General features: G+C 63.7%; 90 protein-coding genes, 3 tRNA genes and 1 rRNA gene (1 of these 94 running past the window's edge). 56 read left to right on the forward strand and 38 right to left on the reverse strand.

All coding sequences use genetic code 11. The features are described from left to right. Positions 1-3: 3 nt before the first annotated feature. Positions 4-119, forward strand: a 5S ribosomal RNA gene (gene rrf / locus ACJJV2_RS01790). Between the two features lie 1,165 nt (positions 120-1,284). Here rrf and ACJJV2_RS01795 read toward each other — a convergent pair. Beyond that, entirely contained in the window at positions 1,285-2,130 is an 846-nt protein-coding gene (locus ACJJV2_RS01795) for an acyl-CoA thioesterase (protein WP_405277907.1), read from the reverse strand. Positions 2,131-2,330: 200 nt separating this feature from the next. On the opposite strand from ACJJV2_RS01795, the gene tadA reads away from it, so the two are divergent. Further along, entirely contained in the window at positions 2,331-2,777 is a 447-nt protein-coding gene (gene tadA / locus ACJJV2_RS01800; RefSeq protein WP_279836850.1) for a tRNA adenosine(34) deaminase TadA, read from the forward strand. Positions 2,778-2,831: 54 nt separating this feature from the next. Here the strand turns inward: tadA and ACJJV2_RS01805 are convergent, their stop codons facing one another. Continuing rightward, positions 2,832-4,787, reverse strand: coding sequence for a GGDEF domain-containing protein (locus tag ACJJV2_RS01805; RefSeq protein ID WP_405277909.1), 1,956 nt, complete (start codon positions 4,785-4,787; stop codon positions 2,832-2,834). Between the two features lie 82 nt (positions 4,788-4,869). Next, on the reverse strand, positions 4,870-6,363 hold the full coding sequence (gene mltF, locus ACJJV2_RS01810; protein ID WP_405277912.1) for a membrane-bound lytic murein transglycosylase MltF: 1,494 nt from the start codon (positions 6,361-6,363) through the stop codon (positions 4,870-4,872). A 172-nt stretch (positions 6,364-6,535) separates the two neighbouring features. Here mltF and purL point away from each other — a divergent pair, with 172 nt between their 5' ends. The 12 genes from purL to nadA all read left to right on the forward strand — a co-directional run bounded on the left by purL (position 6,536) and on the right by nadA (position 22,285). Further along, positions 6,536-10,450, forward strand: a complete 3,915-nt coding sequence (purL, locus tag ACJJV2_RS01815) for a phosphoribosylformylglycinamidine synthase (protein WP_405277914.1) — start codon at positions 6,536-6,538, stop codon at positions 10,448-10,450. Positions 10,451-10,862: 412 nt separating this feature from the next. Beyond that, positions 10,863-12,509 carry an FMN-binding glutamate synthase family protein gene (locus ACJJV2_RS01820; protein ID WP_199852285.1) on the forward strand — a complete coding sequence of 549 codons (1,647 nt, stop codon included), beginning with the start codon at positions 10,863-10,865 and terminating at the stop codon, positions 12,507-12,509. A gap of 213 nt (positions 12,510-12,722) precedes the next feature. Next, positions 12,723-13,544 (forward strand): crotonase/enoyl-CoA hydratase family protein, encoded by an 822-nt coding sequence (locus tag ACJJV2_RS01825; protein WP_405277916.1) that lies wholly within the window; start codon positions 12,723-12,725, stop codon positions 13,542-13,544. Between the two features lie 229 nt (positions 13,545-13,773). After that, positions 13,774-15,564, forward strand: a complete 1,791-nt coding sequence (locus tag ACJJV2_RS01830; protein ID WP_405277918.1) for a DEAD/DEAH box helicase — start codon at positions 13,774-13,776, stop codon at positions 15,562-15,564. A 131-nt stretch (positions 15,565-15,695) separates the two neighbouring features. Continuing rightward, positions 15,696-16,910 carry a hypothetical protein gene (locus tag ACJJV2_RS01835; protein ID WP_043336371.1) on the forward strand — a complete coding sequence of 405 codons (1,215 nt, stop codon included), beginning with the start codon at positions 15,696-15,698 and terminating at the stop codon, positions 16,908-16,910. Between the two features lie 126 nt (positions 16,911-17,036). Next, complete coding sequence (locus ACJJV2_RS01840) at positions 17,037-18,074, forward strand: ScpA family protein (protein WP_084589624.1); 1,038 nt, start codon at positions 17,037-17,039, stop codon at positions 18,072-18,074. Continuing rightward, complete coding sequence (scpB, locus tag ACJJV2_RS01845; protein WP_405277921.1) at positions 18,071-19,174, forward strand: SMC-Scp complex subunit ScpB; 1,104 nt, start codon at positions 18,071-18,073, stop codon at positions 19,172-19,174. Before ACJJV2_RS01840 ends, scpB begins: the two co-directional genes overlap by 4 nt. Positions 19,175-19,491: 317 nt before the next feature. Next, a complete protein-coding gene (gene rluB, locus ACJJV2_RS01850; protein ID WP_043336411.1) occupies positions 19,492-20,352 on the forward strand; it encodes a 23S rRNA pseudouridine(2605) synthase RluB in 861 nt (286 codons plus the stop codon). A gap of 280 nt (positions 20,353-20,632) precedes the next feature. Continuing rightward, positions 20,633-20,707, forward strand: a tRNA-Lys gene (locus tag ACJJV2_RS01855). A 36-nt stretch (positions 20,708-20,743) separates the two neighbouring features. Further along, positions 20,744-20,818: transfer RNA gene (locus tag ACJJV2_RS01860), tRNA-Lys, on the forward strand. A gap of 16 nt (positions 20,819-20,834) precedes the next feature. Beyond that, positions 20,835-20,909 (forward strand) — tRNA-Lys (locus tag ACJJV2_RS01865). 296 nt (positions 20,910-21,205) lie between these two features. Then, positions 21,206-22,285 (forward strand): quinolinate synthase NadA, encoded by a 1,080-nt coding sequence (nadA, locus tag ACJJV2_RS01870; RefSeq protein ID WP_405277923.1) that lies wholly within the window; start codon positions 21,206-21,208, stop codon positions 22,283-22,285. Between the two features lie 110 nt (positions 22,286-22,395). Here nadA and ACJJV2_RS01875 read toward each other — a convergent pair whose 3' ends face one another. Next, positions 22,396-23,898, reverse strand: coding sequence for a M48 family metalloprotease (locus ACJJV2_RS01875; RefSeq protein WP_405277925.1), 1,503 nt, complete (start codon positions 23,896-23,898; stop codon positions 22,396-22,398). Positions 23,899-24,153: 255 nt separating this feature from the next. Between ACJJV2_RS01875 and ACJJV2_RS01880 the strand changes: the two genes are divergently transcribed. Both ACJJV2_RS01880 and ACJJV2_RS01885 read left to right on the forward strand, forming a co-directional pair. Beyond that, a complete protein-coding gene (locus tag ACJJV2_RS01880; RefSeq protein ID WP_043336423.1) occupies positions 24,154-24,420 on the forward strand; it encodes a sulfurtransferase TusA family protein in 267 nt (88 codons plus the stop codon). Then, positions 24,417-25,508: an AI-2E family transporter gene (locus tag ACJJV2_RS01885; RefSeq protein ID WP_043336373.1), complete on the forward strand. Its 1,092-nt coding sequence runs from the start codon at positions 24,417-24,419 to the stop codon at positions 25,506-25,508. The genes ACJJV2_RS01880 and ACJJV2_RS01885 overlap by 4 nt, the downstream gene beginning before the upstream one ends. Positions 25,509-25,643: 135 nt before the next feature. Here ACJJV2_RS01885 and ACJJV2_RS01890 read toward each other — a convergent pair whose 3' ends face one another. Continuing rightward, positions 25,644-26,120 carry a peroxiredoxin gene (locus ACJJV2_RS01890; RefSeq protein ID WP_279834773.1) on the reverse strand — a complete coding sequence of 159 codons (477 nt, stop codon included), beginning with the start codon at positions 26,118-26,120 and terminating at the stop codon, positions 25,644-25,646. A gap of 447 nt (positions 26,121-26,567) precedes the next feature. On the opposite strand from ACJJV2_RS01890, the gene dapA reads away from it, so the two are divergent. From dapA to purC, 4 genes are all read left to right on the forward strand, one after another. Then, positions 26,568-27,452, forward strand: a complete 885-nt coding sequence (dapA, locus tag ACJJV2_RS01895) for a 4-hydroxy-tetrahydrodipicolinate synthase (protein ID WP_405277929.1) — start codon at positions 26,568-26,570, stop codon at positions 27,450-27,452. Then, on the forward strand, positions 27,452-28,390 hold the full coding sequence (locus ACJJV2_RS01900) for a hypothetical protein (RefSeq protein WP_054556839.1): 939 nt from the start codon (positions 27,452-27,454) through the stop codon (positions 28,388-28,390). Before dapA ends, ACJJV2_RS01900 begins: the two co-directional genes overlap by 1 nt. A 155-nt stretch (positions 28,391-28,545) precedes the next feature. Then, positions 28,546-29,328, forward strand: coding sequence for an MBL fold metallo-hydrolase (locus tag ACJJV2_RS01905; protein ID WP_043333823.1), 783 nt, complete (start codon positions 28,546-28,548; stop codon positions 29,326-29,328). 194 nt (positions 29,329-29,522) lie between these two features. Continuing rightward, positions 29,523-30,239 (forward strand): phosphoribosylaminoimidazolesuccinocarboxamide synthase, encoded by a 717-nt coding sequence (purC, locus tag ACJJV2_RS01910; RefSeq protein ID WP_043333774.1) that lies wholly within the window; start codon positions 29,523-29,525, stop codon positions 30,237-30,239. Between the two features lie 158 nt (positions 30,240-30,397). Here the strand turns inward: purC and ACJJV2_RS01915 are convergent, their stop codons facing one another. Further along, the gene (locus ACJJV2_RS01915; RefSeq protein WP_043333775.1) at positions 30,398-30,976 is read right to left on the reverse strand and encodes an NADPH-dependent FMN reductase; all 579 of its coding nucleotides are present in this window, start codon (positions 30,974-30,976) and stop codon (positions 30,398-30,400) included. Positions 30,977-31,163: 187 nt separating this feature from the next. Beyond that, positions 31,164-31,904 carry a tRNA (N6-threonylcarbamoyladenosine(37)-N6)-methyltransferase TrmO gene (tsaA, locus tag ACJJV2_RS01920; RefSeq protein WP_405278640.1) on the reverse strand — a complete coding sequence of 247 codons (741 nt, stop codon included), beginning with the start codon at positions 31,902-31,904 and terminating at the stop codon, positions 31,164-31,166. Positions 31,905-32,263: 359 nt separating this feature from the next. On the opposite strand from tsaA, the gene ACJJV2_RS01925 reads away from it, so the two are divergent. The 4 genes from ACJJV2_RS01925 to ACJJV2_RS01940 all read left to right on the forward strand — a co-directional run bounded on the left by ACJJV2_RS01925 (position 32,264) and on the right by ACJJV2_RS01940 (position 34,814). Further along, a complete protein-coding gene (locus ACJJV2_RS01925) occupies positions 32,264-32,929 on the forward strand; it encodes a methylthioribulose 1-phosphate dehydratase (RefSeq protein ID WP_405277932.1) in 666 nt (221 codons plus the stop codon). After that, a complete protein-coding gene (locus ACJJV2_RS01930; RefSeq protein WP_405277934.1) occupies positions 32,926-33,522 on the forward strand; it encodes a 1,2-dihydroxy-3-keto-5-methylthiopentene dioxygenase in 597 nt (198 codons plus the stop codon). Before ACJJV2_RS01925 ends, ACJJV2_RS01930 begins: the two co-directional genes overlap by 4 nt. After that, positions 33,519-34,199, forward strand: a complete 681-nt coding sequence (mtnC, locus tag ACJJV2_RS01935; RefSeq protein ID WP_043333776.1) for an acireductone synthase — start codon at positions 33,519-33,521, stop codon at positions 34,197-34,199. The genes ACJJV2_RS01930 and mtnC overlap by 4 nt, the downstream gene beginning before the upstream one ends. A gap of 93 nt (positions 34,200-34,292) precedes the next feature. Then, positions 34,293-34,814, forward strand: a complete 522-nt coding sequence (locus ACJJV2_RS01940) for a GNAT family N-acetyltransferase (RefSeq protein ID WP_052384567.1) — start codon at positions 34,293-34,295, stop codon at positions 34,812-34,814. A gap of 139 nt (positions 34,815-34,953) precedes the next feature. Here ACJJV2_RS01940 and ACJJV2_RS01945 read toward each other — a convergent pair whose 3' ends face one another. The 3 genes from ACJJV2_RS01945 to nadC all read right to left on the reverse strand — a co-directional run bounded on the left by ACJJV2_RS01945 (position 34,954) and on the right by nadC (position 37,517). Continuing rightward, positions 34,954-35,748, reverse strand: a complete 795-nt coding sequence (locus ACJJV2_RS01945; protein ID WP_405277937.1) for an SDR family NAD(P)-dependent oxidoreductase — start codon at positions 35,746-35,748, stop codon at positions 34,954-34,956. A 135-nt stretch (positions 35,749-35,883) separates the two neighbouring features. Then, entirely contained in the window at positions 35,884-36,543 is a 660-nt protein-coding gene (locus ACJJV2_RS01950; protein WP_405277939.1) for a class I SAM-dependent methyltransferase, read from the reverse strand. 110 nt (positions 36,544-36,653) lie between these two features. After that, positions 36,654-37,517, reverse strand: a complete 864-nt coding sequence (gene nadC / locus ACJJV2_RS01955; protein WP_054556845.1) for a carboxylating nicotinate-nucleotide diphosphorylase — start codon at positions 37,515-37,517, stop codon at positions 36,654-36,656. Between the two features lie 171 nt (positions 37,518-37,688). Here nadC and ampD point away from each other — a divergent pair, with 171 nt between their 5' ends. From ampD to ACJJV2_RS01995, 8 genes are all read left to right on the forward strand, one after another. Beyond that, positions 37,689-38,300, forward strand: coding sequence for a 1,6-anhydro-N-acetylmuramyl-L-alanine amidase AmpD (gene ampD / locus ACJJV2_RS01960; protein ID WP_405277941.1), 612 nt, complete (start codon positions 37,689-37,691; stop codon positions 38,298-38,300). Between the two features lie 448 nt (positions 38,301-38,748). Then, a complete protein-coding gene (gene aceE / locus ACJJV2_RS01965; RefSeq protein WP_405277943.1) occupies positions 38,749-41,424 on the forward strand; it encodes a pyruvate dehydrogenase (acetyl-transferring), homodimeric type in 2,676 nt (891 codons plus the stop codon). Positions 41,425-41,529: 105 nt separating this feature from the next. Then, positions 41,530-43,563, forward strand: a complete 2,034-nt coding sequence (aceF, locus tag ACJJV2_RS01970; RefSeq protein WP_405277945.1) for a pyruvate dehydrogenase complex dihydrolipoyllysine-residue acetyltransferase — start codon at positions 41,530-41,532, stop codon at positions 43,561-43,563. 257 nt (positions 43,564-43,820) lie between these two features. Then, positions 43,821-44,582 carry a TerC family protein gene (locus tag ACJJV2_RS01975; protein WP_405277947.1) on the forward strand — a complete coding sequence of 254 codons (762 nt, stop codon included), beginning with the start codon at positions 43,821-43,823 and terminating at the stop codon, positions 44,580-44,582. Between the two features lie 554 nt (positions 44,583-45,136). Further along, complete coding sequence (gene adk, locus ACJJV2_RS01980; protein WP_131432716.1) at positions 45,137-45,793, forward strand: adenylate kinase; 657 nt, start codon at positions 45,137-45,139, stop codon at positions 45,791-45,793. A gap of 290 nt (positions 45,794-46,083) precedes the next feature. Beyond that, on the forward strand, positions 46,084-46,779 hold the full coding sequence (tsaB, locus tag ACJJV2_RS01985; protein WP_225347286.1) for a tRNA (adenosine(37)-N6)-threonylcarbamoyltransferase complex dimerization subunit type 1 TsaB: 696 nt from the start codon (positions 46,084-46,086) through the stop codon (positions 46,777-46,779). Between the two features lie 205 nt (positions 46,780-46,984). Next, complete coding sequence (locus tag ACJJV2_RS01990; RefSeq protein ID WP_043333784.1) at positions 46,985-47,803, forward strand: undecaprenyl-diphosphate phosphatase; 819 nt, start codon at positions 46,985-46,987, stop codon at positions 47,801-47,803. 296 nt (positions 47,804-48,099) lie between these two features. Beyond that, the gene (locus ACJJV2_RS01995; RefSeq protein WP_225348174.1) at positions 48,100-48,798 is read left to right on the forward strand and encodes a class I SAM-dependent methyltransferase; all 699 of its coding nucleotides are present in this window, start codon (positions 48,100-48,102) and stop codon (positions 48,796-48,798) included. A 112-nt stretch (positions 48,799-48,910) separates the two neighbouring features. Here the strand turns inward: ACJJV2_RS01995 and plsB are convergent, their stop codons facing one another. After that, positions 48,911-51,535: a glycerol-3-phosphate 1-O-acyltransferase PlsB gene (gene plsB, locus ACJJV2_RS02000; protein WP_405277950.1), complete on the reverse strand. Its 2,625-nt coding sequence runs from the start codon at positions 51,533-51,535 to the stop codon at positions 48,911-48,913. Positions 51,536-51,853: 318 nt separating this feature from the next. Between plsB and ACJJV2_RS02005 the strand changes: the two genes are divergently transcribed. Next, positions 51,854-52,975, forward strand: a complete 1,122-nt coding sequence (locus ACJJV2_RS02005) for a phospholipase D-like domain-containing protein (protein ID WP_405277952.1) — start codon at positions 51,854-51,856, stop codon at positions 52,973-52,975. A 114-nt stretch (positions 52,976-53,089) separates the two neighbouring features. Here the strand turns inward: ACJJV2_RS02005 and ACJJV2_RS02010 are convergent, their stop codons facing one another. Beyond that, positions 53,090-53,833, reverse strand: coding sequence for a YecA family protein (locus ACJJV2_RS02010; protein WP_284893276.1), 744 nt, complete (start codon positions 53,831-53,833; stop codon positions 53,090-53,092). Between the two features lie 181 nt (positions 53,834-54,014). Here ACJJV2_RS02010 and ACJJV2_RS02015 point away from each other — a divergent pair, with 181 nt between their 5' ends. The 4 genes from ACJJV2_RS02015 (at position 54,015) to ACJJV2_RS02030 (ending at position 59,010) form a co-directional block, all read left to right on the forward strand. After that, positions 54,015-54,671, forward strand: coding sequence for a SprT-like domain-containing protein (locus ACJJV2_RS02015; RefSeq protein ID WP_405277954.1), 657 nt, complete (start codon positions 54,015-54,017; stop codon positions 54,669-54,671). A 276-nt stretch (positions 54,672-54,947) separates the two neighbouring features. Continuing rightward, positions 54,948-56,894, forward strand: coding sequence for an acetate--CoA ligase (acs, locus tag ACJJV2_RS02020; protein WP_175089115.1), 1,947 nt, complete (start codon positions 54,948-54,950; stop codon positions 56,892-56,894). Positions 56,895-57,162: 268 nt separating this feature from the next. Continuing rightward, positions 57,163-58,119: a DMT family transporter gene (locus tag ACJJV2_RS02025; protein ID WP_405277957.1), complete on the forward strand. Its 957-nt coding sequence runs from the start codon at positions 57,163-57,165 to the stop codon at positions 58,117-58,119. A gap of 228 nt (positions 58,120-58,347) precedes the next feature. Next, positions 58,348-59,010 carry a response regulator transcription factor gene (locus ACJJV2_RS02030; RefSeq protein ID WP_043333788.1) on the forward strand — a complete coding sequence of 221 codons (663 nt, stop codon included), beginning with the start codon at positions 58,348-58,350 and terminating at the stop codon, positions 59,008-59,010. Between the two features lie 145 nt (positions 59,011-59,155). On the opposite strand, the gene ACJJV2_RS02035 is transcribed toward ACJJV2_RS02030, so the two are convergent. Then, the gene (locus ACJJV2_RS02035; RefSeq protein ID WP_405277960.1) at positions 59,156-63,154 is read right to left on the reverse strand and encodes a NahK/ErcS family hybrid sensor histidine kinase/response regulator; all 3,999 of its coding nucleotides are present in this window, start codon (positions 63,152-63,154) and stop codon (positions 59,156-59,158) included. 553 nt (positions 63,155-63,707) lie between these two features. On the opposite strand from ACJJV2_RS02035, the gene ACJJV2_RS02040 reads away from it, so the two are divergent. From ACJJV2_RS02040 to ACJJV2_RS02085, 10 genes are all read left to right on the forward strand, one after another. Next, positions 63,708-63,965, forward strand: coding sequence for a DUF4212 domain-containing protein (locus tag ACJJV2_RS02040; protein WP_043333789.1), 258 nt, complete (start codon positions 63,708-63,710; stop codon positions 63,963-63,965). A gap of 90 nt (positions 63,966-64,055) precedes the next feature. Then, positions 64,056-65,858 carry a sodium:solute symporter family protein gene (locus ACJJV2_RS02045; protein ID WP_054556853.1) on the forward strand — a complete coding sequence of 601 codons (1,803 nt, stop codon included), beginning with the start codon at positions 64,056-64,058 and terminating at the stop codon, positions 65,856-65,858. A gap of 152 nt (positions 65,859-66,010) precedes the next feature. Then, entirely contained in the window at positions 66,011-67,981 is a 1,971-nt protein-coding gene (locus ACJJV2_RS02050; RefSeq protein WP_405277962.1) for a DUF294 nucleotidyltransferase-like domain-containing protein, read from the forward strand. A 28-nt stretch (positions 67,982-68,009) separates the two neighbouring features. Beyond that, positions 68,010-68,654, forward strand: a complete 645-nt coding sequence (locus ACJJV2_RS02055) for a 3'-5' exonuclease (RefSeq protein ID WP_405277964.1) — start codon at positions 68,010-68,012, stop codon at positions 68,652-68,654. A 532-nt stretch (positions 68,655-69,186) separates the two neighbouring features. Continuing rightward, positions 69,187-69,408 (forward strand): hypothetical protein, encoded by a 222-nt coding sequence (locus ACJJV2_RS02060; protein ID WP_043333792.1) that lies wholly within the window; start codon positions 69,187-69,189, stop codon positions 69,406-69,408. A 229-nt stretch (positions 69,409-69,637) separates the two neighbouring features. Further along, positions 69,638-70,603, forward strand: a complete 966-nt coding sequence (gene ttcA / locus ACJJV2_RS02065; RefSeq protein WP_082388814.1) for a tRNA 2-thiocytidine(32) synthetase TtcA — start codon at positions 69,638-69,640, stop codon at positions 70,601-70,603. 218 nt (positions 70,604-70,821) lie between these two features. Next, positions 70,822-72,600: a bifunctional isocitrate dehydrogenase kinase/phosphatase gene (gene aceK, locus ACJJV2_RS02070; protein WP_405277967.1), complete on the forward strand. Its 1,779-nt coding sequence runs from the start codon at positions 70,822-70,824 to the stop codon at positions 72,598-72,600. A 54-nt stretch (positions 72,601-72,654) separates the two neighbouring features. Continuing rightward, positions 72,655-73,404 carry an SIR2 family NAD-dependent protein deacylase gene (locus ACJJV2_RS02075; RefSeq protein ID WP_405277969.1) on the forward strand — a complete coding sequence of 250 codons (750 nt, stop codon included), beginning with the start codon at positions 72,655-72,657 and terminating at the stop codon, positions 73,402-73,404. A gap of 82 nt (positions 73,405-73,486) precedes the next feature. After that, on the forward strand, positions 73,487-74,431 hold the full coding sequence (locus ACJJV2_RS02080; RefSeq protein ID WP_043333793.1) for a bile acid:sodium symporter family protein: 945 nt from the start codon (positions 73,487-73,489) through the stop codon (positions 74,429-74,431). A gap of 99 nt (positions 74,432-74,530) precedes the next feature. Next, positions 74,531-75,442 carry a tRNA-uridine aminocarboxypropyltransferase gene (locus ACJJV2_RS02085; RefSeq protein ID WP_405277971.1) on the forward strand — a complete coding sequence of 304 codons (912 nt, stop codon included), beginning with the start codon at positions 74,531-74,533 and terminating at the stop codon, positions 75,440-75,442. 89 nt (positions 75,443-75,531) lie between these two features. Here the strand turns inward: ACJJV2_RS02085 and ACJJV2_RS02090 are convergent, their stop codons facing one another. From ACJJV2_RS02090 to def, 5 genes are all read right to left on the reverse strand, one after another. Beyond that, positions 75,532-76,980: a TrkH family potassium uptake protein gene (locus ACJJV2_RS02090; protein ID WP_043333794.1), complete on the reverse strand. Its 1,449-nt coding sequence runs from the start codon at positions 76,978-76,980 to the stop codon at positions 75,532-75,534. An 88-nt stretch (positions 76,981-77,068) separates the two neighbouring features. Beyond that, positions 77,069-78,442, reverse strand: coding sequence for a Trk system potassium transporter TrkA (gene trkA, locus ACJJV2_RS02095; protein ID WP_043333795.1), 1,374 nt, complete (start codon positions 78,440-78,442; stop codon positions 77,069-77,071). Positions 78,443-78,602: 160 nt separating this feature from the next. Then, positions 78,603-80,054: a 16S rRNA (cytosine(967)-C(5))-methyltransferase RsmB gene (gene rsmB / locus ACJJV2_RS02100; protein ID WP_107336004.1), complete on the reverse strand. Its 1,452-nt coding sequence runs from the start codon at positions 80,052-80,054 to the stop codon at positions 78,603-78,605. Continuing rightward, on the reverse strand, positions 80,051-81,055 hold the full coding sequence (fmt, locus tag ACJJV2_RS02105) for a methionyl-tRNA formyltransferase (protein ID WP_405277974.1): 1,005 nt from the start codon (positions 81,053-81,055) through the stop codon (positions 80,051-80,053). The genes rsmB and fmt overlap by 4 nt, the downstream gene beginning before the upstream one ends. 185 nt (positions 81,056-81,240) lie before the next feature. Then, the gene (def, locus tag ACJJV2_RS02110; protein ID WP_043333797.1) at positions 81,241-81,750 is read right to left on the reverse strand and encodes a peptide deformylase; all 510 of its coding nucleotides are present in this window, start codon (positions 81,748-81,750) and stop codon (positions 81,241-81,243) included. Between the two features lie 255 nt (positions 81,751-82,005). Between def and ACJJV2_RS02115 the strand changes: the two genes are divergently transcribed. Next, complete coding sequence (locus ACJJV2_RS02115; RefSeq protein ID WP_225347273.1) at positions 82,006-83,058, forward strand: LysM peptidoglycan-binding domain-containing protein; 1,053 nt, start codon at positions 82,006-82,008, stop codon at positions 83,056-83,058. Between the two features lie 101 nt (positions 83,059-83,159). Then, positions 83,160-84,449 (forward strand): DNA-processing protein DprA, encoded by a 1,290-nt coding sequence (gene dprA, locus ACJJV2_RS02120; RefSeq protein WP_405277977.1) that lies wholly within the window; start codon positions 83,160-83,162, stop codon positions 84,447-84,449. An 87-nt stretch (positions 84,450-84,536) separates the two neighbouring features. Here dprA and ACJJV2_RS02125 read toward each other — a convergent pair whose 3' ends face one another. Beyond that, the gene (locus tag ACJJV2_RS02125) at positions 84,537-85,421 is read right to left on the reverse strand and encodes a 5'-nucleotidase, lipoprotein e(P4) family (protein ID WP_405277979.1); all 885 of its coding nucleotides are present in this window, start codon (positions 85,419-85,421) and stop codon (positions 84,537-84,539) included. A gap of 292 nt (positions 85,422-85,713) precedes the next feature. Between ACJJV2_RS02125 and ACJJV2_RS02130 the strand changes: the two genes are divergently transcribed. The 3 genes from ACJJV2_RS02130 to aroE all read left to right on the forward strand — a co-directional run bounded on the left by ACJJV2_RS02130 (position 85,714) and on the right by aroE (position 88,272). Then, positions 85,714-86,295 carry an L-threonylcarbamoyladenylate synthase gene (locus ACJJV2_RS02130; protein ID WP_131432705.1) on the forward strand — a complete coding sequence of 194 codons (582 nt, stop codon included), beginning with the start codon at positions 85,714-85,716 and terminating at the stop codon, positions 86,293-86,295. Between the two features lie 179 nt (positions 86,296-86,474). Beyond that, a complete protein-coding gene (gene hemF / locus ACJJV2_RS02135; RefSeq protein WP_107336010.1) occupies positions 86,475-87,395 on the forward strand; it encodes an oxygen-dependent coproporphyrinogen oxidase in 921 nt (306 codons plus the stop codon). 43 nt (positions 87,396-87,438) lie between these two features. Beyond that, a complete protein-coding gene (gene aroE / locus ACJJV2_RS02140) occupies positions 87,439-88,272 on the forward strand; it encodes a shikimate dehydrogenase (protein WP_405278642.1) in 834 nt (277 codons plus the stop codon). A gap of 141 nt (positions 88,273-88,413) precedes the next feature. On the opposite strand, the gene ACJJV2_RS02145 is transcribed toward aroE, so the two are convergent. Further along, the gene (locus ACJJV2_RS02145; protein WP_405277982.1) at positions 88,414-89,139 is read right to left on the reverse strand and encodes a response regulator transcription factor; all 726 of its coding nucleotides are present in this window, start codon (positions 89,137-89,139) and stop codon (positions 88,414-88,416) included. 257 nt (positions 89,140-89,396) lie between these two features. Between ACJJV2_RS02145 and ACJJV2_RS02150 the strand changes: the two genes are divergently transcribed. Then, positions 89,397-89,867 carry a hypothetical protein gene (locus ACJJV2_RS02150; protein WP_405278644.1) on the forward strand — a complete coding sequence of 157 codons (471 nt, stop codon included), beginning with the start codon at positions 89,397-89,399 and terminating at the stop codon, positions 89,865-89,867. Positions 89,868-89,915: 48 nt separating this feature from the next. Continuing rightward, positions 89,916-92,297, forward strand: a complete 2,382-nt coding sequence (locus ACJJV2_RS02155) for an ATP-binding protein (RefSeq protein ID WP_405277984.1) — start codon at positions 89,916-89,918, stop codon at positions 92,295-92,297. Positions 92,298-92,626: 329 nt separating this feature from the next. On the opposite strand, the gene ACJJV2_RS02160 is transcribed toward ACJJV2_RS02155, so the two are convergent. Together ACJJV2_RS02160 and ACJJV2_RS02165 are read right to left on the reverse strand one after the other, a co-directional pair. Continuing rightward, positions 92,627-93,796 (reverse strand): EAL domain-containing protein, encoded by a 1,170-nt coding sequence (locus tag ACJJV2_RS02160; protein WP_405277986.1) that lies wholly within the window; start codon positions 93,794-93,796, stop codon positions 92,627-92,629. A 368-nt stretch (positions 93,797-94,164) separates the two neighbouring features. Next, on the reverse strand, positions 94,165-95,004 hold the full coding sequence (locus ACJJV2_RS02165) for a M48 family metallopeptidase (RefSeq protein ID WP_172978723.1): 840 nt from the start codon (positions 95,002-95,004) through the stop codon (positions 94,165-94,167). 237 nt (positions 95,005-95,241) lie between these two features. Here ACJJV2_RS02165 and ACJJV2_RS02170 point away from each other — a divergent pair, with 237 nt between their 5' ends. After that, positions 95,242-96,105, forward strand: a complete 864-nt coding sequence (locus ACJJV2_RS02170) for an ATP-binding protein (protein ID WP_043333805.1) — start codon at positions 95,242-95,244, stop codon at positions 96,103-96,105. Positions 96,106-96,279: 174 nt separating this feature from the next. On the opposite strand, the gene der is transcribed toward ACJJV2_RS02170, so the two are convergent. The 14 genes from der to ACJJV2_RS02240 form a co-directional block, all read right to left on the reverse strand. Next, entirely contained in the window at positions 96,280-97,704 is a 1,425-nt protein-coding gene (gene der / locus ACJJV2_RS02175; RefSeq protein WP_405277989.1) for a ribosome biogenesis GTPase Der, read from the reverse strand. A gap of 403 nt (positions 97,705-98,107) precedes the next feature. Beyond that, the gene (gene bamB / locus ACJJV2_RS02180) at positions 98,108-99,268 is read right to left on the reverse strand and encodes an outer membrane protein assembly factor BamB (RefSeq protein ID WP_043333807.1); all 1,161 of its coding nucleotides are present in this window, start codon (positions 99,266-99,268) and stop codon (positions 98,108-98,110) included. Continuing rightward, the gene (locus ACJJV2_RS02185) at positions 99,265-99,921 is read right to left on the reverse strand and encodes a tetratricopeptide repeat protein (protein WP_043333808.1); all 657 of its coding nucleotides are present in this window, start codon (positions 99,919-99,921) and stop codon (positions 99,265-99,267) included. The genes bamB and ACJJV2_RS02185 overlap by 4 nt, the downstream gene beginning before the upstream one ends. 87 nt (positions 99,922-100,008) lie before the next feature. After that, positions 100,009-101,292 carry a histidine--tRNA ligase gene (hisS, locus tag ACJJV2_RS02190; RefSeq protein ID WP_084589419.1) on the reverse strand — a complete coding sequence of 428 codons (1,284 nt, stop codon included), beginning with the start codon at positions 101,290-101,292 and terminating at the stop codon, positions 100,009-100,011. 112 nt (positions 101,293-101,404) lie between these two features. Continuing rightward, the gene (gene ispG / locus ACJJV2_RS02195; protein WP_043333809.1) at positions 101,405-102,520 is read right to left on the reverse strand and encodes a flavodoxin-dependent (E)-4-hydroxy-3-methylbut-2-enyl-diphosphate synthase; all 1,116 of its coding nucleotides are present in this window, start codon (positions 102,518-102,520) and stop codon (positions 101,405-101,407) included. 11 nt (positions 102,521-102,531) lie between these two features. After that, complete coding sequence (locus ACJJV2_RS02200; RefSeq protein WP_405277993.1) at positions 102,532-103,575, reverse strand: RodZ domain-containing protein; 1,044 nt, start codon at positions 103,573-103,575, stop codon at positions 102,532-102,534. 337 nt (positions 103,576-103,912) lie between these two features. Further along, positions 103,913-104,821, reverse strand: coding sequence for a type IV pilus biogenesis/stability protein PilW (gene pilW / locus ACJJV2_RS02205; RefSeq protein ID WP_405277995.1), 909 nt, complete (start codon positions 104,819-104,821; stop codon positions 103,913-103,915). A gap of 131 nt (positions 104,822-104,952) precedes the next feature. After that, positions 104,953-106,110, reverse strand: a complete 1,158-nt coding sequence (gene rlmN / locus ACJJV2_RS02210; RefSeq protein WP_043333811.1) for a 23S rRNA (adenine(2503)-C(2))-methyltransferase RlmN — start codon at positions 106,108-106,110, stop codon at positions 104,953-104,955. Positions 106,111-106,464: 354 nt separating this feature from the next. After that, positions 106,465-106,890 carry a nucleoside-diphosphate kinase gene (gene ndk, locus ACJJV2_RS02215; protein WP_043333812.1) on the reverse strand — a complete coding sequence of 142 codons (426 nt, stop codon included), beginning with the start codon at positions 106,888-106,890 and terminating at the stop codon, positions 106,465-106,467. Between the two features lie 297 nt (positions 106,891-107,187). Next, positions 107,188-107,514, reverse strand: coding sequence for an iron-sulfur cluster assembly accessory protein (locus tag ACJJV2_RS02220; protein WP_043333813.1), 327 nt, complete (start codon positions 107,512-107,514; stop codon positions 107,188-107,190). Positions 107,515-107,529: 15 nt separating this feature from the next. Beyond that, positions 107,530-108,678, reverse strand: coding sequence for an aminotransferase class V-fold PLP-dependent enzyme (locus ACJJV2_RS02225; RefSeq protein ID WP_405277998.1), 1,149 nt, complete (start codon positions 108,676-108,678; stop codon positions 107,530-107,532). Between the two features lie 125 nt (positions 108,679-108,803). Further along, the gene (locus ACJJV2_RS02230) at positions 108,804-109,277 is read right to left on the reverse strand and encodes a Fe-S cluster assembly transcription factor (RefSeq protein ID WP_405278000.1); all 474 of its coding nucleotides are present in this window, start codon (positions 109,275-109,277) and stop codon (positions 108,804-108,806) included. Positions 109,278-109,419: 142 nt separating this feature from the next. Then, positions 109,420-110,373, reverse strand: coding sequence for a serine O-acetyltransferase (cysE, locus tag ACJJV2_RS02235; RefSeq protein ID WP_405278002.1), 954 nt, complete (start codon positions 110,371-110,373; stop codon positions 109,420-109,422). 9 nt (positions 110,374-110,382) lie between these two features. Beyond that, the gene (locus ACJJV2_RS02240) at positions 110,383-111,180 is read right to left on the reverse strand and encodes an RNA methyltransferase (protein WP_054556868.1); all 798 of its coding nucleotides are present in this window, start codon (positions 111,178-111,180) and stop codon (positions 110,383-110,385) included. A gap of 511 nt (positions 111,181-111,691) precedes the next feature. On the opposite strand from ACJJV2_RS02240, the gene ACJJV2_RS02245 reads away from it, so the two are divergent. After that, a complete protein-coding gene (locus ACJJV2_RS02245) occupies positions 111,692-112,486 on the forward strand; it encodes an inositol monophosphatase family protein (protein WP_043333816.1) in 795 nt (264 codons plus the stop codon). Positions 112,487-112,613: 127 nt separating this feature from the next. Here ACJJV2_RS02245 and secF read toward each other — a convergent pair whose 3' ends face one another. Continuing rightward, positions 112,614-113,519, reverse strand: coding sequence for a protein translocase subunit SecF (gene secF, locus ACJJV2_RS02250; protein WP_054556869.1), 906 nt, complete (start codon positions 113,517-113,519; stop codon positions 112,614-112,616). 12 nt (positions 113,520-113,531) lie between these two features. Continuing rightward, positions 113,532-115,343 carry the 3' portion of a protein translocase subunit SecD gene (gene secD, locus ACJJV2_RS02255; RefSeq protein ID WP_054556870.1) on the reverse strand. It continues 39 nt past the right edge of the window, so 1,812 of the gene's 1,851 nt are visible here — the last part of the coding sequence; the start codon falls outside the window, past its right edge; it ends in the stop codon at positions 113,532-113,534.

Below are 115,343 nucleotides of genomic sequence, written 5' to 3' on the forward strand. Positions count from 1 at the left end.
TCGCCTGACGACCATAGCGAGCGTGAACCACCCGATCCCATGCCGAACTCGGAAGTGAAACCGCTTAGCGCCGATGGTAGTGTGGAGTTTCTCCATGTGAGAGTAGGTCATCGTCAGGCACTTATACCGAACCGCCCCTGTAGCCTTGCTGCAGGGGCGGTTCTCTTTGTGGTGAGAAAAAGTTGTGCTCAGGAACAATTTGCGCAGGAAGTCCTGGATGCGAAATAGCTGTGGGAGAGAGATAAGCTTTCCCTGGCTGTGCAAGAAGAAAGTCTTTGGCTCATCATCGTGCTGTGATGGTTCTGTCATTGACGAAAAATGATGTGTGCTTGTTATTTATCCCTGGTTTTGCCAAGAACCTCCCTTGGAGCTTTTACTGTGGGGGTGTGTTTTTATGCGGCTTGAAGCGCCTGGTATGGAGCTCTTGGCGGTGGGCCCATCATATTGATATTCATTTGGTAGTGTAGAGTTTCTTCATGTGAGAGTAGCGGATGGCCGCCCCGATCCTCGTCAGGTACTTATCCCGAACCGCCCTTGTAGCCTTGCTGCAAGGGCGGTTCTCTTTGTGCTCAGGAAAAAATTGGCGCAATAGAAAAGCCATGCCGGGGTAAATGCGTACAGCCCAAGACATAGCTATATGAGCTATATGATACAAAGATGCCTCTATCGCGATAATGATAGAGGCATCTTTGTATATGGATCAGTATCACTGGGAAAACGTGCTGGCTCTCCATTGAGTGTACTTGATCGACAGGCATTCCACGCTGTTGCGAGATATCTTTATCGGGAGATATCTTTGCTGTTGCTGCACCTGCTCGGTGTCTGCGCTGTCATTGAATATCACTCATTGAAGCTACCCATGAACAGGCGCAAGGAGGCGACATGTCGAGGGGCTTTTCATATTCGTTATCAAGACTTCTAGTGGCAGGGATGATGGCCCTTTTGATGGGGGTGATGTCATCAGGAATGGCATCTGCCGGGGAGCGAGAGAGGAAGATAGAGCGCTGTCAGTTCATCAAGGACAAGATCGAATATTATACTGATAGGCGCCGCGGCGGCGGGTCGTCGGGCCAGATGCGAAGTTGGCAGTCCCAGCGGAATGACTACAAGCAGCGCTATCGGGATGAAAACTGCACGCGCGTCAGGACAGCACTGAAGTGACTCCCGTAATGACGTGATAATAGTGAGTCGCAGTGCGCTACTCTTAGTGCTGTAGGTTGTAGATAGACGCAGCCAAAAATGACAATGCCCCTCTTGAGAATGTCTCAAGAGGGGCATTGTTGTTCAGGGACGTTTACGCAGGCGTGTCAGGCCTTCCTGGGCGCTGGATGCCACCAGCTCGCCGTGCCGGTTGTAGAGACTGCCGCGAGCGAAGCTGCGTGCGCCTCCCGCCCACGGGCTATCCATCTCGTAGAGAATCCAATCATTGACGCGTACATCGCGGTGGAACCATAGCGAGTGATCCAGGCTCGCCATTTGCAGTTCGGGCGAACCGAACCGCACACCATGTCCGCCGAGGCCTGTCGCCAGCAGATTGAAGTCGGAGCTGTAAGTCAGGAGGTAGCGATGCAGGGCATCATCTTCCGGCAGCTCGCCTGCCAGTCGGAACCATAGCCGCTGGCGTGGTGGGGGGCAGGCGTCATCATCACTCGCCGTGATCGGCGCCTTCAGGCGCAGGAACTCGATGGGATGGCCTTCGTAGCGCTCGATACGTGCCCCCTGTTCGATCAATTGCTCTGGGGATTCTATATCGGGCATGGCGAGCTGATGCTCGAATCCCGCCTCCTTGCCATGGAAGGAGGCGCTGCAGAAGAAGATGGTCTTGCCACTCTGGATGGCACTGATGCGGCGGGTCGTGAAACTGCCGCCATCACGCACGCCATCAACCTGATAGATGACAGGCTTGTGGGCATCGCCCGGGCGCAGGAAGTAGCCATGCAGAGAGTGGACCTGGCGTTCGACCGGTACCGTGCGTGTCGCTGCGGACAACGCTTGTCCGAGTACCTGTCCGCCAAACAGCTGAGGGAAGCCGAGGTCCTGACTGTGCCCTCTGAACAGGTTCTCTTCCAGGGTCTCAAGACCCAGCAGGGTGACCAGAGCCTCAAGAGGCGCAGTAGCTGTTTGGGTCATGAATCTATCCTTGTGCTGAGAGGCAGGCGCTCGGAGCAGTGCCAGACCGCGCGGGGTGGCAATGCAGGAGGAAGCGCGAGCGCCAAGCCGTTATCATGGTGAGCGAAACAATGGCTTCAGGATACCGGAGAACAACGGTGAGTGACGAGTTGGCGATAGCGCCGCAGGCCCGGAGTGGGCCACGTGGGGATCATTACTATATGCACCGCGCGCTGGACCAGGCGCGGCTGGCATTCGAGGCTGGCGAGGTGCCTGTCGGCGCGGTGGTGGTGGATCCTCAGGGCGACATCATCGGCACTGGCTACAATGCGCCGGTCAGCACCCCGGACCCGACGGCACATGCCGAGGTGCAGGCCTTGCGCGCGGCGGCGGCCCGACTCGGCAACTATCGTCTCGACGATTGCACGCTGTATGTGACGCTGGAGCCCTGCATGATGTGCAGTGGTGCCTTGATCCACGCGCGGGTGAAGCGGGTCGTCTACGGGGCGGCAGAGCCGAAGACCGGCATGGTGGAATCGCGTGCCAATCTGTTTGCACAGCCCTGGCACAACCATCACGTCGAGGTGGAAGGGGGGCTGTTGGCCGCACAGGCCAAGCGCTTGCTCAAGTCCTTCTTCGCTGAGCGGCGCGGTGAGCTTCCGCGCTGAACCTTCCGCTCAGATCTCTCCGTGTTGCCATCGTGTTGGCTTCAGCATGGACCGTCAAGCGGCGACCTGGACCTGATTACGACCACTAGACTTGGCGCGATACAGCGCCTCATCCGCTGCCTGAAGGAGCGCATCCAGCCGCAACGGAGCGCGCGCTACGCATGCCATGCCCACGGATACCGTGACGACGCTGTCCGTGGCGGGCTGCGGCAATCCTGCGGCCTGCACGGCACGCCGCAACTCTTCCGCCAGAGTGCGCCCTACCGCGCGTGGGCATTCCGGAATGCACACCACGAACTCCTCGCCGCCGAAACGCGCTAGTATGCCGCCGGCAGCCTCGACGGGTGCCCGTGAGACGGAGGCAATCTTCTGCAGGTAGCGGTCTCCCTCCAGATGCCCCAATTTGTCGTTGATCGTCTTGAAGAAGTCGATGTCCAGAATCATGACCGTCAGGGGCATCTTGCCGCTGAAGCTCTGCACCTGTTCAAGGAAATAACGACGATTGGGCAGCTGAGTCAGCTCGTCGTGACGCGCAAGCCACTGGATCTCGTTCTGAAGTCGCTCCCGGCGCACCATCTCTTCGCGAAGTGCATCATTGGCATTCTTGACGATGCCATGCTCCTGCGAGACGCGGCGATACATGTAGATCACGAGAAAGAGCAGGTAAGCCAACAGTATTCCCGTCAGCAATGTCACCTCTGGCAAGCGGCCGCGTGTGGCAGCGAGGAACTGCTGTGTTGGTTGCAGGCCCAGTGTCAGGTCGGTGGCGGGCAGCTCGATGGGGATGCGGTGCCCCCAGGGCGCCAGACGGCTTTCGGGGCCGACATGGATATAGATGTTGCCACGCTCTGACAGGGTGACCGCAAATGACTCATTGCGTGCCGAATCCATGGCTCTGTCGAGCAGAGGTGCCAGGTCAACTACCATGGCGATCGCCCCCAGGATAGAGCCATCGCGTGGGTCGCGCACCGGCAGGTAGGACACCATGCCCTTGCCGCCCTGAATCAGATCGATGATACCGGTATGGCCCTCGATGCCGAGTTCCAGCGGGTTGCGCAGCGGCGTGTCTGGCTGAGCATCCAGCAGCCGTATGCCCAGCACATCATGGTTGCCCCCCTTGTCAGGGAAGACGTGCGTTATCACGCTGTCCGGGTCGATGAAGGCAATGTTCTGGAAGTAATTGAAATCCTTGTAATAGCTTCGCGCCAGGCGTTGCCACTCTCCGCGTGACGGTGTCTGCCCCATCAGACTCCAGAAGCCCGCGAAGCGACGCATCGCATTGAGCTGATCGTTGATCTCGCGAGACAGCTCCGTGGCGATCTTGTCGCCCAATACGTAGGTCGCCTGATTGATGCGATTGTTTTCATCCTGGCTCTGCTGTTGCCAGGCGAGCAGGCATATCAGGGTGATTGTGGAGGAGATGACCAATGGCACGACAGTACGGCGCCACATATGTATGAGTGCCGGCTGCACATCGATCCATTGTGCGATCAACAGCAGACTGACAAAACTGGTCAGCGTGATGCGCTCCGGACCTGCCAGTACCATGCTGGCGACGGAAAGACTGGCGTCTGTCGTCATGGCAAACAGCAGCAACAGCGTGACTTGCGTCAGCTGGATGGCAGAGCCGAACCCCAGTCGCATGCGCAGCAGGGCGCAGGTCGTGAGGCCAAAACAGGTGAACAGGATCAAAATGGGTGGCCGGATATTGGCGATATGCCAGTCGCCCGGCAGATTGATCAGCAGGTCTCCCCAGTGGTCCACCCCCACCCAGCTCTCCGGTAGCAGGAAGGTACAGACCAGCAGGATGTTGAGGATCAATGACGTGCCGAGGAACAGCTGACTGAGGAAGGTATTGCGCCAGTGCCAGGCAGCCTGGCCGGCGGCTTGCAGGGTCAGCATCATCAGCAGCAGCGCATTGGCTTCATTGCCGGCAGACGGCCAGAGCCCCAGCAAGGCGATGCCGAACGCGATCAGGCTTAGCGACATCAAGACGAGTCTGCGTGTCATTCCCTGTCCTTAGAGGCCCTTGATGCGTGGTGAAAATGAGTGCGCTTGAAGCATCTGAGTGCTGACTGCCCGAACTCCATCCTCAGAGAATCGGAGGCACTGTATCGAAGGGATTGCTGTCGCCTTCGTCGTCGGTAATCGGACGCTCATCCAGCTGATAGAACTGCTGCTGGCTACGGTAAACATAATTCAGTATTTCATAGTATCTACGAATGTTGCGTACATAGATGACGGGCTCTCCCCCTCGCGCGTAACCGTAGCGGACCTTCTGATACCACTCACGATTCTGCAGCAATGGCAGGGCTTCACGAACATCCTTCCATTTGTCCGGATTGCCATTCTTCATTCGCACGATACGCCGTGCATCCAACAGGTGACCGAGGCCGACGTTGTAGGCTGCGAGAGTCATCCAGGTGCGGTCGGGTTCCTTGATTCCCTCCGGAAGCCGACCCTTGATGCTAACAAGATAGCGCGCTCCACCATCTATGCTTTGAACGGGGTCCAAACGGTCGCTGACATTCATTTCCCGAGCAGTGGCATTTGTCAGCATCATCAGTCCGCGCACCCCGGTAGGGGAGGTCGCACGTGGTTTCCAATGCGACTCCTGATAACCGGTGGCCGCAAGCAGTTTCCAATCGAGAGCCGTATCGCGAGCCGCTTGTTTGAAGTCATCGATATAGGTCGGCAAGCGCTCGCGTGCCTGACGGATGAAGGTACGAGCACCGACGTATTCCAGGTAATCATCGTGGCCGAAATAGCGCTCGACCAGCTTGCTCAGGGTGCCATCCTGGCGGCGTGTCTCGAGAAAATCATTGGCGGCGGTCAGCAATGAGATGTCGCCATGTGCGGGGAAGGCCCAGGCCAGGGTCAGGGGATCGCCCACGTCGAAGCCGTTCTCCACATTGGGGAAGAACAGGCGATTGAGCTTGAATTGATGGGCATAGACGACCGCCGCATCCAGCTTGTCTTCCTCGATGCGTTGCAGCAGGTCCGCCACCTCAAGCTCGCCGGTTTCCTTCCAGCTGAGCTCGGGGATGTCCTGCTGGACTTCGCGCAGTACCAGGCTGGTGCCGGCGCCCTTGATGACGCCGATGCGCTTGCCGACCAGATCCTTCAATTCCTTGGGCGGGTGCATGCCGCGCCGATAGACCACCATCGCCTGCAATTCGAGGATGGGGCGCGAGAAGCGCAGCTCCTGTTCGGAGAGATCCAGCGGCAGGGTCGCGGCCGCAAGATCGGCCTGATCATTGAGCACGCTCTGGGTCAGGCTCTCGATATTGTGCTCGGAATCCATCGACAGACTCACGCCAAGATAATCGGCGAAGTCCCGTGCCAGCTCGTATTCGAAACCGGTAGGCCCCTGACGGCCACGATAGAAGGTCGTGGGGGTATTGCGCGTGGCGACCTGAATGAAGTCGCGCGCGCGGACATCGTCCAGCCGCGTGGGCATCTCGATGAGGGTGCGCTCGGGCAGTATCAGCAAGGCGAGGGCCAGCGCCGCGACGAGGAAACGCCGCGCGTGGCGCAGCAGCTGTCGCACGGGCGGAATGAGAGAAGAGGGCGAAGTCTTGAGCATGCGTCAGCATCATTCACGGCAGGGCTTCCACCATACCGGCAGCTCAACACACTGTCATCCAACGCATGTCGCCTGCGGGCTTCGTTAAGGCTCGCCTTTCACGTATGATATGCGCTTGCTGCCGCCGTTTGGCGGTTGTCCGTTCACGCTGCTTCAGAGGCTTTCCCTGACCATGCTCGAACTGCGAGGCGCGCCTGCCCTTTCCGCCTTCCGTCACACCCGTCTACTGGCTGCATTACGCGAGCTGGTGCCGGAGGTGGAATCTCTTCATGCCGAGTACCTTCATCTGGCCGAGGTCGATGGTGAACTGAGCAGTTCCGATCGGACAACACTGGAGCGCCTGCTGGACTACGGCCCCAGTCGTGACGAGAGCGCTCCGGAAGGACATCTCTTCCTCGTCATCCCCCGTCTCGGCACGCTGTCTCCCTGGTCTTCCAAGGCCACGGATATCGCCGCCAACTGCGGCCTGCCGCAAGTCCGCCGCCTCGAGCGTGGCATCGCCTACCGCATCAAGCTGGACGCGCCCCTGAGCGAAGAGCTCTTCGCCACGCTGTCCTCCCGACTGCACGACCGCATGACCGAGACGGTATTGACCCGTACTCAGGACGCGGCACGTCTGTTCCAGCATCAGGCACCTGCCAAGCTTGCCCATGTCGACATCCTCGGCGGTGGCCGCGAAGCTCTGGCCAAGGCCAACGGTAGCCTGGGTCTGGCGCTGGCCGATGACGAGATCGATTATCTGGTCGAGTCCTTCAAGACTCTGGGCCGCAATCCTGCCGACATCGAACTGATGATGTTCGCTCAGGCGAACTCCGAGCATTGCCGCCACAAGATCTTCAATGCGGACTGGAGCATCGACGGCGAAGCGCAGTCGCACTCGCTGTTCAAGATGATCAAGAACACCTACCAGCATCATCCGGATGGCGTGCTGTCCGCCTACAGTGACAACGCCGCCGTCATGGAAGGCCCGACTGCCGGGCGTTACTTCCCGGCAGGCGAAGGCCACATCTATACCTACCATCAGGAACCGATCAACATCCTGATGAAGGTCGAGACCCACAACCACCCGACCGCCATAGCTCCCTATCCGGGCGCCGCGACCGGTGCCGGTGGCGAGATCCGTGATGAAGGCGCGACCGGTGTCGGCTCCAAGCCGAAAGCGGGTCTGACCGGCTTCAGCGTCTCCAACCTGCGTATCCCGGGCTTCGAACAGCCCTGGGAGCACGACTACGGCAAGCCGGAGCGCATCAAGACCGCCTACGACATCATGCTCGAAGGCCCGATCGGTGGCGCTGCGTTCAACAACGAATTCGGCCGTCCCAACCTCAACGGCTACTTCCGTACCTACGAGCAGGATGCCTTCGGTGCCGGCGGCATCGAGCGTCGTGGCTATCACAAGCCGATCATGCTCGCCGGCGGTTACGGCAACATCCGCAGCCAGCACGTCGAGAAGGGCGATATTCCGGTCGGCGCCAAGCTGATCGTGATGGGCGGCCCGGCGATGCTGATCGGTCTGGGCGGCGGTGCTGCCTCTTCCATGGCCTCCGGCAGCTCCAGCGAAGACCTCGATTTCGCCTCCGTGCAGCGTGACAACGCCGAGATGGAGCGTCGCGTGCAGGAAGTCATCGATCGCTGCTGGGCACTGGATGACAAGAACCCGATCTGCTTCATCCACGACGTCGGCGCGGGCGGTCTGTCCAACGCACTGCCGGAGCTGGTCAAGGATGGCGGTCGCGGTGGCCTGTTCGATCTGCGCGCCGTGCCGAGCGCCGAATCCGGCATGAGCCCGCTGGAAATCTGGTGCAACGAATCCCAGGAACGCTACGTGCTGGCGGTGGCGCCGGAGAATCTGGCCACCTTCGAAGCCCTGTGCGAGCGTGAGCGTTGCCTGTACGCCGTGGTCGGTGAAGCCCTCGAGGAGCACGAGCTGATCGTCAAGGATGGTCACTTCGATACGCGTCCGGTCGATCTGCCGATGGACGTGCTGTTCGGCAAGCCGCCCAAGATGTCACGCAGCTTCGAGCGCCAGACGCTGGAGCTGCCGGCGCTGGGTCTCGACAACCTCGACCCGCGCGAAGCGATGACCCGTGTGCTGCAGCTGCCCACCGTCGCCTCCAAGAAATTCCTGATCACCATCGGTGACCGCTCGATCACCGGTATGGTCGCGCGCGACCAGATGGTCGGTCCGTGGCAGGTGCCGGTGGCTGATTGCGCCGTCACTACCAGTTCCCTCGACAGCCATGTCGGTGAAGCGATGGCGATGGGCGAGCGTACGCCGGTCGCGCTGATCTCGCCGGCGGCGTCCGCGCGTCTGGCCGTGGCCGAGGTGATCACCAACCTGGCCGCCGCGCCGATCGCCAAGCTGTCTGACATCAAGCTGTCCGCCAACTGGATGAGCGCTGCCGATCACACCGGTGAGAATCAGGCGCTCTACGAGGCCGTCCACGCCGTCGGCATGGAACTGTGCCCGGCATTGGACCTGACCATTCCGGTCGGCAAGGACTCCATGTCCATGCGTACCGCCTGGCAGGACGAGAGCGGCGAAGACAAGTCGATCACCGCGCCGTTGTCGCTGGTGATGACAGGCTTCGCGCCGGTCACCGATGCCATGCGTACCCTCACGCCGCAGCTGCGTCGCACGCTGAATGGCGAGGCCGTGGAAACGGACCTGATCCTGATCGATCTCGGCCATGGTGCCCACCGCCTCGGTGGCTCCGCGCTGGCGCAGGTCTATGGTCAGGTCGGCAACGAAGCGCCGGATCTTGCCAAGCCCGAAGACCTCAAGCACTTCTTCGAGGCCATCCAGCGCTTCAACGTCGAAGGCAAGCTGCTGGCCTATCACGACCGCAGCGACGGTGGTCTGTTGACCACCTTGATGGAAATGTCCTTCGCGGGACGTGTCGGTCTCGACATCTCTCTCGACTGGACCGCCGCCGAGCCGGGTCAGGCCACCGGCGCGCTGTTCGCCGAAGAACTGGGTGCCGTGGTGCAGGTGCGTCGCGAACATACCGAGTCCATCCTCGCCGAGCTCAAGGCCGTGGGCCTCGAGCACAGTGGCGTGATCGCCACGCCGCGTGCCGATGAGCAGATCAACATCACGCTGCTGGGCCAGAACCTGCTCTCCACCACCCGCGCCAGCGCCGAGCGCCTGTGGGCCGAGACCAGCTATCGCATGCAGGCCGCGCGTGACAACGCCGATTGCGCCAAGAGCGAATTCGAGTCCATCAACGACGTGCGTGACCCGGGCCTGACCGCCCAGGCCACCTTCGACGTCAATGAGGATATCGCGGCGCCGTACCTGAACACCGGTGCACGTCCGCGCATGGCGATCCTGCGCGAGCAGGGCGTCAATGGTCAGCTCGAGATGGCGGCAAGCTTCGACCGCGCCGGCTTCGAGGCCGTCGATGTCCACATGAGCGACATTCTCGAAGGGCGTGTCGATCTGGACACCATGCGGGGGCTGGTCGCCTGTGGCGGCTTCTCCTACGGTGACGTGCTGGGCGCCGGCGGTGGCTGGGCCAAGTCGGTGCTGTTCAATGCGCGTGCGCGTGAACAGTTCGAGCGTTTCTTCAACCGTGACGACAGCTTCGCGCTGGGCGTCTGCAACGGTTGCCAGATGCTCTCCCAGCTCAAGGAGCTGATTCCGGGTGCCGAGGCTTGGCCGCGCTTCGTGCGCAACGAGTCCGAGCAGTTCGAGGCCCGTGTCGCGATGGTCGAAGTCGAGAAGAGCGCCTCGCTGTTCCTCGATGGCATGGAAGGCTCGCGCCTGCCGATCGCCATCGCGCATGGCGAAGGGCGTGCCGAGTTCCGCGACAGCGCTCACCTGCGCAAGATGCAGAGCAGCGGCCAGGTCGCGCTGCGTTACGTCGACAACTACGGCCAGACCACCACGCGCTATCCGGCCAACCCGAACGGCTCGCCGTCCGGTATCACCGGTCTGACCACCGATGATGGTCGCGTGACCATCATGATGCCGCACCCGGAGCGCGTGGCGCGTGCCGTCACCAACTCCTGGCGTCCGGACGACTGGCAGCAGGATGGCGCCTGGTTGCGCATGTTCCGCAATGCCCGTCGCTGGGTTGACTGAGCGACGTGACGCGCCAGCGACTCGGCCTCCTCGGTCGATGAGGCTGGCGCACGCCACCAGTGGCGAAATGCAGTAACGGGAGACGCCTTCGTGGTTCACGCCACGAGGGCGTCTTCTTGTTTACAGGCATGCCGAAAGCATCGTGGTGCGACTGGCTCAACAGCGGGTTCCACCGTTGAGCAGGACAGTCGGCCCGGCATACGGCAGGCTGGCGTCATCGTGATGTCGCCATCGCCATCGCCATCGCTATCGATGATGATGCCTGCCTGCCTGACAGGCATGGCGTGTTCCGTGGCCGCCGCACTGGACGCAGCCCGTGGTCGCAAATCTTGATCACAACCCCAGACCGCATCCCCTGACCCTCCCACAACGACAGCCCTGACATTGCTGTTCGCTGGCAAAGGAAGCTTTGATGAAACTGAAATGGTCGCTGTTACCTCGCTACTCCGTCTTCGGGCTCTGTGTCCTCGGCTTGCTGGTCTGCCTGGGGCTGTCGGAGCTGACGCCCTGGATATGGCCGCTGACGCTGCTGATGGCCTTTCTGGTCGCCGTCGGCATCTACGACATGCAGCAGCCGGATTACGCCGTGCGTCGCAACTATCCGGTGATCGGCAACATGCGCTACCTGTTCAAGGCGCTGCGTCCGGAAATGCGTCAGTACCTGTTCGAGTCGGACACCGATCAGCTGCCGTTTTCCCATAAGCAGCGCGAGCTGGTCTATGCGCGTGGCCGTCAGCACAATTCCTCCCAGCCGTTCGGCACCTTGCTCGATGTCTATTCCGACAGCTATGAGTTCATCGGTCACTCCATGCAGACCTCGAGCGTGCCGGACCCCAAGGGCTTTCGTCTCAACGTCGGCAACTCCCAGTGCTCGCATCCCTACAATGCCTCGCTGTTCAATATCTCGGCGATGAGCTTCGGCTCCTTGAGCGCCAACGCCATCCGCGCCCTGAACAAGGGCGCCAGGCTGGGCAACTTCGCCCATGACACCGGCGAAGGCAGCATCAGTCCCTATCACCGCGAATTCGGGGGCGATCTGATCTGGGAGCTGGGCAGTGGCTACTTCGGCTGCCGCGACGAGGAAGGGCGCTTCGATGGCGAGAAGTTTGCCCGTCAGGCGGCCAGCGAGCAGGTCAAGATGATCGAGATCAAGCTCAGTCAGGGCGCCAAACCCGGCCATGGGGGCGTCTTGCCGGCCAGCAAGATCAGCGAGGAGATCGCCGAGACGCGCGGAATTCCGATGGGCAAGGATTGCATCTCGCCGTCCAACCACGGTGAGTTCTCCACACCGCTTGAGCTGTTGAGTTTCATCCAGCGCCTGCGCGAGCTGTCGGGTGGCAAGCCGGTGGGCTTCAAGCTGTGCCTCGGTCAGCCGTGGGAGTTCATGGCCATCGTCAAGGCGATGCTCGAGACCGGGATCGTGCCCGATTTCATCGTCGTCGATGGCAGTGAGGGCGGCACCGGCGCCGCGCCGACCGAATTCACCGACCACCTCGGCACCCCGCTGCGTGAAGGGCTGCAGTTTGTCCACAACTCGCTGGTGGGCGCAGGGCTGCGTGATGAGGTGCGCATCGGTGTCAGCGGCAAGATCATCAGTGCCTTCGATATCGCCTGCGTGATGGCACTGGGCGCGGACTGGGTCAATGCCGCACGCGGTTACATGTTCGCGCTGGGCTGCATCCAGTCACTGAGCTGTCACACCAACAAGTGCCCGACAGGCATCGCCACCCAGGATGATCTGCGCCAGAAATCGCTGGTCGTGGAAGACAAGGCCGATCAGGTGCGTCACTTCCACCACAACACCCTGCATGCGCTGGCCGAGATCCTGTCGGCGGCGGGCCTGCACACGCCCTGGCAGATCACCCCGGACCACCTGGTGCATCGTGTCTCCGAGAATGAGGTCAAGCTGTTCTCGCACCTGCATCCCTTCCTGACCAAGGGCGCACTGCTGACGCAAGGGGATGACTATCCCTTCTATCGTCGTGTCTGGGCGATGGCCCAGGCCGAGAGCTTCCAGCCGCGATCGCTGTCAGAGGTCTCGGGCGCCAAGCGCGAGTAGACAATCGTCACCTCTGCGACCAAACGACCGTTCAACAACCGGGCGCAGGCAGTCACACTGAGACGTAGCGAGTCATGCCCGTGGGCAGCTCGACGAACGCAGTGTGGTTGCCTGCGCCTTTTGGGTTTATCACTGGATGAGTGCCATCGCTCGGCACTGTCGTGAAATCGTTCGAGCGCGTGCTTGCTCGTTATCCGTCGCAGGGAGACCGCCATGTCTGACGCTACCCACCTCACGCCTGAACGTTATGTGACCCTCTCGATCAGTGAGCATGTCGCCGACGTGCGCCTCAATCGCCCTGACAAGCACAACGGCATCGACTGGAAGATGATCGATGCCCTGCTGGCGGTACAGCAGGAGTTGCATGCCCGCGCCCGGGAATCAGGCCTGCGCGCCATCGTGCTGTCCGGCGAGGGGCCCAGTTTCTGTGCGGGGCTGGATATCGCCGCCATCATGGGCGACGCCGCCCGCGTGCCGCAGTTGCTGGTCGCGGGGGCCAATGGCTGTGCGCCGCAGCGCAATACCGTGCAGCAGCTGGCGCTGGGCTGGCGAGATGTCGGGGTGCCGGTCATCGCCGCTTTGCATGGCAATGTCTTCGGGGGCGGCCTGCAGATCGCGCTGGGGGCGGACATCCGGCTGTGTGATCCTGATGCGCGCCTGGCGGTACTCGAGATCGACTGGGGCATCATTCCGGACATGGGCATCAGTGTCACTGCGCGTGGCGTACGACCGGACTGGCTGCACGAGCTGACGTGGAGCGGGCGCAAGGTCGAGGCCGGGGAGGCTCAGGAAGCCGGCCTGGTCACGCGCATCATCTCCAGCCCGCAGGAGGAGGCGTTGGCCCTGGCGCGCCAGATTGCCGGGCGCTCTCCCAGCGCCATCCGCGCCATCACGCGTCTCTATGACGAGGCCCTCGCTGCGCCGGAAGCCGAGGCGCTGGCGCTTGAGGCAGAGCTGCAGTCCTCGCTGCTGGGGCGCGCGGAGCAGACCGAGTGCATCAAGGCCAAGCTCGAGGGACGCGCGCCGCGCTTCTGATCCAGACGGGCCAAGACTTACGGGCCAAGGTTGGCGGGCTCAGGTTATCCACACCCACTTTGCCGCTGCAGTCGCTGATGCGGATAATGGGGGCATTGTCCCTTCCTGCGATTCGGCGGCCTCTTGATGTCAATTTTCCTCTCAGCCCTCACGCCCCTGTCAGCCCTCACGTCCCTGGGCCTGCCTGCCGGCTGTGCTCCCACTCATGTGTCTTGCTGGACGGCGCTGCATGTTTGAGCTGCGTCCGTATCAGCAGGAGGCCGTGCGGCGTACCGTCGAGCATTTTCGCCGCAGTGATGAGGCGGCGGTGATCGTGCTGCCCACCGGCAGCGGCAAGTCATTGGTGATCGCGGAGCTTGCGCGTATCGCGCGTGGCCGTGTGCTGGTGCTGGCGCATGTGCGCGAGCTGGTCGAGCAGAACCACGCCAAGTACGAATCCTATGGCAAGGACGCCGACATCTTCAGTGCCGGCCTCAAGCGCAAGCAGGCCTCGCGTCAGGTGGTGTTCGGCTCGGTGCAGTCAGTGGTGCGCAACCTCGATGCCTTCACGCCTGAGGAACAGGCGGCTGATGCACAGGCGGCGCCCTTCACGCTGCTGGTGATCGATGAGTGTCACCGGGTCTCGCTGGAGAAGGACGCCAGCTATCGCAAGGTCATCAATCATCTGCGCGAGCACAATCCGCGCCTCAAGGTGCTGGGACTGACGGCGACGCCGTATCGTCTCGGTCAGGGCTTCATCTTCCATCGTCACTATCACGGCATGGTGCGCGGGGATGATGACTGCTTCTTCCGTGATTGCGTCTTCGAGCAGCCGCTGCGCCTGATGGTGCGGCAAGGCTTTCTGAGTGAGCCGCGGCGCGTCGATGTCGCGGTGGCGCGCTATGACTTCTCGCAGCTGGCACCCGGTATCGGCGGCAGCTTCCAGGAGGCGGAGCTCAACGAGGTGGTGCAGGGCTCGCGCGCGACGCCGGGCATCGTGCTGGATATCGTCGCCCAGGCACGCGAGCGGCGCGGTGTGATGGTGTTCTGTTCCACCGTCGAGCATGCCGAGGAAGTCACCGCACTCCTGCCTGACGGCGAGGCGGCGCTGATCACCGGCGAGACCCCCGGCGAGGAGCGCGAGCGGCTGATCAATGCCTTCAAGGCCCAGCAGCTCAAGTATCTGGTCAATGTGGCGGTGCTCACCACCGGCTTCGATGCGCCGCATGTCGACCTGATCGCCATCCTGCGGCCCACGGAATCCGTCAGTCTCTATCAGCAGATCGTCGGGCGCGGCCTGCGTCTGAGCCCCGGCAAGACGGACTGTCTGATTCTCGACTACGCCGGCAATCCCTGGGACCTCTACGCGCCGGAGGTGGCGACGCCGAAGCCGGCCGGCGACACCGAGATCGTGCAGGTCGAGTGCCCGGTATGCGGCAATGCCAATCTGTTCTGGGGACGCAAGGATGGTGAGCTGGTGGTCGAGCACTTCGGGCGCCGCTGCCAGGGGCTGGTCGAGTCGCCGGAGGGCGAGGGCAGGCCGCTGGTACAGTGCGACTTTCGCTATCGCGCCAAGGCCTGCCCGCAGTGTGGCGAGGCCAATGATATCGCCGCCCGCCATTGTCACGCCTGTCAGGCACGGCTGGTCGACCCGGATGACAAGCTGCGCGATGCGCTCAAGCTGCGTGACGCACGGGTGCTACGCGTCAGCGGCTGGCAGCTGGAGGAGGCGCGCAACGGGCGCGGTCTGCCACGCTTGAAGGTGACCTATTACGACGAGGATGGCACCGATCTGTCCGAGTGGTTCGCCCTCGAGACCCCCGCCCAGCGTCACGCCTTCCGCTTGAGCTTCCTCGCGCGTCATCTGCGCGCGCCGGGCAGTGACTGGGCACCGAAGGACATCGCCGAGGTGCTGGCGGGCGAGGAGCGTCTCAAGGCGCCGGACTTCGTCATCGGGCGCAAGAGCGGGCGTTACTGGCAGATCCGCGACAAGCTGTTCGACTACGCCGGGCGCTATCGCACCGGTATCGCCGCCGGCTGACCGGCGCGCTGGCCGCTGCGTGATCCGGTCGCGTGGCGCATGTTGTCAGGGACACGACGTCGCGGGGATGCTGATCGGGGCCTCGGGTTGCTAGACTGGCGGCTTCATACGCCTCAGGGAGAACTCACAAGGTGAGTGCCACCGATACCTCGGCCAGGCTGGTGTCCGGCTTACGCCCCACCGGACACCTGCAACTCGGACACTATCAATCAGTGATCCGGCGCTGGACCGAGCTGCAATACCATCACGATGCCTATTTTCTGGTCGCCGACTGGAACGCGCTGGCGGTCAGCGGTCACGCGCCTCACGAGATCGAGCAATACAGCTGGGCGATGGTGATCGACTGTCTCGCCTGTGGGGTCAATCCCAAGGTCGCTACCCTGTTCATCCAGTCGTGGGTGCCGGAGCTGACCGACGTGCACATGATCCTGGCCAGCGTCACGCCCAAGGCCTGGCTGGAGCGTCTGCCCAGCTACCGCGAGATGGTCGCCGGGCTCGGTGAGCAGCAGGGTGCCAGTCTGGCCATGCTCGGTGCGCCCCTGATGCAGGCGGCCGACATTCTGGCGCTGCGGGGGCAGGTGGTGCCCGCCGGCCCCGAGCAGCGTGCGCATATCGAGTTCACCCGTGAGGTCGCCCGGCGCTTCAATCATCGCTATGGCCGCGATGCCGGCTTCGAGGAGCAGGCCGAACGCGCCATCGCGCGCCTGGGCAAGAAGAGCGGTCGCCTGTATCGCGAATGGTTGAGCGATTATCAGGAAGAGGGCGACCTCGAGGCCTTCGAGCGCGCACGTGGCCTGCTGGCCGAGACCAGCAAGCTCAACCGCAACCAGCAGGAGCGGCTGCTCGGCTATCTGGAAGGTGGCGGGCGGCGCATCCTCGGCGAGCCGGAACACTGGCAGGGCGAGGTCGAGCCGCTGCTGGGCATGGAGCTCAAGACACACAAGGCCGCACGGGAAGACGCCATCTTCCTGCGCAGCGGGCGCGACGATATCGCGGCCTGCGTGCGCGAGATGCCCACCGACCCTGCGCGCGTGCGCCGCAAGGACCCCGGCGACCCGCAGCGCTGCCCGCTGTGGACGTTGCATGAAAGCTTCACGCCCGCCTCGGACCGCCAGTGGGCGGAGGAGGGCTGCCGTGATGCCAGCATCGGCTGCCTGGACTGCAAGGGCTGTCTGATCGAGCATGTCGACGCGGCGCTGACGCCGATTCGCGAGCGTGCCGAGGCGCTGGAAGGGGAGCATGGCAAGGTGCGCACCATGATGACAGAAGGGGCCGAGCGGGCCCGCGACACCGTGCGTGACACCCTGGATGAGCTGCGGCGCGTGATCGGCCTGACCTATCGCTAGACGCGGGCGGCGCCGAGCGCGGACCCGGCGTATCACCGGCGGCGTAAAGACTTGGGGGATGGGGCGCGAGCCGCTAGAATGCCCGTCCCCCAGACCCACCTTCACCCGCCTCCTGCAGGAGATGTCATGAGCGACCTGCTCGATGGCGCCAGTTTTGCCCTCACCGATGGGCATCAGCCCGCACCTCTCGTCACGCCCCCGACGGCGGCGTCGACGGTGCTGGCGCGCGTCAACGACACCGCGCTCACCGAGATGCCGCAGGACCTGTACATCCCGCCGGAGGCGCTGCGTGTCTTTCTCGAGACCTTCGAGGGGCCGCTGGATCTGCTGCTCTACCTCATCCGTCGCCAGAACCTCGATATCCTCGCCATCAATGTCGCGGCCATCACCCATCAGTACATCGAGTATGTCGAGCTGATGCACGCCATGCAGATCGATCTGGCTGGTGAATACCTGCTGATGGCCGCGATGCTGGCGGAGATCAAGTCGCGCAGCCTGCTGCCGCGTCAGCCCAAGGCGAGTGATGACGACGAGGAAGAGGACCCGCGCGCCGAGCTGATTCGCCGCCTGCAGGAATACGAGCAGACCAAGCTGGCCGCCGAAGGGCTGGATGAGATGCCGCGTCAGGGCCGCGACTGGTTCGTGGCCACGGCAGACCTGCCCGAGCTCGAGACACGCGTGGTGCATCCTGATGTCGATCTGTCGGAATTGCTCGGCGCGTTGTCCGGCCTCCTGCGTCAGGCGGACCTCGTCCAGGCGCACACCATCTCGCGTGAGGTGATGTCGACCCGCGAGCGCATGCTGGCGATCATGAATCTGTTGACCCATGAGCACTTCACGCCCTTCGAGAAGCTGTTCACGCTCGAGGAAGGGCGTGCCGGGGTAGTGGTCAGTTTCATGGCGATTCTGGAGCTGGCCAAGGAGTCGATGATCGAGATCGTCCAGAATGCGCCGCTGTCACCGATTCACGTGCGCGCCCGCACGCCGGAACCGGACCCAGAGGATGACGAGGACTGGCTGGCGCTGGAATTCGCCGACGAAGACGAGGTGGCGGCCGATCAGGGGGCGTTCGATGACGCAGCGTACGATGACGCAGCGTCCGATGATGCGCAGACGTCACCTTCCTTACCCCCATCCGACGAGCAGGAGAACGCGGCGTCATGAGTTTGCGCGATGTCCCGCTGGACCAGATCATCGAAGCGGCCCTGCTGGCCGCCGGCGAGCCGCTGACGCTTGAGCGCCTGGCCGGCCTGTTCGATGAATATTCAAGCCCGACCAGGCCCGCGCTGCGCGAGGCGTTGGGCAAGCTGGAAGCGCGTCACCCGGCCGACAAGAGCGCGTTGGAGCTGATCGAGACCGCCAGTGGCTGGCGGCTGCGCGTTCGCCAGCAGTATTCCCCCTGGGTATCGCGGCTGTGGGAAGAGCGTCCGCAACGTTATTCGCGCGCCTTGCTGGAGACCCTGGCGCTGGTGGCCTATCGTCAACCGGTGACCCGCGGCGATATCGAGCAGGTGCGTGGCGTGACGGTCAGCTCCTCGATCATGCGTACCCTGGTCGAGCGCGGCTGGGTGAGAGTGGTCGGTCACCGTGATGTGCCGGGGCGCCCGGCGGTATTCGCCACCACGCGTCAGTTCCTCGATGACTTCGGGCTCAAGACGCTGGAAGAGCTGCCGCCGGTGCATGAACTGAAAGGCTTCGAGGGACTCGAACAGCTCGAGGCAGACCTGTATGATGTGCCGCCCTCTCAGACCTTGCCGCTGCCGGACGACCCGGACGGCGAGGCGGAGGAGGCACCGACAGACGGCGCTGATGCGGGGGCTGATCCAGAGCATGACACAACGCCTGAGTCAGCACCTGACGCAGAGACTGGGGAAAAGACTGGGGAAAAGACTGAGTCAGGCGCTGAGACAGGGCTTGAATCAGGTCTTGAGACAGGTCTTGAGACCGACACTGGCACCCCGGTGCCCGACGACTGGCAACCGCCGGACGTCACCGCCGAGCAGCTGGAAGAGGCGCTGAAGATGCGCGCACTCGACATCTCCGGTGCCTCGGCTGACACACCGAACACAGCAGCACCCTCCGCCTCACAGGCGGAAAATGACCACGCCGGGATGGCGTCCACCGGCTCGGGGTTCGACTTCGCCACACTCGAAGCGCGCCTCAGCCAACGTTTGCGCGGTGCAGACGAGGATGACGACGCTGCCGATGCGCAGCCGCACGACTCCTCCGCTGCCGGGACCGTCGATGATGACGACCCTGCGTAGGCGAAACTCCTATAGATGAAATGGTTCATGTCATGAGCAAGACAGACTCTGATAAGCGCAAGACCTCTCGCCCCGGCAGCAGCCAGGCAGGCAACAAGCAGGCTGGCGGCAAGCACGCCGGTGGCAAGGCCGTGACCGGCAAGGCCTTCGCGGACAAAAGCGCGGCTGATTCTGCCGACAAGCGTGGCGAGCAGGCTCGCCCGACCCGTGATACCGGCAAGTCCACGCGCGGCAGCAAGGCCAATGTCGGCAAGAAGCCGGCCGCCGCCGACGCGCCGGAACTGCGTCCGCTGCCGCCGCAGGCCAAGGGCGACAAGCTGGTCGAGGACGAGAAACTGCAGAAGGTGCTGGCGCGCTCCGGTCTCGGCTCCCGCCGTGAGATGGAAGTCGCCATCAGTGCCGGTCGCGTCAAGGTCAACGGCAAGGTCGCCCAGCTGGGCGATCGCGTCGGCCCGCGTGACCAGGTCAGCCTCGATGATCGCCCGCAGAGCCTGAAGGGCGCGGAAGAGACGGCGCGTCGCGTCATCATGTACAACAAGCCGGAAGGCGAGCTGTGCACGCGCAAGGACCCGGAAGGTCGCCGCACCGTCTTCGAGCGTCTGCCGCGCCTGAAGGGCGAGCGCTGGATCGCGATCGGTCGTCTCGACATCAATACCAGCGGTCTGTTGCTGTTCACCACCGATGGTGAGCTGGCCAACCGTCTGATGCACCCGTCGACCCAGATCGAGCGTGAGTACGCCGTGCGTGTCATGGGTGAGGTCAAGCGCGAGCACGTCGTCAACATGGTCAATGGCGTGATGCTCGAAGATGGCCCGGCACGTTTCACCGATGTGCAGGAATTCGGTGGCGAAGGTATCAACAGCTGGTTCCACGTCGTGATCATGGAAGGACGCAACCGTGAGGTTCGCCGTCTGTGGGACTCCCAGGGGCTGACCGTCAGCCGCCTGAAGCGCGTGCGCTACGGCAACATCTTCCTCGACAAGCGCGCTCGCGCCGGTGAGTGGGTGGAGATGGAGCAGAGCGAGATCGATGAACTGTCCACGCTGGCAGGTCTCGAGCATCGCAAGGCGCCGGCCCTGACGCCGGACGAGCAGAATCGCTGGAGCCGCGACAAGCAGAAGCGTCGTCCGGTGCGCGCCATGAAGAAGCCGCCGCAGCGTACGCGCAAGCCGCGCTGATGGCGCAGTCGGTGAGGGCGGCGATGCGCCGTCATTCACTGACATGGCATAAGCTCGTGGACATGCCACGAGCTCGTGCGACCTAAGTGGTAACCCGCAAGCCCGCGCCCATCGCGGGCTTGCGTGTATCTGGCACAGGGGCTGGACCGGGCTCTGGCGCAGGCGCTGGCGCGGGCGTTTCGCGAGGTGCCAGCGGACAAGCTGGTCATTTGCTTGAAGTTTTTTTGCAAAAGGCTTGCGTCGAAACGGGATCGGCGGTATCTTACGTCCCGCTTCGCAAGGGTCGTTAGCTCAGTGGTAGAGCAGTTGGCTTTTAACCAATTGGTCGAAGGTTCGAATCCCTCACGACCCACCATTCTCTGGAATGGTCTCTTGCAAAGCACCCGGCGGCGGGTCGTTAGCTCAGTGGTAGAGCAGTTGGCTTTTAACCAATTGGTCGAAGGTTCGAATCCCTCACGACCCACCATCCGCCACCCAGTTTTGGGTCGTTAGCTCAGTGGTAGAGCAGTTGGCTTTTAACCAATTGGTCGAAGGTTCGAATCCCTCACGACCCACCAGATCTTGCCCCGTGCCTTCATTGGCGCGGGGCAATTTTTGTTACGCGAAAGGAAAGAGTCCGTTGCCCCCAAGTCGACTGGAGCCGCGATCGCGCCAGGCGTATCCTTGTGGGCGAGCCAAGGCTCATGTCCGCCCAGTGCGGACGACGCTGCGGGCGATAGACGCCCAAGGCACACGCCGCAGTCTGGGGAGCCCAGCTGCAGCGCTGGCAGGGCCGCCACGGGCCGTTCGTGTCCGGGCCGAGTCCTGACCCACTCAGCACAGGGGGAGCCCCTGTGGGCTAGGTGAGAGACACATGAACAGCCTGACTAATGCCATGCCGGGTCGTGAGGCCCACAATGCCGTCCGTGAGCAGGTGCGCGAGCATCTGGCCCGCGCTTACTGCCCGACACGCCCCGCCGCCGAGGATGCCGCGCTGATCGACGAGATCAAGCAGCTGCTCATCGAGCGTGATGCCGCACTGGTCGCGCATTACTACTGTGACGACGCCATCCAGCAGCTGGCCGAGGAAACCGGCGGCTGCGTCGCCGACTCGCTCGAGATGGCACGTTTCGGTGCCCGCCATGACGCCTCGACACTGATCGTCGCCGGCGTGCGCTTCATGGGCGAGACCTCCAAGATCCTGTCGCCGGAGAAGCGCGTGCTGATGCCGACGCTGGAGGCGACCTGCTCGCTGGACCTCGGCTGCCCGGAAGACGAGTTCGCGGCCTTCTGTGATGCTCATCCCGACCGCACCGTGGTGGTGTACGCCAATACCTCGGCGGCCGTGAAGGCGCGTGCCGACTGGGTGGTGACCTCCTCGATCGCCGTCGATGTCATCGAGCACCTGCACGCCCGGGGCGAGAAGCTGATCTGGGCGCCGGACAAGCATCTGGGCGCTTACGTGCAGAAGCAGACCGGTGCCGACATGCTGCTGTGGGACGGCGCCTGTATCGTCCACGACGAGTTCCGTGCCCAGGGCATCAGTGACCTGCTCAAGGTCTATCCGGACGCCGCGGTGCTGGTGCACCCGGAATCACCGCAGTCGGTGGTCGAGCTGGCCGATGTGGTCGGTTCCACCTCGCAGCTGATCAAGGCCGCCGTCGAGCTCGACAATCAGCAGCTGATCGTCGCGACCGATCGTGGCATCTTCTTCAAGATGCAGCAGGCCGCGCCGCACAAGCAGCTGTACGAGGCGCCGACCGCCGGCAATGGCGCGACCTGCAAGAGCTGTGCGCACTGCCCGTGGATGGCGATGAACGGCCTGGAGAATCTGGCCGCCGTGCTGCGTCGCGATCCGTCGGAAGCCAATGCCGAGGAAGTCTTCGTCGATGATGACCTGCGTGAGCGCGCCCTGAAGCCGTTGACGCGGATGCTGGAATTCAATCGCGGCTGAGCGCTGACGCTGATCGCCACCAATTGATGTCTGCATGAACCAGAACCGCCGCTCCCGATTCCCCGGGGCGGCGGTTTTTGTTGGCCTGGTGCTGCGAGAGGGAGCGTGCCTCAGAACTCCTCGATGGCGTTGCGATAGCGCTTGAAGTCCTCCCGGCGCGAACTGATACGGTTGGCCATGCTGAAGTCGCCGTTCTTGCGCGCGGCCTCGTCGGCCAGCTTGAGCTGAGCGAAGGCCTTGTCCATGCGGCCCTCCAGCTGGTCGAATTCGGCGCGATACAGGAAGGCCTCGGTGGTGTGGCCGCTGCGCCCACTGGCTTCGGAGGCCAGGCTCCAGACCTTGGGGTCATCGGGATGATCGCGGCGCATGTCCTCCAGCTGCTGGCGCGCGGCGGCGGGGTCCTGTTGCAGCGCGACTTCCGCCATGGCCAGTCGGGTCGGCAGGTAGTCGGGTTGCAGGCGCAGCAGGCGTCTGGCACGCCGTGTCGCCTCCTCATAACGCCGGGCATCCCGCGCGACCTCGACCCCACTGGCGCTGATCAGGGTCAGGTCAGGATGCTTGTCATGCAGGCGATCCAGCGCGGCCAGCGCCTTGTCGACCTGGTTGTGCTCCGCCGCGGCCAGCGCCTGATAGTAGGCAATCGCGTCGGGGTCGGGGTTGTCTTCGCGCAGTGTCGTCAGCCCCTGCTCGGGCTGGCGCAGATTGAGCGCCAGCAAGGCGCGGGCACGGATCATCGCGTAGGCGAGCTGCGCGAGCGGGTCGGGAGTCACCTTCTGCATGGCGTCGGCACGGGCCTGGGTGTCGCCGATGCGCGCCTCGGTCACCGGGTGCGTGAGCAGAAATTCCGGTGCATTGCCGCCCTGCAGGCTGGCCATGCGTTGCATGGCGCGGAACATGCGCGGCATGGCCTCGGGGTCGAAGCCGGCGCGTGACAGCGCATCGATGCCGACGCGGTCGGCCTCCTGCTCGAAGCGGCGAGAATAGGCCAGCTGATCGGAAATGGCGGCGGCCTGGGTGCCGGCCATGGTCGCGATGCCCGCTGAACCGCCCCCACCCGCCGCGATCACCATGCCGGCGAGGAAGCCGGCCAGCGTCGGCAGGCGTGTCTCGGCCTGTCGCTCCATGTTGCGCGCGAAGTGATGCTGGGAGAGGTGGCCCAGTTCGTGGGCGAGTACCGAGGCGAAGGCGTCGCGGTCCGGCGCGAAGGCGAACAGGCCCGTATTGACGCCGACCACGCCGCCGGGCACCGCGAAGGCATTCAGCTGGCTGCTGGCGACCAGCGTGATGATGAAATTGCGCTCATCCAGCTCGCTCCACGGCGCCAGTTGACGCACGATGCTACCGATCCAGTCCAGAGTGATGGGATCATCCCATTCACGCACATGGGCGCGGAACTGACGTAGCCAGGCGCGACCGATACGATATTCATCGTTGCTGGAGATGCCGCCACTCGCACTCCCCAGGTCCGGCAGTCCATAGTCGTTGTGGGATGCGGCCGGCGCACTGGCGACCGGCGCGCCCATCAGCAACAGGCCGAGCAGGGCGCTCGACAGGGTGGCAAGCCCGCGGCGTCCGATGCGGACGCGTCCGCTCAAGGGGGGCAGCAACGACATGCAGGCAATCCTCTTCGATATGGCGCAAGGTGCGGTCGGCTCGCAGGATTGCCGGGCGCCGCACTGGCGTTGACGGCCCTGCGCGAGTCCGGGCAAGACGCAGCCGCGCAGGGCGGAAAGTTGCTTTGTCAGGCAAGGTGCCCTTAAATCGGGGCGTTTTCAAGCTGCACCCTCCATGGTGTGCGGCAGAACATCATAACGAGAACGGAAGGGCAGATGGCATTCGAACGACCTGGCGCTGAGACTGCGAATCCGATGGCTGACTCCACGGCCGATACCCACCTGCAGACGCTGGATGCGCGCGGCCTGCACTGTCCGTTGCCGCTGCTGCGCACCAAGCTCAAACTGGCTGGCATGAGTGCCGGCGAGCAACTCGAGGTCCTCGCCAGTGACGCTGGCGCCTGGGGCGACATCCCTGCCTATCTGGCGCTGAGCGATCACGCGCTGGTCTCGCGTGAAGAGACGCCAGAGGGCGATTATCGCTTCGTGATCAAGGCGCTGTGCGAGGAAGATCCGTCATGACCATGAAGACGTTGTTGCGTGGCTGGATCGAGCGCTATTTCTCCGACGAAGAAGCGGTGGTGCTGTTTCTGGTGCTGGTGCTGGTGTTCGCCGCCGTCATTCTGCTCGGCAGCATGCTGGCGCCATTCTTCACCGCCCTGATCGTCGCCTTCCTGCTGCAGAGCGGCGTGAGCTGGATGGAGCGCCGCGGTCTGCCGCGCCTGGCGGCGGTCAGCCTGATGACGCTGGTGTTCATGGGCATCATGCTGGCCAGTGCGCTGATTCTGCTGCCGCTGGTCTGGCATCAGCTGGCCAATCTGATCCAGGAGATTCCCGGCATGTTCGCCTCCGGGCAGCGCTGGCTGGGCGAGTTGCAGGAGCGCTTCCCCGGCCTGATCACGCCGGAGCAGGTCCAGCAGTGGGTCGGTGCCGCCGGACGTGAGCTGACCCAGTTCGGGCAGCGCGCGGTATCGCTGTCGCTGGCGTCGCTGGGCAACCTGATGGGTGTGGTGATCTATCTGGTGCTGGTGCCGATCCTGGTGTTCTTCATGCTCAAGGACCGCGAGCGGCTGGTGGACTTCACGCTGGCGCTGCTGCCGCGCAAGCGCCTGCTGATGAGCCGGGTCTGGAACGAGATGGATGACCAGATCGCCAACTTCGTGCGCGGCAAGGTGATCGAGATCGTCATCGTCGGCGGCGTCAGCTACGTCACCTTCGTCGCCTTCGGGCTGCCGTATTCGGCGCTGCTGGCGATCGTGGTCGGCTTCTCGGTGCTGATTCCCTACATCGGCGCGGCAGGGGCGACCTTGCCGGTCGCCGCCGTCGCCGGTTTCCATTACGGGCTGGGCGACACCTTCATGTACGTGATGATCGCCTACGGCATCATCCAGGCGCTGGATGGCAACGTGCTGGTGCCGCTGCTGTTCTCGGAGGCGGTCAATCTGCATCCGGTGGCGATCATCCTCGCGGTGTTGTTCTTCGGCGGCATCTGGGGCTTCTGGGGGGTGTTCTTCGCCATCCCGCTGGCGACCCTGATGAAGTCGCTGCTCTACGCCTGGCCGCGCCGGGCGCGCGCCGAGGAGAATCGGGTCGCGGACAAGAGCGCCTGATCGAAAAAGCCCCGCCAATCGGCGGGGCTTTTTTCATGGCTGAGGCGGCTGGCGCACAGGCGCTCTCTGCTCAGCTGTTTCTTCACGAGCTGATGTCACATGAGCTGCTGCCACTCGAGCTGCTGCCATTCGAGACTAGCGGTCAGCGTTGAGCTCGCGGGCGGCTTCCAGCACTTCCTCGACATGGCCCTTGACCTTCACGCCACGCCATTCGCGCGCCAGATTGCCGTCGGCGTCGATCAGGAAGGTGGAGCGCACCACGCCGAGACTTTCCTTGCCCATGAATTTCTTCATGTGAATGACGTCAAAGAGCTTGCACAGGGTCTCGTCCGGGTCGCTGATCAGCTCGAACGGGTAGCCCTGTTTCGCGCGGAAGTTCTCATGGGTGCGCAGGCTGTCGCGGGAAACGCCGAGAATCACGGTGTTGGCCGCTTCGAATTCCTCGAGGTTGTCGCGGAAGTCACCGCCTTCGGTGGTGCAGCCCGGCGTGTGGTCCTTCGGGTAGAAATAGATGACGGCTTGCTTGCCCTTGAGGCTGGCCGGAGTGACTTCGGTGTCACTGGTGGCCTGGGCGGTAAAGTCGGGAATTGGCTGACCGAGGCTGACGCTCATCGTGCTCTCCTGGCGATGACTGACGGCCATGTGGTGGCTGACAGTGCTGAATGATGAAAAAAACCGGCAGTGATGGACATCGCGCTTGCCCGCTTCTGCGGTGTGTCCTGCATTACACGCAGGGCGTCCTGACTTGTCAAAGACAGGGCAGAACTCTTGTGTTTCACCGTCTTGGCGACCGGCGCCATCGCGCCCATCCACCGTGCATCTGCCCCGTGGAAAGGCGAGGGAATCCACCGCTTTGCACAACCGGTGCAGATGGCGTCTGTACAGGCTTCGATGGTCTTTGTAACATCATCACCCTTGACGCGACTCGCGTGTCGGCGTGCCCACGCAATCAGAGTCCTGCGTCAACCAATTTATGTCAGATGTCTGTCCCCGAGATCCGTTGTTTCAACAGCGCAGGGACACGCCTGGCGCATCAGGCACCAGAGGAGAATTCGAGGGATGATCACAGGTAGCATTGTCGCACTGGCGACCCCGATGAAGGCCACCGGCGAGATCGACTGGGACGCCCTGCGCCAGCTGGTCGCCTTCCACCTCGAAAATGGCACCGATGCCATCGTCGCCGCCGGCACCACCGGCGAGCCGACCACCATGTCCTTCGCGGAGCACTTCGATGTCATCCGCTGTGTGGTCGAGACGGTCGCCGGCAAGATTCCGGTCATCGCCGGCACGGGCGCCAACGCCACCTCCGAAGCGGTCGAGCTGGCTCGCTACGCCAAGGAAGTCGGTGCGGATTACTGCCTCTCCGTGGCGCCGTACTACAACAAGCCGACCCAGGAAGGGCTCTACCAGCACTTCAAGGCGGTCGCCGAGCAGGCCGGTATCCCGGTCATTCTCTACAACGTGCCGGGTCGCACCTGCTCCGATATCTACAACGAGACGGTCTTCCGCCTCGCCGAGCTCGACAACATCGTCGGCCTCAAGGATGCCACCGGCAACCTGGAGCGCGGTCAGGAACTGATCGACCGCCTCAAGGACACTGACTTCGCGCTCTACTCCGGCGATGACCCCACGGCCTGCGACTTCATCCTGATGGGCGGCCACGGCGATATCTCCGTGACGGCCAACGTCGCGCCGCGCCTGATGCACGAGATGTGTGAAGCCGCCGTGGCCGGCGATGCCGAGCGCGCTCACCAGATCAACACGCGCCTGATGCCGCTGCACTCCGCGATGGGCGTCGAGTCCAACCCGATCCCGGTCAAGTTCGCCATGCACCGCATGGGCCTGTCGCCGGAATCCGGCGTGCGTCTGCCGCTGACCTGGCTGTCCGAGCAGTATCACTCCACGGTCGAGGAAGCACTGCAACTGGCCGAGGTGCTCAACTGATGAGTCAGCGTTTCGTGCCACTGGCCCTGCTGACGGCGCTCGCGGTCGCAGGTTGTTCCAGTGATGGCTACTACTACGATCGCAACAGCGAGTATGCCGATGCCAGCATCGCGCCGCCGCTGGAGCTGCCGGACACGATCAATCGTGGTGATTACCAGGATTCCATGCCGGTGCCGCAGGCCAGCAGTGACTTCCTGGCCAGCGACGACTTCGAGGCACCGCGTCCCCAGCCACTGGCGACCAGCGAGCAGGGCGGGCGTGAGTTCGTCGCCATGCGTCAGAGTGGCGATGCACGCTGGCTGGCCGTGAACGCCGCGCCGGCAGCGGTGTGGACGCGTCTGCAGTCCTTCGTGCGCGACCAGGGCCTTGATGTGCAGAGCATCGATGCCGGCAAGGGCGAGATCACCACGGCCCAGGGCATCATCAGCGTCAGCCAGGGGCTGCGTGCCGATGCCTCCGAAGTGCGTTGTCAGCAGGGCGGCGATGTCGCCGGCAGCTGCCTGAACGCGCTGAGCGGCTATCTGGCCGCGTCTTCCGCCGATAGCGGCGTCTCGCTGGCGGCCCAGTCGCTCAGCCGTGATGACCGCGTGCGCCTGGAAGGCCGCGATGGCACCTGGCAGGTCGATCTGGCGCTGGACACCGAGCGCAGCTGGGCCGAGCTGCTCTATCAGCTGCAGAAGAACTTCAACACCGACTACCAGACGCTGACCGATCAGGACCGCTCGCGTGGCGAGTTCATGGTCGATTACATCCCGCGTGAAGAGCGTGATGGCGGCTGGTTGGGTATCGGGGGCGATGGTGACCCGGTGCCGATGGTACTCAAGCTGCGCGCCGAGAATGACCACACCCTGGTCACGGCGACCCGTGCCGATGGTGAAGAGACCACGCCGGCACTGGCGCGTGAGCTGCTCGACGCCGTGGCGTCGACACTGCGCTGAGCATGTGGCTCGACACGCCTTGCGCCGCCTCATCTGACGACTCGTCGGGTGAGGCGGCTGCGTCGTTTCAGATCCCCCTCCCGGTGGCAGGCAGTGGGGCGCTGGTGGCTGGCCTGACGGCCGCCCGTGGGCCGAGTGACGACGCCCAGGGCGTGATGGCGATGGCTTCGCTGGGCAGCGGCAGCAAGGGCAACGGCACGCTGATCCGCACCCGCGAGGCACTGGTGCTGGTCGATTGCGGCTTCACCCTCAAGGAGACCGAGGCCCGCCTGGCGCGCCTCGGCGTGCATCCCTCGCAGCTGGACGCCGTGCTGGTCACGCATGAACATGGTGATCACCTGAGCGGCGTGGGGCCGCTGGCGCGTCGCCATGGTGTGCCGGTGCATCTGACCACCGGCACCTGGCTTGCCGGGCGTGCCAAGAAGCTCGGCGCGCTGCCGAGTCGCCATCTGATCACGCCGCAGCAGGAGTTCGCGATCAAGGATCTCGAGATTCTGCCGGTCACGGTGCCCCACGATGCGCGCGAGCCGGTGCAGTTCGTCTTCAACCGGCGCGGTGAGACCGCCACGCGTCGCCTCGGCGTGCTGACCGATCTCGGTCACGTCAGTGAGCATGTGCTGCAGTGCTTTGCCGATTGCGATGCGCTGGTGATGGAGTTCAACCACGATCCGCAGATGCTGGCCAGCGGGCCGTATCCGCCCAGCCTCAAGCGGCGGGTCGGGGGGCGGCTCGGTCACCTGGCCAATGCCCAGGCGTGTGCCGCCTTGCCTTATCTGGGGCTGGCGCGCCTGCAGCGGCTGGTGGCCTCGCACCTGTCGGAGAGCAACAACCATCCGTCATTGGCCCGGGAGGCACTGGCCCCCTGGCTTGCGGATGACGATAGTCGCCTGATCATCGCCGCGCAGGACAGCGGCTTTGGCTGGCAGGCCATCGCCTGATATTCATGACGCCCGGTCGCTTCGCGATCGGGCGTTTGTGATTCTGGATGAGCTGACCAGATGGACAGCTCTCGAATCACCTCATACACCAGCGCCACAGTCCTTCTCGACTGGGCGTGACAGACTCAAGCGTGATCGATTCATCGTCGACCGCCTCAACACTCGACGCGTCTAGCGTCATCAGGGGGAATCTCATGGAAAAGCGTGAAGAGCTCTACGCTGGCAAGGCCAAATCCGTCTTCGTCACTGACGACCCGGATCTTCTGCTGCTGGAATTCCGCGACGATACCAGCGCCTTCGACGGCAAGCGTATCGAGCAGCTGGATCGCAAGGGCATGGTCAACAACAAGTTCAATGCCTTCATCATGGAGAAACTCAAGGCGGCCGGTATCCCGACCCACTTCGAGCGTCTGGTCAGCGACAACGAATGTCTGGTCAAGCGTCTCGACATGATGGCGGTGGAGTGCGTGGTGCGTAACATCTCCGCCGGTTCACTGGTGCGTCGTCTGGGTGTCGAGGAAGGCATCGAGCTCAATCCGCCGACCTTCGAGCTGTTCCTCAAGAACGACGAGAAGGGCGACCCGATGATCAACGAGTCGCTGGTCGAGACCTTCGGCTGGGCAGAGCCCAAGCACCTGGCGCGCGCCAAGGAACTGACCTTCCAGGTCAATGACATCCTCAAGCAGCTGTTCCTCGACGGCGGCATCCTGCTGGTCGACTACAAGCTCGAGTTCGGCGTCTTCAAGGGTGAAGTCGTGCTGGGTGACGAATTCTCGCCGGACGGCTGCCGTCTGTGGGATGCCGAGACGCGCGAGAAGCTCGACAAGGACCGCTTCCGTCAGGGCCTGGGCGGCGTGATCGAAGCCTACGAGGAAGTCGGTCGCCGTATCGGTATCGATTTCTCGGCCTGAGCCTGAGCTTGGGTGGCGCATTGGGGCCTTGAGGCTGTGACGTCACGCAGACTGCGCATCAAGGAACGGCCCCCTGCCATCGGCAGGGGGCCGTTCTTGTTTGGCAGGCGCCAAGTGTCTGGCCGGGAACGTAGCTGTGAGGAAAGAGGCGTGGCGCTTCAGGAGGCGCGCAGGCTGGCCAGGTCGATCACCTGGCGGGCGACAGCCGCGAGGGCGTGGTCCTGGCCTTCGTCATCCAGGCTGCCATCCTCGTGGAAGGCGCTGGCGGCACGCGAGACCGCGATCTGCTGGGGCGCGACCAGCATGCCGAGGTTGTTCAGGTACAGGCGCACGAAGGGCAACGCGCGCATGCCGCCCATGGCACCGGGTGAGGCCGAGACGATGCCGACCGGCATGCCGCGCAGGGCGTCCATGCCGCTCTGGCCATCCGCCGCCGGGCGTGACAACCAGTCGAAGGTGTTCTTGAGCAGCGGGCTGAAGAAACCGTTGTATTCCGGTGTCGCCAGCAGCAGCCCCTGATGGCTGGCCAGCATCTCCTGCAGGCGGTCGGCGCTGGCGGGACGGCCATTGGCCTCTTCGCTGTCGCCATCGTAGAGCGGCATCGGGAAGTCGTTGAGATCGAGCAGACTGACCTCGGCACCTTCCTGCCGAGCGTGGTGCGCCAGGCGCTCGATCAGGCGTCGATTGACGGAGGCCTTGCGGGTACTGGCGGCAAAGGCAAGCAGACGGATACTCATGCGGCGGACTCCCGGTGAAGCGAGTGGAGATGAAGGAACGCACGCCCAGTATGGTCAGGTCTCGTGACGGTTTGCCAATCCAATCCGGCATTGTCTTGATCTGGCGCGCGCAATCCTTCGATCCGCTTCATGCAAGGCGTTGACCCCCACTGGGCAAGGCGTTGCCCTGGCTCGCGCAGGGGGTTGATCAGACGGCCACGATGGCTGCGACCTCCATCGTCAAGGAGCCATCGGGTTGCGTGCGGGCCGTGAAGCGCACATCCACGTCCACCAGCCGCACGCCATACTGGCGCTTGCCATCGGCGGGCCTGGCGGCGTGATAGGCGGGGCGCGGGTCCTGGGCGAGCACTTCCTCGATCAGCGCGCGCAGCGTGGCGCTGTCGGCCCGGGTCGCCAGTGTCTGCTCGGCCTGTGCGCTGAAGACGACGGCGTGACGCGGCGGTGGCGCAGGCGCATAGCCGGCACGCGCTTCGGGCACCGCATCGACCCACGGCAGATACGGCTTGATGTCCATCACCGGTGTGCCATCGAGCAGGTCGTGACCGCGCAGCAGCAGGCGCACGCCGTTGCGCTTGCCCGACTGCCCGCCATCCGGCGTGGCGTTGGCCGCCGTCTCGACGCCTGCCAGTTCGACCACCGACTGCCCCAGCCGGTTGGGACGATGGGTGCTGCGCGAGGCGAAGACGCCGGTGCGCGCGTTGCCCCCCAGGCGCGGCGGGCGGATCAAGGGCGTCCAGCGTGTGGGGCTGGCGTGGAACAGGAAGTGGATCCACAGATGGCTGAAGCCCTCGATGTCGCGCACGCAGTCCGGGTCATCGAAGGGTGGCAGCAGGTGCAGGATGGCGGTGGCGTGGCGCGCCAGCCCCGGCTGGCGGGGAATGCCGAACTTGTCCGGGTAGCAGCTTTCGATGATGCCCACCGGCTGCATGGCCTGTTGCCCCAGCGCCGCGGCCTGCTCGCGCAGATGAGGGGGCAGCAGCGGCAGGCGCCTGGCCAGTGCGGCGTCGCTCATCGGGCGCTCGGCCGTGTCGGCGGTCGGGTGGGGGCTGGCGGGCTGATCGGAAGAGGACATGGCAAGACCGTGGCAGAGGCTGAAGTGATGATGGCGCAGAATGTCGTGTGACATTCCAGACCGCCATGATGCCATGCCCGTCGTCGCGCGGCATGACTGGTCTCACTGGGTCGGCTTGTGTAGTCTGCCGCGAGAGCAGCGCCGCGTGGCGCTGAATCGTGATGCTGGCGACGGGGCGTGAATGCCCCGCGCGACTCTTGAGGGCAACTTTGATCATGTCAGACCCTATCGCCATTGCCGCTGCCGACGGCCTGCCGTTGACACTGGACCTCGACCGCCTAGCACTGGCGAGCCAACAGTTGATCGAGGCCGGTCAGGCGCTGGATGCTGCCGGGCAGGTGCCGGCCACCGGTGGCAACTTCTCCTGTCGTCTCAGCGATCGCCTGATGGCGGTCACCGCCTCGGGTTGCCACAAGGGCCGCCTGACCAGTGGCGACATTCTGGTCAGCGATTTTGCCGTCAGGCTGCAGGGCACTTCCCGCAAGGCCTCTGACGAGGCGCGCCTGCATGGTCAGCTCTATGAAGACCTGCCCCACGCACAGGCGATTCTGCATACCCACTCCAGGACCGCCACCGTACTGTCACTGTGCCATGAGGGCGACACCCTGAGCCTGGAGGGTTTCGAGCTCAACAAGGCGCTGGAAGGCGTCAAGAGTCATGAGACGGCGGTACGCCTGGCCGTCTTCGACAATACTCAGGATATCGAGGCGCTGGCGCTGGACGTGCGTGCCCGGCTGGCCGCCGATGCCGATCTGCACGGCTACCTGATCCGCGGCCATGGCCTCTACACCTGGGCCAGCAGCATGACGGCCTGTCGCCGCCATGTCGAAGCGCTCGATTTCCTGATGGGTTGTGAACTGGAACTGAGGAGACAGCGATGAGCTTTCTGGCCATCTACGCCGAGCAGGACGCCTCGCGTCCGCAGTTGATCACCAATGATGGCGCGCAGATCGCCAGCGAACTCGAGGCCGAAGGCATTCGCTTCGAGCGCTGGACGGCGGGCTGCGAGTTGAGTGATCCCACCGACCAGACCCAGGTGCTGGCGGCCTACGCCGACGATGTCGCGCGTCTCAAGTCCGAGAACGGTTTCGTCACCGCCGACGTGATCGGCCTGACGCCGGATCATCCTGACCGCGACGCCCTGCGCGGCAAGTTCCTCGATGAGCACCGCCACGCGGAGCATGAGGTGCGCTTCTTCGTGCGCGGCAGCGGCATCTTCTACCTGCATCTGGGCGAGCGCGTGCTGGCGGTCGGTTGCGAGAAGGATGACCTGATCGCCGTGCCGGCCGGCACGCCGCACTGGTTCGACATGGGGCCGACGCCGGACTTCACCGCCATCCGCCTGTTCACCAATCCGGAAGGCTGGATCGCCAACTTCACCGACAATGACATCGCCGCCCGCTTCCCGCGTCATGAAGCGCTGGCCGAGCACTTTACCCAGACCGCAGCCCCGCATTCCCAGGAGTCCGCATGATTCGCGCCATCGTCACCGACATCGAGGGCACGACCGGCTCGATTCGCTTCGTGCATCAGGTGCTGTTCCCCTATGCGCGCGCCAATCTGGGCGATTTCGTGCGCGCCAACGCCGAGCGTGAGGACGTCGCCGAGCAGCTGGCCGCCACCCGCGAGCTGGCCGAGGCGCCCGCGGCCGATCTCGAGGCCGTGATCGCCATTCTGGAAGGCTGGATCGATGCCGACCGCAAGGCCACGCCGCTCAAGGCGCTGCAGGGCATGGTCTGGGCACAGGGCTACGCGGACGGTGACTTCACCGGCCATGTCTATCCCGATGCCGTGAAGGGATTGCGTGACTGGAAGGAACGCGGACTGTCCTTGTATGTCTACTCTTCAGGCTCCATCCAGGCCCAGAAGCTGCTGTTCGGGCATTCCGATGTCGGCGATCTGACTCCGCTGTTTGCCGGCTACTTCGACACCACCACGGGCCCCAAGCAGGAAGCCGAGAGCTATCGCCGCATCGCCGGTCAGCTGGGCATTCCGGGCGCGGAGATCCTGTTCCTGTCGGATGTCGTCGCCGAGCTGGACGCCGCCGCTGCCGCCGGCTTCCATACCTGGCAGCTGGTGCGGGAGCCGGACATGGTCACGGGAGATCACCCCCGGGCCAGCCGCTTCGATGAGGTGTCCTTCAGCGGCTGAACAGGACGCTTCAGTGACAGGTGACAGCCGTGGGCCTGTCAGATTTTCCATGAATACATCGTCCTCGTTTGAGGACACAAGGAGGACGAACGATTGCACAGCCAGACCGATAGCCGTGAAGTGGCCAGGGAGCGTGTTCATATCGTGGCGGCGCAGCCGCAGCATGCCGCGGATCAGGCCGAGGTGTTCTACCAGGCCGTCATGCAGGGTGCTGCCGGCCACTATGATCTGGCGCAGCGCCAGCAGTGGGCCGCGCGTGTCCCGCGCGACGCCGAACGCTGGGCCGCGCGTCAGCATCGCTTCGAGGTGCTGGTCGCGGAGCGTGATGGTCGCTGCATCGGCTTCTGCGAGTACGCCCCCGAATGGCCGCTGGCGCGTATCGAGATGCTTTACGTCTATCCGAGTCTGATGGGGCAGGGCATCGGCAGCCAGTTGCTGGCGGCGGCCGAGCGCGACCTGCGTGAGCGCAAGGTGCGCGTGATGAGCCTGGAAGCCAGCCTGACGCTGTCACCGGGCCTGGCCCGCCGTGGCTGGCACAGTCTGGGGCTTGAGCACGTCAAGCGCGATGGCATCTGTCTCAAGCGCGAGCGCTTCGAGAAACGTCTCGACGAGTGAAGCGCCTGGGTGAGTGAAGCGCACAGCACTGTGATGCTTAACATGAAGACGCTCCCGCCGGTCATCCGGTGGGGGCGTCTTGCGTCTGGCATGGTGTCGCGTCTGGCATGGTGTCAGTTATGCCGCGTGATCAGATCGATCAGGCCATGGTGTCGACGATGCCGCCTTCCACGCGCAGTGCGGCGCCGGTGGTGGCGCTGGCCTGTTCGGAGGCAGCGTAGACACTCATGTTGGCGACTTCCTCGGGGCTTGCCAGGCGCTGCAGGATGGAGGTCGGGCGGGCCTGCTTGACGAAGTCGGCCTCGACCTCCTCAAGTGACCTGCCTTGCTCCTCGGCATTCTGCTTGAGCATCTCGAGCACGCCCTCGGAGCGGGTCGGCCCCGGCAGGATGGCGTTGACGGTCACCCGGGTGCCGGACATCACCTTGGCGAGCCCACGCGAGACGGACTGCACCGCCGATTTGGTCATGCCGTAGTGGACCATCTCGCTGGGGATGTTGAGCGCCGATTCGCTGGACAGGAACTGGATGCGGCCCCAGTCGCGCTCCTTCATGCCGCGCGCATAGTGGCGGGACAGGCGCACCGCCGACATCACGTTGACCTGGAAGAACTGCTCCCAGGTGTCGTCGTCGGTGTCGAAGAAATCCTGCGGGGCGAAGATGCCGACATTGTTGATCAGGATATCGGTGTCCGGCACGGCGCGGATCAGCGTGTCACAGCCTTCGCGTGTGCCCAGGTCCGCGGCCACGCCCTGTACCTCGCTGCCGGGCGCCTTGTCTCTGAGGCTGGCGACGGCCTCATCGACACGTGCCTGGGTGCGGCCGGTCAAGGTGACACTGGCGCCTGCGCGGGCAAGCCCTGTGGCGATGGCGAAGCCGATACCGGCAGTGGAACCACTGATGATGGCGCTGCGGCCGCGTAGATCAATCTGCATGCAAACCTCCTTGCAGGGAGCGACGGCGACGAGAGCCCAGGCAGGTGCCTCGAGCCGTGTCGCTCTCGTCATCCGGGTGTGCTCATTGCGTGGCGATGCCGAGCGCGCAATGCAAGGGGGGAGTGGCAGTGCAGATCAGATCTTGCGCAGATGCATGTGGCGCAACGCCCCGCCGGGGCCGAGGTCGCGGTCCTCGAGTCGCTGCACCGCATGGCCCTCCAGCAGGTTGTCCAGCGGCACATTGAGGTTGGTCGCCACCAGCCGGGCCAGAGGATTGAGCAGACGACGCAGTCGCCCGGCCGGGCGATTGCCGCGCAGGCCCTTGTCGAGCAGTGACAGCTCGCCATCGCTGGCCAGCACGCGCAGCGCTTCATCGAAGGCGCGCTGGGGCTGGGGCACCACGGCGATGATCAGGTGGGCGATGACGACATCGAAATAGCCATCGGGGAAGTCGAGCGCCATGGCGTCGCCCGGCTTGACGTTGGCATCGAAGCCCAGCGTCTCGGCGCGCTCGCGACAGCGGCGCAGCATGGCGGGGGAGGCATCGATCACCTCGAGTTCGATGTCTCGGGGCAGGAAGGGCAGGTCGAGCCCGGTGCCACCGCCGAGCAGCAGCACGCGGGTGCCCGCCTGGATATCGAGAGTCGCGATGGCATCACGCCGCGCGGAGCGCAGGATGCGGGCGGCCACACGGTCATAGATCGGCGCGTAGAGACTCCAGCGGCGCGTCTGCCAGCCGCCGCCTGATGCCTTGGGGGCTTCAGGTGGCGGTTGATGAGGAGATGGCTGGGACATGGGGCGCCTCCCTGGCGGCATGGCAATGTGTCGTGACAGATGGGCCGGCGTCAGCGGCGACCTCTGCAGGACAGGAGCTGGCCAGCAGGAAGGCATTCACCTGTCGTTGGCTAGCGGGTCTCGACAGTGTAGATGCGCATCGACAGGTCGATGGAGGTCACGTCCTTGGTCAGCGCGCCGATCGAGATGCAATCCACGCCGGTGGCGGCGATACCCGGCAGGGTCGCCTCGCTGACGTTGCCGGAGGCTTCCAGCACGGCCGGCTTGGCATGCGCCTTGTTGCGCGCCACGGCCTCGATGAGCTGATCGTTGTCGAAGTTGTCGAGCATGATGACGTCGGCACCGGCATCCAGCGCCTGGGCCAGTTCCTCGAAATTCTCGACTTCCACTTCACAGGTGACGTCGGAGGCGATGTCGCGCGCCTCACGTACCGCCGCCGCGATGCTGCCACAGGCGGCGATATGGTTTTCCTTGATCAGGAAGGCGTCATAGAGGCCGATGCGATGATTGTGGCCACCACCGCAGCTGACGGCGTATTTCTGGGCGACACGCATGCCAGGCAGGGTCTTGCGGGTATCGAGCAGGCGCACGCCACTGCCCTCGACCAGCGAGGCATAGTGGCTGGCGCGGGTCGCGGTGCCGGAGAGCGTCTGCAGCAGGTTGAGCGCCGCGCGCTCGCCGGTCAGCAGCGAACGTGCCGGGCCTTCCAGCTCCAGAAAGGGCGCGTCGGCCTCGAGGCGATCACCGTCGCTGGCCAGCCACTTGAGGCTGACGCGCGGATCGAGGCGCCGAAACAGCTCATCGACCCAGGGCACACCGCACAGGATGGCCGGTTCGCGACTGATCACGCGCGCCTTGGCCCACTGGCGCTCCGGAATCAATTCGGCGGTGATATCGCCACCGCCGACATCCTCGGCGAGCAGGCGGGCGGCGCTGGTACGGATATCCTCGGCGAGGGCGTCGTGGAAGTTCATGCGCGTCTGATCCTTGTACGAAGAGTGCTGCCGGAGCCGGGGTCTGTGCGTGTGCCGGGGCAGTGACACAGACCCGTGGCTGCCGAGCATGCCATAATGTGCGCCATTATAGGAAAAGCCACGCGAGCGGTCAGTCCCCGCGTGCGACGACCTTCCCGTCTGGAGTCTTCGATGCCCCCCTTGTCCTCTTCCCCGCGGTCGGGCCACCTGACGCGTCTGGCGGTCACCCCCGAGCACTGGCTGGAGAGCGCCCGTCAGGTGCCGTCTCCCAATCACAATGCTCGTCCCGAGGGAGAAGTCTCGGCGCTGGTGCTGCATTCCATCAGCCTGCCGCCCGGACGCTTCGGCGGCCCGGCCATCGAGCAGCTGTTCACCAATCAGCTCGACCCCGGCGCCCACCCTTACTTTGCCGATATCCATCAGCTGCGCGTCTCGGCGCACGTGCTGATCCAGCGCGACGGTCGCCTGGTGCAGTTCGTGCCCTTCGATCGTCGTGCCTGGCACGCAGGTCGCTCGCGCTGGCATGACGGTCAGCGTGAACGTGTCGAGCTCAATGACTTCACCATCGGCATCGAGCTCGAGGGCGATGAGGTGCATCCCTATCGCGATGTCCAATATCGCACCCTGGCACGCACCGTGGCCGGCCTGATGACGAGCTATCCCGCGCTGACGCGCGAGCGCATCACCTCGCATGCGCGGATTGCGCCGTTGCGCAAGACGGATCCTGGCCCGGCCTTCGATTGGGCTTACTTCGATCGCCTGCTGGACGACATTCAGGACTAAGGTCGCAGGTGTCTCGCGATGGTGCATTGCAGCATTGTGTGGCGTCTCCATGCAGGAAACGCCCAGTGGCGGGGCGCGTTGGTAGTTTTACTACATCACGGCTATCGAGGGCGGCTCAGTCTGGCGTATGAGTCCCGACCGCAAGGCGCATGAGGCCAGTGCTGCTGCGGGGCAGCCAAGCGTTGCACCTGCTCGGTGAGTCTTGCTGCCCTGAATTGGCACGCGGGGGTGTTTGCGGTATCTTTCACGCCAAATGACTGCATCTTGTGCCCTGCTTTGGCGCAGGATGCGCGTCGAGATTGACGGCCGGCAAGACCCGGTCACGACAGGTTTATCGGAGATGCGACCCACTCAGAAGGTCGTGCCCACACTGAAGAGCGCCACTGGTTTCGATATCGCTGTTCGTCGAAACGTTTGACAAAAAATTTCTTCACTCGGAGAGACGTCTATGAGTCTGGAGGCAAGAGAAGATCTCGATCCGATCGAAACCACGGAATGGTTGGACTCCCTGGAATCGGTTCTGGATCGTGAGGGTGAGGATCGTGCCCAGTACCTGATGACACGCTTGGCCGACCGCCTGCGTCGTGATGGCCATCAGGTGCCCTTCTCGGTGACCACGCCCCATCGCAACAGTATCCCCGTGCATCGCGAAGCGCGCATGCCGGGCGACCTGTTCATGGAGCGTCGTATCCGTTCGCTTATCCGTTACAACGCCATCGCTCAGGTGATCCGCAACAACCGTGCCCACAAGGGCCTGGGCGGTCACATCTCGAGCTTCATGTCCAGTGCGACGCTTTACGACGTAGGTTTCAACCACTTCTTCCGTGCACCGGAAGGAGATTTCGAGGGCGATCTGCTCTACATCCAGGGGCACGTGGCGCCGGGCATCTACGCCCGTTCCTTCCTGGAAGGTCGTCTCAGCCAGGAGCAGATGGACAGCTTCCGTCAGGAAGTCGACGGCAACGGCCTGTCTTCCTATCCGCACCCGTGGCTGATGCCGGATTACTGGCAGTTCCCGACCGTCTCCATGGGTCTGGGCCCGATCCAGGCGATCTACCAGGCGCACGTCATGAAGTACCTCAACTCGCGTGAGTTGAAGTCCATGTACGACCGCAAGGTGTGGTGCTTCATGGGTGACGGCGAGTGTGACGAGCCGGAATCCCTGGGTGCCATCTCGCTGGCTGGCCGCGAGAATCTCGACAACCTGATCTTCGTCATCAACTGCAACCTGCAGCGTCTTGACGGTCCGGTGCGCGGCAACGGCCGCATCATGGACGAGCTGGAAGGCGTCTTCCGTGGTGCCGACTGGAACGTGCTCAAGGTCACCTGGGGTCGCTTCTGGGATCCGCTCTTCGAACAGGACAAGAAAGGCATCCTGCAGAAGCGCATGGACGAAGCGGTCGACGGCGACTACCAGAACTACAAGGCCAATGGCGGCGCGTACACGCGTGAGCACTTCTTCGGCAAGTACCCGGAGACGGCCGATCTGGTCAAGGACATGTCAGACGACGACATCTGGCGTCTGAACCGTGGTGGCCACGATCCGTACAAGGTCTACGCGGCGTATCACGAAGCGGTCAACAACTCCAATGGTCGTCCGACCGTCATCCTGGCGCACACCGTCAAGGGTTACGGCATGGGCATGGGCGATGGCGAAGCGGCCAACGAAGCCCACCAGGTCAAGACCATGGAACACGAAGCGCTGAAGACATTCCGCGATCGCTTCGGTATCCCGCTGACCGACGAACAGCTCGAGGAAGTGCCGTACTACAAGCCGGCTGATGACAGTCCGGAAATGAAGTACATGCACCTCATGCGCGAACGTCTGAACGGCTATCTGCCGCAGCGTCGCACCGAGTACGAAACGCTGGAAATTCCGCCGCTGGACGACAAGATCTTCGCGTCCCAGCTCAAGGGTTCCAACGGCCGCGAAGTGTCCACCACCATGGCCTTCGTGCGCGTGCTCAACGGTCTGGTCAAGCACAAGACCCTCGGCGAGCGTGTCGTGCCGATCATTCCTGACGAAGCGCGTACCTTCGGCATGGAGGGCATGTTCCGTCAGCTGGGTATCTACACCGCGGCAGGCCAGAAGTATGAGCCGGTCGACAAGGGTCAGATCATGTATTACCGCGAGGACCAGAAAGGTCAGGTCCTCGAGGAAGGCATCACCGAAGCAGGCGCCATGTCTGCCTGGGTGGCGGCGGCAACGTCCTATGCCAACCACAACCTGCCGCTGATGCCGTTCTACGTCTACTACTCGATGTTCGGCTTCCAGCGCATCGGTGACCTGGCGTGGGCCGCAGGCGACCTGCAGGCACGTGGCTTCCTGGTCGGCGGTACTGCCGGTCGTACCACCCTGAACGGCGAAGGTCTGCAGCACCAGGATGGCCACAGCCATATCCTGGCCTCGACCATCCCGAACTGCCGCACCTACGACCCGACCTACGCTCACGAAGTGGCGGTCATCGTGCAGGACGGCATGAAGCGTATGTTCGAGCAGCACGAGCCGGTCTTCTACTACCTGGCGGTGATGAACGAGAACTACGAGCAGCCGGCACTCGAGACGGTGCCCGCAGAGGACATCATCAAGGGGATGTACCTGCTCAAGGAAGGCGGCAAGGACGGCAAGGCACGCGTTCAGCTGCTGGGTTCCGGCACCATCCTGCGTGAAGTCGAGGCAGCCGCCGAGATGCTCAAGCAGGACTACGGTGTCGACGCCGACATCTGGAGCGTCACCAGCTTCAACGAGCTGCGTCGCGAAGCGCTGGAACTGGATCGTCAGGCCTTCCTCAAGCCGGAAGAAACCCCGGCCAAGCCGCACGTCACTCAGTGTCTGGAAGGACGTGACGGCCCGGTCGTGGCTGCCACTGACTACATGAAGCTGTTTGCTGACCAGGTTCGTGCCTGGGTGCCGGCTGACTATCACGTGCTCGGTACCGACGGTTTCGGTCGTTCCGATACCCGCGAGAAGCTGCGTCACTTCTTCGAAGTCGACCGCAACTTCGTCACCGTCCAGGCCCTGAAGGCGCTGGCGGATCGTGGTGAGATCGACCGCAAGGTGGTCGCGGAAGCGATCAAGACCTACGGCATCGACCCCAACAAGCCGAATCCGCTGAACGTCTGAGCGGAGATCGCGGAACAGGCGAGCGGCACTCCCTCCTCGACATCATGATGATGCGCAGGTGATTCGGGTGCCGCTCCCCGTGCACGTTTTGGAAGGAGCACGATCTTGAGCAGCGAAATCATCAAGGTTCCCGACATTGGCGGTAGTTCCGATGTCGAGATCATCGAGATAGCGGTGGCGGTAGGAGATGTCATCTCCGCCGAAGACACCATGATCACTCTTGAGTCCGACAAGGCCAGCATGGATGTGCCGGCACCGAAGGGCGGCAAGGTGGTGAAGATTCTCGTCAAGGAAGGCGACACCGTCTCCGAAGGCGACGATATCCTGGAACTGGAAGCCGAAGGCGGTGGTGACACCTCCTCTGACGCTTCTGACGAGCAGGAAGCGCCGAAGGAAGAGGCTCCCAAGCAGGAAGCCTCTGAGCAGCAAGCGCCGAAGGAAGACGCTTCTGCACCGAAGGCCGCTTCCGGTGGTACCCAGACCGTCGACATCGTCGTGCCGGACCTGGGCGACTCCGAAGCCGTGCCGATCATCGAGATGGCCGTCTCCGAAGGCGATGAAGTCGACGCCGAAGATGCGCTGATCACGCTGGAATCCGACAAGGCCAGCATGGACGTCCCGAGCCCGCACAAGGGCAAGATCGTCAAACTGACCGTCAAGGAAGGCGACAGCGTCTCTTCCGGTGACGTCATCGGTCAGATGGAAATCGCCGGTGAAGGCGGTGACAGCGCGTCTGATTCCGCGCCGGCCGAGCAGGCTTCTTCCTCCGAGCCTACCTCTGAAGACACCTCTTCCGACGCACCGGCTGCTGAAGAAGAGCCGGCCTCCGGTGAGCCGGAGCGCAAGGAATTGCGTGTCCCGGATCTCTCCGGCAGCGACAGCGTGCCGATCATCGAGATGGCCGTGGCCGTCGGTGACGAGGTCAACGAGGAAGACGCGCTGATCACGCTCGAGTCCGACAAGGCGACCATGGACATCCCGAGCCCCTACAAGGGCAAGGTGGTGGAACTTTCCGTCAAGGAAGGTGACACCGTCTCCGAGGGTGACCTGATCGGTTACATCGAGGTCGCGGGTGCCGCGCCTGCGCCGAAGGCTGCCAAGTCCGAAGCGCCGGCCGCTCCCAAGGCGGAAAAGAGCGAGCAGAAGCCGTCTCCGACACCGGCCAGTGCACCGAGCCCGGAAGCCCAGATGGCCGCTCACAAGCCGAGCAAGGGGGCCAAGGTCCACGCAGGGCCTGCGGTTCGCCTGCTGGCACGTGAGTTCGGTGTCGACCTGGCGGACGTCTCCGGCAGCGGTCCGAAGGGCCGTGTGGTGAAGGAAGATGTCCAGGCCTACGTCAAGCAGATGATGCAGAAGGCCAAGTCCGCACCGGCAGCCCCTGCCGCGCAGGCTACCGGCGGTGCCGGTATCCCGCAGGTGCCGGATCAGGACTTCAGCCAGTTCGGTGAAATCGAAGAGAAGAAGATGGGCCGCCTGATGAAGGCCGGTGCCACCAACCTGCATCGCAGCTGGCTCAACGTCCCGCACGTGACCCAGTTCGATGAAGCCGATATCACCGAGCTCGAGGCCTTCCGCAAGTCCATGAAGGCCGAGGCGGAAGCGGCAGGTGCCAAGCTCACGCCGCTGCCGTTCATGATCAAGGCGGCGGCTCACGCGCTGGCCAAGTATCCGCAGTTCAACGTCAGCCTCAAGGCCGACGGCGAGACCCTGGTGCACAAGAAGTACGTGCACATCGGTATCGCAGTGGATACGCCGGACGGCCTGATGGTGCCGGTGATCCGCAATGCGGATCAGAAGAGCCTGCTGGACCTGGCCAAGGAATCCGTGGAACTGGCCAAGAAGGCGCAGACCAAGAAGCTCAAGCGCGAAGAGATGACTGGTGGTTGCTTCACCATCTCGAGCCTTGGCTCCATTGGCGGTACTGCCTTCACACCGATCGTCAACACGCCGGAAGTCGCCATCCTGGGCGTCTCCAAGGCGCAGATGAAGCCGGTGTGGGACGGCGCTGCCTTCCAGCCGCGTCTGATGATGCCGCTGTCACTGTCCTACGATCACCGTGCGGTGAACGGGGCGGATGCAGCACGCTTCACGGCGTATCTGGCTCAGGTGCTGACCGACGTGCGTCGCATGCTGCTCTGATGATGCCTATGGCATGAAGCGCGGGTGCCTTGACCTTCCTGGAAGGTGAAGGCGCTCCTCGCTGACAGGTCTGGCTGAAATAACGGCCTCCTTCGGGAGGCCGTTTTTTTGTGCATGTCCGTTGGCGTGGCAGGGCGGCGACCGCTGTTGCTGCCCTGCACAACATGCGATGCTTCACGCCAACCTGCCGCGATCTGTCGCATCGTGCTGGCACGACCCGGGAAGGCCGGTTCTCGCAACACACAAGGAGCAAGACAATGGAATGGTTGATGGACCCTTCGGCATGGGTGGCCCTGGCGACCCTGACCGCGCTTGAGATCGTGCTGGGCATCGACAACATCATCTTCCTGTCGATTCTGGTCGCGCGGCTGCCCGAGTCCCAGCGTCAGCGCGGGCGCATGATCGGCCTGGGCCTGGCGATGGGCATGCGCATCGTGCTGCTGATGTCGCTGTCGTGGCTGATGTCACTGACCGCGCCCCTGTTCAGCGTGGCCGACTTCAGCTTCTCGGGACGCGACCTGATTCTGGTCTTCGGGGGCCTGTTCCTGCTCGGCAAGAGCACCCACGAGATCCACGCCAACCTGGAAGGCGAAGACCCTGCCGAAGAGGGCGCGAAGAAAGGCGGAGCCGGTTTCATGTCGATCATGCTGCAGATAGCGCTGATCGATATCGTCTTCTCGCTGGATTCGGTGATCACGGCGGTGGGCATGGTCGACCACCTGATGGTGATGGTCATCGCCATCGTCATTTCGGTGGGCATCATGATGGTGGCCGCCAAACCCATTGGCGATTTCGTCGATCGTCACCCGACCATCAAGATGCTGGCGCTGTCCTTCCTGATCATGGTCGGCATGATGCTGATGGTCGAAGGCTTCGGTGTCCACGTGCCCAAGGGCTACATCTACGTGGCGATGGCCTTCTCGCTGGCGGTGGAAATGCTCAACATCCGTCTGCGCAGCAAGCGTGCCAAGGCAGTGCGCCTGCGTCGCAGCAGCCAGGCGGAAGACGTCACCGAGTGAGACATTGGCACAGCAACGGCTGACATGACTCAGCCTGATCACGCCACGGCGACTGAGCAAGGTGGCCCGGCGTGAGTGGAAAGACGCCCTCTGCGACCGCGTGCCGCAGGGGGCGTTTTCGTGTCATGACAGCCGTGTATGGCAGGACGGCAACCGGCGAGGAGGGCGACAGGCCCTCCTGCGCGCCAAAACAGTGCCAAAGGGCGGCATACGCGCCTTTGGTGTGCTTGTGCCGGCGTCGTGTGAACGGTATCGTCAGCTCTACATTGCATGGCGATGACATAATGAGATCATCCGTGCGCGCCGTCGTTTAGCGCAGCACATATTGGTCCGCTGCCCATATTCATCCTGGTCATCGATACGCTCGCTGCGTTCGGCCCTCATGAGGTAGTCGAGCGTCTCGACGCCGCGAGTTTCGCCGCTACACCTCGAACGTGTCGACGACCAGAGCGCCTTGGATGGCCATCTGCCGCCGAGGGCAAGGTGCACCAGCGCCAGATGACCCTTTACACCCGTTTGATGCTTTTCATTTGCACACTCAAGGAGCAGTACCGATGCGTTTGATCCTGTTGGGCGCCCCCGGCGCCGGCAAGGGCACCCAGGCCCAGTTCATCTGCGAGCGTTTCAACATCCCGCAGATCTCTACCGGAGATATGCTGCGCGCCGCGGTCAAGGCCGGCAGCGAGCTGGGACTCAAGGTCAAGGAGATCATGAATACCGGCGGACTGGTGTCCGACGAGATCATCATCGCCCTGGTCAAGGAGCGCATCAGCCAGCCCGATTGCGAGAACGGCTTCCTGTTCGACGGCTTCCCGCGCACCATTCCGCAGGCTGACGCCATGAAGGAAGCCGGCGTGAAGCTGGACCACGTGGTCGAGATCGCCGTCGCTGACGAAGAGATCGTCAAGCGTCTTTCCGGTCGTCGTGTGCACCCGGATTCCGGTCGCGTCTACCACATCGAGTACAACCCGCCGCGCGAAGAAGGCAAGGACGACGTCACCGGCGAAGCCCTGATCCAGCGTGAAGACGACCGCGAAGCCACCGTGCGCAACCGCCTGTCTGTCTATCACGAACAGACGGAACCGCTGGTCGAGTACTACTCCAGCTGGTCTGCCACTGGCGATGCCCAGGCCCCGGCCTACCACCGCATCGAAGGCGTCGGCTCCGTCGACGACATTCGTGCTCAGCTGGTCAGCGCGCTGGAGCACTGATTGCCTGGCACGCCTCAGGTGGCTCAGCTGGAACAGATCTGATCGCGCTGGTGAAGCCGGCCGCCTGACGAAGAACGCCCGTAGACATTGTCTGCGGGCGTTTTTTTGTTCTTCGCCTACTGGCGCGAATCAGGAATCAGGCGTTGCGGCAGGCCGCTTGACGGCGTGGGCGTAGGGGTTGCAGCAGGAGTGACGCCCGCGGCCGACACCAGCCGTGGACAGCCTGCGTCTTTTGCTGCCCGCGGGGGACGGGTAGAATCGCGTCACATTTTTCTGACGACGAACCGCCCATGACCACGCTTCTGGCCATCGATGCATCCTCTTCCGCCTGTTCCGTTGCCCTGTGGCAAGACGGCGTTGTTACTGCCGAGCGCTGTGAGGCTCCCCGTCAGCACACCCAGCGCATGATGCCGATGATCGAGGCGCTGCTGGCCGCTGCCGATCTGACCCTCAATGACCTCGACGCCCTGGCCTATGGCCACGGACCGGGCTCGTTCACCGGGTTGCGCATCGCCGCTGGCACCATCCAGGGCCTCGCCTTCGGTCTCGATGTGCCGGTGATCGGCGTCTCGACGCTGGCGGCCCTGTCACTGCAGGCCCACCGCCAGCATCACGCGCGTTTCGTGCTGCCGATGCTGGATGCACGCATGGGCGAGCTCTATACCGGCGCCTATCGCGTCGTGACGCGCGCTGACGGCGAGATCGAGGTCGAGCAGGTGCTACCCGAGCAGGTCTGCGCTCCGGGCCTGCTGGAGCTGCCTGCGGCGCTGCGTGAGCATGACTGGCTGGCGGTCGGTTCGGGGCTGGTGATGCACGACGAGCTGCCCGAGAGCGTGCGTGCCAGCCTGGCACTGCAACTGCCCGAGCCGCAACCGGATGCCGAGGCCATGGTGATGCTGGCCGCCCAGGCGTATGCCCGCGGTGAAGCGGTGTCGGCGGTCGAGGCCCAGCCGGTCTATCTGCGCAATGAGGTGGCATGGCGCTGATGGCGCCAGGGATTGCCATCTCGTTGCGTCATCGTGGGTTCAGCCAAGGCTGACATAAGGTTCGCGCATCATCATGTCGCGCCCGACACTCACGGCGCGGCTTGACGCAAAGCGTTGTTCTGTCACTTCGGCACGTGCAGTGCCACAGACGATGTCTGTCGTCCGTGTGGGCCACTGAGGCCCGTCTCTCTTAAAAGGATGTTTCATGGAACTCATGCATGTGGTGGCGTTGGCCGTCATTCAAGGTCTGACGGAATTTCTGCCGATTTCCTCCTCCGCCCACCTGATTCTGCCCTCCCAGGTGTTCGGCTGGCCGGACCAGGGGCTGGCGTTTGATGTCGCGGTACACGTCGGTACCTTGCTGGCCGTGGTGATGGCCTTCCGCAAGGATGTCGCCAATATTCTCGCTGGCTGGTTTGGTCAGTTCAGCGGCAGCGGCACGCTGGCGGCGCGCCAGACCGAAGACAGCCGTCTGGGCTGGGCGGTGTTGCTGGCGACGCTGCCGGCCGTGATCTTCGGCGGCCTGCTGGGCGATGTGGTGGAAACGGCCGGGCGCTCGATCGCGGTGATCGGTACCACCACCATCGTCTTCGGTCTGCTGCTGTGGTGGGCGGACGTCAAGGGCGCACGCACGCGTGACCTGGCGACGCTGACGCTCAAGGGTGCGCTGATCATCGGCCTGTTCCAGGCGCTGGCCCTGATTCCCGGCACCTCGCGTTCGGGCATCACCATCACCGCCGCGCTGCTGCTGGGCTTCGAGCGTCAGAGCGCCGCGCGCTTCTCCTTCCTGCTGTCGATTCCGCTGATCGTCGCGGCCGGCCTGCTCAAGGGTCTGGAGCTGATCGAGACCGGCAGTGAGGCCCAGCTGTTCGATGTCGCCCTCGGCGTGGTGCTGTCCTTCGTCTCCGCGCTGGTGTGCATCAAGCTGTTCCTCAAGGCCATCGACAGCATCGGCATGCTGCCCTTCGTCATCTACCGCCTGCTGCTGGGCATGATGCTGTTCGGCATGCTGTTGCTGCTGTAAGCCATGCGCGCGATGACGTAAGCTTGTCCCCTGACGGCGTCGCTCTTGCGGCGCCGTCGGCGTTTGTCAGCCTGATCGCATGCCATGCGAGTTTCCCTTTTCCTGCGTTCACCGTTTCGCTTCACCGTTTCTCATAGAGCCCATCCATGCTGCCACCCGAAGACTCCCTTGCTGCCCATGATGCAGCGGCCGATGCCGCTCCCGTGATCGCCATTGCCCGTTCACGGCTGCAGGCGCGCCCGGAACTCGCCATGCTGGCGGCACATTTCGGTATCGCGCTGCGGGAAGATGACGAGATGCCGGCGCTCAAGCTCGAGGTGGCGCTGGACGAGCAGGGCGCACCGCGCCTGGTGATCGCCGGAGACGAGCGCGAATACGGCAAGCCGCTGTGCGTCGATTTCGTCGCCGGTCGTGCCGATCATCGCCGTCGTTTCGGCGGGGGGCGCAACCAGCTGATCGCACGCGCCTGTGGCCTGAACCGAGGCGCACTGCCGAGCATCGTCGATGCCACCGCAGGGCTCGGGCGTGATGCCTTCGTGCTGGCGAGTCTCGGGGCACCGGTATTGATGATCGAGCGCGTGGCGGCTACGGCGGCGATCCTGGTCGATGGCCTGACCCGGGCACAGGGCTGCGCGGATGATGAGATTCGCGAGATCGCGCTGCGCATGCAGGCGCTGCACGGTGATGCCACGCGGGAGCTTGGGGAGCTGGTGACGCAGTGGGACCAGCCGCCTCAGGTGGTGCATCTCGACCCGATGTACCCGCATCGTGACAAGTCGGCATTGGTCAAGAAGGAGATGCGTGTCTTCCGCGCCCTGGCCGGTGATGATGCGGATGCCCCTGCGCTGCTCGAGGCGGCGCTGGAGGTCGCGACGCATCGTGTGGTGGTCAAGCGGCCACGCAAGGCCGAACCGATCGGCGGGCTCGCGCCGAGTCATGTGGTGGAGGAGAAGACCAGCCGCTACGACGTCTATGTGAAGCAGGCGCTGCGCTGACGCCTGACGATGGCGTCAGCGATGTAAAAGCCTCCGCCAAACGCAAAAGCCCCCGCTCGCGATCTGATCGCGGCGGGGGCTTTTTTGCACTATGGGGCCTCGGCCCATCATCTCATTCGCGCTGAGAAGAGGTGTTGGACGGCTTGTGGTCTGCTGATGCAGTTTCGTCAGCGGCCTCGTGGTCGCTGAGGGCGGGATGCTGCTCCTCGTCCATGCCTTCAGTCGGGGCGTCGCTCTCGTTCTCTGTCTCGTTCTCGCTGTCGCTGTCGCGCAGGCGTACATGCTGCAGGCGGTGGCGCAGGGCGGGATCGAACAGATCACGCCCGTGTACCTGCAGGTCTTCCAGCGCTTCGCCGAAGCATAGCTGGCCGCTCTCAAGCCAGATGAACTCCAGCTCCAGCAGTGTATCGAGCAGGCCGCTGAACAGACGCTTGTCGAAGAACTCCGGCGCATTGAGGCCCGACAGCAGGGTCAGGCGTTCGGCCAGGGCACCGGAATGGCTTTCGAGGGACTCGCGGTCCAGCGTGCCGCTGCCGTGCTGCAACAGGGCGGCGATCAACAGATAGCCGCGTTCCAGCGTCGGTTGTACCGGCTGAGCCAGCAGGCGCAGCTGCTCGGAAGGCTCCTGGCTGGCCACCGGACGTGACCAGCGCTCCGGAGTGTCGCCAGTCGCCACTTGATGCTCCAGCAGACCTTCCTCGCTCATCAGAGCCAGCGTGGCGGCGATATCCGCCTTCAGCTCAGGGGCCTCGGGGACGAACAGCTCGCGCACCAGCAGCGGCCAGGCGGGACTGATCTGGTCTTCCAGTGCCTCGAGGGTGTACTGGGCCGTGTTGCGGAAGGCGAAGGCGATCAGCGCCGGCAGCGCCAGCAGGTGCAGCACGTTGTTGCGATACCAGGTCAGCAGACTGGCCTGTTCCGGGGTGGCGATCACCAGCTCGCCAAGACTCTGTGGACGCAGGGTGACCAGCCCCAGATGGGCGCAGTGTGCGACCCATTCCTGTGGCGTGCCCTCGGGCAGGCTGTGGTCATGACGGCCCGGCAGCTTGTCGGCGAGACGTACCAGCATCGCCAGCTGGCGTTGCAGCAGGCTGGCCTCGATGGCGTGGTGGGCGGTGGACAGCAGCACCAGCGCCGTCAGCGAGACCGGATTGAGCGCGGCGGCGGCATTGATGCGCGTGGCGATTTCATGCCCCAGTTGCGGCACCGCCTGGGTCAGCCATTCTGGGCGGCGCTGATGTCGGCTGGCCTTCCAGTCCGGCGCGGTCTCATCCAGCCATTCGCCCAGCTTGAGCGGTTCGCCGATGTTCAGGTAGACCTTGCCGAAGGGCTGCTTGAGCTGGCCGAGCACGCGGATGAGGTCCAGCGGTGATTCCTTCTTCTTGCTGGCTCCCGACAGTTCGCGCTGATAGCTCAGGCTCTCGAAGACCTTCTCGTAGCCGATGTAGACCGGCACGAAGGCCACTTCGCGGCGCGTATCACGCAGGAAGGAGCGCAGGGTCATCGCCAGCATGCCCGGGCGTGGGGGCAGCATGCGGCCGGTGCGCGAGCGGCCCCCCTCGATGAAGTACTCCAGCGGATGACCGCGGGTGATCAGCTGGTGCACGTACTCGTCGAAGACGGTGGCATACAGGCGATTGCCGCGGAAGCTTCTGCGCAGGAAGAAGGCGCCGCCACGGCGCAGGATCGGGCCGATGATCGGCATGTCGAGATTCTTGCCCGCGGCGACGTGGGGCGTCATCAGCCCCTCGTGGAACAGCACGTAGGACAGCAGCAGGTAGTCGATATGGCTGCGATGACAGGGCACGTAGATCAGCTCGCAGTCGCCGGCGATCGCCTTGACCTGCGACATGCCACGCACCTCGACGCCGTCGTAGAGCTTGTGCCACAGCCGCTTGAGGGCATGCGCCAGGAAGCGCTGCACCGGATAGCCCATGTTGGAGGCGATCTCGCGACCATACTGCAGGGCGCGCTTCTCCAGGCGTGCCGGCGGCTGATTCTGCTCGCGTGCCAGCTCGCTGATCACGTCCTGCACGGCGGGCGCCTTCTGCAGGTTGCGAATCATGGTGTGGCGGTGGGAGAGGTCTGGCCCCAGCAGGCGGGTACGCACGCGCCGGAAGTGCACGCGCAGCAGGCGCGAGATGCGGCGGTGCGCCAGCGCCGAGTCCTGCGGGCCTTCCCTGAGCACTTCGTGCAGCCTGAGCGGCTGGCCGAAATGCACATCCACCGAGCGCCCATGCGCCAGAATCGCGATGGCGCGGCGCAGCACGCCCGTCACCCGCCAGCTATCGGCGGAGATGAACTTCCAGAAGCCGAATTCCTTGCCCGGGGCACGCCCCCAGAACACGCTGACCGGCACCAGCTGCACCTCGACATCACTCGGGGCGTCTTCGAGTGCTGCGATCAACTTGGCCAGGCGGCGTGACAGCAGGCTCCTGTCGCTGCGCGAGCGCCGCAACAGACGGAGACGGGAGTGGCTCAGGCGCAGGTCGCCTATGCTCAGAGGCAGGGTCGGCGAGGGCAGGCCACGTGCCTCGCACAGCTGCTCGACCACCAGCTCGTCGGACAATGCCTGGTACGGGAAGACGTAGACCACCGGCAGCGTCGGATCGAGGTTCAAGGCGCTGTGGTCCAACGCATTGATGTCGGGCTCCACCGCGCGCAGCTCCACCCACTTGTCCAGCAGACGGCGACTGAGATTGCGCAACGGGCGCAAGACTAAGGTGACTGGCGACATGGTGAGGCTCTCGCAGGTGTGGACAAGGACGGACTACCGGAAACGACAATCTGTCGGCGTTCACGAATAAAGCATCGGGACGATGAATGAGGGTTGATTGCGACGTTTTCATGGTCTGGCTGGTAGCGCTCAGCGCGAGCATGATATTGAACATTATACGCATTCTGCCCGCAGACGCCGTGGCAGAGTATTTGGTGACTGAGTGCGTAGTGACTGAGTGCGTAGTGACGAAGCGCACAGTGGCAGCATCTGGCGGTGCACCGTCATGGGCATCGCCATCTGTATCGTGCCGTGCAGGGAAATGACGGGAGGCAAGGCATGCTGGGAATGTGGCGATCAGGCAATCGATTCACCTTGCTGCCGGAAGGCGCGCGGTTTCTGCCCAGCATGCTGGAGGCGGTGGAATCCGCGCGCCATTCCATCCTGCTCGAGCTGTATCTGGCCGAGAGCGGCCACCTCAGTCGCGTCCTGATCGATGCGCTGTGTGGCGCGCGCCGCCGCGGCGTGACGGTGCTGGTGCTGCTGGATGGTTTCGGCTCGCTGGGCCTCGAGGAAGTTGATCGCCAGCGCATGATCGAGGCCGATATCCAGCTCAGGATCTACAACCCGCTTTCCTGGTGGCGGCTGGGGCGCAATCTGACGCGTGACCATCGCAAGCTTCTGGTGGTCGATGGGGAGGTAGGCTTTACCGGCGGCTTCGGTGCGGTGGATGTCTTCGCCGAGGCTTGGTCGGAAGTCGCGATACGCATCGAGGGGCCGTGCATCAGTGACTGGGTGCGCCTGTTCGCACGCGTGTGGGACTCCGCGGCCAGTCGTGGCCATGGCAGCCGACTGGCGGTGCGCAGCATCAATGTGCGTGCGTGCCGGGTCGAGGGCTATCTGAGCATGCGTGGGCGGGTGGTCTGGGGGCATGGTTTCCGCTATCAGGCCATCCGTCATTCCCTGCAGCATCAGGCCAGCAGCTCACGCAAGCGGCTGTGGATCTGTACGCCATACTTCGTGCCGACCTTCAGCATGCGGCGGCGTCTCAAGCGCGCGGCGCGCCGGGGTGTCGATGTCCGCTTGCTGATCGCCGGCCAGCATCATGATCACCCGGGCGTGCGCTCGGCGGGGCAGCGCTTCTATGCCGGGCTGCTCAAGGCGGGCGTGCGTATCCATGAATTCCAGCCCCGCTTTCTGCATGCCAAGTTCTCGCTGGCGGATGACTGGGTGACGCTGGGGTCGTGCAACTTCGATCATTGGAGCCTGCAGTGGAATCTGGAGGCCAATCAGGAGGTGCAGGACCATCGCTTCGCCGCCGAGGTCGCCACGCTGTTCGAGCATCACTTCGCCCACAGTGTCGAGATCAACCAGGCCGCCTGGCAGCGTCGGCCGCTGATGCAGCGCTGTCGCGAGTGGGGCTATGGCACTCTGGATAGCCTGGTGACGCGGCTGCGCTGAGCGGCTCGCAGCTGTCAGACACGGCTGCGTGGAACCAAAACGCCGGACGCCCCATGAGGCCGCCCGGCGTTGTCGTTTTCAAGGCTGCATGGCGTCAAGAGCGCCATGGCGGGATCAGCGCTTCTTGCCGCCTCCCTTGCCACCGTTCTTGTTGCCACCGCTCTTGTTGCCACCCTTGCCAGCGCCCTTGTTGCCGGCGTGCTTGCTGCGCGGAATGCCGGCTGCGCCCGGTGCGGCGGAACCCTTGCGACGCGGCGACGGCTTGGGGCTTTCTGGCGGGACACGGTAGAGCAGGTAGAGGTCCAGCAGCAGTTCCGGCAGCTGATTGACGAAGCGCTGGGCGCCGATCGGGTCGGCGATCAGCTCACCGATCTCCGGGTCTTCATCGTCGAAGACGCCGGAGATGGCCATGAACGGCAGCAGCAGTTCGGCGGCCGCCTCTTCCTGGGTGCCGAACCAGGCCTCCTCGTCCATGAACACGCCTTCCATGAAGCCGGCACACCAGTCGCCGATCGGTGTCTCGACCGGGTCGGCACCGCCCAGCTCCAGCTCGAACAGCAGTTCCGGCAGCACGCCGTGTTCGAGGGCATCGATGGCGTTGGCACGCATCTGCTCGAACAGGGAGACGACTTCCGCTTCCTGCTGCGGGCTTTCGTAGCTTGGCTGCCCCTGGAAGAGCTCCGGCAGCCACAGGCTGGAGGGCACTTCGCGCGGTGCGATGGCCAGTGCCAGCATGAAGCCATGCGCACTGATGATATCGAGAGCTTCCGGGCCGACGATGTCGGACTCGAGGAATTCGTCGAGGATGTCGAGGGATTCATCATCCAGCAGCGGCTGGGTCTGGACAGGCTCGGCCATGGGGGAGTCTCACGTGCGATAAGGGGAGAAGTCGAACAGTGCCGCCTGGCTACCTGGGTGAACCAAGGGGAACCGGGCAGGCGTGAATGGCGCTAGTGTATCATTTCACGCCTCGAGGAGTGGTACGCTCGCTCGTCATCAGCTCATCCGTTCCATCGCTCTGCTGTCTGGTCATCGTGTCATGTCATCATCCACTCGTCGTGTCGTCAGTCGTCACCGATTCGCGCCCGATCATGCCCTGGCCTGCCTGGGGGAGACCCCCGCGACGCCACTGCCGCTGGTCGATGCCGCCGCGCTCGAGGCGCTGACGGCGCCTGCCCTGCACGCGACGCTGGAGGCGCAGGTGCTGGCATGTCTGGCACGCGCGCGTGCCCTGTTCCCCGAGCTGCGCATGCCATCGGTCTCCTGCCGTCTCAAGGGGCGCACGGCGGGCACGGCGGATTCGGCGCGCCAGCGGCTGCGCTTCAATTGGCAGCTGCTCAGCGAGAACCGCCATCACTTCCTCAGCCAGACCGTCCCCCACGAGGTCGCGCACTGGGTGGTGATGGAGGTGGTCGAGCGCGCCGGCAAGACACGTGTCAAACCGCATGGCCCCGAGTGGCAGCAGGTGATGACCAACCTCTACGGCATCCCGCCGGAGGTGACGCATCGCATGGATGTCTCGACTGCCAGTCCGACGCCCTGGGCCTATGGTTGTGGCTGCGATACCGCGCACTATTTCAGCTCGCGACGCCATGCCAATGCCCAGCGCGGTCACCGCTATCGCTGTCGACGCTGTGGCCAGGAATTGAGCGGTCCCTTGAATGACCCGGCGCGCAATGCGTCGACTGCGCGTTGAGGCGCATTTCGCTCGCTGGCGCGTCATTGCAAAGTGCGAGTCGCGCCAGAAGGTGTCTTTTCAGGCGGTTTCTGTCCTCCGAACGTCGCTGTGACCTTGGTGTAATTTGTTGATAAACAGTTGAAATAATTAGTAAAAATTTATCTACCAAGGTCTAGTGTGTGGCCCCCCCATGCTTGGGTTTAAGCTGAAATGGACTTGCCTCGGCTCGCCTGCGCTTCACGCATGCTGCGTGGGACAGCGAGTCGCCAGCCAATCCGTCAGAGGTCACGCCACATGAGCGAACATGCCAAGGTTCATCCGGTCACTCCCGATGCCGCCGCCCACGCCTGGGCAGACCGAGAGCGCTATCAGGCCATGTATCAGCAGTCCGTCGAGGCGCCGGAGACATTCTGGGCCGAGCAGGCCCAGTCACTGGACTGGTTCGATGCGCCCTCGGTGATCCGCAATACCAACTTCGGTCCCGGTGATGTCGATGTGCGCTGGTTCGAGGACGGCAAGCTCAACGTGGCGCACAACTGCCTCGATCGCCACCTCGCCGAGCGTGGCGATCAGGTCGCCATCATCTGGGAAGGGGACGACCCGAACGAGTCCCAGTCGATCACCTATCGCGAGCTGCACGCGCGTGTCAGCCAGTTTGCCAATGGCCTCAAGGAACTGGGCGTCAAGCGGGGCGATGTGGTCACGCTGTACATGCCGATGATTCCCGAAGCCGCGATGGCGATGCTGGCCTGTACGCGCATCGGTGCCGTGCACTCGGTGGTGTTCGGTGGCTTCTCGCCGGACGCGCTGGCGGGGCGTATCGTCGATTCCAGCTCGCGCATCGTGATCACCGCCGATGAGTCACTGCGAGGTGGCAAGCGCGTGCCGCTCAAGGAGAACGTCGATGAGGCGCTGGAGCGTGATGGCACCGACTGTGTCGACCACGTGCTGGTGGTGCGGCGTACCGGCGGTGAGGTGAACTGGGGCAGCCGCGATGCCTGGTTCCATGAGCTGGTGGACCGTCAGTCCAGTGACTGCCCGGCCGAGGCGATGGGCGCGGAAGACCCGCTGTTCATCCTCTACACCTCCGGTTCCACCGGCACGCCCAAGGGCCTGAAGCACACCACGGGCGGTTATCTGCTCTATGCCGCGATGACTCATCGCTACGTGTTCGATTATCACGATGGCGATATCTACTGGTGCACGGCGGATGTCGGCTGGGTGACGGGCCACAGCTACATCGTCTACGGACCGCTGGCCAATGGCGCGACCACGCTGATGTTCGAGGGCGTGCCCAGCTATCCGACCCACGGGCGCATCGGCGAGATCGTCGACAAGCACCAGGTCAATATTCTCTATACCGCCCCGACCGCCGTGCGTGCGCTGATGGCACACGGTGACAGCGTGATGGACTCAAGCTCGCGCACGAGCCTGCGGCTGCTCGGCTCGGTGGGCGAGCCGATCAACCCCGAGGCCTGGGAGTGGTTCCACCGCGTGATCGGCAATGGCAATTGCCCGCTGGTGGACACCTGGTGGCAGACCGAGACCGGCGGCATCATGATCGCGCCGCTGCCGGGCGCGACCGACCTCAAGCCGGGCTCCGCCACGCTGCCGTTCTTCGGTGTGCAGCCGGCGCTGGTCGACAACGAGGGCAACATCCTCGAGGGGGCGACCGAAGGCAACCTGGTGATTCTCGACAGCTGGCCGGGGCAGGCACGTTCGATCTGGGGCAATCACGAACGCTACGTGCAGACCTACTTCTCCACCTATGCGGGCATGTACTTCACCGGTGATGGCTGTCGTCGCGACGAGGATGGCTACTACTGGATCACCGGGCGCGTCGATGATGTGCTCAACGTCTCTGGCCACCGCATGGGCACCGCCGAGATCGAGTCCTCGCTGGTGGCGCATGAGGCGGTCGCCGAGGCCGCCGTGGTCGGCTATCCCCATGACATCAAGGGCCAGGGCATCTACATCTACGTGACGCTCAACGACGGCATCGAAGCCAGTGATGAGCTCAAGAAGACGCTGACCCAGTGGGTGCGCAAGGACATCGGCCCGATCGCCTCGCCGGACGTCATCCAGTGGGCGCCGGGGCTGCCCAAGACGCGTTCAGGCAAGATCATGCGCCGCATCCTTCGGAAGATCGCCGCCAACGAGACCGACGGCCTCGGCGATACCTCGACCCTGGCGGACCCGTCAGTGGTGGATGACCTGATCGAGCAGCGCGCCAACCGCTGAACGCGTCGAGTGACGGTCATCGAGGCCTGACAAGACACGCAGCGACAGCGAAGCGCGGGAGCCTGGCTCCCGCGCTTTTTTGTGCGCCTGTCTGAGAGCATCTGCCTGTTCGTATTCCTGACCCGCGCTTTTGCGCTGTGCGAGACGTGAAAGGTTGGCCATCGAGGAGGCGCTGGCTTGATAATGACGCGCCAGCGCATGTGCCCGCGGAGTCCGTTCGCGCCTCGCTGTGCATTTCCCCAATCAATTCATGATCAAGGCCGCCCCCATGTCAGCAGGCAAGTCGGATGCATCCTGCCCCGCCTCTCAGCCAGCCAGTTCTCCCGTCGCCGCGTCGTCCACTGAGGGCGAGAATCGTCCTCGCGCCGTCATCCTGATGTGCCTGTCGGCGATCTCGTTCGCGCTGATGGGGGCGATGGTCAAGCTGAGCGGCGACCTGCCGCTGTTCGAGAAGGTCTTCGTGCGCAACCTGGTCAGTCTCGGCGTGGCGGTGGTGATGGTGCGCATGGCGGGCGCGCGCCTGCTGGGCCATTGGCATCACCAGCCGATGCTGATGGCGCGGTCACTGATCGGCCTCGGCGGCGTGATGAGCTTCTTCTACGCCATCGATCATCTGCTGCTGGCAGATGCGACTATTCTGAATAAGCTATCGCCGTTCTTCGTCAGCCTGTTCGCCGGCCTCTTCCTGGCCGAGCGCCTTGGTGGCTGGCGGCTGGTCGGCATGCTGGTCGCCTTCTCTGGCGCGGCGCTGGTCATCAAGCCGCAACTGGCATTTGCCGAGGGCGGAGTGGAGGCATTGTTGCCCGCCATGGTCGGGCTGGGTTCGGCAATGCTGGCGGGGGCGGCCTATACGCTCATCCGTGCGATGAGAGGGCGCGAGGCCTCGGCGACCATCGTGCTGCATTTCTCGCTGGTTTCCAGTGTGGTGACATTGGTGCCGATGTTGATGAATCCGGTGATGCCGAGCGGCCCTCAGGCGCTGGCCTTGCTGGGCATCGGCATCTTTGCGGCCGGCGGTCAGATTCTGATGACCACCGCCTATCGCCTCGCACCGGCGGGGGAAGTGTCGATCTATTCCTATCTGACCATCGTGTTTTCGGCACTGGCGGGCTGGGCCATCTGGGGGGAGGTGCCGGATATCGCCAGTCTGATCGGCTTCGTGCTGATTGCCGGTGTCGCATTGATCGGCTGGCATGCCAGTCGCGTTGCGGGTAGGGTTGTCTGACTCACCATCCCCAGGATGCTGTCAGAATCAGCGCACGGATTGTTCGCTCGCCGGGCATCAATCCGTGCGATACTCGTGTTCCCCGAGCGAAACATCAGTACATCTTCCGATGGTGGGCTGCTTTGTTAAACGCACGTTTTATGGGGTAACATGCCAGAAAATAACGGCGATTGTTGACCGGCCAGGAAGGTCGGTGATGATCACCATCGGGGTTTTGGAGGAGACTCAATGGCCTTTGCCCAGAAGTTCATCGTTGCAGACGATCACCCGCTCTTTCGTGCCGCACTGACCCAGGCGCTTAGACAAGTCGCCTCTCAGGCGGAGATCGTCGAGGCTGACAGCATGGAAGCGACCAACGAAGTCGTTGCCCGCCATCCCGATGCCGACCTGATCCTGTTGGACCTGCACATGCCGGGAGCCCACGGCTTCTCCGGTCTGATCCAGTTGCGTGGCCAGACACCGGACATCCCGGTGGCGGTCGTGTCCGGTAGCGAGGAGCCCTACGTGGTGCGCCGCGCCATCGATTATGGGGCCTCCGGCTTCATTCCCAAGTCCGCCAGCCTCGACGTCATCGCCGAAGCCATCGGCGAGATCCTCGAAGGTGAAGTCTGGCTGCCGACGGATATCGCCGAGGCCATGGGCGAGTCTTCCGAGGATGAATCGCGCTTCGCCGAGGCGATCGCGTCGCTGACGCCGCAGCAGTTCCGCGTGCTCAACATGCTGACGGAAGGTCTGCTCAACAAGCAGATCGCCTATGAGCTGAATGTGTCCGAGGCCACCATCAAGGCCCACGTGACCGCCATTCTGCGCAAGCTGGGCGTGCATTCGCGCACCCAGGCCGTCATCGCGGCCCAGCGTCTGGAAGTCGAGCCGCCGAAAGTCCGCTCCTGATCCTGCGTCAGCGCTTGAGCTGAGGCTCTCCTCGAGAGTCGCGCCTTCAAGCCACAAAAAGCCCGCCCTGTCGCTGACAGGGCGGGCTTTTTGCGTCATGGATAAAAGAGTTAAGGACGAAAGAGCGACAGGCCAGCCCGCCTGATCAGGGGGCTGGATCATCCGTCGCGGCGTCGGGGGCGTCACTCGCGCCACTGGTGTGCTTCTCGGCGCGATTGGCCTGCAGGGTGCGCGTCAGCAGCGCACGCAGTGCGGCGGGTCGTACCGGCTTGAGCAGCAGGTGATAGCCCGCACGGCGCACTTCCTCGGCGACCTCATCGGTGCGGTCGGCGGTGATCACGATGCCCGGCACCGAGCCCGACAGACGTTCATCCAGCGCGTCCAGCGCCATCAGGCCAGTCACCTCGTTGTCGAGGTGGTAGTCGGCGAGGATGGCATCCGGATCACCATCCAGGTTGCGGATCACCGACTTGGCGCCGCCGATCGAGGTCGCCGTGAACACCTCGCAACCCCAGCCGGACAGCATCGCCTTCATGCCCTCGAGAATCAGGCTCTCGTTGTCGATGCACAGGACACGAGTGCCGGTCAGCTTGTTGCCGGCGCGCTTGCGAGCCGGCACGGCATCCGGCAGCTCGGCCGCCGGCAGCTCCTTGCTGATCGGCACGCTGACGGCGAAGACGGTGCCGATGCCGACCCAGCTGCGCACCGTGATCGGGTGGTCGAGCACCCGGCTCATGCGTTCGGCGATCGACAGCCCCAGGCCGAGACCCTTCTCGCTCTCCTTGTGACGCTCGGTCTGATCGAGACGCCGGAATTCCTGGAAGATCTCGGTCAGCTTCGACTCGGGAATGCCGGGGCCGGTGTCCCAGACCTCGATGCGAATGCGATCGCCCAGACGGCGACAGCCCAGCAGCACATGGCCCTGACGGGTATAGCGCACCGCGTTGGAGAGAAAGTTCTGCACGATACGTCTGAGCATCTGGCCATCGGAATCCACTGCCAGCTGCGTCATCACCACTTTCAGGTCCAGCCCGCGGTCTTCCGCCATCACCTCGAACTCGGCCTTGAGCGGCTTGAGGATGTCGGAGAGGCGGAACACGCTGCGGCGTGGCGCCAGTGCCCCGGCATCCAGCTTGGAGATGTCGAGCAGGGTGCTGAGCAGTTCCTCGGCGGCCTGCAGCGAGTTGTCGATGTGATTGGTGGTGGTCTTCATCTCGCCTTCGACCTGCTGGGCGAGGGCGGAGGTGAACAGACGCGCCGCATTCAGTGGCTGCAGCAGGTCGTGGCTGGCCGCGGCCAGGAAGCGCGTCTTGGAGGCGTTGGCATCCTCGGCCAACTGCTTGGCCTGACGCAGTGCCTGCTCGGCCTCGGCGCGCACGCGGTTCTCGGTGCGCAGGGCCTCGTTGACCTGTGACAGCTCCTGGGTACGCACGCGCACGCGCTCCTCCAGGTTCTCGTTGGTCTCCTTGAGGGCGATCTCCGCCAGGCGTCGCTCGGTGATGTCCTGATAGAGCGCGAAGAAGCCGAGGATGTTGCCCTTGGTGCTGAAGTGCGGCGTATAGGTGACCAGCATGTAGCGCACACCGCCTTCCGGGGCTTCCAGCGAGATCTCGAAGGAGACGCGCTCACCGGACAGCGCGCGCGTCATCCACGGCGCGCGTTGGCGATAGATATCTTCCGGCATCGCCTCTTCGGCGGGCTCGCCGATCACGGCGGTACGGTCGATGCCCATCACCGCTTCATAGGCACGGTTGGTGAAGAGGTAGCGACACTCCTTGTCGAAGTAGGCGATCAGCGCCGGCACGTTGTCGGTGTAGATGCGGATGTTGTTTTCCGAGCGGATCAACGCCTCTTCGGTGCGCTTCTGCTGGGTGATGTCCTGATAGGTGTAGACGAAGCCGCCACCGGGCATCGGGTTGCCCTGGATCTCCATCACGCTGTCATCCTGGCGATAGCGCACGTAGCGGTGCGGCTCGCCGTTGCGGATGGCATCCAGCAGCTGGTCGACGTGCTCTTCGGGGTCGCCCGGGCCGTATTCGCCGTTGTGGGCGTTGTAGCGGAAGATGCGATCGATGGGCGCGCCGACCCGAATCAGGTTGTCAGGGAAGCGGAACATGTCCAGGTAGCGCTGGTTCCACACCACCAGGCGCATGTGCTGGTCGACCACGCTGATGCCCTGGTGGATGTTCTCGATGGTCGCCTGCAGCAGGGCGCGGTTGAATTCGAGCACCTGCGAGGCTTCATCGACGATGGAGATGACATCCGAGATGCCGATACCGCGACCCTGCAGCGCCGAGTTGACGACGATGCGTGCCGAGGAGGCACCGAGTACCGAGGCCAGGAAGCGTTCGGTGAACTGGATCAGGTCGATGGAGGCGCGTGCATGCAGCTCCAGCGGCTGGCCGCTGCGGCGTGCGTAGTCCTCGAAGGCGCGCTCGACCTGCTCGTGGCTGAGGAAGCGTTCGCACAGGACGCGCAGGTCCGAGACGGAGGTGGAGCCGGTCCAGGGGCGCGAGACGCTGGTCTGGCGGGTCTCGACACTGTCGACGAACAGCGAGGCCTGGATGCGCTCGACCACGCGCTGCGGCGTCATCTGCGAGACGAAGATGTAGCAGAACAGGTTCAGGCCGAGCGACAGCATCACGCCGTGGGTCAGCGGGTCATTGAAGCGGAAGCCGAACAGGCCATGCGGCGACAGCCAGTCGATGCCCAACGGCCCTTGGTTGACGATCTCGGTCGGCATCAGGCCCGCCTGTGCCAGTGCCGGCACGAGCAGGGTCCAGGCCCAGACCGCGAAGCCGACATTCAGGCCGACGATGACGCCGAGGCGGTTGCCGCGCTTCCAGTAGAGGCCACCCATCAGCGAGGGCGCGAACTGGGCGACGGCGGCAAACGACAGCAAGCCGATGGCAGAGAGGGTGCTGTATTCGGCGATCAGCAGATAGAAGCCGTAGGCCAGCGCCAGGATCATCACGATGGTCAGACGGCGCGCCAGCAACACGATATGGCTGTAGTCGCGCGCCTCGGTATCGAACCAGCGCAGACGGAACAACAGCGGAATCACGATCTCGTTGGAGATCATGATCGAGACCGCGACGGCGGCGACGATCACCATGCCGGTGGCGGCGGAGAAGCCGCCGATGAAGGTCAGTAGGGTCAGCCAGGTCTGGTCCGCTGCCATCGGCAGCGCCAGCACGAAGCTGTCCGGTGACACCGAACCATCGGGGAACATGGTCAGGCCGGCGGCGGCGATCGGCAGCACGAAGAAGGAGATGGCGACCAGATAGATCGGGAACATCCAGCGCGCACGGCGGGCGTCATCGTGGTGGGTGTTCTCGACCACCGCGACGTGGAACTGACGCGGCAGGCAGAAGATCGCCAGCATCGCCAGCAGCGTCTGGGCCCAGAAGCCGGTGCCGAAGGTCTGGGTCTCCAGCTGCTGTTGCAGCTCCAGATAGGTATCGGCCTTGGTGAACAGATCGCCCAGGCCATTGAACATGCCCCAGGTGACATAGACGCCCAGGGTCAGGAAGGCGACCAGCTTGACCAGCGATTCGAAGGCGATCGCCTGCAACAGGCCGACATGGTGCTCGGTGGCGTCGGTGTGGCGGGTGCCGAACAGGATGGCGAACAGCGCCATGATCGCCGCGACATAGAAGGCGGTATCGCCCAGCCAGGCGGTTCGCGTGACATCGCTGGTGTCGGTGAGTACCTGATAGGCACTCGAGACGGCCTTCAGCTGCAGGGCGATGTAGGGCAGGGTGCCGACCAGGGCCACCAGCGAGGCGAACACCGCCAGCGACTGCGTCTTGCCGTAGCGCGAGGCGATGAAGTCGGCGATCGAGGTGATGTTCTGGCGCTTGGCGACCCGAATCATCTTGAGCAGGATCGGCCAGAACAGCAGACAGGCCAGAATCGGCCCGATGAAGATGCTCAGATAACTCCAGCCGCTGGTCGCGGCCTGCCCGACGCTACCGTAGAAGGTCCAGCTGGTGCAGTAGACCGCAAGCCCCAGACTGTAGACCGCTGGGCGCCGATTCGGCGACCCGTGTTTCTTGGCGTTGCGATCCCCCCGCCATGCAATCGTGAACAGCACCGCGATATATGCGAGTGCCACTGCGATCAGCCACCAACCCTGGAACATGTCGCTCTCCTCTCTGGAAGCGCCATTCTACGCAGCCCCGCCACGAGTCCCAAGCACTGTGCATGACAGACTCGGCGTCTTGAGAGTCGTGGGGAAGAGGCTGTGTCATCCATTGCCACGCAGACGCCTCGATGATTGGCGTCAAGAAGCCGGAAATGGCGTCTGCACTTCGGGCCTGTTTTCCGGCATCGGCCAATGTCATGCGCGCAATACGCCGAAGCTTTCACCGATCATTCTTCGCCCATTTGGCCAATAGACCAAGGGATTGCATCTTTAGGATATTAATCAACTTGTTGATTTAAAAGGAATTGCATCGTTCTCAACTTTGCTCCATCAGGGGTGACTGACATTCTCGACTAAAGTCAGCCTGCAACGTTGCAGGGCCTTGTCTACTGTCAGATTCGAGTCGCCAAGTTTCCTGTCATGCCTTGAAAGGCGCAGGAAATACCCATCAACCGCCGAGAAAGGATCATCCACTGATGGGTGGTCATCGATCTCTGGATCGCCAATCACTCCACTTCGCCAATCACAATAACAATGCGAGAACACCATCATGAAGGAAGCGAATGCCAAGGCGTATTGGTCCGCCAATATCAAACTGATCATGGGCTATCTCGTGGTCTGGTTCGTGGTGTCCTATGGATGCGGGATATTGCTGGTGGACGTGCTGAACAACATCCAGTTCTTCGGTTTCAAGCTGGGCTTCTGGTTTGCGCAACAGGGGGCGATCTACTTCTTCCTCGCGCTGATCATTCTGTATGCCCGTTCGATGAACAAGCTCGATGAGCGCTTCGATGTTCACGAGCAATGAGTCAGTGACACGCCGGGCACAGGCCGCTCGTCGTGCCGCGCCGTTGTGTGAATAAGAACAATATGATCGACATCGCCAAGGACACTGCCAATGGATGTTCAACTGCTGACCTATCTGTTCGTGGGCGCGTCATTTGCGCTCTATATCGGGATCGCGGTGTGGTCGCGAGCCGGTTCCACCAAGGAATTCTATGTCGCCGGGGGTGGCGTTCACCCCATCGCCAACGGGGCAGCGACCGCCGCTGACTGGATGTCGGCGGCCTCGTTCATCTCGATGGCGGGCATCATCGCCTATGTCGGCTATGACGCCTCCGTCTACCTGATGGGCTGGACCGGCGGCTACGTCCTGCTGGCCATGCTGCTGGCACCGTACCTGCGCAAGTTCGGCAAGTTCACGGTGCCGGATTTCGTCGGTGACCGTTACTACTCCAGCGTCGCGCGCACCGTGGCGGTGGTCTGCGTCATCTTCATTTCCTTCACCTATGTCGCCGGCCAGATGCGCGGTACCGGCATCGTCTTCGCGCGCTTCCTCGAGGTGGACGTGAACGTCGGCGTGGTGATCGGCATGGCGATCGTCTTCTTCTATGCGGTACTCGGCGGCATGAAGGGCATCACCTATACCCAGGTGGCCCAGTACTGCGTGCTGATCTTCGCCTTCCTGGTGCCGGCGGTGTTCCTGTCGATCATGATGACGGGCCACGTGCTGCCGCAGACCGGTTTCGGCGGCACCCTGGTCGATGCCCAGGGCAATGACACCGGCGTCTATCTGCTGCACAAGCTTGATCAGGTGGTGACCGATCTCGGCTTCCGCGAGTACACCGAGGGTTCCAAGTCCACCATCGATGTCTTCTTCATCACCGCCGCGCTGATGTGCGGTACTGCGGGCCTGCCTCACGTCATCGTGCGCTTCTTCACGGTGCCGACGGTCAAGGATGCGCGTATCTCCGCCGGTTGGGCGCTGTTCTTCATCGCATTGCTCTACACCACTGCGCCGGCCGTGGGTGCCTTCGCGCGGGTGAATCTGGTCGAGACCGTCAACGAGACGGCCTATGAGGAGCTGCCGGGCTGGTTCTACAACTGGGAGAATACCGGGCTGATCGGCTGGGTCGACAAGAATGGCGACGGCATCATCCAGATGCGTGGCGGTGATCCCTTCGCGGGCAAGCCGAGCTACGAAGGCAGCGCCGACAGCCAGGCGGCCCGCGGTGAGTACGGTCAGCGTCTGGTGAGCAACACGCCTACCGACAACGAGAGCGAGGTCTACATCGATCGCGACATCATCGTGCTGGCCAACCCGGAGATCGGCAACCTGCCGGCATGGGTCATCGCACTGGTGGCGGCGGGTGGGGTGGCGGCAGCACTCTCGACGGCGGCCGGTCTGTTGCTGGTCATCTCGTCGGCCATCTCGCATGACCTGCTCAAGAAGACCTTCAAGCCAGACATCAGCGAGAAGCAGGAGCTGATGGCGGCACGCATGGCGGCGGCCGTGGCCATCGTGATCGCCGGCTACTTCGGTATCAATCCGCCAGGCTTCGTGGCGCAGGTGGTGGCCTTTGCCTTCGGGCTTGCGGCATCGAGCTTCTTCCCGGTCATCCTGCTGGGGATCTTCTCCAAGCGCATGAACAAGGAAGGTGCCATCGCGGGCATGCTGGTCGGCCTGGTCTTCACCTTCAGCTACATCGTCTACTTCAAGTTCATCTCGCCGGAACTCAACAGCGCCGAGAACTGGTTGCTGGGTGTGTCGCCGGAGGGGATCGGCTCGCTGGGCATGGTGCTCAACTTCGTCGTCGCGGTCATCGTCTGCAAGATGACCCCGCCGCCGCCCGAGCACATCCAGCATATCGTCGAGGACATTCGTGTTCCGCGCGGGGCCGGAACAGCAGTGGATCACTGATTCAGGCAGCAGGGCCTGTTCGCGCAGCACGCAGCATCGGCGCGAACAGGCCCCCGTTTCCCGAAGCCCCGTCTTGCACCTGCAGGCGGGGCCTCGTGGTTTGAGGGCTCGTGCATCGATCAGCGGTGCACGTGCAGAGGGGAGTCGCTGTCATGCAAGCGTCACTGGTGGATATCGCGTTCGAGGAGCCGCCGTTCAGTCTGCTGGATGAGCGTCTTCGGCAACGGCTGGCCGAAGGGGTGGACCTTCACTATTTCGAGGCGCTGGCGCAGCCGCTGGTGCCGGGGGCCGTCGGTGAGGCGGTCTACATCATTCACAAGGGCGAGGTGGCGGAACTGGCCGCCGATTCGGCACTGCCGGATGCCGCCACGCTCGACAAGGCGCAGCGCGAGGGACTGGATGCCTGGGTCAGCCTGCGCATCGGTCATTACACCGCGGGGGACCTGTTCGGGGCGCTGACGCTGCTCAATGGCCATTGCCGCACCCGCTTCGTCTGCGAGCAGGAGACGCTGTGCTACCAGCTGCCCGCAGAGCTGTTCTTCTCGCTGTGCGACGAGTGTCCTGCCTTCGGTGAGTACTTCCAGCACAGCCTGAGTGACAAGGCGCGGCTGCTGGCGGCGCAGCGTGACACCCGTCAGGGCGCGAGTCGCGACCAGGCGGGCTTCATGCTGGCGCGGGTGATGGACTGCATGCGTCCGCCGCTCAAGCTGGCGGCCAGCGCCAGCATCGAGCAGGGCGTCAAGGCCATGCAGACGGCGGGGGCGGACAGCCTGATCATCACTGTCGAGGGCCGTCAGGGCGTGGTGACACGCACGGACCTGCTCAATGCGCTGGTGATCCAGGGCTTGGCTGCCAATCATCCGCTCGCCTCGCTGGGCAGCTTTGCGCTGGTGGCGGTCACGGCGGAGGAGTATCTGTTCCAGGCGCTGGTGCAGATGACCCGCCACCGGGTCGCGCGGGTCGTGGTCAAGGAGCGCCTGACGCCTGACGCGGCGGTCGTCGGGGTCATCGAGCTGACCGACGTGCTGGGGTTCTTCTCCAATCGCAGTCAGCTGGTGAGTCTCGAGATCGAGCGCGCCTCTGACATGGCGGCGCTTGAGCAGGCCAGTGCGCGTCTGCCGGAAATGGTCAGGGCGCTGGCGATGCAGGGAGTCCACATGCGCCATGCGATGGCGCTGTTGAGTGCGCTCAACGGGCGCCTGATCGAGCGCACCTTCGCCATGCTGGTGGCGGAGGAGCACCGGACCTCGAGTTGCCTGATGCTGATGGGCAGTGAAGGGCGCGGCGAACAGATCCTCAAGACCGATCAGGACAATGGGCTGATCATCGCCGATGGCCACCAGTGGCCCGAAAACGAGGACACCCTGCAGCGCTTCAGTGACGCCCTGGCGGGTCTCGGCTATCCACCATGCCCGGGCAACATCATGGTCTCCAATCCGGAGTGGGTCGCCACCGAGTCGCGCTGGCGCGGCAAGATCGCACGCTGGTGCGCCGGGCGCGATGGCGAGGCGCTGATGAATCTGGCCATCGTCTTCGATGCGCGCGCCAGCGGCGGCAATGAAGCGCTGGTCGACAGCTTGCGCGGCCACCTGGTGCGTCACGCCACGCGCGATGAACTGCTGCTGTCGCACTTCGCGCGCCCAGCGCTGCATTTCTCGACCCCGCTGACGCTGTTCGGCTCCTTGCGCTCGCCGCGACACGGCATCGATATCAAGAAGGGCGGCATCTTCCCCATCGTGCATGGCGTTCGCACCATGGCGCTGGAACGCGGAGTGATGGCCACCGGCACCTTCGCGCGGCTTGAGGCGCTGGTCAGTGATGGGCGTATCGAGGCCAGCGACAGCGCCGACCTTGCCGAGGCATTGTCACTGTTTGCCGAGTTGCGTCTGCGCCAGCAGCTGCGCCATCTGGAAGAGGACGAACATGGCGCTGCCGCCGGCGGGGCTGGCGACTCACGAAGGGATGGCCAAGACAAGACCACGGCGGCGCGTGAGGCGGGGAGTCGCAACCTGATCATCACCCAGTCATTGTCCTCGTTGGAGCGTGATCTATTGCGCGATGCCCTGAGTCGGGTCAAGGACTTCAAGCAGCGCCTGTCACATCGTTATCACCTGGAATACTGAACCGGCCTCAGGGCCGAGGGGAGGTGGCATGTTCGAACAACTGAGACGCGCCAGCGATCGTCGTCGTCATGCGCAGGGCGAGTTCGCCGAGCTCTTTCGTCCCTGGCATGCCGCCGAGCGGGGCGGGGAGCGTGTGGCGCTGGACTGCGAGACCACCAGTCTCGATGTCGGCCACGCCGAGCTGGTCTCGCTGGCGGCGGTGCGTTTCGATGCGCGCCATATCCATACCTCCAGCGCGATGTCGCTCTATCTACAATGCCCGCAAGGGCTGCAGGGCGACTCGATTCGCATCCACCGCCTGCGCGGTATCGATCTGCATGGCGGAGAAGCGCTGGGCGATGCGCTGCGACAGCTGCTGGAGTTCATCGGCAATCGTCCGCTGGTGGGCTGGTGCATCGACTTCGATGTCGCGGTGATCAACCGTCACCTGCGGCCACGCTTCGGCTTTGATCTGCCCAACCAGCGTCATGATCTGGCGCGCGATTACGCCCGGCGCTGCAAGCATGAGCAGCCGGATGCTGCCCCGGACCTGCGCTTCGAGGCGATGGCTGATGCCCTGGGTGTGCCGGTGATCGGTCGCCACAGCGCGCTGGGGGACGCCGTGACCAGTGCGCTGATGGCGCAGCGCCTGATGCAGGCACCGCTGTCGCCCTCGCTGGCCAGCCAGGCCTGAGCGGGGCTTATGTCAGGAGCTTATGGCAGGTGCTCTGGCAGGGGCTCAGGCAGGGGGCTGGGCAGGCGCTGGATGCGTGTCAGGCCCGGTATCAGACGTCTCATCAGCCGACATCATCCTCAAGGCTATTATTCCAAGGTCTGTTGCCGGAATGTCCAATGGCCCGGCTCACTGCCTTTGTCCACACTGGCTGCCATACGACACGCCCACTGCGGCGAGAGATCGACTCTGATTACACGCCAGTGCACTACCGGCCAGCAGGACGGCCAAGCCATGCAGGATGCAAGACCGAGCAGCTTTGATAACCATAATGAAGCGGCGACAGCGAGCAAAGGCCATGCGTGTCAAGGACCTGCTGTCAGCCAGCCTCTGTCAGGCCTGAGGACGGCATCATTCTCTTCAGGATCGTCATCACTGCGCCAGGTGATGACTGTCGGGCCCCGGGCATCTGCTCGGGGCCCGGCTTCAGATAAGGCATCCGCCCGCGATTGCCTTCCTTATGACTCAGGGGTACTTGCCCACGAGGTGCGACATGCTGATCGCGACCAATACGCTGTTGATTCTTGGCCTGGCCATCGTACTGTTTGCCTACGGCCTCTATATTCGCCGGACACAGGACATGCGCGGTGTGCTGATGTTCTGGTCACGCAAGCTTGCGCTCACTGCGCTTGAATTCAGACTGCAACGCTTCGGTATCCTCGTGATGCTGGGCGGGGTGGTGATCCGCTATCTGGAAGTGCTGCGCTTGTTCTAGCCTGCGCCTTTTCTAGCTTGCAGGAAGTCCGCGCAAGCGCCGCTGTTCCCCACGGCGCATGCCACACGCCAACGCCCGCTGACTGCGGGCGTTGGCGTATCTTGCGTCGGCGTCACGCCACCTGGCCCGACAGGGGGCAGGCACCCCCGCCTGAAGCACGCTGCCTCTGTGACCGTCTACTGGCCAATGCTAGACTGTGCGCCCTTCCAAACTGCCATCCTGATGCCCCATGTTCACACCCGATAGCGAGCTTTCGTCCAGCCCCACTGATGCGGCCACTGCCAAGCGCGAACTGAACAAGTTGCAGAAGCGCCTGCGGCGCAATGTCGGTACCGCCATCACCGATTACGGCATGATCCGTGATGGTGACAAGGTGATGGTGTGCCTGTCCGGGGGCAAGGATTCCTACACCATGCTGGATATCCTGATGAACCTGCAGCGCAATGCGCCGGTGCAGTTCACGCTGGTGGCAGTGAATCTCGATCAGAAGCAGCCCGGCTTCCCGGAACATGTGCTGCCGGCATGGCTCGAGTCGGTGGGCGTCGAGTACCACATCCTCGAGCGCGACACCTATTCCATCGTCAAGGAGAAGGTGCCGGAGGGCAAGACGACCTGCGGGCTGTGCTCGCGCCTGCGTCGCGGCTCGCTGTATGGCTTCGCCGCCGAGATCGGCGCGACCAAGATCGCCCTCGGCCACCACCGCGATGACATCCTCGAGACGCTGTTCCTGAACATGTTCTTCGGTGGCAAGCTCAAGACGATGCCGCCCAAACTGCTCTCCGATGACCAGCGCCATATCGTGATTCGCCCGCTGGCCTACTGCCGTGAGTCCGATATCGAGGCCTATTCCAACGCCCGCGAGTTTCCGATCATTCCCTGCAACCTGTGCGGCTCGCAGGAGAATCTGCAGCGTCAGGTGGTCAAGGAGATGCTGCAGGACTGGGAGAAGAAGCATCCGGGGCGGCTGGAAACCATGTTTCATGCCGTCACCTCGGTGGCGCCGTCACACCTGGCGGACCGCGACCTGTTCGATTTCGCCGGCCTGGATGAGCAGCGTGACCGCTTCCAGGCCTCGCGCATCGATGCGCTGGACATGAGTTCCGAGCAGGCCGGCATGGCCGATGACCTGTTCGAGGCCGAGCGCCGCGTCAAGCCGCTGGCCGACTCGGCGGCCTCGCTGGGGCATGAGCTGTAAGCCACGCGCCCCTGGCCATCGTCAGACATCATGAACGCCACCTCGCTTGCGGGGTGGCGTTCTGCGTTTCAGGCGGTCTGCTGCCATCCCGGCCTTGATGGATGGCGCACCTAGCGTGAGTCAGGGTTGAAGGCCCGCGACCATTGTCGTCTCGCTTGCTGGCGCGACAGTCCGCATGCTTTGGTCATGTCAGGTGACTTAAGGGCAGGGAGGCGGCGATGGGCAATGATGTGGACAGTGACGAGCGCGGCAATGGCCAGCAGGGCCAGCGACTGGCGGCGACCGTGTTGCATGGTTTCGATGAATATCGATCACGCTTCAAGCAGATCTCCAGTGATGCGCGGCGACGCTTCATCGAGGCCGACTGGCGTGAGGCACAGCAGGCCTCCGCCGCGCGCATCAACCTCTACGACGAGAAGGTCGCCGCCACCATGGAGCGGCTGGAGCGTGCCTTCGAGCCCGACCGCCTGTGCGAGTGCACCCTGTGGGGCGAGGCCAAGCGGCAGTACATGGCGCTGATCGATCAACGCCTCGACTACAAGCTGGCCGAGACCTTCTACAACTCCATCTTCTGCAGCGTGTTTTCCCATCGTCACATCCACGACGACTGGATGTTCGTCTCGCCATCCCGCCAGAGGCCGGCACGCCATTCCGGCTTGAGCATCAGCCATCGTGTTCCGGTCGAGGGTGACTGGGCCGGGGCACTCGAATCCGTGCTCAACGAGGCGCCACTGGGGATCGCCTTCGAGCATCAGGGGCGCGATGTGACGCTGGGCGCCGAGATGTTGCTCGCGACGCTACCTGAGGCGGTGCGCGATGCGCCGGATGCCGCCTTCGAGATGCTGCGCAGCGTCTTCTATCGCAACAAGGGGGCCTATCTGGTCGGGCGCATCGAGGGTGGCGGCCAGACCCTGCCGCTGGTGTTGCCGGTGCTGCATACCGAGCGCGATGGCGTCTATCTGGATACCGTGATCATCGAGCCGGAAGAGGTCTCGATCATCTTCTCCTTCACGCGGGCCTATTTCCAGGTCGAGATCGAAGTGCCCAGCGAGGTGGTCGGGTTCCTGCAGACCCTGATGCCCGAGAAGCCCATCGGCGAGCTGTACGCCGCCATCGGCTTCTACAAGCATGGCAAGACCGAGCTGTTCCGCGGCCTCAACCAGCATGTGGCGAGTCGCTCCGATCAGTTCATCATCGCGCCGGGCGTGCGCGGCATGGTGATGGCGGTCTTCGTGCTGCCCAGTTACCGACTGGTGTTCAAGCTGATCAAGGACCGCTTCGCCCCCGGCAAGGACATGAGTCGTGATCAGGTGCGCGAGAAGTACCGTCTGGTCAAACGCCATGATCGGGTCGGGCGACTGGCCGATACGCAGGAATTCTCGAACTTCACCGTCGGCAAGGACCACTTCGACCCGGCCTGTCTCGACGAGCTGCTGGAGGTGTGCAGCTCCTCGATCAGCCTGCGCGGCAACAAGGTGCTGATCCGTCACTGCTATACCGAGCGCATGATGACGCCGCTCAACCTGTATCTCGAGGAGTGTGACGTCGAGGAAACCCGCGCGGTGCTCAATGATTATGGCAATGCGATCAAGCAGTTGGCTGCCGCTGACATCTTCCCCGGCGACATGTTGCTCAAGAACTTCGGCGTCACGCGCCACGGGCGGGTGGTCTTCTATGACTACGACGAGATCAGCTACCTGACCGAGTGCAACTTCCGTGAGATTCCCGAGGCACGTTACCCTGAGCAGGAACTGGCCAGCGAGCCCTGGTATTCGGTGGGGCCCAACGACATCTTCCCCGAGGAGTTCGGCCCCTTCCTGTTTGCCGATATCCAGCTGCGCAAGCTGTTCTATGAGCTGCATCCCGAGATCTTCCAGGCCAGCTGGTGGCGTGGCCTGCAGGACGCCATCGCGCAAGGGCGCGTGATCGATGTCTATCCCTATCGCAACAAGCGGCGCTTCGGTATCGATCGCAGTCAGGATTTCATCGATGACTGAGTGTGATCGCCATGCCCGCTGTTCGATCCTGTCCAACGCCAGAGAGAGTGCTAGATGAGTGAAGGCTTCAAGGACCCCGGTGCACGTCACGGACGCCATCTGGTCGTGTTGAGTGGCGCCGGCATCAGTGCCGAGAGCGGCCTGCGCACCTTCCGCGCCGAGGATGGCCTGTGGGAGGAGCATCGTCTGGAAGACATCGCGACGCCGCAGGCTTTCCGGCGCGACCCCCAGCAGGTGCTGCGCTTCTACGATGACCGCCGCACCCAGGTACGCCGTGCCAGGCCCAACGCGGCCCACAAGGCGTTGGCTGAGCTGGAGCAGCACGGCTTTCGCGTCTCGGTCATCACCCAGAACATCGACGACCTCCACGAGCGAGCAGGCTCGCGCGAGGTCGTGCATCTGCATGGCGAGATTCTCAAGGCGCGCTCCAGCGTCGACCACGGCCTGCGCTATCCCTTGCCGCGTGGCGGCATTCGCCTCGGGGACCTGTGTGACAAGGGCAGTCAGCTGCGCCCGGACGTGGTGTGGTTCGGTGAGGCGGTGCCGCTCTATGCGGTCGCCGAGGAGATCGCCGCCGAGGCGGACCTGCTGTTGATCGTCGGCACCTCGCTCAAGGTCATGCCGGCGTCCAACCTCTATGCAGCAGCACCGCTGGATGCCCCCGTCGTGCTGGTCGACCCGAATGCCGATGAACTGGCCGAGCCCGGCGTGATGCCGCTGGCCGAAAGTGCCGGTCAGGCGGTACCGCGCCTTGTGCGCCATTGGTTGTATCAGGGCCACCTGGAGCTGCCTGATACGTTATGATGCGCGCCTTCAGGCCTGCCATGGGAGGCGGGCCAGCAATTTCCGGGAAATCGATGCCCCGGGCGACCGAAAAGTGAAAAGCATGTTCGAGACGCTGAATCGTTTCTTCCCCTTGTGGGCGCTGGTCTTTGCCGGCATCGCCGTGGTGGCTCCGACGCCGTTCGTGGCGCTCAAGGACACCATTCAGCCTCTGCTGGCGCTGATCATGTTCGCCATGGGCCTGACCCTGTCGCGTGACGACTTCATACGCGTGGCACGTCGCCCCGGCCCGATCGCGCTTGGGTTGCTGCTGCAATATAGCGTGATGCCGCTGGCCGCCTTCCTGATCGCGCGTCTGCTGGGGCTGGACCCGGCGCTGACGGTGGGCATGGTGCTGGTCGGCGCCACGGCAGGGGGGACCTCCTCCAACGTGATGACCTGGCTGGCCGGCGGACACGTGGCGCTATCGGTCTCGATGACCATGGCCTCGACGCTGCTCTCCATCGTGATGACGCCGCTGCTGACCTGGTGGCTGCTGGGCACCGATATCAACGTGCCGGTCAGCGGCATGCTGCTGAGCATCGCCAAGCTGGTGGTCGCCCCCATCGTGCTCGGCGTGGTCGTGCACCACTTCGCGCGTGATCTGATCCGCGAGTGGGAGTCGGCATTGGCGAGTCTGGCCATGCTGGCCATCGTGCTGATCATCGCCATCGTGGTCTCGCTCAACGTCGGGCGCCTCGCCACGCTGGGCCCGCTGGTCGCGCTGGCGGTCGTGGCACACAATGCCATCGGCCTGAGCGCCGGCTATGGCCTGTCGCGTCTGTTCGGGCTGGATGAGCGCACTTCGCGCACCATCGCCATCGAGGTCGGCATGCAGAATTCCGGCCTGGCGGCGTCACTGGCCAGCCAGTTCTTCTCCGCCACGGCGGCGCTGCCGGGGGCGATCTTCTCCATCTGGCACAACGTCTCGGGGTCGCTGCTGGCAGGCTACTGGAAGCGTCGTCCGCCCAAGTTCGTGACCGGCAGCAAGCACCGCTACGAGGTCTGATCCCGCGAGTTGGCCGCCTGAGCTGTGATAGAGGAATATGAGAAAGGGACGCGCATGCTAGAATGCGCGTCCCTTTTTCTTTGGTTCTGACTGCTCATCATGTGTGATTCCCGCCCCCCGCCGGCTGATGGCGACGATATCGCCGCCTGTGCGCCTCAATCTGCTTCCGCTGTCGCCTCCAGCGTCGATGGCGACGCTGTGGCAATCGATACCGTCGCACCAGGCGAAGGCAGTGGCATCACCACGCTGCCCAGTGGCGAGCCGGAGGCGTGGCACGGACGGCATCCGCGCCGCGAGTTCAAGGCGCGTGGCAGTCAGGTGATTCGCTGTGAGGCGTGCCGCCTGCCCAGGCTCAATTGCCTGTGTCCCTATCAGGTCACCGCCGAGTCACGGATCAAGTTCTGGCTGATCACCCACCCGCTGGAGCATTACAAGCCGACCAATACCGGGCGGCTGATCTCGGATGTGCTGGCGGGCACCGAGGTCTTCAGCTGGTATCGCGTCGAGCCGGACCCGCGTCTGCTGGCGCTGCTGGAAGATGAGCGCTATCAGCCCTTCATCATCTTCCCGGATGACCAGCCCGACTACGCCGATCGCGTGGTCGACGTGAATGCCATCGCCGGCGTCGGCGCCGATGTGGCGACGCATACCGCCAGTGGCGAGGCGCGCATTCCGGTGTTCATCCTGCTCGATGGCACCTGGCGTCAGGCGCGACGCATCTTCCGCAAGAGCCCCTATCTGGATGGCCTGCCGGTATTGCCGCTGCACACTCAGCGCCTGACCCGCTATCACCTGCGCAAGCCTGCCTCCGAGGCGCACCTGTGCACGGCGGAAGTGGCGGCGGAGCTGCTGCGTCAGGCGGGGGAGGAGAACGCGGCCAGCGTGCTGGATGACTACTTCGATGCCTTCAACGACTGCTATCGTGCCAGCCGCATCCACTATGTGCTGGAGCCGACCGCGCCGATGCGCCGCCTGCTGGCGCGCCGTGACGCCACTATCGGCGAGTCATAGTCGAAGCGCTGCAATGAAAACGCCCCCGTCGGAGTCCTCTGGCGGGGGCGTTTGCGCTCAAGGTGATGTTCTTGGTGCGTTCGGGGCTGTCAGCGCCGCCAGAAGGCCGGCGTGAACAGCACCAGGATGGTGAAGATCTCCAGACGTCCCAGCAGCATGGCGAGGATCAGGATGCCCTTGGCGGCCCCCGGGATATCGCCATAGTGGGTCGCGACCTCACCCAGCCCCGGCCCCAGATTGTTGAGCGCCGAGCCGACCGCTGACCACGCTGTCACCTGGTCAAGCCCGGTGGCCAGCATGCCCAGCATCATCAGCACGAACAGCATCAGGTAGACGGAGAAGAAGCCCCACACCGCCTCAGCGACACCCTCGGAGATGCGCATCTTGCCGACCTTGACCGACAGGATGGCATTGGGATGGATAAGACGATGGATCTCGCGCACGCCCTGCTTGAGGATCAGCAGGATGCGGATGACCTTCATGCCGCCACCGGCGGACCCGGAGCAGGCACCGATGAAGGCGGCGATGAACAGCATCATCGGCAAGACACCCGGCCAGCCGGTGAAATCGGCGACGCCGAAGCCAGTGGTGGTGGCCACCGAGACGGCCTCGAACAGGCCGTGTCGCAGTGCCTTGCTGTCATCGTAGCTGCCGGTGAGCAGCAGGCCGGCGATGGTGACGCAGGTCAGGATCAGCAGCAGGATCAGGAAGAAGCGTGTCTCCGGGTCGCGCAGATAATGGCTGATGCGACCCTCGCGCCAGGCGGCGAAGTGCAGGCCGAAGCTGATCGAGGACACCACCATGAAGAACACGCAGATCATCTCGATGCTGGCGGAGTCGAAGTAGCCGATGCTGGCGTCGTGGGTCGAGAAGCCACCGACCGCGACGGTCGAGAAGCTGTGGCCCAGGGCATCGAACCAGCTCATGCCGGCCGCCCAGTAACTGGCGAAGCACACCAGCGTCAGCGCGGCGTAGATGTACCACAGCGCCTTGGCCGTCTCGGTGATGCGCGGCGTCAGCTTGGAGTCCTTCAGCGGGCCGGGAATCTCAGTGCGATAGAGCTGCATGCCGCCGATGCCGAGTGTCGGCAGGATCGCCACCGCCAGCACCACGATCCCCATGCCGCCCAGCCATTGCAGCTGCTGGCGATAGTAGAGGATGGAGTGGGGCAGCAGATCGAGCCCCGTCATCACCGTGGCGCCGGTGGTGGTGAGGCCCGAGAACGACTCGAACATGGCATCGATGATGGTCAGGTTCGGGTCTTCGGCGAGCAGGAAGGGCAGCGAACCGAAGGCTCCCAGCACGGTCCAGAACAGCACCGTGATCAGGAAGCCATCGCGGTTGCGCAGCTCCTTGCGGGCGTGCCGATTGGGGTAGAAGAGCGCAAAACCGGTCAGCAGGGTGATGCCCATCGCCACGGCGAAGGCGCTCAGGGTGTCGTCCTCGAAGACCCTCGAGATCAGCATCGGCGGCACCAGCGTCAGGCTGAACAGCATCAGCAGGATACCGAGGATGCGAGAGATCACGCGTAGACTCATGCGGCGCCTCCCTGAGAGAGGCGCAGCGTGGCGAGGCCACCGAGTGACGTTCGGGGCGGGCGCGGGGCGGAAGTCATGGAGGCCGGCATCAGAAGAAGGTCAACCCGACCTGGAACAGACGCTCCACCTCGCGGATGCGACGCTTGTCGACCACGAACAGGATGACGTGGTCGTTGGATTCCACCACCAGGTCATGATGCGCCACCAGCACTTCCTTGCCGCGCACCACGGCACCGATGGTGGTGCCCTCCGGCAGGTTGATATCCTCGATGCGTCTGCCCACCACCTTGGAGGAGCGCTCATCGCCGTGGGCGATGGCCTCGATGGCTTCCGCCGCACCACGGCGCAGCGAGTGGACATTGACGATGTCACCCTTGCGCACGTGGGTCAGCAGGCCGCCGATGGTCGCCTGCTGGGGCGAGATGGCGATGTCGATCTCGCCGCCCTGCACCAGGTCCACGTAGGCCGCGTTGTTGATCAGCGTCAGTACCTTCTTGGCACCGAGCCGCTTGGCCAGCATCGACGACATGATGTTGACCTCGTCGTCGTTGGTCAGCGCGCAGAAGATGTCGCAATCCTCGATGTTCTCCTCCAGCAGCAGACGCTTGGAGGTGGCGCTGCCGTGCAGGACCACGGTGCGATCGAGGCGCTCGGAAAGGTCGGTGCAACGCGCCAGCGAGTGCTCGATGATCTTGACCTGATGACTGTGCTCCAGCGTCTCGGCCAGACGCTCACCGATATGGCCGCCACCGGCGATCACCACCCGGCGGAAGTTGCGATCGACGCGTCGCAGCTCGCCCATCACGGTGCGGATGTCCTTGCGTGCCGCGATGAAGAACACCTCGTCATCGGCTTCGATCACGGTGTCACCGCGCGGGATGATCGGACGATTGCGACGATAGATGGCGGCGACGCGGGTATCCACGTTGGGCATGTGGCGACGCAGGAAACCGAGCTCCTGACCGACCAGCGGCCCGCCGTAATAGGCCTTCACCGCGACCAGCTGGGCGACGCCATTGGCGAAGTCGAGCACCTGCAGGGCACCGGGGTATTCGATCAGGCGGCGGATGTGGTCCGTCACCACCTGCTCGGGGCTGATCAGCACATCGACCGGAATGGCGTCATGCGAGAACAGGCCCTTGCGGGTCAGATAGGCGGTCGAGCGCACACGCGCGATCTTGGTCGGCGTGTGGAACAGGCTATGGGCGATCTGACAGGCGATCATGTTGACCTCGTCAGAGTTGGTCACCGCGATCAGCATGTCGGCATCCTCGCCACCCGCCTGCCGCAGGATCTGCGGATAGCTCGCCGGCCCCGTGACCGTGCGGATGTCGAGTCGGTTGTGAAGCTCGCGCAGCCGTTCGCTGTCGGTATCCACCACCGTGATGTCATTTTCTTCATGGGCCAGATGTTCGGCGAGCGTTCCGCCGACCTGACCTGCGCCCAGAATGATGATTTTCATGTCCGGCTCGTCCGCTGTTGCTCAGTCGGCACAGGATAAACCAGTGCCAGGACGGAAGACAGCCGCGCCCCGAGAGTCGGGGCGCGGCTGTCCGGGAATGTCAGGCGTGGCGTCTCATGTCATCACGGACGTCGCGCCGACACGGCTCACCTGGCTGTGATCAGGCGCTGGCCTTGGTGATGTGGGCCAGGTAGAAGCCGTCGTGACCATTGACCTGCGGCAGCATCTGGCGGCCAGCACCGGAGACACGGCCCCAGTCGGCCTTGATGGTCTCGGCCTTTGCGTCCGGCGTCGCGGCCAGGAAGCGGTCCATCACGCGGGCGTTTTCCTGGGTGATGATGGAGCAGGTGCCGTAGACCAGGGTGCCGCCGGGCTTGAGCATGCCCCACAGATTGGCCAGCAGCTTGCCCTGCAGGCGCGCCAGATCGCCGATGTCGTTCGGGCGACGCAGCAGCTTGATGTCCGGGTGGCGGCGGATGACGCCACTGCCGGAGCAAGGCGCGTCGAGCAGGATGACGTCGAAGGCTTCGCCGTCCCACCAGTCGCGTTCACTGGCATCGGCACATACGACACCGGCACCAAGCTCGAGACGCTCCAGCGTCTCTTCCACGCGCTCGAGGCGCTCGCCGTCGATGTCGATGGCGGTGGCGTCCAGGCCCGGGAAGCGCTCCAGCATGTCCGCCAGCTTGCCGCCCGGCGCGGTGCAGGCATCCAGCAGGCGCACGCCTTCACCCTCGGCGTTGATGGCCGTCACGGCCGGGGCCAGCAGCTGACCGGCCAGCTGTGCCGCTTCATCCTGCACGCTGACCAGACCTTCCTCGAAGCCCGGCAGGGCGCTGACATCGCAGGCGCTGGTCAGGGTGATGCCGTGCTCGGCGAACGGGCAGGCCACGCCTTCGATCTCGGCTTCCGCCAGCTGGGCGAGGTAGTCGTCGCGGCTGATGGCTGCGACATTGACGCGCAGCGTCATCGGCGCCTGGGCGTTGTTGGCCTCGGCAATGGCCTGCCAGTCGTCCGGCCAGTTGCGCTGGAAGGTATCCAGCAACCACTGGGGGTGGGACAGGGCGACGGCGGGGTCCTTGTCGACCTCGGCTTCCAGCGCTTCCTGCTCACGCTGGAAGCGACGCAGGCAGGCGTTGAGCACGCCGGTGGCCCAGCCCTTGCCCAGGCCACGGGCAGCGCCAGCGGTCTCACCGACGGCGGCGTGCGGGGCGATGCGCATGTACAGCAGCTGATAGAGGCCGAGCAGCAGCAGGGCGTGGATGTCCTGATCCTGCGACTTGAAGGACGACTTCAGCAGCTTGCCCGCCAAGGCATCCAGACGCGGCAGCTGACGGCAGACGCCGAAGCACAGTGCCTTGTAGAGGCCCTGGTCACGCCCGGCGACGCCGGACGGCAGGCTGTCCAGGTTCAGCGAGGTGCGCGCGGCCAGCACCGGGGCCAGCGTGCGCGCTGCCGCGACACGCACCGCAGCGCCCGGCGAGGCCGGTGCATTGTCAGGCTTGCGACGGGCACCGCCATGCTTGTGAGCGCCGCCCTTGCTGCGGGCCGGCGGCAGGGAGTTGCGCTTCTTGCCGTTGCCCTTGGAGGACGGGTTGTCTGACTGGCTCATGCGGAAGTCTCGGTCTGGGAATCGGTATCAGGGGCGTGATCTGCGCCGAGGACGAGGCCCTCGGGGAAGCGCGCAGCACGGGAATTGAGCAGGTCCTTGACGGACAGCGGCTTGGCGCCGGGCAGCTGGGCGCGAGTGATCTCGAGCACCTCATGGCCATCGCCGCAGGCGATGCGCAGGCAATCCTTGCCGGGTGCCAGCAGGGTGCCGGGCGTCACGCTGTCGGTGAGGCGTTGCTCACCGGTGCGGGACATCCACAGGCGCAGCGGCTCGCCTTCAAGGCGTGTCCAGGCCACCGGCCACGGATTGAAGGCGCGAATGCGCGCGTCCAGCTCGGCGGCAGGGCGGGTGAAGTCGAGTTCGGCCTCGGCCTTGGAGAGCTTGGCGGCGTAGGTCACGCCGTCTTCCGGCTGGCGGGTTGCGGGCAGTTCGCTGGCGGCGATGGCGTCGAGAGCCGTGACGATGGCCTCGCCACCCTGGGCCGCCAGCGCATCGTGCAGCTCGCCACCGGTGGTGCTGGCGGTGATCGGGGTGCGGCGGATCAGCAGCATGTCACCGGTATCCAGGCCGGCATCCATCTGCATGATGGTGACGCCGGATTCGCTGTCACCGGCTTCGATGGCACGCTGGATCGGCGCGGCACCGCGCCAGCGCGGCAGCAGAGAGGCGTGGATGTTCAGGCAGCCCAGACGCGGAATATCGAGCACCGCCTGCGGCAGGATCAGCCCGTAGGCCACCACCACCATGATGTCGGCCTCGAGGTCGCGCAGAATCTGACGATCGGCCTCGTCCTTGAAGTTGAGCGGCTGATGGACGGGGATATCGTGCTGGAGCGCCAGCTGCTTGACGGGGCCCGGGGTCAGCTTGCGACCACGCCCGGAGGGGCGATCAGGCTGGGTGTGGACACTGATGATCTCGTGGCGACTGCCCAGCAGGGCGGACAGACACTCGGCGGCGAAATCGGGGGTGCCGGCAAAGGCGATGCGCAGGGCTTTCGACATGTGCTATGACTCATGTAGGAGCACGGAGGCGGCCGTGCTCAAGGTGCTGACGGTTGCGGCAGGACGGCCAGCGCGACAGACGCGGCTGATGGACCAGTAACCGCACGAAGGCCGAGGGGTTGCCCTCGGCCTTCGTGCGGTGCCGCCATGCGCTCAATATCGGCCGTGTGGCCGAGCGTGAGGGATCAGGCTTCTTGCAGCTTGTGACGCTTCTGCATCTTCTTCATCACCCGATCACGCTTGAGCGGGGAGAGGTAGTCGACGAACAGCTTGCCTTGCAGGTGGTCGTGCTCGTGCTGGATGCAATGTGCCAGCAGGCCATCGGCTTCCAGTTCGTAGGCATCGCCGTTGCGGTCCTGAGCCTTGAGTCGTACCTTCAGATAGCGCGGGACTTCGGCATAATATTCAGGAATCGACAGGCAGCCTTCCTGCATCGGTTGCTGTTCATCACCGATCGGGGTGTATTCCGGGTTGATCAGCACCAGCGGCTGGGACTGATCTTCGCTGACGTCGATGACGATGAGACGGCGATGCTCGTCGACCTGTGACGCGGCGAGGCCGATGCCGCGGGCGTCATACATGGTCTCGATCATGTCGTCGATCAGGGTCTGCAGCTCGGCGTCGATCGTGTCGATCGGGGCGGCAACGTTGCGCAGACGCTCATCAGGGAATTCAAGGATTTCGCGTTTGGCCATGGCTGGTGTAATTACCGTTGTGCTGTCAGAAAGGATTTGCCTGATATTGTAGTGTGCGCAAGCGAGGAACGGAACCGAATGCCGTCAATGCTGCTACTATCGCGGCAATAGTCAGGATTGATCTGACATGGCGATGGACAGGGGTCAGCAGCCACCAGGCGCGGGGCAGAGCGGGTCTGCGCGGTGCGGAGTTCAGAACAAGACCATCACCACCGAGCGATGGGTGGCAATAACGCAAGGGACGCAGGAATGGGCATGAAACGACTGGTCGGCAATGCCGTCTTTACGGCACTCCTCGGCATGGCGACGCTGGGGGCAAGCGCAGGGATGTCGCTGGCACAGGCAGCAACCGTGCGTGATGACGTACCTTCCACCTACGTGGTGGTGCGTGGCGATACGCTCTGGGACATCTCCGGGCGCTTTCTGCGTGAACCCTGGCTGTGGCCGGAAGTCTGGCGCGCCAATCCGCAGATCAAGAATCCGCACCTGATCTATCCGGGCGATCGCATCTCGCTCTACTACGAGAATGGCGAGCCACGTCTGCGCCTGGAGCGCGGCCAGGGCGGGGTCGTGAAGCTGTCTCCCCAGATCCGCAAGATTCCCAAGCGCGAGGCGGTGCCGCCGATTCCGCTGGAGAAGATCTCGGCCTTCTTGAAAGAGCATCGCGTGATTGACCCGGCGCTGCTCACCGATGCGCCCTATATCGTGGCCGGGGATGACACCCGCCTGATCAGCGGGGCCGGCGATACCATCTACGCCCGTGGCAACTGGTCCTCCAACGACACCTACAGCGTCTACCGCAAGGGGCAGCGCTATCTGGACCCGGATACCCAGGAGTTTCTGGGGCTGGAGATGATCAGCATCGGCGACATCAAGCTTGAGCGCCGCGAAGGCGATATCGGCGTGCTGCGCGTGCTGTCGGCCAATCGCGAGATTCTCAATGGCGATCTGCTGCTGCCGGCGGACGGTGGTGCGATCACCACCAGCTTCCAGCCGCAGCCGCCCGAAGAAGATGTGGGTGGTGTCATCCTCGCGGCCCCCGATGGGCTGCGCAACATCGGTCGCAATGACATCGTGGCGCTCAATCGCGGCAGTCGTGAAGGCATCCAGCCGGGGTACGTCTTCGGTATCGAGCGCCGCGGCGAGACGATCACCGACCCCGTCACCGGCGAGCCGATCACCCTGCCCGGTGAGGAAGGTGGCCTGGTGATGGTATTTCGTATCTACGACAAGGTCAGCTACGCGCTGGTGATGCAGGCCGGCCGCCCATTGAGCGTCGGTGACAAGCTGCTGGAGCCCCACGGCTGATCGAAAGCCCCTGTCATCCGCAAGCATCGGCGTGGTGAAACGACTCGTCGTGCTGAAGTGAACAACCAGGGTGAGTCAATAATCCGCTCGGGAGGTGTGGCGTGTCGATCGATGTCGAACAACGCGGCCCCTCGCGGGCGGATTTCGTCTTTCTGGCGCGCCTGCCGGGCTTTGGCACGCATACCGCGGCCAAGCTGCGTGAGCGGGCCGACTGGCCGCAGGGCTGGCTGGCGGTATTGCCGCCACGCCTCGCGGCACCGCTGCGCCTGTGGTGCGAGCGTCCCGAATCCTCGCCACTCCATGAGCAGGTGATGGCAGACCTTGCCTGGCATGCGCCGGCACAGGGCTATCATCTGCTCACCCCCGCGGACCCCGAGTGGCCAGCCATGCTCGATACCCTGCCGGACCCGCCGTTGACGCTCTGGGCGCTGGGGCGGCAGTCGCTGCTTGAGTTGCCCATGCTGGCCATCGTCGGCGCACGCAAGGCAAGTCAGGCAGGCCTGCGGCATGCACATGACTTCGCGGCTGAGCTGGTCTCACGTGGCTGGAGTGTCGCCAGTGGGCTGGCGCTGGGAGTCGATGCCGCGGCGCATCAGGGGGCCCTGGCGGCGTCAGCGCGTCTCGGCGCGCACGACTATGCGGCCAACCCCTCGACGCTGGCGGTGCTCGGCTGTGGGGTCGATGTTGTCTATCCCGCTCAGCATCATCATCTTCGCCAGCGGCTGCTGGAGGGCGGCGGTCTGCTGCTCTCGGAGCATCCGCCTGGCACCGGCGCGCATGCGCGTCATTTTCCGCGCCGCAATCGGCTGATCACCGGCCTGTCACTTGGCGTGCTGGTGGTCGAAGCCACGCTGCGCAGTGGCTCGCTGGTCAGTGCCCGGTTGGCGATGGAGCAGAATCGCGAGGTGTTCGCGCTGCCGGGACGCATCGATGACATCACCGCCAGCGGTTGTCTGGAGTTGATCCGTCAGGGGGCGACGCTGGTACGCGACGTCGATGACATGCTGGCGGAGCTCGAGCACCTGTTGCCAGCTCACTTGACCGAGCAGCCGTCAACGCAGCCCCGGGTGGCATCATCCAGGCAGCCCGCTGCCACCTCTGCGGCCTCTCGCTCCGCCACTTCGGCTCGGCAAGCGACAACCTCCGCCACCTTCGCGACACCCACGACATCACTGCCCTTGCCGTCCTTGGCGCCGACAGTATCACGCGCTGCCACACCGCCTGTCAGTCAGGAGGCGGCGCCATTGTGCTTTCTGGGGGCCGTGCCGCTGGCGCTGGACAAGCTGGTCGAGCTGAGTGGCACCTCGGTCAGCGAGCTGAGCATGCAGTTGCTGGAACTGGAGCTCGAGGGGCGAGTCATGCAGGCTCCTGGCGGCTGGAAACGACTCTGACGTTCTGAGCAAAAGTCGCCGGCCTGGCATTGATGATCCAAGGTTGCCGACCTGACAGTGATGATCCGGGAGGCCGGCAACCTGAACTCATTTGCCCTGGCTGACCTTGCCGCTCTCGGGCTGCCAGGCATTGAGCGCCGCATCACGCATGGCGCGCTTCTCGCGCTCACTGGCACTCCAGTTGCCATCGTAGAGCACGCCTTCCCACTCGCCGTAGGTCGGGTTGGGCAACAGCACGAAGCGACGGCCGAACTGATCCGCCTGGCGGGCGACCTCGGCATTGCGTGCGCGGGTGGTGGACTGCTGGAAGGCCTGATCGAAATCGCCGAGGTTATCGCCCATCAGCAGCGCGATGTCATGCTCCTGCGTGACCCGCGCGCGGCGCGCGGTCTTGTCGGAGCTGTCGGTGCGCGGCATCACGTGCTCGGCATCGGCCTGCGGGAAGCCCAGCGCGGCAAGATTGGCGATGGTGGCCTGCTTGCCGGCCGCCTTGCGGTTGGTGATGTAGTACACATCGACGCCGCTGGCGTGAGCGTAGTTGAGGAAGTCCACGGCGCCCGGTGAAGCAGTGGAGACAGCATCATCCACCCAATCAGCCCAGCTCTGGCTGTCATAGGTACGACCTTCACGCAGTGCCCAGCCGCCGTAGCTGGTGGTGTCGAGCACGGTGTCATCGACGTCGACGACCACCGCCAGCGGCTTGTCCTGCGCGTGGCGACGCGCCAGCGCCAGATTCAGGCGGTCGTGGGCCACGTTGAATGCTTGCAGTGACAGGGCATGAAACTCCGCGCTGCGCTGTATCCACAGGGTCGCCAGCATCGCCTGGTCGCTCAAGGGCGCCTGCGCCGCGGCATCCTGCAGCGGGGCAGGGCGTGGCGCCGGCGCGGTCGGCGTCTGGGTGCCAGAGCTGGCACAGCCTGCCAATGCCAGCAGTAGAGCGGCTGAGGTGGTCAGTGAGAAAGCGCGACGCATGGATCACATCCTTGTCTGTAAAAATGAGGGTGAAATGCCATCAGGCCCGGCGCTGGAGACTGTCCAGCAAAGCGTTCAAATGACCTCGATAGTCTTTTGAAACAGGCCTTTGCGTCAGTTTCGCAATACCCTGAGGGTGATGGCCCCGTTCATCATGCCGTGAACCGGGCGGTGCGCCTATGCCACCCCGACGCGACGCCGTGTTGCGTCGATGTGCAGCGTCGGTCTCGCGCCGGTGAGCGTGCTAGAATCGCCGCCATTGTGTTGCCGCAGCTAGGAGTTCGAGCAGATCATGAATGTCAGTGATGTTTCGCTGGATCAGCGTGCCCTCGACGGCGCCGCTGCCTGTCTTCGCAATGGGGGCATCGTTGCCTATCCCACCGAGGCCGTCTGGGGGCTGGGGTGTGATCCCGACGATGGTGAGGCCCTGGCACGGCTGATCAAGCTCAAGTCCCGCGACGCCGCCAAGGGCTTGATCCTGATCGCCGGTGATATCGCCCAGCTGGAACCCTGGTTGGCGGGAGTCACCGTCGAGCAGCGTGAGCAGCTGCTGGCCAGCTGGCCGGGACCCTATACCTGGCTGGTGCCTGACAATGGCCGTGCGCACCCCTTGCTGCGCGGTGAACACGTCAGCCTGGCCGTGCGCGTGACCGATCATCCGCTGGTCCAGGCATTGTGCGCCGCCTTCGGCGGACCGCTGGTGTCGACCTCGGCTAACCGTGCAGGCGAATCGCCTGCCATGACCGCAGACGAGGTGCGTGACGCCTTCGGCGCGGCGCTGGTCAATGACGTGATCCTCGAGGGGCCGCTCGGCGGCAACCCGCGTCCCAGCACCATTCGTGATCTCGCGACCGGCAAGGTACTGCGCGCCTGAGCAGCAGGATCGCCCCTCGAGTTGATCCAGATCAGTGCCGCGTCATCCAGGCGCCCAGGTGGCGCATTTTCCGACCTGCCGAGCGCAGCGTGTCGCGGTAAGCTGGCAGTTCACCGCCAGCAGCGGCCAACGACGGGTGTCGCCCCGTCATCATTCATTCCCGTTCTACCGGAGGCATCGTGGCCCACGCCAATCTCGAAGACGTCAAGGTCTACCTGCTCGATCTGCAAGACCGCCTGTGCGAGGCGTTGCAAGCCTGCGATGGCCAGGCAAGTTTCCGTGAAGACAGCTGGGAGCGTGCCGAGGGTGGCGGTGGTCGCTCACGGGTCATCGAGAACGGCGGCGTGTTCGAGAAGGGTGGCGTCAACTTCTCGCATGTCTTCGGGCATGAATTGCCGGCTTCCGCGACGGCGGTACGTCCGGAGCTGGCCGGTCGCAGCTTCCACGCCGTCGGGGTCAGCTGGGTGCTGCATCCGCACAACCCGCACGTGCCGACCAGCCATGGCAATGTGCGCTTCTTCATCGCCGAGAAGGAGGGCGAGGCGCCGGTATGGTGGTTCGGGGGCGGCTACGATCTGACGCCGTTCTACCCGCATGAAGAAGACGCGCGTCACTGGCACCAGACGGCCTACGATGCCTGCATCGCCTTCGGCAGTGATGTCTATCCGCGCTACAAGGCCTGGTGTGACGAGTACTTCTACCTCAAGCACCGCGACGAGACGCGGGGCGTGGGTGGCCTGTTCTTCGATGATCTCAACGAGTGGGGCTTCGAGCGCTGCTTCGCCTTCCAGCAATCCGTCGGCGATAGCTTCCTTGAAGCCTATCTGCCCATCGTCGAGCGTCGCCGCGACACGGCCTATGGCGAGCGTGAACGCAACTTCCAGCTCTATCGTCGCGGGCGCTACGTGGAGTTCAATCTGGTCTGGGACCGTGGCACGCTGTTTGGCCTGCAGAGCGGCGGACGTACCGAGTCGATCCTGATGTCGATGCCGCCGGTGGTGCACTGGGAATACGGCTACGAGCCTGAGGAAGGCAGTGCCGAAGCGGTGCTGTATCGTGACTTCCTGCATGCCCGCGACTGGCTGGGCGAAGAGGCCTGATCGCCGCATTGACCTGACGCTTTTCTGTGATTGTCCCGGAGTCCTGATGTCCCGTTACGCTGTATTCGGCAACCCGATTGCCCACTCGAAATCCCCGTTGATTCATCGCTCCTTCGCTGAGCAGCTCAAGGACTCGCTGAGCTACGAGGCGCGACTGGCGCCGGTCGATGACTTCGCGGCCGGTTGGGCCGAGTTCGTCGCCGAAGGTGGCCAGGGGGCGAATGTCACCATGCCCTTCAAGGAGCAGGCCTTCCGGCTGGTCGATGTACTGAGCCCGCGTGCCCGTCGCGCCGGCGCCGTCAATACGCTGATGCTCGGCAAGACCGGTCAGCTGTACGGCGATACCACCGATGGTGTCGGCCTGACCCGTGATCTCGAGCGTCTCGAGGCGCCGCTTACGGGCGCGCGCATCCTGATTCTCGGCGCGGGTGGTGCCGTGCGTGGTGTGCTGGAACCTCTGCTGGCCAAGCAGCCGGCGGCCTTGGTGATCGCCAATCGCACCGCCGCCAAGGCCAGCGCGCTGGCCGAGGACTTCGCCGACCTGGCGGGGCAAGGCTGCCTGCTGTCCGGTGGCAGCTATGCGGCCATCGAGGGTCAGTTCGATCTGGTCATCAATGGCACCAGCGCATCGCTGGGCGGCGAGCTGCCGCCATTGCCGGATTCGCTGTTCTCTCCGCAGGCGCTCGCCTACGACATGATGTATGCCGCCGAGCCGACCGTCTTCATGCGCTGGGCCAGCGAGCGCGGTGCGCGGGTCGAGGATGGTCTCGGCATGCTGGTGGAGCAGGCGGCCGAGTCCTACTTCCTGTGGCGTCACAAGCGCCCGGAGACGGGGCCCGTGGCGGGCATGCTGCGCGAGCTGCTGACAGACTCCTGACGATAATTCAGGCTGTTGCTGCACTTGGGGTATCAGTGATGAAAGCGCCGGCACTTCGCTGAATGAAGTGCCGGCGCTTTGCGTTGCGGCGCTTTGCGTTGCGCAGGATGGGGCGGTAACGCGAGAGGCTGAGCGCGCTCTTCAGGCACTAGCGGCAGATAGTGTCGAAGGCGTACAGGTTTCCAGGCGATAGCCATGCTGATACACGCTCTTCAATCGCAGGCCGCGACTACCGTCGAGTTCCAGCTTGCGGCGCAGGCGACTGATATGAGTGTCGACGGTGCGGGTGGAGATGTCCCCATTGATCCCCCATACCATTTCCAGCAGATAGGCCCGTGAGAACAGTTCCCCCACGTGACGCAACAGCAGCACGGCAAGCCGGTACTCGCGCTGTGTCAGATTGACGGGGTGATCGCCGCACCAGATGGTGTGTTCGTCCTGTTCGATTCGATATTGGCCGGGAAGCTCTTCCGCCCCCTGCGATTCGTTGCTGGCCTTGTTGTTGGCCAGGCGTCGCCCCAGCGCTGAAACACGGGCTGACAGCTCCTTGGGATTGATGGGTTTACCCAGGAAGTCATCGGCACCGTGCTGCAATGCATGCACGACATCTTCCTCGCCCTGACTCGCGGTGATGAACAGGATCAACCCCTGCCAACCGTGCTCGTCGCGCAGCGTACGTGTCAGCTCCATGCCGCAGGCGTCCGGCAGCTGCCAGTCGATGATAAGCAGATCGAAGCTGCGCTCCCTCAGCGCGCGAAGAAGTTGGCTTGCGCGCTCGAAACCCGCCAGCTCATGCCCCTGAGCCTCGAGACACAGTGTCAGATAATCACGTTGATCATGGTCATCTTCCAGAATGCCGATTTGCATGTCGCTGCCTCCCTGTGTGGGTATCGCAAGCAGTCTACGCCTCCCTTGCGTGATACCACGTCACAATGGTTCACGGTTGGCAGAAATGTGTCGGCTTATACTCGATTCCATCTGCTGCTTTCCGTCTGTCATTGCCATCGTCATTGGCTGTGACCAACGGGTATCCGTGACCAAATGGAGTCTCCGACATGCCTAGCCTTTCTCTTTCTCGCATCATTCCCATGTCGCTGTGTCGTGCACGATTGTGGTTACTGTTGATGGCGATGTTGTCCTCACCCTTCGCGCTGGCGCTGGAGGCACCACAGGGGCCAGTGGTGTTGCGCGTGACGGGTGATATCACCCATACCAATGCGGGTGGTGAGGCGCATTTCGATCGCGCCATGCTGGCAGCCCTCACGCAACGGGAGACCACGACGACGACCCCCTGGCATGATGGTGAAGTGAGCTTCAGTGGTCCGCTCGGTTCTTCCTTGATGGAAGCGGTGGGAGTCGACAGTGGCACGATGCGTCTCGTGGCGCTCAACGACTACGCAGCCAATGCGCCTGTGCAGGACTATTTCGATTATCCGGTGATATTGGCCATGGAAGCTGATGGCAAGCGCCTTCGTGTTCGTGACAATGGTCCTATCTTCGTCATCTATCCTTTCAGTGAGCAGCCGGATCTTCTCAACGAAGAGATCATGACTCGCTCTGTCTGGCAGGTGAAGCGCATCGAAATTGAACGCTGAACCCGCTATTACCGCTCAACTTCATGAGCTCTGGCAGGATGCCCGTGCATGAACCCACTTCGTTCCCTGCATTTCAGAACTGCCATTGCCATTGCTGCGACGTTGTTCTTCGTCTCGGCTTTGGTGACTGGCGTGTTGGTATACCAACGCCAGCAGGCGCTTGAGCATAAGCTGCGTGAGAATCTGATCTGGGCGGTCTATCAGTACGACAGGGAAGTGCGTGAACTGCGCATGGTGCTGGCCGAGGAGCAGAAGACCCCGACGCCGCCCGCCTTGATGGATGACAGCGAGTTGCTATTGCACCTGGATATCCTGTTCAGTCGCGTGCAGCTACTGCAAAGTGGCGAGCTGGGTCGAATGCTGGCAGGAATGTCTGAGTTGCATCCTCAGCTGATGGCGACACTGCCCAGGCTTGAAGCGCTGGATAACGGCATCATGGAGTTGGCTAGCCGGCATGTACGCGAAGGCGCACTGTACGCGCAACTGTTCGCGCATCTTGTCTCGCTTCAAGAGCAGACAGGTAGGCTGCTGCTTGATGTGAATGCGGAAGCCGCCATTCAGCGGACGAAGGAACGTGCGGAGCTTCTGGAGTTGTATGCTCTGGCTCTGTTGCTGGTTCTGCTGATGACTCTCAGTGGTACTGTCCTGGTTGGCGCTTTGGTCGCCGAAACCCGCGGCAAGGCCTCGAAGGCGAGAAAGCTCGAAGAGCGAACTCGAGAGCTCGATGGCATGGTTCAGCTGGCGCAGGCGGCCAGTCGTGCCAAGTCCGAGTTCATGGCGATCATGAGCCATGAGATCCGCACTCCGCTCAATGGCATGGTCGGTGTGTCGGACCTGCTCGGCGAAGAGGTCGCGACACCGCTGGGCCAGAAATATCTCAAGATGCTGCGCCAGAGTGCCGAGAGTCTGCAGGCCGTCATCAATGATGTGCTGGATTATTCCAAGATTGAGGCTGGCAAGCTGGAGCTGGATCAGCGTTGCTTCTCACTCCCTGAGTTTCTCGATTCCCTTGTCAGCCATTACAGCCGTCAATGCGAGAGTGATGGCAAGGGGCAGGCTCGTATCTTTCTGGAGGAGCGTGCTGAGGATCTGCCCGCCTGGGTCGAGGGTGACGTCAATCGCCTGCGTCAGGTGCTGACCAATCTGCTCAATAATGCCTTCAAGTTCTGTCCGCAAGGGACTATCCGGTTGAGCTCTTCGCTGGGAGAGGACGGGGCAGTGTATTTTGAAGTTCACGACAGTGGCTGCGGAATCGCCTCTGACCAGGTGAGTCAATTGTTCGCGCCTTTCACTCAAGTGGATACTTCCATGGCGCGTCGTCATGAAGGTACCGGTCTTGGGCTGGCCATCTGCAAGCGACTGGTGGAGGCGATGGGTGGGGAGATCGGCGTGGAGAGTCATCTCGGGCTTGGCAGCCGATTCTGGTGCTGCGTGCCGTTGTCGGTGCTGACGGACGCCGAGGCCTGTCCACAGCAGGCGGTGGGTGACGCGCTCTTGCCCAGCGCAAGTGTACTGGTGGTGGAAGACAACGAGGTCAATCAGTCACTGGCTCGGGCCATGCTCGAGTATCTTGATCAGCGAGTCACGGTGGTGGAGGACGGTGAGCAGGCGCTGGAGTGGCTAGCGCAGGCCGAGAACGACATTGATCTCGTGTTCATGGACATGCAGATGCCGGTGCTGGATGGCGTCGAGACGACTCGACGCTGGCGGCAGCGGGAGGCCGAACTGTCGGGCGTCGACCGTCTGCCGATCATTGCGATGACGGCCAACGTGATGCAGGAAGACGCACGGCGTTGTATCGAAGCGGGCATGGATGATGTGTTGCACAAGCCGTTCACCCGCGATGACCTGCACCGAGTACTGCAGCAATATCTGACGCCTGACCCTTCAGGTGAGATCGAGGAGGCTGGCGCTGCACCTCGTGTCATGCCCTCTGTAGAGGAAGAGCAAGCGGTAACCCCCATTCATACGGCGATTGAAGAGCAGCAGACAGTGCTACCTGAGACTCAAGCATTTGGTGACATGATAGGTGCACCAGTCGTGCGCCTTGCCCGCGATGATGCTGAGATGGTCAATGATGTTGCTCAATTGCTGCAACGCTCGACCTGTCAGGAATTGCTGGGCACTCTCAGTGGAGATGCTTATTCGGGGCTGTTGAGCAATTACCTGGCACGGCTTGAAGCACGTATCGATGTCATGTCGACGCTGCTTGATCAAGCGGATCTCGAGGAGCTCAAGCGAGAAGCACACTCGTTGAAAGGTGCTTCTGCATCGCTTGGGTGTAGCGGAATTGCCGATGTTGCCAAGAGTTTGGAAGAGGCCGCGAAGTCAGAGGATATGAGCCGTGCTCACGATCAGGTAGCCACATTGCAGACATTGCGTCTCCCGACACGTGATGTCCTGATTGAACAGGGATATCTCTTGTCCTGAGCATAGGCGCTGTCGTATTGGGTGTTGATCGTGTTGTCAGAGACGTTCACAGAATAAGAGCCGCTCATATCATCCTGAGCGGCTCTTATTCTTGTGATATCAGCTGATGTAGTGGTTGTTGTGCAGTTTCCTGGTACTGATTTGACTGTGGCTGCTTTGCTATCTGGCAGAGTGGTCTATCGTCATGTCGGGATGGGTCTGTTACAGGACCAGGTGGCATTTCCTGGCCCCTTCATTTGTTGTTACTTCCTCCCGTTTACCCATTATTTGCCTGTCATTTTTTCTATCACAGCCTCATGACGGCGCTATATGCTGGAGCGAAGCGCCATCTAGCGTTTGCTCAGTGCATTGACAGCACTGGGCGGGCAGCGGCTCCAGGCATCGAAGTCGGTGACGGGCATGGGGCGAGCAAATAGATATCCTTGCCCGATATTGCAGCGGGTATCGCAAAGGTAATCACGTTGTTCCGCGGTCTCGATGCCTTCCCCGACCACGGCGAGATTCAAGCGCTGACCCAGTTCGACGATGGTGCGTGTGATGGCGCGAGCTTCCGGGTGGCTGTCACTGCGTCCGACGAAGCATTGGTCGATCTTCAATTCATCGAATGGCAGGTTGTAGAGCTGCATCATCGAAGAGAAGCCGGTGCCGAAGTCATCGAGTGCCAGACGATAGCCACGCTCGCGGATGGCATTCAGCAGGTGGCGGGCATAGGTGAGGCAGTCAATTCCGCAGCTTTCCGTGAGTTCCAGCGTAATGGAGTGCGGGTCGATACGATGTTGATTGGCCAATGCATCCAGTTTCTTCAGCATGTCGCGGGTGCGCAGCAGTTGCGGTGACAGGTTGAGCGCGAGATCAAGGTGAAGGCCCTGGGACTGCCATTGACCCTGTTGACGGAAGCCATGATCGATGACCTGCCAGGTGAGCGCTTCGATACGGTTGCTGCGTTCTGCCAGGGCAATGAACTGATTGGGCATGACCATGCCGCGCAGGGGGTGCTGCCAGCGAACGAGAGCTTCCGCGCCGCTGAGCTGGCCGCTGGAGAGGTCTACCTTGGGTTGATAGACGAGGTGGAGCTGTCGCTCGGTCAGGGCGTCATCCAGTTCATCGAGTGTCAGCGGGTTGCGTTGTTTGTCCAGGTCCGCCAACAGAGAGGCCAGGTGAGTGAGATCGAAGGGTTTGCTGAGCTGGCCCAGCATTTCCAGGCCGCTGCGTCTGCCCTTCGTGACCATCGACTGCATGTCATCGCTGTGACAGGCACTCATCAGGATGATGCCCGCCTCGACATTGCGTTCGCGCAGATAGCCGAGCACATCATCGCCGGTGAAGTCGCCCAGTTCGTAGTCCACCAGGATGAGGTCCGTCTCCAGACAGGCGGGATTGCAGGCGATGTCCTGCAGCCCTTCGCTTTGCGTGCAGTCGAAACCATGCGCGGAAAGCAGCCCACTGATGAGTTCACGAAAATCCGGATCGTCGTCAATGATGAGTGCGTGTCGAGTCATGTGAGGCATCCTCAAGCGAATATCGGGAATACGCTCGCGCCGCTGTGCATGAAGTGTCTGCATGAGCAGTGCGCAGGCGAGCAGGTGATCCCAGACTAGCAACACGGTTACATGATTCGCGGATATCGACACATTTGTCAGTTTATTTTTACATTCGAGCTGTCAGGTTGAGAGATCAGAAAGCTGGTAGCGTGAGCCAGCCAGGGTGAGCCAACCAAGAAGAGACGGGGAGGGGCGGGGGTTAGCAAACAAGGAAGAGGCGGGTAGCTGGATGGAGGTCGCCACACACCCGCGCAGCCCCAGGTTCTCCAGAGGCCGCGCGAGCGTGTGTTACCTGAGACTGGTTAAGCCACGCCGCACAGGCGGGGTCAGCGCAGTCGATCGCAGTTGGGCTTCTCGCCGGCGGCGCGGGCCTGCTGATAGGTCGGTAGAGCGGTCTCGAGGCGCTCGTTGAGGGCCGCCATGCGCTGCTCATCACTCGGGTGCGTCGACATCCACACCGGAGGTTGCGCGCCACCGGCAGCGTTCATGTTGGCCCACAGCTTGATGCTGGCGCGCGGGTCGAAGCCGGCTTCGGCCATCAGGTCCAGCCCCAGCAGGTCAGCTTCGGACTCGTGGGAGCGCGAGAACGGCTTGAGCACGCCATATTCCGCGCCCATGCCCAGCAGGCCCATGAGCTGATCGCCACCGGTACCTTCGAGGCCGGCCAGTGCCTGGGTCAGTGACAGCCCGGCGGAGGTCAGCGATTGTGTCGAGACGCGCTCGTTGGCGTGGCGCGCCAGCACGTGGGCGATTTCGTGGCCGATGACCGTGGCCAGCTGGTCCTGATTCTCGGCGACCTCCAGCAGCCCGGTGTTGACGCCGATGTAGCCGCCCGGCAGTGCGAAGGCATTGGCGGACTCATCCTCGAATACCTTGACCTGCCAGCCGCTGATGCCATAGCTGGCGGGCACCTTGGCGGTCACCGCATCCGCCACGCAGCTGACATAGGCATCCTGACGCCCTTCCACCACCGGCAGCTCCTGCTGGTACTTGCTGAAGCTGGCTTCCCCCATCTTCTCCAGTTCCTGGTCCGAGTAGAGGGTCAGCTGGCTGCGGCCCAGCGGAGAGCTGGCACAGGCACTCAGGGTGACGGACGCCGCAAGCGCCGCCAGCGGGAGCAGACGACGCAGGGCACGGGGAGATGAGAGATCGAGCAATCCTGGCATTGGGGCCTCCTGGCTAGATGACGTGACAACCTTCGAGCGCACGGCAGGGCGACACTGAACGTGCAAGAAACGTGCAGACAGCATAACCGGATAGGCGCAGTGGTGCAGTCAGCGAAATGATACGTTGCTGAGATCACAGCATCGTCAGGCCAGACGGCCCCGCCGGGCATGAGATACTGGGCGTGATCTGATGGGCCTGCCACGGCCCGGACCCCATGTATCTGACAGGGAATCACCATGTCGCCAGAGTTTGAACGCCGCCTCTCTCATCTGCTGGACCGACTCGAACCGATGCTGCCGCCGACGGCTGTCGAAGTGGACTGGACACGCGATGTCGCCGCCTTGTGGACCCGCCATCCCCTGGGAGGGCGCCTGACGCCGATCGCGCCGCGTGATGCCCTGACACTCGAGGACCTGCTCGGCATCGCACGCCAGAAGCGTGAGCTGCTGGCCAATACCCGTGCCTTCCTCGCGGGCAAGCCGGCCAACCACGCGCTGCTGTGGGGCGCCCGTGGCACCGGCAAGTCATCGCTGGTCCGCGCACTGCTCAATACCCTGGGCCGCGAGGGGCTGCGTCTGATCCAGATCGATCGTCACGACCTGCCGGCACTGCCGGCGCTGGTCGCCGAGCTGGCCCAGCAGCCGCATCGCTTCATCGTCTATTGCGATGACCTGTCCTTCGAGGGCAGCGATGACGCCTACAAGGCGCTCAAGAGCGTGCTGGATGGCACCCTGACGGGGCCGCCGGAAAACGTGCTGCTGTACGCCACCTCCAACCGTCGTCATCTGCTGCCGGAGCACATGAGCGACAACCAGGCCACCCACATCGTCGATGGCGAGCTGCATCACGGCGATGCGGTGGAGGAGAAGATCTCGCTGTCGGACCGCTTCGGCCTGTGGCTGGCCTTCCATCCCTTCAATCAGGATGCCTATCTGGAGACCTGTCAGCACTGGGTGGAATGGCGTCTCGGCGCGGGCAGCTTCGATGAGGCCGCGCGTGGCGAGGCGCTACGCTACGCCACCCAGCGCGGGGTGCGCAGCGGGCGTGCCGCCTGGCAGTTCGCAAATCTTTGGGCGGGACAGAAGACGCTGGAGGCGTGAGCCCGGTGCTTGACGCCCTTGAGATGATTGCGGCGCTTGAGGTGCTTGAAGCGTCAGTGCTCGCGACATGAAAAAGCCGCCCCTGCAGTCATCTGCAGGGGCGGCTTTTTCATGGGGCACGCCAGCGGATCAGATCCGCTGGCGTGCCATCACGCACGGGCGCAGCTCACGCCATCAACGGCGCTGCTTGCGTTCCTTGCGAGCTTCCTTGGTGCGCGCCAGTGAACGCTCTTTCGCGCGCTCGCGGTCGTCAGTACCCTGAGCGCCATCGAAGGGGTTGTCGCCGGAGCGGAACTCGAAGCGCATCGGCGTGCCCTTGACCTTGAGCACCTTGCGGAAGGTGTTGGTCAGGTAGCGCTTGTAGGCTTCCGGCAGACGGTTGGTCTGGTTGCCGTGCACCACGATCAGCGGCGGATTGGCGCCACCCTGGTGAGCCATGCGCAGCTTGATACGACGGCCGTTGACCATCGGCGGCTGGTGCGCCTGGGTGGCATCCTGCAGCAGAGTGGTCAGACGCTTGGTCGACCAGCGGGCCACGGCGCTTTCGAAGGCGCGGTCGATGGATGGGTAGAGGTCACCCACCGCAGTGCCGTGCAGCGCGGAGATGAAGTGCAGGTCAGCGTAGTCGGCAAAGCCCAGACGACGCTTGATCTCGGAGCGCATCTTCTCCTTGGCTTCGCTTTCCAGGCCATCCCACTTGTTGACCACCAGCACCAGCGCGCGGCCGCTGGTCAGCACGAAGTCCAGCAGGTGCAGGTCCTGCTCGACCAGTCCCTGGCGGGCATCGAGCACCATCACGGCGACGTTGCACTTCTTGATCGCTTCCAGCGTCTTGATGATGGAGAACTTCTCCACCACTTCGCGCACGTTCTTGCGACGACGGATCCCGGCGGTATCGACCAGCAGGTAAGGCTTGCCACGACGTTCGAAGGGAATCTCCACGGCGTCGGTGGTGGTGCCGGCCTGGTCATAGACGACCACGCGCTCCTCGCCCAGCAGGCGATTGACCAGCGTCGACTTGCCGACGTTCGGGCGACCGATGATGCCGATGCGCACGCCGCGATCATCCAGCTCCGGGTGCAGGTCCTCGTCTTCGTCTTCCTCGACTTCGGGGTAGGGCGAGAGCACCTCTTCCAGCAGCGTGGTGACGTTGCGGCCGTGCTCGGCGGCGATGGCGCGCGGGTCACCCAGACCCAGGGTCCAGAAGTCGGACTTGCCGATCTCCTCGTCCATGCCGTCGGTCTTGTTGACCACCAGCCAGGTCTTCTTCTGGTTGACGCGCAGGTGGTTGGCGATGGCCTCATCCGCCATGTTCAGACCGGCGCGCGCATCGACCATGAACAGCACGATGTCGGCTTCGTCGATGGCGGCCAGTGACTGGCCGGCCATCATCAGGTCGATGCCTTCCTCGTCACCGCTGATGCCGCCGGTGTCGATGACAGTGTAGGGCTTGCCGCCAACCTTGCCGGTGCCGTACTTGCGGTCACGGGTCAGGCCGGGGAAATCGGCGACCAGAGCATCACGGGTCTTGGTGAGGCGATTGAATAGCGTCGACTTGCCGACATTCGGGCGGCCGACCAGGGCGATCACGGGGTTCATGGAATCTCACAGCATTCGCAGGGATAGCATCGATGCCGGCCCCGTACGGTCTGCTTCGAACCATGATGGCTGGAAAGCACCTTGTGCAGGCAGGGCGATAGCGATGATATCGGACTTGGGGCACTGGATGACGACGCAGGCGTCGCATGCATCCAGTATGGTCCGCCGACAGGGGGTTAGCACTGTCGGCGGAAAGATCTCGTGGCTGAATCAATGGCTGCGTCGTGCGGCAGGCCTGATCAGCGGGGGCAGCATTCTAGCATTGACAGGGAGTTGCTACCAATGGCGCATCAAGACAACGGCAGCCAGATGGCTGCCGTTGTCTTGATGAGGGCTGAACGAGGGCTGAACGAGGCGCATGTCAGATTGCGAGGCAGGCTGACATGCGCGCTCGATCAGTGGCTTACGGGGCTTCGAGGTCCAGCGCCGTCAGCTCGCCATCGTTGGTGTAGACGTAGATGCGCTTGCCTTCGGTCAGCGGGGTGATGCTGATGCCATCGCCCCCCACGTCATAGCGGCCGGCCATCTCGCCGCTCTGGGCGTCGATCAGGTGCACATAGCCTTCGTAGTCACCGACCACCAGCTTGCCATCGACGAAGGCCGGAGAGGTCAGCCAGCGGCCTTCCAGGTCTTCGGACTTCCACAGCACGTTGCCCGTGTTGGCATCCATTGCCAGCACATGGCTGGCATTGTCGATGCTGAACAGGTAATCGCCGACCACGATGGGCGTCAGATAGCTGGAGGACGGCTTGTCCCACAGCGGCTCGCCGTTGCGGGCGTCCAGCGCGATCAGACGACCGTTGTAGCTGGTGACGAACAGGCGGCCATCCTGCGTCAGCACCGGCTGGCCATCGAGATCGACCAGCTGGTCCACCTCGGTACGCCCGGCCGGCACGGCGACGCGCAGGTCCCACAGTTCCTGACCTGAGCGGTTGTCGAGCGTGACCAGCTTGCCGTTGGCGAAGCCCGCGAAGGTGACCGGCTGGATGACCCGCGGCGCGCCGGTGCCACGCAGCGTCAGGGCCGGAATCGTGGCCGAGTAGGCCCACTGCTCTTCGCCGGTGAAGCGATCAAGCGCGGTCACGGTGCCATCGACGCTCTGCACCACGACCAGCTCGTCGTTGTACTGCGGCGCGGCCAGCACTTCACTGGAGACACGCGTGCTCCATTCGATGCTGCCATCTTCCTGGCTGACGGCACTGACCTTGCCATCGCGCGTACCGACGTAGAGGCGGGAGGCATCGGCATTCAGTGCGCTGGTGATGCCAGCCGGCAACCGTGTCTGCCAGATGTCGTCGCCACTGTCGGCAGCGAGGGCTTCCAGCTCACCGCCTTCGGCACCGACGAACAGCTTGTCGTTGGCGAAGATCGGTGACAGCGGATAGTGGGCACGGCCCAGGCCATTGCCGACCGATTCGCTCCAGACGGAATCCAGCGCGACCTGGCGATCGAAATCGACCAGCTCCTTGGGCGCATATTCCGGTTGGGCACTGCTGGCACAACCGGCCAGCAGACTCACGGCCAGCAGCGAGGCCGGTACGCTCAGACGACGAGTGACGCTCATGAAGAAGACTCCGCAGCCAGATCGGCGAGTTTCAGGTCGAGACCGTAGACCGGCTGACCACTTTCCTGCGACAGGGTGCTGGCCTGCTGATAGGCGGCGATGGCCTCATCACGCTTGTCCTGTGCGGCCAGGGCATCGCCACGCACCGCAGCCGCCTGCGCTGCCAGCGGCGCCGGGGGGCTCTTGAGCAGGGCGAGTGCCGCGTCGTTGTCGCCGCGCTCGACATTGATGCGCGCCAGACGCAGGCTGGCCAGCCCCTGCAGGTAGCTGTCATCGCTGTTGTCGATCACGCTCTGCAGCGCCGTGGCGGCTGCATCGAGATCGTTGGCCTTGACCGACATGCTGGCATCCAGCAGGTGCGCCATCTGGGTGTAGAGGCTGTCGCCGTGCTCGCTTTCCAGTTCGCCGATCAGCGTACGCGCCTGCTTGACGCCGGCGTCTTCCAGCTTGGGCTGGCTGACGAGGCTGATCAGTTGCTGGTAACGCACGGAGGCCGCTTCGGACTGGCTGGCGTCGTAGTTCTGCCAGGCCTTGAAGGCAAAGACACCGGCGCCGGCCAGTACGACACCGGCAATCAGTGACTTGCCGTTCTCGCTCCACCAACGCTTGATGGCTTCAAGCTGTTCTTCTTCGCTTCTGAGCTCTTCCGCCACGGGCGGTCTCCTTGACCTGGCCGGCATGCCGGCACTTGCATTCGTGAGGCGGAGAGCTGGCTCTCCACCCGATATTCATTGGCAGTCTCAGGCGCCGAAGACGCTGTCGAGACGTTCGCCCAGCGCACGCTGGTTCAGCGTTTCCTGGTCGCGTTCCTCGCGCAGGAACTTGAGCGCCACCGTGCCTTCGATGACTTCATTCTCACCGAGAATCAGCGCGATGCGAGCACCGCTCTTGTCGGCCTTCTTCATCTGGCTCTTGAAGCTGCCGCCACCGCAATGCAGCACCAGACGCAGATTGGGCAGGGCGGTACGCAGCTCTTCGGCCAGACGCATGGCTTCGCCTTCGGCCTGCTCGCCCATCGACATCAGATAGACATCGACGGTCTCGCGGACGTCCTGCGGTACCAGTTCCAGCGTCTCGAGCAACAGGATGAGGCGCTCGACGCCCATCGCGAAGCCGACCGCCGGTACCGGCTTGCCGCCCAGCTGTTCGAACAGGCTGTCGTAGCGGCCGCCGGCACAAACGGTGCCCTGGCTGCCCAGCGCGGTGGTGGTCCATTCGAACACACTGCGCGAGTAGTAATCGAGGCCACGCACCAGGCGCGGGTTGATGACGTACTCGATGCCGGCGGCGTCGAGACGTGCCTTGAGGCCCTCGAAGTGCACGCGGGACTCTTCATCCAGATGATCCCCCAGGCGCGGCGCGGCGTCGACGACGGCGGCCATGTCCGGGTTCTTGGTGTCGAGGATGCGCAGCGGGTTGCTGTGCAGACGACGCTTGGAGTCTTCGTCGAGGACATCCAGGTGCTGTTCGAAGTATTCGACCAGCAGGTCACGATAGGCGGCACGCGCCTCGAGGCTACCCAGCGAGTTGAGCTCGAGCGTGACGTGCTCCAGCAGGCCCAGCTGGCGCCACAGACGCGCGGAGATCAGGATCATCTCGGCATCGATGTCAGGACCTTCCATGCCGTAGGCTTCGACGCCCACCTGATGGAACTGACGATAACGGCCCTTCTGCGGGCGCTCGTGGCGGAACATCGGGCCGGTGTACCACAGACGTTGGATCTGGTTGTGGACCAGGCCATTCTCCATCGCCATGCGCACGCAGCTGGCGGTGCCTTCCGGACGCAGGGTCAGGCTGTCGCCGTTACGGTCGTCGAAGGTGTACATCTCCTTCTCGACGATGTCGGTGACTTCGCCGATGGAGCGCTTGAACAGCGCGGTCTGCTCGACGATGGGGGTGCGGATCTCGCGATAGCCGTACTGGCCCATCAGCGCTTCCACCTGGTGCTCGAAGTATTGCCATACCGGTGACTGGTCCGGCAGCAGGTCGTTCATGCCACGAATGGCCTGGATCTTGGTACTCAACGTTCTCTCCTGAATCCTTGCGCGTCTCCCCACGGCGCTCGCATGACGTCATGCAGGCGGGTGGGGAGACGAAGGCGCGTCAATCATGACGCGCAAGCCAGCCGAGACAAGCTCAGCTCTGGCGGATGATAGTGTCGGCCTCACGGGCCTCTTTTTCCGCGACCTTGTCACGGATGAGTCGCTCAAGATCGTCAACCAGGGTGTCATTGGTCAACTTGCTGGCCGGCTTGCCGTCCAGGTAGACCAGGTTGGCGGGGCTGCCGCCGGTCAGACCGACATCGGTCTCCTTGGCTTCGCCGGGGCCATTGACGACACAGCCGATGACCGAGACGTTCAGCGGCGTCATCACGTCTTCAAGACGAGTCTCCAGCTCATTCATGGTCTTGATGACGTCGAAATTCTGACGCGAGCAGCTGGGACAGGCAATGAAGTTGATGCCCTTGGCGCGCAGCTTGAGGCTCTTGAGCATGTCGAAGCCGACCTTGATCTCCTCGACCGGGTCCGCTGCCAGCGACACGCGGATGGTGTCACCGATGCCATCCATCAGCAGCATGCCCAGGCCGATGGAAGACTTGACGGTGCCCGAGCGCAGGCCGCCCGCTTCGGTGATGCCCAGGTGCAGCGGCTGTTCGATGCGCGCTGCCAGGTCACGATAGGCGGCGACGGCCATGAACACGTCGCTGGCCTTGACGCTGACCTTGAAGTCCTGGAAATCGAGGCGATCCAGATGGTCGATGTGACGCATGGCAGATTCGACCAGCGCCGCCGGCGTCGGTTCGCCGTATTTCTTCTGCAGGTCCTTTTCCAGCGAGCCTGCGTTGACGCCGATGCGTATCGGGATGCCGTTGTCGCGGGCGGCGCTGACCACGGCACGCACGCGGTCTTCACGACCGATGTTGCCCGGGTTGATGCGCAGGCAGTCGACGCCAAGTTCCGCCACACGCAGGGCGATCTTGTAATCGAAGTGGATGTCGGCGACCAGCGGAATGTTGCTCTGCTGCTTGATGCGACCGAAGGCTTCGGCGGCATCCATGTCCGGCACGCTGACACGCACGATATCGGCACCGGCATCCTCGAGGCGCTTGATCTGCGCGACGGTGGCGGCGACATCGTTGGTGTCGGTGTTGGTCATGCTCTGCACGGAAATCGGTGCATCGCCGCCGACGGCCACATTGCCGACATGAATCTTGCGCGAGACGCGGCGCTTGATGGGGGAGTGACTATGCATGGGATTCCGGATCATTCACCGAGGGTAAGTTTGGCGACACTGCCGCGCGTGACGCGCGTGAGGTCGACCGCTTCATTCATGTAACGCAATTCGACGCCAGAGGCATTGCCGATGGTCAGCGTGAAGGGCGGCTTGCCTTCCAGCGTCGTGCTGGTGCCGGCCTCGTTGTTGCCGCGCAGCAGGCGCTTGCCATCGGCATCACGAATGTCGGTCCAGGAATTGATGTTGAACGTCAATTCGAGCTTGCGCGGGTCTGCCGCCGGCGCAGCTTCTTCTGCTGCGCTCTCTTGTGTGGTGTCGGCACTGGCATCGGCGACAGCACTCACGTCAGTGGCAGCGGCGCTATCCGTGGCAGCGCCAGACGCTGACGTGCCAGCCTCTGCAGCGCCCGGCGCGGCCGCGGTCGCGCCTGTATCGAGCGCGTCAGCACTCTGCGCTGTCGCCTCGGGCGAGGTTGCTGCCTCGATGGCAGACGCATCACCGGTGGCGGTAGCAGTGGAGGACGGCGCCGCTTCGCTGGCAGAGGACTGCGACAGCGAAAGCTCGATGGAGCCATCGGCGTTCACGACCGGGGCGGCGTTGTCCGCATCGCTGCCACCTTCGAGGGCGGAGGTTTCCGCCGGCGAGGTGCGGCCATAGTCGCCACTCTGCCACCACACGTAGCTGAGACCGATCAGACCGGCGATGACCAGCAGGCTGACGAGGCGGAACAGGTACTTGCCCATCTTGCCCGGTGGGCGCACCGACGGCGTGGAACTGGGGGTGTAGCGCTCGGCTTCGGTGGTGCCGAACTGGGCATTGTACTGCCCGACGATCGCCTTCTCGTCCATGCCCAGCAGGCGGGCATAGGCACGCAGATAGCCGCGGCGATACGCGGCGATGGGAATCTGGTCGTAGTGGTCGCGTTCCAGGTCATCGACCAGGCTGGGGCGCAGGTTGAGCTGTGTCGCCACCTCATCACGCGACAACCCCTGATGCTCGCGCTCCAGCTTGAGGCGCGTGCCAGGCAGTGCATCACTGGCGTGCTGATCAGGGGCGGGTTGATGTTCGCTCATGGCGCATCCTTGTAAGGAAAAACTGTCTACCGAACGCACATCCGGGCGCTCTTCCGGTACTGCGGGAAACTGCTCCTGACACTGATGCTGGAGCATGCTGACTGATGCTGTCGCGCGATTGGCCGGGTGCTGCGCGACTCGTTGATCATCATGCGAGTGAGCAGCGTGAAAAGCGATGACCTCCCATGCCAATCGACGCGCACGAACACACGTTCGTCCGCGTCGGCACTATACCAAGCCCGCGCCGAGATTTTCACCGGCAATTCGGTCTTCTCGGTCCTGCTTGCAGCGACCCCGCCCATGAGGTGGCGCCATCAGCGGCGTCGTTGCGCCTCGCTCAGGGAGTGCGAATCACCGCGCGACCGGATTCCCGTGTCATGACCTGCTCCAGCTGACGGCTGTAGAGATCTGCCAGACGGCTGTCGCCGCGAGCCGTGGCCACATCGACGGCCAGGGCGAGACTGTCGCTATCGGTGCCTGCCAGACGGAAGTAGCGGTTCAGCGCCGACTGGGCGGCGTCATTGTCGCCGGCGTCATGTGACATGCGTGCCACCGCCAACCAGGCCTCTGACTCACGCGGATTGATCTTGACGGCGCGCTCGAAACTCTTCGCGGCCTCGCTGGTCTTGCCCAGCTGCAACTGACAGCGGCCCAGATTGGTATAGAGCTGGCCACGATTGTCGTAGGTCAGGTCTTCCGCCGCGATCTCGAGCTGCCGACAGGCCTCGACGTATTCACCGCGAGAGTAGAGAAAGGCCGCGTAGTTGTTGCGCGCACGGGTAAAGGACGGATCGCTGGAAATGGCCTGATTGAAATAGTCATCGGCGAGCACGTTCTCACCCTGGCGCTGATAGATCATCGCCAGCCCGGCCTTGGCCTCGGCATTGCTGCTCTGCAGCTTGAGTGCCTTCTGGAAGGCGCTGTCGGCGCGTTGCAGCTGATTACGACCCAGATAGGCCTCTCCGAGTTCCACGTAGGCGTTCGAGGCCTTGTTGTCATCCGGTGGGGCGTAGGGGTCGTTGGTTTCCACGCGTGTCGCGCAGCCTGCGAGGGTCAGGCCGGCAAATCCGAGGCACAGCAGCAGGGCTCTGGTGCGGCGAGTGATGCCGCGAGCAGCGGTGCGGGTGTGGGAATCATGCTGGCAGGGGCCCTGTGCGACAGAGTGATGGGCGACAGGGTCATGCTCATTGGTGCGATGACGGGGCAGACGACTCGGCATGCAATCCTCGCGTGAATGAAGGCTCATGATGTGCCTGCGGGCGAGGGTCGCGGCAGGCAACAAAAGCGCCCCCATCAAAGCGCCGCACCTGCCACAAGTCAAGGTGGCAGGGCGGCGCATGGCTATGGCGATAGCGTCAGGTCAGGGCTGGCAGCCGCTCAGTCGGCGTCGAGCTGGATGGCGTTGATGTAACGCTCGGCGCGACGGGTGCGGTCCTTGACCTGACCGACCAGCTGGCCACAGGCGGCGTCGATGTCATCGCCACGGGTCGCGCGCACCGGTGCGGTGTAGCCCAGCTCATAGAGACGCTGCTGGAAGCGCATCACCTGGTTGCGTGACGGCTTCTCGTAACCGGAATGCGGGAACGGGTTGAACGGGATCAGGTTGATCTTGCACGGCAGCTCGTCGAGCAGCGCGGCCAGTTCCTCGGCGTGCTGGATCTGGTCGTTGACGTCCTTGATCAGGGTGTACTCGATGGTGACGATACGTGCGTCGTCACACTTGGCCAGGTAGCGATGGCAGGAGTCGAGCAGCGCGCGGATGTTCCACTTGCGGTTGATCGGCACCAGCACGTTGCGCAGTTCATCGTTGGCTGCGTGCAGCGAGATCGCCAGGCTGACGTCCATCTCGTCGCCGAGCTGGTCCAGCTTGGGCACCACACCGGAGGTGGAGAGGGTGACGCGACGCTTGGACAGGCCATAGGCGTTGTCGTCAAGCATCAGCTTCATCGCCGGCACGACGTTGTCGTAGTTCATCAGCGGCTCGCCCATGCCCATCATCACCACGTTGGTGACCGGACGCTTGCGAGTGTCCTTGCGGTCTTCGGCGCCACGGGTGGCGACCCACACCTGGCCGATGATCTCGGCGGCGGTCAGGTCACGCTCGAAGCCCTGCTTGCCGGTGGAGCAGAAGCTGCAGTCCAGCGAGCAGCCGACCTGGGAAGACACGCACAGGGTGCGACGGTTGCCGTTCTCGGACGGGATCAGCACGGTCTCGACATAGCTGCCATCGCTGACTTCCAGCACCCACTTGCGGGTGCCGTCCTTGGACTCGCCTTCATAGACGATGCCCGGTGCACGGATCTCGGCGACCTGCTTGAGGCGTTCGCGCAGCGGCTTGGCGAGGTTGGTCATCTCGTCGAAGCTGTCGACGCCTTCCTGGTGAATCCATTTCATCACCTGGGTGGCGCGGAATTTCTTCTCGCCGATGCTCTCGAAGAAGGCTTCCATCGCCGGGCGCGGCAGGCCCAGCAGGTTGGTGAGCTTGACGGCGGCAGGGGCCGCGGCATCGGTGGCAGTTGCAGTGGTATCAGTCATGGTATGGGCCGGTCGTGTCAGGGATGGGCAGGCGTCACACAAAGGATAGACGTCTGCAGGGCGACGCTGTCAGCGGAGGTGGCGATGGCTCGCAGACCTCAAGAGGCTCTCATCATCAGCGCAGTGCGCGTGGGCGTCACATGGCGTGGGGAGAGGGCGCTGCAGCGGCTTTCAGAAAAGCGTATCGGACCTGCTCAAGCGTCGAATCTGCTTCAGGGGGTGCATGCTGTCGCGCGACGCTTCAGCACGTCCGATACCACGACGGCCCCGCCTCGCAGGCAGGGCCGTCGTGTCATGCACGGCTGGAAGACGCGTGCCCCGAAGGGCCGGGCTTCTCAGTCGTACAAGGCGAAATCAACCGCGCGGGCAGATTTCGTTGTCGCCGAAGAAGTAGGCGATTTCGCGAGCTGCAGATTCCGGCGCGTCAGAACCGTGAACGGCGTTGGCGTCGATGGAAGTGGCGAAGTCTGCACGGATGGTGCCGGCTTCTGCTTCCTTCGGGTTGGTAGCGCCCATCAGGTCGCGGTTCTTGGTGATGGCGTCTTCGCCTTCCAGCACCTGGATCATGACCGGGCCGGAAGTCATGAAGCCGACCAGCTCACCGAAGAAGCCACGTTCGCTGTGCTCAGCGTAGAAGCCTTCGGCCTGTTCCTTGGACAGGTGAACCATCTTGGAAGCGACGATCTGCAGACCGGCCTTCTCGAAGCGGGAGTAGATTTCGCCGATCACGTTCTTGGCAACGGCATCCGGCTTGATGATGGACAGAGTACGCTGAGTCATGGTGAATCTCCTGAGACAAGCTTTGAAGAGCCGCACGGCAGATGCCGAACGGCGGAAAACGGGCTCTGTCGGCATGCGCGCGACAAAAGTGGGCGGCATTATAGCGGCAAGTGCCACCGGCTGCATCCATCATGCCTGAGTCGCATGACGCGCAGATGGCAAGCGCCTCGTCGGCATGGGCTGGCGAGGCGCTGAGGGTCGGCTCGGACGTTGAGTCTGGCCTGGACGCTGAAGCTCTATTTACAAGCTGAAGCCAGTCTCAGACGCTGAAGCCTGGTCTAGACGCTGAAGCCTGGTCTACACGCTGAAGCTCTCGCCACAACCACACTCGTCCTTGACGTTGGGGTTGTTGAAGCGGAAGTAGCGGTTCAGGCCGTCCTTGACGTAGTCCACTTCGGAGCCGTCGAGCACGGTGAGGGCTTCGGTGTCGACATAGACGGTAGCGCCGTGATCGACGAAGACGGCGTCTTCCTCGTTGACCTCGTCAGCGAAGTCGAGCACGTAGCTGTAGCCGGAGCAGCCGCTGGGCTTGACCGAGACACGCAGGCCAAGGCCGTGGCCGCGCTCGGCCAGCACGACGCGGATCTGGTCGGCGGCGGAGGAGGAAATCGACAGATGTGCCATGAGCAGTCTCCCGGGTCAGGCGCGCAGCGACGTCAGGGCATGCCTGAGTTCGCCGAGCGCGGATTCGATGTCGGCAGCGGTGGTGAAACGACCGAAGCTGAAGCGCAGTGATGCCAGCGCCAGCGGACGGGGCACCCCGATGCCGGTGAGGACGAACGACGGTTCGACACTGGCGGAATTGCAGGCCGAGCCGGTGGAAATCGCGATGCCGCGCAGCGCCATCAGCATCGCCTCGCCATCCACGCCCTCGAAGGCGAGATTGACGATGTTGGGCGCGCTGACCTCTATATCGGTATTGAAGTGCACGCCTTCAAGGCCGGCAAGCCCGGCGACGAACTGATCACGCAGCGCGACGAGGTGCTGGTGATCGGCGTCGAACTGGTCGGCGCTCAGGCGGTAGGCCTCGCCCATGCCGACGATCTGATGGGTCGGCAGGGTGCCGGAACGCATGCCGCGCTCATGGCCACCGCCGTGGATCAGGGCATCGACCTTGATCTGCGGCTGGCGACGCACGTACAGCGCGCCGATGCCCTTGGGGCCGTAGGCCTTGTGGGCGGACAGTGACAGCATGTCGATGGGCTGACGGCTGACATCGATCTGCACCTTGCCGGGCGCCTGGGCGGCATCGACATGGAAGGCCGCGCCATGCGAGTGGGCGATGTCGCCCAGCGCATCCAGGTCATTCAGGCTGCCCAGCTCGTTGTTCACCGCCATCAGCGATACCAGGATGGTGTCGCTGCGCAGGGCGTCGCGCAGGCTGTCCGGGCTGATGCGGCCGTCAGGCTGCGGCGCGATGCGCGTGACCTCGAAGCCTTCCGCTTCCAGCGCACTGGCGGTATCCAGAATCGCCTTGTGCTCGATGGTCGAGGTGATCAGATGGCGGCCACGCGCGGCATTGGCGCGCATGTAGCCGGTCAGCGCCAGGTTGTCGGCTTCGGTGGCACCGCTGGTCCAGACGATCTCGCGCGGGTCGGCACCGATCAGTTCGGCGACCTGACGACGTGCGCCCTCGACGGCCTGCTCGGCCAGCCAGCCCGGCATGTGACTGCGCGAGGCCGGATTGGCGAAGGTGCCGTCCTGCGTCAGGTGACGCATCATCAGCTCGGCGACGCGTGGGTCGACGGGCGTGGTGGCGGCATAGTCAAGGTAGATCGGCTGGGACATGGTGACTTCCTGAAGACACGACAGACAGTGATGACGGTGAACGTGATGAAGGCGATCTCGAAGGCGATGGGGCGCGGCGAGCATCGCCTCGGCTGGCCGTGCTCAGCCTGGCTGGCAAACGCCGCTCAGCTGCCGTGCATGACGGTGATCGGTGTCGGCTCGCACGCCTTGCGCTGACGACTGGCGATCTGGCGAATCTCTTCGCGCGCGACCAGGTCGGCCAGGCTGATGCCGTCGAGAAAGCCGTGGATCTCGTCGGACAGATCACACCACAGATGGTGCGTCAGGCAGGTGTCACCGGCCTGACAGTCCGACATTCCCTGACAGCGTGTGGCATCGACTGACTCGTTGACGGCGTCGATGATGCACGCCACCGAGGTGGTCTCGAGTTCGGTATCCAGCAGATAACCGCCACCGGGGCCACGCACGCTCTTGACCAGACCTGCACGCCGCAGACGCGCAAACAGTTGCTCCAGATACGACAGCGAGATGCCCTGGCGTACGGAAATATCGGCCAGACAGGTCGGGCCGCAACTGGCATGCAGGGCCAGATCGAGCATCGCGGTGACGGCGTAGCGTCCCTTGGTGGTCAGGCGCATGACAGAGTCCGTGAGCAGATGGAGCCTGCGACGTTGAGGACGAGGCCGGGCGTAGTCGCCGCCTCTGGCGAGACGGCGTATCAATGCGCCCCATTATGGTGGGGTGGTCTGGCGGGGTCAATCCCGACTGAATTGGTCAACTTTAGCCATGCTGACGTTCGGCGGGCTCCTGCGTATCGCTTGCCTGCTCGGTCGGCGGCTGCTCAGTCGGGGCAGTGCCCTGCGATGCGCTGGACGCAGCGGCGCCGGCCTTGGGCGAGGTGCTGCCCTGGGCCGCGGCCACGTCAGCGACGGTGGTCTCGCCACCGCAGGGCCCCAGCTCATCGATCAGCTGGGCGAAGTCAGCGTCGTCGAGCTCCGGCAGGCGCCCGGCGCGATAGCTGGCATCCAGCTTGCGCAGCGTGCCGCACATCTGTTCGATGCGCTTGTCCACGGCATGCATGTGATCGAGCATCGCGTGCATGGAGCGCGCGACCGGGTCGGGCATGTCCTGGCCCATGCCGTAGGCATCGAAGCCGAACTTCTCCTTCATGGCCTCGCGGCTTTCCGGGTCGACTGACGGCTCCTCCGCCACATCCGGCTCGGCACGTTTGACGATCTTGCCGGGAATGCCGACGACGGTGGCGCCGGCAGGCACTTCACGCGTGACCACGGCATTGGAGCCGACCTTGGCACCGGCACCGACGGTGAACGGGCCGAGAATCTTGGCGCCGGCACCGACGATGACACCGTCGCCGAGGGTCGGGTGGCGCTTGCCGGCGTTCCAAGTGGTGCCGCCGAGGGTGACGCCATGATAGAGGGTTACGTCATCGCCGATCAGGGCGGTCTCGCCGATCACGACGCCCATGCCGTGGTCGATGAAGAAGCGCCGACCGATGGTGGCACCCGGGTGGATCTCGATGCCGGTCAGCCAGCGCATCAGGGTCGAGCCGGTGCGCGCCAGCCATTTGGCGTTGTGACGCCATAGCCAGTGATTGATGCGATGGGCCACCAGTGCATGCAGGCCCGGATAGTTGGTCAGGACTTCAAAGAAGTTGCGCGCCGCCGGGTCACGGGCAAACACGCTATCGATGTCTTCACGCAGTCGAGTGAACATGGCGTGTCCTCAGGAAGTGCGGTTGGCCGTGTCGGCTTGTGCCAGGCGAACCTGCTTGTCCACCGCGGAAAGAATGCCGCGCAGAATGTTGATTTCCATGCTGTCCGGACGCGCGCGGAGATAGAGGCGACGCAGGCGTGCCATCAGCTGGCGCGGCTGTTCCGGATCGAGGAAGTCGACGCTGATCAGTGTCTTCTCGAGATGCTCGAACAGGCGCTCGAGGTCGGCATGGCTGGCCAGCGGGCTGTCCCAGTCGATGCCGAACGGTTGGTCATCCTCGGCCCGCGGCGTCTCGCCGGCGGCTTCCTGGTCGGCCAGCCACGCCTGACGGCACTCATAGGCCAGCACCTGCACCGCCGCGGCCAGATTCAGCGAGCTGAAATCCGGATTGGTCGGGATGTGGACGTGGCGGTGGCAGCGCTGCAGCTCTTCATTGGAGAGCCCGGAATCCTCGCGGCCGAAGACGATAGCCACGCGGGCATCCGGCAGGCGGGCTTCATCGGCCAGGGTGGCACCGAAGGCGCGCGGCGTGATCATCGGCCACGGCAGGTTGCGCGAACGTGCGCTGCAGCCGACCACCAGACTGCAATCCGCCACGGCCTCTTCCAGCGTCTCGTGCACCGAGGCGCTGGCGACGAGTGCATCGGCACCCGAGGCGCGTGAGGCGGATTCCTGGCATTGCACCTGACATCGCGGCGCGACCAGTGCGAGATCGGCCAGGCCCATATTGAGCATGGCGCGGGCTGCACCACCAATGTTGCCGGGATGGCTAGTGCCAATCAGGACAATGCGCAGACGTTCAAGCATGAGGACTTCCAGGATAGCAATTGAAGGGCGGGTCGGCCGACGCGGCTGGCGCAGTGTGTGATCCACATACGCATACGCAGACTCAGCGATAAATCGCGCGTCAGGACCCGATATCCTAGCATGAAGCCGCGTCAGGGAGCAGTTTCCCGCCGGTGTTGAGGGCAAGAGCGGCGCGAGGGAGGCGCGCGCGGGCAGGGCGCAGGATGGCGACGCGCAGGCAGAGGGTGGTCGCAGGCAATGGCAGCTCGAGCCGAGCTCTGATAGACTACGCCGTCCCGTCATGTCGCAACATGTGTTCGCCCTCGCTGGCGCCGCGTGCTGTGGCGGCTGGCAGCCTGCATACATTGCACTATGCAGCGCGCCCCGCGCCGTATCAGGATTCCTGTACGGGCTACATGACCGCCTGATCTGATTGCACCCAGTTTCGCTCGATCCGTGTTGCGCCGCGTTGATGTCTCACGCGCCGTGGCACCCGTTCTTTAACAGCTCCCGACTCGTCAAGGCCTTGATCATGCATCCGATGGTCCAATTTGCGCTGCGTGCTGCACGCGGTGCCGCAGAGCAGTTCGTCCGTGCTCGTGAACGTATCGAAGTCGCCCGTGGCGACAACGATCTCGACACCTTCATTGCAGACACTGCACGTCGCGCCGAAGCGCACATCGTGCGTCAGCTGGAGCGCGGTTATCCGCAACACGGTCTCTCCGGCCGTTATACCGACCATCGCGATGGTGAAGGTCAGGGCTCTGACTACCACTGGCGCATCGAGCCGGTGCACGGTTACTCCAACCTGGCATCCGCGGCCTCCGGCTTCGCGCTGTCCGTGGTCTGCCTGTTCAAGGGCCGTGCCGAGCACGCCGTGGTCATCGCACCGTTCACTGACGAAGAGTACATCGTCAGCCGCGGTCGTGGTGCCCAGCACTCCGGTCACCGTATCCGCGTGACCAACGCCACCTCCATCGAAGGTGCGCGTCTGGCGATGGGGCTGCCGGAAAGCTGGCAGCGTCCGCGTCACCTGCCGACCTACCTCTCCATCGTTCAGCAGGTCGGCCCGCAGGTCGAGATGCTGCGCACCAGCGGCTGCGCGCTGCTGGACGTGCTCGAGCTGGCCTCCGGCCGCGTCGATGCCGTCTATGTGCTGGGTCTGGATGCCGGTGACAGCGAGATCGTCAGCCTGTTCCTGAAGGAATGTGGCGCGCTGGCAGGCAGTGCCGACGGCACGCCGGTCGTGGTTGCCGAAGGCACCCTGATGGCCGCTGGCGCACGTCTGTACAAGGCGCTGGCGCAGACCATGCAGCCGCACCTGTAAGGCTCTGCAAGACGACGTGACCTGACAGCCCTCGGGGCCGTCTGGAGAACGAAAAAAACCCCACCTCGCATGAGGTGGGGTTTTTTTGTGCCTGGCGATCCGTGCCGGGCTTAACGAGCGGAGGCGCTTACGGCGCGCCGTCCTCGAACTGCTCCTTGGGCGGGGGGATCAGATCCACACGCTTCAGGCCGACCACCAGCAACAGCGCCGCTGCCACGTAGATGGACGAGAAGGTCCCCGCGACCACACCGATGATCAGCGCGATGGCGAAGTTGTGGATCATGTCACCGCCGAGGAAGTACAGCGCCAGCAATACCAGCAAGGTGGTGCCGGAGGTGGACAGCGTACGTGACAGCGTCGCGTTGATGGCGTCATTGAAGATCGACGGCATGTGATCGGTACGCGATTTGCGGATGTTCTCGCGAATGCGGTCGTAGACGATGATGGTGTCGTTCAATGAGTAGCCGATCACGGCCAGCACCGCGGCCAGTACCGTCAGGTCGAAGTCGAGTCCGAACAGGGCGAAGATGCCCAGCAGGATGATGACGTCGTGACCCAGCGAGATGAGTGCGCCGAGGGCGAACTTGTACTGGAAGCGGAAGGCCACGTAGACCATCACCACAGCCAGGGCGAGCAGCATGCCGAGACCGGACTGGTCACGCAGCTGATCACCGACCTGGGCGCCGACGAACTCGGCGCGGATCAGGTTGACGCTGTCACCGGTGGCCTGCAGATGCGCCACGATGTCATTGCCGATGCCGGCTTCGAAGCTCTGCTGCAGACGCACCAGAATCTCGTTGCTGGCACCGAAGGTCTGGACCGAGACGTCCTTGTAGCCGGCGGCTTCGAGTGTCTGGCGCACGCTGTCCAGTGCCGGTGCCGCCTGGTATTTCACTTCCACCAGGGTGCCGCCGGTAAAGTCGAGGCCCAGGTTCAGGCCATGAATCACAAGGGCGCCAATGGCCACGATCGTCAGCACGATGGAGACGATGAAGGCCGCGCGCCGCTTGCTCATGAAGTCAAACTGTCGCATCACGATGGCCCCTCAGATCCAGAGTTTCTTGAGTGTCTTGCCGCCAATGGCAAGATTGATGATGCCGCGCGAGACCATGATCGCCGTGAACATCGACGTCAGGATGCCGATGGACAGCGTCACCGCGAAGCCCTTGACCGGGCCACTGCCGATGGAGAACAGGATCACCGCGACCAGCAGGGTGGTGATGTTGGCATCGACGATGGAGGTGAAGGCGCGCTCGAAGCCGGTATGCACGGCTTGATGCAGCGGCATCTTGGAGCGCATTTCCTCGCGGATACGCTCGAAGATCAGCACGTTGGCATCCACCGCCATGCCCAGCGTCAGCACGATACCGGCGATACCCGGCAGGGTCAGGGTGGCACCCAGCATCGACATCGCGGCAATCAGGATCGCCAGGTTGGCGGTCAGGGCCACGTTGGCGACGACACCGAAGGCCTTGTAGCGCGCCAGCATGAACAGCACGACCAGCAGCAGGCCCAGCTCGACGGACAGGATGCCGCGCGAGATGTTCTCGGCACCGAGGCTCGGGCCGATGGTGCGTTCCTGCACGAAGTAGATCGGTGCGGCCAGTGAGCCGGAACGCAGCAGCAGCGACAGCTCCTTGGCTTCCGTCGGCGAGTCGAGGCCGGTGATGCGGAAGCTGTTGCCCAGTGCACTCTGGATCGTCGCCAGGCTGATCAGCCCCTTCTCGGTGTACGGGATGCGCTTCTCGACCTTCTCGCCGTCTTCCATCACGGTGCGCGTGCGGGTCTTGTGCTCGATGAACAGCACCGCCATGTTGCGGCCGATCGCGGCACGCGTGACGCGGTTCATGATCGAGCCACCGGTACCGTCCAGGTTGATGTTGACCTGCGGACGGCCGCTTTCATCGAAGCTGGTGCTGGCGCTGGAGACGCTGTCACCGCTGATGATCACGTCCTTCATGATGTTGGCGGTGCGGCTCGGCTGGTTGCGGAACGCGAAGCTCTCCATCTCGCTGGCCGGCGTGTCGCTGGCCGCTTCCAGACGGAATTCGAGGTTGGCGGTGGCACCCAGCACGCGCTTGGCGGCGGCCGTGTCCTGCACGCCCGGCAGCTCGACCACGATGCGGTTCGGGCCCTGGCGCTGAACCAGCGGCTCGGACACGCCCAGCTCGTTGACGCGATTGCGGATCGTGGTCAGGTTCTGGTTGACCGCGTAATCCTGAATCTCCTTGACGGCGGCGGCGGTCAGGGTGAGGTCCAGTACGGCCCCACGCTCGACATCGCGCTCGTCGTATTCGAAGTTCTGGAAGTCGCGCGAGATCAGTGAGCGCGCCTTCGAACGGTCTTCCTCATCGGAGAACGTCAGGCTCAGGGTGCCGTCGTCGACTTCGCTGCCGCGGTAGCGGATACGCTCCTCGCGCAGGGTTTCCTTGATGGCGCTGGCGTTGACTTCCAGGCGCTGCTTGACCGCGGCGTCCATGTCGACTTCCAGCTGGAAGTGGACACCGCCACGCAGGTCAAGGCCCAGCTTCATCGGTGAGGCACCGAGGCTGGCCAGCCACGACGGCGTGGCGTCGGCCAGGTTCAGCGCGACGATGGCGTCATCGCCGAGCGTCTCGCTGATCAGTTCCTTGGCGCGCAGCTGCTGGTCGTTGCTGGTAAGGCGAATCAGGCCGGTGGAACCGTTGAGTTCCCCGGATTTGGGCGTGATGCCGGCGTTTTCGAGGGCACTGGTGGCGCGATCGAGGTCTTGCTGGTCGATGGCCTCGGCGCCGCTGGCGGCACTGATCTGCACAGCCGGGTCTTCGGGGTAGAGATTCGGCAATGCGTAGATCACGCCGACGGCAAGTACCAGGCA

Source organism: Cobetia sp. Ld8 (assembly GCF_045066615.1).
In the GTDB taxonomy this organism is placed as follows: domain Bacteria; phylum Pseudomonadota; class Gammaproteobacteria; order Pseudomonadales; family Halomonadaceae; genus Cobetia; species Cobetia amphilecti.

Bases quoted from the DNA above. Each gene is read 5' to 3' on its own strand.
- ACJJV2_RS01795 (WP_405277907.1), bottom strand. From the start codon at position 2,130: ATGACCCAAACAGCTACTGCGCCTCTTGAGGCTCTGGTCACCCTGCTG.
- tadA (WP_279836850.1), top strand. From the start codon at position 2,331: ATGCACCGCGCGCTGGACCAGGCGCGGCTGGCATTCGAGGCTGGCGAG.
- ACJJV2_RS01805 (WP_405277909.1), bottom strand. From the start codon at position 4,787: ATGACACGCAGACTCGTCTTGATGTCGCTAAGCCTGATCGCGTTCGGC.
- mltF (WP_405277912.1), bottom strand. From the start codon at position 6,363: ATGCTCAAGACTTCGCCCTCTTCTCTCATTCCGCCCGTGCGACAGCTG.
- purL (WP_405277914.1), top strand. From the start codon at position 6,536: ATGCTCGAACTGCGAGGCGCGCCTGCCCTTTCCGCCTTCCGTCACACC.
- ACJJV2_RS01820 (WP_199852285.1), top strand. From the start codon at position 10,863: ATGAAACTGAAATGGTCGCTGTTACCTCGCTACTCCGTCTTCGGGCTC.
- ACJJV2_RS01825 (WP_405277916.1), top strand. From the start codon at position 12,723: ATGTCTGACGCTACCCACCTCACGCCTGAACGTTATGTGACCCTCTCG.
- ACJJV2_RS01830 (WP_405277918.1), top strand. From the start codon at position 13,774: ATGTTTGAGCTGCGTCCGTATCAGCAGGAGGCCGTGCGGCGTACCGTC.
- ACJJV2_RS01840 (WP_084589624.1), top strand. From the start codon at position 17,037: ATGAGCGACCTGCTCGATGGCGCCAGTTTTGCCCTCACCGATGGGCAT.
- scpB (WP_405277921.1), top strand. From the start codon at position 18,071: ATGAGTTTGCGCGATGTCCCGCTGGACCAGATCATCGAAGCGGCCCTG.
- nadA (WP_405277923.1), top strand. From the start codon at position 21,206: ATGAACAGCCTGACTAATGCCATGCCGGGTCGTGAGGCCCACAATGCC.
- ACJJV2_RS01875 (WP_405277925.1), bottom strand. From the start codon at position 23,898: ATGTCGTTGCTGCCCCCCTTGAGCGGACGCGTCCGCATCGGACGCCGC.
- ACJJV2_RS01880 (WP_043336423.1), top strand. From the start codon at position 24,154: ATGGCTGACTCCACGGCCGATACCCACCTGCAGACGCTGGATGCGCGC.
- ACJJV2_RS01885 (WP_043336373.1), top strand. From the start codon at position 24,417: ATGACCATGAAGACGTTGTTGCGTGGCTGGATCGAGCGCTATTTCTCC.
- ACJJV2_RS01890 (WP_279834773.1), bottom strand. From the start codon at position 26,120: ATGAGCGTCAGCCTCGGTCAGCCAATTCCCGACTTTACCGCCCAGGCC.
- dapA (WP_405277929.1), top strand. From the start codon at position 26,568: ATGATCACAGGTAGCATTGTCGCACTGGCGACCCCGATGAAGGCCACC.
- ACJJV2_RS01900 (WP_054556839.1), top strand. From the start codon at position 27,452: ATGAGTCAGCGTTTCGTGCCACTGGCCCTGCTGACGGCGCTCGCGGTC.
- ACJJV2_RS01905 (WP_043333823.1), top strand. From the start codon at position 28,546: ATGGCGATGGCTTCGCTGGGCAGCGGCAGCAAGGGCAACGGCACGCTG.
- purC (WP_043333774.1), top strand. From the start codon at position 29,523: ATGGAAAAGCGTGAAGAGCTCTACGCTGGCAAGGCCAAATCCGTCTTC.
- ACJJV2_RS01915 (WP_043333775.1), bottom strand. From the start codon at position 30,976: ATGAGTATCCGTCTGCTTGCCTTTGCCGCCAGTACCCGCAAGGCCTCC.
- tsaA (WP_405278640.1), bottom strand. From the start codon at position 31,904: ATGCAGCCGGTGGGCATCATCGAAAGCTGCTACCCGGACAAGTTCGGC.
- ACJJV2_RS01925 (WP_405277932.1), top strand. From the start codon at position 32,264: ATGTCAGACCCTATCGCCATTGCCGCTGCCGACGGCCTGCCGTTGACA.
- ACJJV2_RS01930 (WP_405277934.1), top strand. From the start codon at position 32,926: ATGAGCTTTCTGGCCATCTACGCCGAGCAGGACGCCTCGCGTCCGCAG.
- mtnC (WP_043333776.1), top strand. From the start codon at position 33,519: ATGATTCGCGCCATCGTCACCGACATCGAGGGCACGACCGGCTCGATT.
- ACJJV2_RS01945 (WP_405277937.1), bottom strand. From the start codon at position 35,748: ATGCAGATTGATCTACGCGGCCGCAGCGCCATCATCAGTGGTTCCACT.
- ACJJV2_RS01950 (WP_405277939.1), bottom strand. From the start codon at position 36,543: ATGTCCCAGCCATCTCCTCATCAACCGCCACCTGAAGCCCCCAAGGCA.
- nadC (WP_054556845.1), bottom strand. From the start codon at position 37,517: ATGAACTTCCACGACGCCCTCGCCGAGGATATCCGTACCAGCGCCGCC.
- ampD (WP_405277941.1), top strand. From the start codon at position 37,689: ATGCCCCCCTTGTCCTCTTCCCCGCGGTCGGGCCACCTGACGCGTCTG.
- aceE (WP_405277943.1), top strand. From the start codon at position 38,749: ATGAGTCTGGAGGCAAGAGAAGATCTCGATCCGATCGAAACCACGGAA.
- ACJJV2_RS01975 (WP_405277947.1), top strand. From the start codon at position 43,821: ATGGAATGGTTGATGGACCCTTCGGCATGGGTGGCCCTGGCGACCCTG.
- adk (WP_131432716.1), top strand. From the start codon at position 45,137: ATGCGTTTGATCCTGTTGGGCGCCCCCGGCGCCGGCAAGGGCACCCAG.
- tsaB (WP_225347286.1), top strand. From the start codon at position 46,084: ATGACCACGCTTCTGGCCATCGATGCATCCTCTTCCGCCTGTTCCGTT.
- ACJJV2_RS01990 (WP_043333784.1), top strand. From the start codon at position 46,985: ATGGAACTCATGCATGTGGTGGCGTTGGCCGTCATTCAAGGTCTGACG.
- ACJJV2_RS01995 (WP_225348174.1), top strand. From the start codon at position 48,100: ATGCCGGCGCTCAAGCTCGAGGTGGCGCTGGACGAGCAGGGCGCACCG.
- plsB (WP_405277950.1), bottom strand. From the start codon at position 51,535: ATGTCGCCAGTCACCTTAGTCTTGCGCCCGTTGCGCAATCTCAGTCGC.
- ACJJV2_RS02005 (WP_405277952.1), top strand. From the start codon at position 51,854: ATGCTGGGAATGTGGCGATCAGGCAATCGATTCACCTTGCTGCCGGAA.
- ACJJV2_RS02010 (WP_284893276.1), bottom strand. From the start codon at position 53,833: ATGGCCGAGCCTGTCCAGACCCAGCCGCTGCTGGATGATGAATCCCTC.
- ACJJV2_RS02015 (WP_405277954.1), top strand. From the start codon at position 54,015: ATGTCATCATCCACTCGTCGTGTCGTCAGTCGTCACCGATTCGCGCCC.
- acs (WP_175089115.1), top strand. From the start codon at position 54,948: ATGAGCGAACATGCCAAGGTTCATCCGGTCACTCCCGATGCCGCCGCC.
- ACJJV2_RS02025 (WP_405277957.1), top strand. From the start codon at position 57,163: ATGTCAGCAGGCAAGTCGGATGCATCCTGCCCCGCCTCTCAGCCAGCC.
- ACJJV2_RS02030 (WP_043333788.1), top strand. From the start codon at position 58,348: ATGGCCTTTGCCCAGAAGTTCATCGTTGCAGACGATCACCCGCTCTTT.
- ACJJV2_RS02035 (WP_405277960.1), bottom strand. From the start codon at position 63,154: ATGTTCCAGGGTTGGTGGCTGATCGCAGTGGCACTCGCATATATCGCG.
- ACJJV2_RS02040 (WP_043333789.1), top strand. From the start codon at position 63,708: ATGAAGGAAGCGAATGCCAAGGCGTATTGGTCCGCCAATATCAAACTG.
- ACJJV2_RS02045 (WP_054556853.1), top strand. From the start codon at position 64,056: ATGGATGTTCAACTGCTGACCTATCTGTTCGTGGGCGCGTCATTTGCG.
- ACJJV2_RS02050 (WP_405277962.1), top strand. From the start codon at position 66,011: ATGCAAGCGTCACTGGTGGATATCGCGTTCGAGGAGCCGCCGTTCAGT.
- ACJJV2_RS02055 (WP_405277964.1), top strand. From the start codon at position 68,010: ATGTTCGAACAACTGAGACGCGCCAGCGATCGTCGTCGTCATGCGCAG.
- ACJJV2_RS02060 (WP_043333792.1), top strand. From the start codon at position 69,187: ATGCTGATCGCGACCAATACGCTGTTGATTCTTGGCCTGGCCATCGTA.
- ttcA (WP_082388814.1), top strand. From the start codon at position 69,638: ATGTTCACACCCGATAGCGAGCTTTCGTCCAGCCCCACTGATGCGGCC.
- aceK (WP_405277967.1), top strand. From the start codon at position 70,822: ATGGGCAATGATGTGGACAGTGACGAGCGCGGCAATGGCCAGCAGGGC.
- ACJJV2_RS02075 (WP_405277969.1), top strand. From the start codon at position 72,655: ATGAGTGAAGGCTTCAAGGACCCCGGTGCACGTCACGGACGCCATCTG.
- ACJJV2_RS02080 (WP_043333793.1), top strand. From the start codon at position 73,487: ATGTTCGAGACGCTGAATCGTTTCTTCCCCTTGTGGGCGCTGGTCTTT.
- ACJJV2_RS02085 (WP_405277971.1), top strand. From the start codon at position 74,531: ATGTGTGATTCCCGCCCCCCGCCGGCTGATGGCGACGATATCGCCGCC.
- ACJJV2_RS02090 (WP_043333794.1), bottom strand. From the start codon at position 76,980: ATGAGTCTACGCGTGATCTCTCGCATCCTCGGTATCCTGCTGATGCTG.
- trkA (WP_043333795.1), bottom strand. From the start codon at position 78,442: ATGAAAATCATCATTCTGGGCGCAGGTCAGGTCGGCGGAACGCTCGCC.
- rsmB (WP_107336004.1), bottom strand. From the start codon at position 80,054: ATGAGCCAGTCAGACAACCCGTCCTCCAAGGGCAACGGCAAGAAGCGC.
- fmt (WP_405277974.1), bottom strand. From the start codon at position 81,055: ATGTCGAAAGCCCTGCGCATCGCCTTTGCCGGCACCCCCGATTTCGCC.
- def (WP_043333797.1), bottom strand. From the start codon at position 81,750: ATGGCCAAACGCGAAATCCTTGAATTCCCTGATGAGCGTCTGCGCAAC.
- ACJJV2_RS02115 (WP_225347273.1), top strand. From the start codon at position 82,006: ATGAAACGACTGGTCGGCAATGCCGTCTTTACGGCACTCCTCGGCATG.
- ACJJV2_RS02125 (WP_405277979.1), bottom strand. From the start codon at position 85,421: ATGCGTCGCGCTTTCTCACTGACCACCTCAGCCGCTCTACTGCTGGCA.
- ACJJV2_RS02130 (WP_131432705.1), top strand. From the start codon at position 85,714: ATGAATGTCAGTGATGTTTCGCTGGATCAGCGTGCCCTCGACGGCGCC.
- ACJJV2_RS02145 (WP_405277982.1), bottom strand. From the start codon at position 89,139: ATGCAAATCGGCATTCTGGAAGATGACCATGATCAACGTGATTATCTG.
- ACJJV2_RS02150 (WP_405278644.1), top strand. From the start codon at position 89,397: ATGGCGATGTTGTCCTCACCCTTCGCGCTGGCGCTGGAGGCACCACAG.
- ACJJV2_RS02155 (WP_405277984.1), top strand. From the start codon at position 89,916: ATGAACCCACTTCGTTCCCTGCATTTCAGAACTGCCATTGCCATTGCT.
- ACJJV2_RS02160 (WP_405277986.1), bottom strand. From the start codon at position 93,796: ATGACTCGACACGCACTCATCATTGACGACGATCCGGATTTTCGTGAA.
- ACJJV2_RS02165 (WP_172978723.1), bottom strand. From the start codon at position 95,004: ATGCCAGGATTGCTCGATCTCTCATCTCCCCGTGCCCTGCGTCGTCTG.
- ACJJV2_RS02170 (WP_043333805.1), top strand. From the start codon at position 95,242: ATGTCGCCAGAGTTTGAACGCCGCCTCTCTCATCTGCTGGACCGACTC.
- der (WP_405277989.1), bottom strand. From the start codon at position 97,704: ATGAACCCCGTGATCGCCCTGGTCGGCCGCCCGAATGTCGGCAAGTCG.
- bamB (WP_043333807.1), bottom strand. From the start codon at position 99,268: ATGAGCGTCACTCGTCGTCTGAGCGTACCGGCCTCGCTGCTGGCCGTG.
- ispG (WP_043333809.1), bottom strand. From the start codon at position 102,520: ATGCATAGTCACTCCCCCATCAAGCGCCGCGTCTCGCGCAAGATTCAT.
- ACJJV2_RS02200 (WP_405277993.1), bottom strand. From the start codon at position 103,575: ATGAGCGAACATCAACCCGCCCCTGATCAGCACGCCAGTGATGCACTG.
- pilW (WP_405277995.1), bottom strand. From the start codon at position 104,821: ATGAGCCTTCATTCACGCGAGGATTGCATGCCGAGTCGTCTGCCCCGT.
- rlmN (WP_043333811.1), bottom strand. From the start codon at position 106,110: ATGACTGATACCACTGCAACTGCCACCGATGCCGCGGCCCCTGCCGCC.
- ndk (WP_043333812.1), bottom strand. From the start codon at position 106,890: ATGACTCAGCGTACTCTGTCCATCATCAAGCCGGATGCCGTTGCCAAG.
- ACJJV2_RS02220 (WP_043333813.1), bottom strand. From the start codon at position 107,514: ATGGCACATCTGTCGATTTCCTCCTCCGCCGCCGACCAGATCCGCGTC.
- ACJJV2_RS02225 (WP_405277998.1), bottom strand. From the start codon at position 108,678: ATGTCCCAGCCGATCTACCTTGACTATGCCGCCACCACGCCCGTCGAC.
- ACJJV2_RS02230 (WP_405278000.1), bottom strand. From the start codon at position 109,277: ATGCGCCTGACCACCAAGGGACGCTACGCCGTCACCGCGATGCTCGAT.
- cysE (WP_405278002.1), bottom strand. From the start codon at position 110,373: ATGTTCACTCGACTGCGTGAAGACATCGATAGCGTGTTTGCCCGTGAC.
- ACJJV2_RS02240 (WP_054556868.1), bottom strand. From the start codon at position 111,180: ATGCTTGAACGTCTGCGCATTGTCCTGATTGGCACTAGCCATCCCGGC.
- ACJJV2_RS02245 (WP_043333816.1), top strand. From the start codon at position 111,692: ATGCATCCGATGGTCCAATTTGCGCTGCGTGCTGCACGCGGTGCCGCA.
- secF (WP_054556869.1), bottom strand. From the start codon at position 113,519: ATGCGACAGTTTGACTTCATGAGCAAGCGGCGCGCGGCCTTCATCGTC.